Below are 84590 nucleotides of genomic sequence, written 5' to 3' on the forward strand. Positions count from 1 at the left end.
CGCTGTTCAGTTTTCAAAGAACATTTTTTGTCGAACGCTTTATATCTTATCACGTTCGTTATTTGCGAGTCAAGAAGTTTTTTATCGAATCTCGTTTTCTTTTCTCGTATTTTGTCGTCGTTCTTGGCGACAAGTAATAATCTATCACATCTAAAAATAGAATACAAGAGCTTTTTTACTAGTTTTTTAAAAAAGATCAATGAAATAAAAAAAGCCCCTACTAAATAGGGACTTTAAAGGCTTACTGCGCCGTATAACCGCCATCGATTACAACAGCCTGCCCAGTGACACCGGACGCTTTCTTGCTAGCTAAAAAGGCAACGTAGTTCGCTACTTCCTTTACTTGCAGCAACCGCTTTTGCGGAACAAGTGGATAGATGACTTCTTCCATCACCTTTTCCAATGGTACATTTCTCGTCTTAGCCAAATCCGCTAATTGGTTTTGTACCAACGGTGTATCAACATACCCCGGGCAAATTGCATTTACTGTAATTCCAGCCGCGGCTCCTTCAAGAGCTGCTACTTTGGTGAGCCCGATGACTCCATGCTTGGCACTGTTGTAGGCTGCCTTGCCCGCAAAGCCAATCAAGCCGTTGATCGAAGCCATATTGATAATACGGCCATAACCTTGTTGCTTCATAATGGGGAACGCGTGTTTAATCGCAACAAAAGGCGCTGTCAGCATAATACTGAGCATTTGTTCAAATTTTGCAGTCGGAAACTCTTCTATTGGAGAGACGAATTGCAACCCGGCATTATTCACCACAATATCGAGTCTACCAAAAATCTTTACAGCCTGATGGATGCTCTCCTGGATTTGTTCTTCGTTAGTAACATTACAACCAAAGCTGATTGCTTCGTGACCTTCCTTCTGCAATTGGGCGGCAGCTGCTTCCGCTGCTTCCCGGTTCAAGTCCAGTATGACGAGTTTCGCGCCTTCCTCAGCAAACGTCCGCGCGATCTCCAATCCAATCCCGCTCGCAGCCCCTGTTACTACTGCTACCTGCTGCTCCAATAACTTCTCCATACCCTACTTTCTCCTCTCCTGCTACTGAGTTTCTCTTTCTATAGAAACGCTGACCTCTCATTAGAAAATGGAAACAGCAAATGCCAGAATGAACACCACTGCTGTTTTCAAGACAGTAATTGCGAAAATATCCTTGTACGATTGACGATGAGTCAAACCAGTAATCGCGAGCAGTGTAATGACCGCTCCGTTGTGCGGCAATGTATCCATACCACCGGAAGACATCGAGGCAATACGATGTAGCAACTCAGGGCTTATTCCCGCAGCATTCGCCATCTCCAGGTATTGCTTGCCCATAACCTCTAGCGCGATCGACATACCGCCCGACGCTGAACCTGTCACACCAGCCAGTACGTTTACAGCCAGTGCCTCAGAAACCAACGGATGATCACTAGCACCCATAATCCAGCCTTGGATGAGCTTGAAGCCCGGCAATGTTTTTACCACGTTTCCGAACCCAACCTCAGAAGCAGTATTGAAGATCGCCAAAAGTGAGCCCATCGCAGCAGCAGTCAAGCCGCTTGCCAGCTTGTTTTTGACTTGCTTCACATTGATTAAAAGTGCGGCAATAATTCCGACACATAGTGAAATAATCAGTGCCCAGGAAGATACGACGTTTTTCACTTTCTCGATCTTGAATGATTCTTTGAGGATGCCCGGATCGTACCACGTCTCTACCGTCCAAATTCCTCTGCTAAACAAATAGTTACCGACGAGCACCAATGCCAATGGGAGAATCGCGACCCAGATGTTCATGTAGGATTCAGTTTTGATCAACTCTGGTTCATTGGTATGTCCCTCGCCATAGCCTTCTCCAGCAGCAACCGCTTGCTTGCGTCTGCGCTCCAGCCATACCATCCCGCCAATGAAAACCATAATGGCGCCAATCGTTCCAACAACAGGTGCCGCATAAGCATCCGTACCAAAATAAGTCGTAGGAATGATGTTTTGAATTTGTGGTGTACCTGGCAAGGCGTCCATCGTATAAGTAAAAGCCCCGAGCGCAATCGTTCCTGGAATGAGACGCTTCGGAATATTTGCTTCACGGAAAATCGCAGCGGCAAACGGATACACCGCAAATGCCACAACAAACAGGGAAACTCCTCCATACGTCAAAATCGAACAAGCCAGAACGACAGCCAAGATCGCACGATTGGATCCGAGTGCCTTCACAATCGTGTGGGCAATCGACGAGGCAGCCCCGCTCAACTCCATGACTTTACCGAAAATCGCACCCAGTAAGAAAATAGGGAAGAATGATTTCACATAGTTTGCTGCATTCGTCATAAAGGTTTCGGTGTAGCTCGGCAGCAGAGATATCCCGGAAAGGACAACGGCCAGCAGCGTAAAAATAGGGGCAAATACGATAACAGGATAGCCCCGATACGCAAAAAACATCAGGAGACCGAGCGAAATCAAGATGGATAACACTTCGATGATCATATAATTCTCCTTTCGATTTTCTCCTCCGCTTACAGAGGAAATTCTGTGTGTTCACTTCAAGAAAACGCTTTCACGTTCAACTCAATTGCATGGACCGTGCCAACGCTAGCTGATTCCAGAAAAATCGTTCAACCATCCCCGTTCATCGTGCCTAGACTGTTGGTCAGCAGATGATAGCGCTTGCAATTTTTCCGGATTTCCGGAATTTCCTGTCCGGTTTTATGGAATCTAGCAAAAATCAGCCCACCTGTATCGGGGATCTGCTCATGAAGAGCATGGGGTTTAAGCTGGGTGTCATCTTGCTCTATTCCAGAAAACCGGAATCTACCAAAACGTGTTCCTTCCAATGAAAAAAGCCGCGAACCTGGCTCAACGCCACATCCCCGACTTTTACGTGCCTCGTACTACTGATACTTCTCCCACTTTTCGTAAAAGCTGGACTTGCTGATTTGCAGCAGCTTGGCGGCAGTAAGCTTGTTCCCTCCTGCTTGCTGCATCGCCTGGCTAAGTGCTTCCTGCTCAGCCTCTTCTATGACTTGTTTCAATGGTCGAACGGCATGAGCTGAAACCGGCAAGGACGCGAGCGCCACTTCATCAAAAACAGGCAGCCAAATATGCTCCTTTTTCAGGACATCGTCTTCGATTAGATGAAGAGCTCGTTCCAGCACGTTTTTCAGTTCCCGTACATTGCCTGGCCATGAGTAGCCCCGAAGTACGTTCCATACCTCTTCATCAATGGCCCTAACCGTAACGCCAGTGGACTTGCCAAGCTGTTTGAGCAGATTCGAAACCAGCTCCGGCAAATCCTCCAGACGCTCGCGCAACGGAGGGATCGAGAGTGACACGACATTCAACCGATAATAGAGATCCGCCCGAAACTTCCCTTCCTTGATGCTTTGGAGCATGTCCGAATTCGTGGAAGCGATCACCCGCACATCAATTGGCGTCGTCCGTACAGCACCTACCCGCTCGACTTCCTTTTCCTGAAGCACTCGCAACAGCTTGGCTTGCAGGGGCAACGGCATGTCCCCGATCTCATCCAACAAAATGGTTCCGTGGTTGGCCAGCTCGAACTTTCCTTTTTTTCCGCGACGAACAGCTCCGGTAAACGCACCTTCTTCATAGCCAAACAGCTCTGATTCCAGCAAAGAATCCGGAATAGCGGCACAATTCACCCGAATGAAGGGACCCATTTTGCGCTTGCTCTCGGCATGAATGGCATGGGCAAACAGCTCTTTGCCCGTCCCGCTTTCACCTGTGATGAGCACAGTCGAATCGCTTTTCGCAACTTTCTGAGAAAATTTTTTAAGCTCCTGCAGCTTCTGGCTGTACCCGACGATTTGATCAAAATGATAGGTAGCCCCCATCCGCCGCCGCAGCTCTTTCTTATAATAGGTCAGCTCATCCTTCAACTGATCAACCATGGCAGCCAAGGCAGTCAGCTCCTGTACATCCTGGAACAACACCGTTCCCAGCACGGCAATCACCTTGCCTTCATCCATGATCGGGATGCGGTGTGCGATCATATTCTGTCCTTTTATTTGCTGGATATCGGCAATCTCGGCTACACCTGCTTGTCCGACAATATGCATGCGCGTATTTTCGATCACTTCTGTCACGGGCTGCCCAATCACGTCCTGTACATTGAGAAATTCCCGATAGCTCCGATTGAATAAGAGTATTTTTCCATCCTTGTCCGTTACGATCATCGGTTCATGGGCATTTTCAAAGACGACCTCAAGCAATTTGCTCATCTGCTGGAGATTCCAATCCAAAACCGGCTCCCCCTTTGTCTGAATGTTGCTGCGTCGAACGTTTGCTCATTACTCGTTATGCCAAGATTATATCAGGAACCATCAGGGGAGGTCTGCTTTTTGACAAGCTGTGTTAACGAGGCTGCCCTTGTAATTGTTTGACCAATCGTTTGGGAGCCGCACACATATAGCCTTCTCGTATGTAGTCCTCCAAGTCGTTATAGCTGGTCACGTTTTTGGCAAGGATAGAGACCCAGCCGTGATGACCGATATACGGCGTCTTGTAAAAATACTCCTGTGTTAGCAGCATCTCTTGGGTCGTCTTCAGCACCTTCATAGAAAGGGAGGGGCCATCAATGCCCCCCTCTCCCATGATAACAAACGGCTTGTCGTTCACCCGAAACGATGTATGCCCAAATGCGTCTATCTGCTCCGTTACTTCTGGCAACCGCATCGCCAGCTCGCGAACAGCAGCTACCATCTTCAAACCTTCTATAGAAGAAATCTGTTCGTGCACCATCTGGTTCAAGCCTCCCTTTGCTTCCAAACGCTTATATACCAGTCTGTTCTGTACTTTGCACCACGTTTCCTTCCCTCATACGATAAAGCGGCAAAATAAAGCTGAGACCAATAATCATCAGGAATCCAGCGATCCCGTATATGACTGCGAGCGGAAGATGCAGCTTCAATACCCCCGTAATACTCATCATGACGACCATGGAGCCTGTAAACAACGGGGTCAGTATTCCATTCACCCGACCGATAAAGGTACTCTCGGTATTTTTAAGCAGCATGGTGTTGATCCCAATTTGAATGGAGGGCAAGAGCAATCCCGCGATGAACTGGGCAACAAGCGTCAGCCACAGATTCGTGGACATCCCGCAAATCGCTACTGCGACCGCATTTCCAAGAAGTCCCATGACCAATAACTTTTGCGGTGGAATCGTCTTGGCAGCTGCCATCGTCATGGCTCCTCCAGCAATCATCCCCACACCTTGGGCGGTAATTAACCATTGCAAGCTTTCTTTTGGCAATTGCAGTTGTTCGGTCACGATAAAAATCCCAAGCGGCTGAATCATTCCCAATGAGAAACCCACAGCCAAAAAGCAAAAGCCAAGCAGTGACAATACGCGACTGGATAACACATAACGAATCCCGCTGACCATCTCCCCAAGCAGTGCCGTTTCTTGCTGCTCTTCTTTCTCGACACGATCTGGCGGCAACAAATACAGGACGCCGGCCGCAGAGAGGAACGCAACCGCAGTGATGACCATGGCAACCTCCATTCCCCATTGCTGGAACACAAACGTACCGACAATCGGACCAAATACCATGAAGATCGCGAAAATAGTCTGGTACGCTGACATTCCTACCTGAAGTTGTTCACCAGGTATATGCAGCTTGAACAGCTTCATTCCGGACGGTTGGGAAAACTGAGAAAGAATGGCTGAAATGAGTGTGGCAAAAAAGATGGCCTTCCACGAGCCGTAAACGAAGGTAAGCAGCACTCCGACAACCGATAAAGCACTGAGCAACTCACACCAGACCATCGTTTTTCTCGGTTTCCAGCGATCAGCAAACGTACCAGCAAGAAAGGAAAACAAAAAGATTGGCGCATATTCCGCCACAGAAATCATGGAGACAGCGAACGGATCGCCTCCTGTATGATCCATCACAAAGAGCAGAATCGCCATGTTGCGCACCCATACTCCGACTTGCAACAGAAATGCTGATAACAAAATAGCCCTGACATAGCGATTTTTCAAAACATTTGACATAAAAAAGCCTCCTTATCCATTGCGATCTGGATAGGAGGCATTGCATACTATCGCCAAAAAGACATAGAAACCCTTTGGTGAGTCTAAAAAGGATCTACCATCTATTCGCCAATATGCACATACTACCCCTATCCATAAACGCATCGTTTTATCCGATTGGTTTTGTGGAGATAGGAGTTAGCAGATCATTGGCTTAATGGTCACCCTTTCTTGTAGAATGACCCAAGGGTACCACAAAAAGTAAGCCTCTGACAAGAAAAATTCGCTCGATCTTGTCCTACGCTTTGTCGATGAGTGTGATACGTTCTGCTGCTGGAATACGCGGCTGCGCGCCAGGGATCGCCGCTGGATAACCGATATGTAGGTTCCCTAACACTTTTTCTCCTGGTCGAATGCCCATCGCTTCGCGAAATTCCGGCTCGTGTATCCACGGGTATGTCTCCCATGTCAGACCGATGCCTTTTTCCCACGCCAGCAAGCTAAAGTTATGAATGACAATGCTGGTCGAAGCGAAATCGTCTTGACGCGTAATTAGGTTCGGGCTTTCTTCCATGATGACCGTCATCAGCATAGGAATCGTCATGATTTTATTGTAAAACTTCTCGCCGACTTCTTTCTTTTTCGCCGGATCAATCTCACGCTTTTCCTTCATGATCCGCACGGCCTCAGCTATTCTTCTCTTGCCTTCCCCGCATGTCACGATAAAGCGCCACGGCTGTGTCATGTGGTAATTCGGCGCCCACACCGCTGTATCCATCAGCTCTGTGACCAGCGCAGGGTCTACCTCACGATCTGTAAAGCGATGAATCGAACGACGCTCTCTAATCAATTTGGCCAGTTCCATTTCTGACTCCTCCTTCTCGTTCCAAAGCCATTGCAACGCCCCCGGAAACCTAGCGTTTGCACATTCGCTCAAATGATCTGCCCCTTCGTCAATGAGCAGGACTAGCTGACCCGCTGTGAAGCCGCTAGCTGCCAAGATCGCATGTGCTTCTTTTGTCAGCGGGACCATTTGTTTCTGGACGTTTTGTTTTTTGGCACCTTCCTTACTGCCAACATCCATGTAGATGCGCAGCCCGGGATGGTACATTTTCTTTTCCCGCATAAACGGAACCATGCCGTCATACCAATACGATCCCGAGATGCTGCCGATTTTCGTGAAGACGTCCGGATATCGGTGAGCTGCGTACATTGAGATCAAGCCACCTAGGGAAAAACCGATGATGCCTGTCTTCTCCGGTCTTAAGTCAGTCCTGTACTTGCCGTCGATATACGCCTTGCATTCATGGGCGATGTAGGAAAGATATGCGTCGCCCTGCCCACCAAAATTAACATTGCGCTCAGGCGAGATCGCTTTGGAAAACCAGGGCGTATAGTCATCCCTGCGATTTCCGGGTTGAATGCCGACGAGAAACAGCTCGGGAATTTTCCCTTCTGCAAACCTGTCTTCGATCACTTCTAGCGCAGTACTAAACGCAGGATCAAACAAGTCACCACCATCATGGACATACATGACCGGAAAACGGGACGTACTCTTTTCATAGGATGGCGGCAAATATACGAGCAGTGCTCGGTGATGGCATACGTCTGCTAACAATTGTCCCCTCACTATTTGCACATCCCCTCATTATTTTTTGCCTCTGCTCAGCAAAAAGAAGAAATACGGTACACCAATGATCGAAATGACAATACCTACTGGCAGCTCAATGGGAGTGAACACCGTTTTGGCAATAAAGTCAGCCGCCACGACCATCAGCATCCCGATTGTTCCTGACAAGGGAAGAACATAACGGTGCTGGATTCCCGTCAAACGCTTCGCGATATGCGGCGCCATCAATCCAACAAATCCGATGCCTCCGGAAACAGAAACGCACGCGCTCACGATCCCGATACTCGACAGCAGGAGAATATTGCGCTCCTTTTCCACCGAAACACCCAGATTCTTGACGGAGTCCTCGCTCAACTGAAGCAAATCGAGAATATGCACCTTGCGCATCAAAACGGGAATGAGAATGACAAGCCATGGCAGCATCCCGGCAATATGCGTCCAATTGGCACTCCAAATACTTCCAGAGATCCATACGGTCGCCATTTCGAAATCGTTGGGATTCATTTTTAACGAGAGATACAGCGCCACGGCACCTAATCCTGAGCCAATCGCGATCCCCACCAGAATCAGCCGTTGGGGGTCAAGCGTTCCGTTGCGCCAGGCAAATAGATATATCAATCCAGCCGCGAGCAATCCACCTGTCAAACCGAACAAAGGCATGGCCATGATGGAATACCAGCTCGCATCCATAAATTGTCCACCGAAGAAAAACATAAAGGCGACGATAGCAGCTCCTGCCCCTGCATTAATGCCCAAAATCCCCGGATCTGCTAGCCCGTTACGAGTGATTCCCTGAATGACCGTACCAGCGACCCCCAAGCCAAAACCGACCAGCGCCGCAATAACAATCCGCGGCAGGCGAAATTCGAAAATAACCAAGTCGTGTTCCGCCACAGGATCAATACGCAAAAGGGTACGGACAACATCCATCACTGTCATATCAAAAGCACCATTGGTCAAGCTGATGTAAATCGCAATCAAAATCAAGGCGAGGTTGACGAGCAAGAGCAAACGAAATTTGCCACTCCTATTAGGCATGCTTTCCCCCTCCTCTCTTGTAAATCAAATAGAGGAAGAACGGAACGCCAATAAAGGCAGTTACCACGCCGATTGGAGTCTCAAACGGACTGTTCATAAATCGGCTAAGAACGTCAGACAATGCCAGGAAAATGCCGCCTAGTAATCCTGCACACGGAATGATCCAGCGGTAATCGAGACCCACCAAAAAGCGGGTAATGTGCGGAATAATCAGCCCGACAAAAGCGATTTTTCCAGCCAACGCAACGGAAATGCCTGTAAGAATGACAACAGCGGTTGTTGCCAGCACCTTGACCATCACTGTTCTCTGTCCAAGACCACGAGAAACTTCTTCACCCAAGGACAAGATCGTAATCGATTTGGACAAAAGAAGTGCGAGAACAATACCCACGATGGCAAAAGGAACCGCCAGCTTCACTAGCCCCGGCTCCAAAAGATGCAGTCTCGCATTGTACCAGAAGCTGACGTTTTGCGAGACTTGAAAATAGGTAGAAATCGCTGCCGAGATACTGCTCAGGAAGGTTCCCGTAATTGTACCGATGACCGCCATACCCACTGGTGTCAACCCGTTCGGCAAAAGTCGAGAAAACGCGAGAACCATCCCGACCGCGAGTGCTGATCCGACCAAGGACATGGAAATCATCGTCATGCTCGTAGCAGAAGGAATGAACACCATACACAACGTAACCGCGAAGACCGATCCGTCAGACACACCCATAATAGAGGGGGACGCGAGGTAATTCCTCGTCATCCCCTGCATCAATGCTCCTGATATCGCCAGAAATGCTCCGATCATAAGTGCGCCCAAAGCTCGCGGCAAGCGAGAGTGCATCACAATCTGATGATCCACGTTCCCTTCATCAAAGGCAAAGAACGCTTGATAAATGGTCCCTGCATCAATCGACTTCGCTCCGTAATGAATGGAGAGCAGGATCGTAAGCACGATTACTACTGGCGAAACAGCTAATATGATCATTGGAATTGCTTTTTTGGATTGCATAGACTACCCTCGCACGCTCTTAGTTGGCAGACAATTTTTCTACAGCCGCCTTCAAGAATTGTGTTTTACTCCAAGCTGTACCACCTTGTGCGAGTGGATCAACTACGTTTACGTAAACCTTGCCGTTTTTCACTGCATTCACGCTCTTCCAGATCGGGTTGTTTTGCAAATCTTCTAATGCGTTTGGCTTGTCTTTATTCTCGTCTGGGGAGAATTGAATGAACAGGTAGTCCGGGTTGATCTGGCTGAATTTCTCCATCGAGATGATTTCTTGTGCTTTTGCTGCTTTTACTTCTTCCGATGCAGTCAAACCAAGGTCTGTATACAGAACCGGGTTGAAGAACACCTTCTCTGGATAGATGCTGATATTTCCTTGGCGCAGACGAATTGCCAATACTTTTTTATCCTTCATGCTCTCGCCCAATTTTGTTTTGGTTGCTTCCGCCTCTGCTTTGTAAGCTTGGAGCGCTTTCTCTGCTTCGGCTTGCTTGCCAGTCAGCTCACCCAACAATTGCAGGTTCGCTTCCCAGTTAGTTGAAATGTGGGAAACAGGGAAGGTAGGCGCAATCTTGTTCATTTTCTCCACCGTTTCTGGCGGGAACTTGCTGCTACCGAGGATGACGTCCGGCTTCAAGGACAAGATCGTTTCCAGATTCGGCTGCGTTTTCTCCCCGATGGATTTGGCTTCACCCGTGATCGGTGTAAACATCTCCGGGAATTTGCCGCCGACAGAAATCGCTCCTACTGGGTTTACGTTCAATACAAGCGAATCTTCCATGGACTCCATGCTACCTGCAATGACGATTCTCTCCGTTTTGCTAGGAACCGTGTATTCTTTATCTAAATATTTGATTGTACGTGTCTCCGCTTTATTGGCTTCATCCGCCGGCTTTTCTGCTGTTGCTGTTGTCGCAGTCGTGGCAGCAGGTGCAGTCGTGTTATTCGCTGCTTCTTTTCCTCCGCCGCACGCTGTCAGCGCCAATGTCAGCGCCGCAATGCTCAAGCCTAGGTATATCTTTTTCATTCTTGAAAGACCCCTCTCAGAAATGTAATGTTCCACTCCACACGAGTGATAACGATTATCATTCGTGATTATAAAACATCCACTCCTGCCCGACCATGGACGAAATCCAGAATCAACATGGACGATCTCCTGAAAATAATCTCACGCTCTCTTCCACTATTCGTTCATGCGCCGTCGCCGAGTATTCCCGCCAAGGATCGGACTTTATGACATGCGCACGATTGTTACGGACGGCTTCTATCTCTTGCCATGGACCTGATGCTTTCAATGCTTGAAAGCACTCCAATGTTTCTGCCTCTTGGCAAACTAGTAGCAGCAGACGATCCGGCTTGAGCGCAGCCAAGTCCTGTACGGTCACGAGCTGATCGTATACCTTCTGTTGCGATTCAAAGGCAGACTTAACTTGTAGGTCCTGGTAAAACACTTCATTCATACTGCGATTGCAATGGACATAGAGCTGGTTTTTCAAAACCCGCACGATGAGCACCGTTTCTTCGCCCAGAACGTGTTGAAGCTTTGCCTGTGCCCGCTTCACCTTTTTCTCATACTCGCAAAGCCAATGATGGGCTTCTACAGACTCACCTAAAAAGTCTGCCATGAGCTGCAGTTGTTCTTTCCACCCCTGCTCTTCAAAGGGTACATACAACGTGGGCGCAATCTCGTTCAGTTGCTGCTGTTCCTGCAAACTCGTCTCGTCTAAGCCTATGATGACGTCCGGCTTTGCATCGCGAAGCAATTCGATGTTGGCTTTCCAATTCTGGTTAATCCGAAACGCACTCAGATGTACTGGGATGTCGTTTCGATAGGTGTGATGATAGTAAGCCGTCCATTTCGGGTGCAGTGGCGCCGCGTAAGGAATCATTTTCAAAGCCATCAAATTCCCGATGATGGTCGAGCCATAGGCTGCAATTTTTCGTTGCCGGCTTTTCATATAGAGAGTGGGTGAGACTCCCACAGCTTTCTTGAATTTTCGACTAAAGTAAAATTCGTCGTTGTAGCCCACTTGATGAGCGATATCGCGCAGCTTGGCATGCGACTGCACCATCATCTGCTTCGCCCGGCTGATGCGAAGCTCTGCCAAATAGTCCATAGCTGAGATCCCATACGTTTTTTTGTACAGATCGACGAAATATTTGGGACTCACCTCTGCAATGCGAGCCAGCTGTTCAATCGTCACATTTTCCGAGTAATGCTCTTCCATATGTGCGCGTGCCCTCTCCAGTGCCATTCCAGAATCCGTGGCTGAGAAGTGTGCATGCTTGACGATGTGGTACCATAGCTCTTGAAAAGTGTGTTGGCCTCGGAAACGATCGAGCGCCGTCTCCTGCTTCCATAGATTCTGGATCAGATCACAATAGACAGGAAGCTGCCCTGCCGATTGCACAGATATCTCACCCCGAAAAGGAAACAGGTGCTTTTCCCGAAGGGCTTGGAAGCGCCGATGTCTGTCTCTCGTTTCCATAAAAACATCAAAACGAAGCATGTACATCTCCAAATGATCAGCTGAATCAGGGACAATGCCAAACGTAAGCATAGGAGGACATACGTAAATCGCGTCCTGCCGCAATTGGTACTCCTCGTTCTCCAGCCGCAGGCGTCCGCGTCCCCCGGTTACGACCAACAAAATATGTGAATGGGTAAATTGCTGACGTAGTCGATCATGTCCTTGTGCTTTGAGCCATGTAATGTCTCGCAGCTTAAAAATGGCTTCTGCCATGGTCTTCTCAGTAAATTCTTGAACCAAGGCTTGTGTTTCGTTCATGTTCTCACCTCTGCCCGATCCTCTATGTAATTATTGATAATCATTCTCATTATCATTCAATAGAGAAAGTATATCAAAATTGACGCTTGCTTCCTATCTGGAATATTTAATCGAATTGAACCGATAACTTGAACGTGGTATCGTACGTACCAATAGAAAGGAAACGACGCCTATTGCAGCAGCTATTCGTAAGTGATGGAGAGCGATGGAAAGCGATGGACGCAAGACCCTCAAGTATCTACGATGAATTATCAATTGAAACCATTGAACGTAACGGAGTGAAATGAAGATATGAAACGATATGTTCTACCTTTTGTCTCTAGTCTCGTCGCTATTTCTTTTGTGACAGGGTGCACCTCTGCCTCTGATCAACTGACGGTAAAAGACCCTGCCCCACCTGCAACGGAAAACACAGGGAAGGCTCCTGCTGATGCAACAAAAGGCGAAAAGCAAGCGGATGATTTGCTCAAGCAGTTCACCGTACTAGCTGCGCAAGCCAAGGAAGCGAAGGAGCTAACTGCCTTTTTGGATCAGCACTTGGCGAAAACGGACCCGAAAACCGCCGATCAATTATTTTTTGCACTTGAGCAGTACTATGAAAAACATTTGCCTACGATAAACGATAACTTCAAGGCCCTTCTCGCCAAGCCGGGAAATGCGGATAAGCTGTATGCCTTGCAATACCCGTACGATTTCAACAAGCTAGAAGGCGATGACAGCTTCAAGCAATGGCTCCTCAATCAAACAGAGGGAGGACTCGTCTTAAAGGCAACGAACGACATGTCCTTCTACTGGCAAGTGGATTACAAAGCGCTTCAAAAATATGCCACTTCACTCGGTGAAGAAGGGATTGACTACTTCTCCATTCAAGAAACGGAAACGGGCAAACCGTATTTGGGGAATGGCGGGTTGCAAATCACGCGGGCCGAGCTCGGACCCAGAATGGTTGAAGTCGAAGAGTATTTGGTCAACTACCGCAGCAGCCCACGTGCAGTGACGCTCCGTACGCTCTATATCGACTATCTCAAAACATACTTGTCTGATTACCGTTACAATGCCATTGACGAAGCGACAATGAAGCTGCTCCCGGCAGTCAAGGAAGAGTATCAGAACTTTGTCAAGAAATATGAGGCTACGAAAACAGGACAGTTCGTCAAGGATTACTTGAGCGAGGTCGCTAAAAACAATGACGTGATCTTCGAATTCGGCAAGCCTGATGAAAGCATTATCGGAGACGCCAAGCCGAACATCAGCAAATTCTGGGACGGGCTCGAGGTGCGGATTGCTCGGACGATGAATCCTTAAAAAACATGTAGTTTGAGTGGCTGTAGTGGAGGAGAGGGAACAGGAGAAAACGCTCGGCTTCTTGGAACACCCGCTGGGGGATTGACTGCCCGACTCCATGCAAAAAGCGAAACCGCGTCCAAAGTGGTCCAACCAGGAAGTATCTCAGAGGTAGACGCTTAAGGGCGTGTTTCGCTTTTTGCATTACGTCTCGGTCGGTGTTCCAAAGATCCTCGCTTATTTCTCCTGTTCCCTCTTACAAGCTGCTTGTTTTTTTCGGTAGTTGATAAAAGATGAAAAGACTTTTATTGATCTACCGCGGAGGTTTCGAATAAATAAAAAATGTAATCGGAGGAGGCTCCCGCGTGACCTAGTTGTCTGAGCATGGCAGAGATATTGCCTCGGTGATAGGTTCCGTGGTTGGCGACGTGTTGGACGATGTCGGCATAGCGAGCATGAACGGTGCCCAATGCTGGGTGCCTATAGGCTGAGGTGTCTTCCAGTGAGATTTGCCCGAAGAAATCTCTGAACTGCTGGGCTGATTCGGCGAACAGTATTCGAAGCTCGTTTACGTTCTTCCCTTTTAATTCCTGCAAGAGAACTCCTACTTTTGGTCCTACTTCTTCGTAGCTCTCCCCCTTCATGGCCAACAACCAAACAAAGTCCGTCTTGAGAATGTGAGCCAACGTCTGGGTGATGGTTGGAAACACGCTCTGAACCTCCTGCTCACTCACTCCCGCTGGTACCTCTTGCAACCGCTCGAATACTTTTTCGTTTGCCCATACATGATATTCGTACAAGCGCAATGCTTCATGCTTCATGTTCAATCTGCCTCCATTCATCTCTTCTTTGCTTTCCAATATAAATCAACTCAACTGACAATAACGGTCAGTGAAATCAAGTCGACTGATAAAAATGAAATAAATCGGCAGCGATGGCAGCCAATCGCTCTTTTACAAAGGCTGGCTCTTCAATTTGTATCGATTTTCCGAATGGCAAAAGATAATGAGGAAGGATCGAATGAGCCATTTGCTCATCTACGTGAAAGATCACTTGTGCCTCGCTGCGCTCGATCACGGTATGTCCGAGGTACCAATGCCCGCATAAATCAGCGAGTGCCTGTGGCCTTCCTTTGACCTTGAGCAAAATGGTGTTGCCCTGCTTGTCTGTTTCCGGTAGTAAATTCGAGAGAAAAAAGTGGCGCGCAGAAAATTCAGGAGGGCGTTGAAAGCTGGCTTCTGTACGTTGAATCTCATGGACCCGATCTACACGAAAGCTGCGAATGGTACTGCGCAGATGACAATAGGCAACGATATACCACTTCCCCTTCCAATAAACGAGCCCGTATGGATCGATATGACGCTTTTGTCTCGTTGTCTGGTAGGCTTTCTGATACTCCATCGAGAGTGTGTGCCCATTGGCAACAGACAACTCCAGCTCCTGTAAGGTAGATTCGAGGGAAGGGTCAACAGGCGGCTGGATCACCTCGAACCCTATACTATGTCGGTCAATTGCATCACGCTGCTCTTCATTTGTGTAACGTTTTAGCTTGGAAATGGCCCGATGTAAATCTGCTCCGAAAGGATACCCGGCCTCTTGGGCAAAAGCTGCTGCATGGATCAAAGCTTTTTGCTCGTGGAGGTCGAAAAACAAGGGAGCTTCATTGAAATGCTGAAGTAAACTGTAGCCACCATTGTGTCCGGCATCGGAAATGATGGGTACACCGCTCGCACACAGTGAATCGATATAGCGATAAACGGTGCGAATATTGATCTCGAGAATCTCTGCCAACTGCTTGGCTGTCATTCGCTTGCCGGTCTTCAACAGCCACAGAATGGAGAGCATATTATCGGCTTTGGACATCTACTGATTCGCTCCCCTGAAAAATATCTTCTGATTCTAATAATTACAACAGATTTCAATCCATTTCCTCTATCTGCCCCCTCTCCTTTTCTTGAAAGGACAAGTCCTTTCTCCATAAGCTGCCAGTTGAAACATGGCGGAAATGGTTGAAAAGGTATATTTCTGCTCACTTAACACCTCAATGACATAGGGCAAAGCATCCATACTCCCCTTAAGCGTGTCTTTCGTACCGCCAGCGGAATGTTGAAGCACGACTGCGCCTGGTGTGACATGTCCCAAGATGTTTCTCGCGACCTGTGGACCGGTGAGACCTTTCCAATCCCAACTATCTACATCCCACAAAATCATTTCGTAGTTATTCGCCGCAAGCAGCTGGATGACATCCTCATTCACTGCTCCATATGGCGGCCGAACTATCCGGGGTCTCACACCTACAACCTTTTTAATCTGATCTGAGGTACGTTCTACCTGCTCATGAACAGCCAAGAGAGGTATTTTCGTAAAGTCAGGGTGGTCCCAGCTATGGTTTCCTACCAAGTGTCCTTCCTTTACGATCCGCTCCAGTATTCTCGGGTTGTACTTCACCATTTGTCCAACACAAAAGAAAGTTGCCTTTACCTGATAGTGAGCCAATATGTCTAACACACGAGGCGTCCACAACTGATCCGGTCCATCATCAAAAGTGAGTGCGATTTCCTTCGACTTATTGAGCTTGTTCACAAGCGTTACCCTCCGTATAAGCCAGTATTCTGCTGCATTGGTGCATAGTATGACTGGGCAATCATTTGGTAACGCTAAAAAAGCCCCTAGTCTGGGCTTTCTGTATGAGTATGTACCTTACAAAATTTTTTTAACAACTCTTAAATGAATATAGTATAATGATGATAATGATTTTCATTTTCGTAAAAATTTATACTAGTGCGTATTCAAAAAGACGACCTTTCAACACCGAGAAAGTGGCGAGAACCTAAAAAGGGACGAGCGGAGTGTAGGGGATCTACATGAGCGCCGGACCTTGAAGGTGAACGCCTCTTTCGATGTCGCTATAGCCATCAAAACCTACTTCGTGATCGAAAGTCGACTTTTTGAACTACCTCTATTAGAGAGATTGTTGGATATACATGGAGGGTTAATCACGACAAAGCATGCTCGAAAGGGAGGATTGTATGGGAAAAGTGTTAGAAGTAAAAGATTTGCACGTGTCATTCGATACGTATGCAGGCGAAGTCAAAGCAGTACGGGGCGTCTCCTTCGATCTGGAAAAAGGAGAAACGCTGGCGATTGTTGGTGAATCTGGTTCCGGTAAATCCGTAACCTCACAAGCACTTATGCGCCTCATTCCTTCTCCTCCTGGACGCATTCCAAAAGGACAAGTTCTGTTTGAGGGAAGAGATTTGGTTACGCTTTCCGAAAAAGAAATGCAGGATGTTCGCGGTCGCGATATCTCGATGATCTTCCAAGACCCGATGACTTCGCTTAATCCGACGATGACCATCGGTAACCAAATCATGGAGAGCTTCATCAAGCACCAAAAGCTGAACCGTGCAGAAGCGCGCAGCCGTGCTATTGAGCTGTTGGAAATGGTAGGGATTCCGTTTGCCAAAGAACGTATCGATCAATACCCGCACCAGTTTTCTGGTGGGATGCGCCAACGGATTGTCATTGCCATCGCACTGGCCTGCAATCCAAAAATTATCATCGCCGATGAGCCGACAACTGCTCTGGATGTATCGATTCAGGCGCAAATTTTGGAGCTGCTGAAGGAACTGCAAAAGAAGATGGGTACCTCGATCATCTTTATTACGCATGACCTCGGTGTAGTTGCTAACATGGCAGACCGTGTAGCAGTTATGTATGCAGGCAAAATTGTGGAAATCGGTAAAGTCGATGAAATTTTCTACGATCCTAAGCACCCGTATACATGGGGTCTATTAGGTTCCATGCCTAGCCTCGATTCCAGCGATGATGAGCTGATGTCCATTCCTGGATCGCCGCCTGACATGTTCAAGCCACCTGTAGGTGATGCTTTTGCGGCTCGTAACCCATTTGCGTTGAAGGTCGACCTGGAATATGAACCACCGATGTTCAAAATCTCCGACACGCACTATGCGGCAACATGGCTCTTGCACGAAATGGCACCGGACATTAAGCCTCCTGCTTCCGCTGTGAGAAGAAAGGTGAATGCTGATGATGCTGCCGCTGATGCTCCGGTAAGCACAAAAAAAACCTTCAACTACGAGAACCGTGAGAAGCTGGTTGAAGTCAAAGATTTGAAACAGCATTTTGACCTCGGGAATGGTCATACGCTGAAAGCTGTAGATGGCATCACCTTTGACATCTACAAAGGGGAAATCTTCGGTCTTGTGGGTGAATCCGGTTGCGGTAAATCCACTACAGGACGAACCATCCTTCGCCTATACGATGCAACTGGCGGAGAGGTCTTGTTCGATGGGAATAGTGTACACGGTAAGAAAACGCTCGAAGAAAAGAAATGGCTCAACCGCAAAATTCAAATGATCTTCCAAGACCCGTACTCGTCGTTGAATCCACGTCTGACCGTATCGGATATTATTGCAGAAGGTCTGGACATTCATCGTCTGGCGACCAAGGAAGCACGCATTGCCAAAGTACACGAGCTGTTGGAAACCGTTGGCCTCAACCGCGAGCACGCAAACCGTTACCCGCATGAGTTCAGCGGCGGACAACGCCAACGGATCGGGATTGCACGGGCATTGGCTGTTGATCCGGAATTCATCATTGCCGATGAACCAATCTCTGCGCTCGACGTGTCCATTCAGGCGCAGGTCATTAATCTGCTCAAGCGCCTGCAAAAGGAAAAAGGCCTGACCTATCTGTTCATCGCCCATGACCTGTCCATGGTTAAATACATCAGTGACCGCATTGGTGTCATGTACCGCGGACGAATTGTAGAGCTGGCAGAAAGTAATCGTCTGTACGAGAATCCGATTCATCCGTACACCAAATCGTTGCTCTCGGCAATTCCATTGCCAGACCCTGATTATGAGCGCAACCGTAAGCGCATCGTTTTCGATGATCAGGAATATCTCCGAGATCAAGGGGAAGAACGCGTCTTGCGTGAAATTGAGCGCGGTCACTTTGTTGCTTGCACCCAGAAAGAATTCGAAAGATACGGCGGCGGCGTTTTGGTGTAAACCATATATATGAAAAGGGAGAGAGCTTCGACAGCTCATCTCCCTTTTTTATTTAGTCCTTCATTCGCAAGAGTCTCATACTGTTTAAGATGACCAGCAATGCGGCTCCAGTGTCACTGAGCACCGCCAGCCACAAGGTTAGATAGCCTGGGAATATCAACACGAGTGCCACCAGCTTCACGATGATCGAAAACCAGATGTTTTGCTTGATAATCGTGAGCGCTTTTCTGCTGACCTTCATCGTGTGCGGCAGCTTTTCGAGATTGTCGGCCATCAACACGATATCAGCGGTTTCCATTGCCGTATCGGTGCCTGCTCCACCCATGGCAATACCCAAGTCAGCTGATGCGAGAGCAGGCGCATCGTTGATCCCGTCACCCACCATGGCGACGACCTTGCCTTCGTGTTGGAGTTTCTTAACCGCCTCTACCTTATCCTGTGGTAACAGCTCTGCAAAATATCGATTCACACCCGTCTGACTCGCTACCTTTTTCGCCGTACCGGCATTGTCACCAGTCAGCATGACGATGTCTTCGATTCCTGCCGCCTTGAGCTTACCAATGGCACTAACCGTAATCTCACGAATGGTGTCGGCAACAGCAATCATCCCGATCAATTTCGTTGAGGTACCGATGACCACCAGCGTATGTCCCTCACTCTGCAACGACTTGATTTGCGCTTCCCATGCTGACAGATCGACTCCCAACTCTTGAAACAGGGCGGGCTTCCCTGCATAAAATGTCTCGGCTCCGATGACAGCGCTCGCCCCTTTTCCGACGATCGTCTTGAAATCTTGCCCGCTCTGGGAAACAACCTGCTTTTGTTTGGCATAGGTGAGAATCGCTTGTGCAATCGGATGGGAAGAACGCTCTTCAATCGTTCTGGCGATAGACACTACTTCGTCCTCGCTTCCCTCCATCTCAATAACCGCTGCCACCTGTGGTTTCCCTTCCGTCAATGTGCCCGTTTTATCGAAGGCAATTGCGGTGATCGCTCCTGCCTTTTCCAAAAAAGTACCGCCCTTGATCAGGACGCCGTTTCTCGCTGCGTTTCCAATCGCGGACACAATCGCAACTGGCGTGGAAATGACCAGTGCGCACGGGCAAGCAACAACCAGTAACTCAAGTCCTCTGTAAAACCATTCTCCCCAGGTACCGAGTCCGAGTAATGGCGGGAATACAATCACGAGCAAAGCAAGCACGAGCACGATTGGCGTGTAGATCGCAGCGAATTTATCAACAAATGCCTGAGTAGGCGCTTTTTTCTCCTGCGCTTCCTCTACGAGATGAATGATTCTGGCAATCGCCGTATCCTCCACCAGCTTTGTTACCTTGATCTCCACCGCGCCGCTTTCGTTGACACTCCCTGCAAAAACGCTGTCGCCGACCAGCTTATCTACGGGAATCGATTCACCTGTAATCGGGGCCTGATTGACGCTCGATGTCCCGTGAACAATCACTCCGTCCAGCGGGATTTTCTCCCCCGGCTTCACTACGATGACTTGACCGACAGTAACGTCCTCAACTGGCTTGCGAGTAAGAGACTCCCCTACCTTGACCCACGCCTCTGGCGGAGCCAAATCCATCAGATTGCGTATGGAGTCACGCGTTTTTTCAATCGACTTGGTCTGCAGCAAGTTTCCGATGGAAAAGAGCCAGACGACCGTCGCGCCCTCCAGCCACTCACCAATTAACGCTGCTCCTACAGCCGCAACAGACATCAATACGTTCATATCCAGTGAACCGCTTTTCATCGCGTAAAAAGCACTGCGCGCAGGTCGGTAGCCTCCACTTATGATCGACAACGCATAGAGCACAGTAACGACCATGGGAGATATGCTAGGCGATAAGGAACCTAGAAAACCGAGAGCCAGCAGCACACCGGAAATCGTCGTCAGTGCCGTCCCTGCTTGATCCGTTTTCGGTACTGTTTTGGCAGTGCGTCTCGTAAGCAGCATGGCACTGTAGCCAGCCTTGGCGACTTCCTTGACCACCGCATCTTCTCCCAAACCATCCGCGACGAGCTGCATTTTACCTGTGGAAAAGTTCACGTTAACCTCTTTTACATCAGGCAACGTCTGCATATGCTTTTCCAGCGATTTGGCGCACGAACTGCAATCCATACCTGTAACGCGATAAACAACAGCCTGTGAAGAAAGAATGCCTGCGCCTTCTGTTGCCGCAGCCGCAGACTCGAGAACCGTGAGATTTTTACCAGCATGCTTATGCTCACTGCTGCATTGATGCCCACTGCAACACTCTTCTTTTTTTCGTTCTTCTGCCATCTGTTCTCACCTTTTTCCAAGCATCTATTTTGCCCAGCTTCGAATGAAATCAATCCACAAACATTCAAACAAATATTTAATTATTATATTATCGCATCCTTTTGGATCGTTCAAGAATTGATTTGAATATTTCGCCCATTTTTTTACAGCTCGAGAATAAAGAAAAAGACCCCTATTACTAGGAGTCTTGTTACTTGGTACGAGCTTGTACTGGTGTTGGGGTGGTCTGCCAACGCTCCCCACAGTCCAGACATTTACACTTGATTACTTTACGCTTTTCTAAGGCAAGACGAACGGCAAACAGGATAAAGGCCCCTGACAGTCCGAGGAACAAAAAGATGACAGGTGTCCCTTTCACCGAAATGCCGATCAAGGCAAGCACTGCCAAAACCGCTGCATAAATGGTTATGTATAATGGCTTATTAATCGATTCCGTCAAATCGATTTTTGCAGACCGGCACTTCGGGCACTTTGGTTGCGCACTCATGGTATTCTCTCCCCATTTCATTGGATCATGTTCATCTTACACGAAAACAGGGAGGGACACTACAGTGCCATGAAAATGTCGTTTTTCCTTTTCACTTTCTCCGCGAATGTCTATAATAGTAGGACATTGTAGAGCATGAGGTGATGGTTACAGTGGATGACATCTGTGAAATCCAATGTTTTGATGAGGAAAAAGTAAATCGGTTAAAGCCCTTCGCCACAGAATCAGAAGGGGTAGCAAAAATCTTCAAGGCGTTGGCCGATGACACCCGCGCCAAAATCATTCACATCCTCTCGATGGAAGACGAGCTCTGTGTCTGTGATGTAGCTGCCATCATCGGAAGCTCGATCGCTAACACCTCCCACCATCTGCGGCTTTTGCGCAACATGGGACTGGCCAAGTATCGCAAAGAAGGAAAGCTCGTTTTTTACTCGTTGGATGATGACCATGTACGCCATCTCATATCTGCGGGGATTGAACACGCCAAAGAACAGAAAACCATTGTCCGAGCTACCTGATTGCTCGGGCTTTTTTATTTCTCCAGCATGTTAAACACTTGATTAACCATGGCGATTTACACTCGTTTTCCGGGTAAACCGCTTCCTGATCGCCTCTATTCCGAGAAAGATAAGGAAGTAACTGATCGCGGCGAACACAAAAACCGTTGCCTGCGGATAAAACAAGGCAGCATGCGGATCAACATTCAGTAGCCATTGCAGAAGCACAGGCACATAGCCGATGACAGCATATCCGCCAAAACGCACAGCGTATTTTTTCCACCCGATCAAGTGTAATGACCTACTCACTAGCCAGTCCACGAATATCGACAGCCATACGAAGACAATCAGGTTCAATGCCATGCTTAAGAGCACACCCAGCAAATACTCTTGTCCGAACCCGTACGGTGCACTTGGATCACGATAGATGTAGATGATCCACGCAGCATAAAGACCGGTAAAGAAAGAGGATAGGACTGCGGCGAGTACACGCCTGCCGATATTCATGGAAATCACTCCCTTGCTTCGCTTCGTTATCTATTCGTTCGTCGTTCTCGCAGTAGGATATTCACCCGTCGGTAGGCTGACCGTGACCGTTGTCCCTTCACCTATACGGCTTTGAATGTGAATGCTGCCTTTTGCGACCTGCAAAATTTTTTGCACGATAGAAAGACCAAGACCGCTTCCTGTCGCTTCTCGATTGCGTGACTTGTCTCCTTTGTAAAAACGGTCAAAGACATGCTCCTGCTCTTCCTCTGACATGCCAATCCCCGTATCCCGAATGGTTACAGCTATTCGTGTATCCTTTTGTATCGCAATGTAAATAGAGCCAGACGTCGGGGTGAATTTGATACTGTTGGAAAGCAGGTTCATCCATACTTGATTGAGCAACTGCTTGTCACCCACGATGAATGTCTCCGGTAAAGTCAGCTCCATCGCGAGCTTTTTTTGTTGCCACTGATGCTCCAAAATTAAAAGGACTTGCCTGATCTGCTCATCCAGACGAAAACGTGTCGGTTCGTACAGACCGGTCTCCTTGTCCAGAGAAGCAAGTGTCAACAGCTGCTTGCTCAAGGAAGAGAGCCGTCTGCTCTCCTCTTCGATGATGGTCAAGTACGTCTCCCGCTGTTCGCTTGTCACACCACCGCTGCGGATGGCTTGAGAAAAGCCTTGGATCGATGTCAATGGAGACTGGATTTCATGTGAGACATTGGAGACAAACTCTTGGCGCATCTCGTCCAGTTGTTTGAGTGACTCTGTCATCCTGGCAAAATGCATAGCCAAATCGCCGATTTCGTCCCGTCGTGAGATGTCCAAGTGGATGTCGTACTGCCCTTCTGCCAGCTTTTTGGTCGCATGGCTCAGCTTCTCGATTGGCTTCACCAAATAACGAGTAAAAATCAAAATCAGGATCAAGCTAAGTACAAACATCGCTGCCAGCAGCAAGGCAAACATAATATGCACCTCGCCAAACTGCTGCTCAATATTTGGCCGTACAAACAGGGCGTATTTTTTCCCTTCTGCTGTAAGCGGCAAGCCAATGCTGTTTTTCACCGTATTCTCAAAAAATCCGGTCACAAACAGGCCGTGCTGTTCTTCTGTAATCCCTCTGTAAGTCTCACCCGCCAACACTCTTTGAACGATGGCAGGGTCTATCTGCTGATCGCGAAAAGGTGCTCCGAATTGGCTTACTGCGCCATTCTCATCGACAAGATGCAGCTGAAAATTCAAATTGGCGACATGGGTCATGAAGGCGGGCAGGTCGAGCGAAGATTTATGCTCATACAAATCGATCACCTGCTGTCCGATGCTCGTAATTTTTTGTTCATTATACGCGCGCAGATTTCGTTGATAATACTCATTTGCCAACAAAAATCCAAGTGTGCCACTGATTAGTACAATTGCGACGAAGGTTAGAACTACCCGGACGTAAAGAGATTTCACGCGCCTCTTACCTCCAGCTTGTAGCCTAAGCCCCGAACGGTCGAAATGACAAAGTCATTCGTTTTCTCCGTAAATTTCTCTCGCAGCCGCTTAATATGTACATCAATGGTACGACTATCACTCTCGGTATCGCCGCCCCACACAAGCTCCAGCAGTTGATCCCGAGTAAAAATCCGATCAGGAAAACTAGCAAGTTGGGCAAGTAGTTCAAATTCCTTTAACGGTAAATGAATCAACTCTTCTTTCACCTTCACGACATGGCTGATCCGATCGATCACGGTATCGTTCATAACAATGATTTGTTTGCTGACCATCTGATAGCGACGCAGCAAGGCCTTGATGCGGTACAGCAATTCGGTAGGCTCAAATGGCTTGGTCAAATAATCATCCGTCCCCGCCAAAAATCCTTTCTCCTTATCCCGTACCTCTCCTTTTGCTGTCAGCATGATAACAGGAAGGTCGTAAAATTCCCGTATCTCTCGGCATAGCTCCCAGCCGTTTTTGCCTGGCATCATCACATCCACAATGGCGAGCTGAACAGATTCCTGCTCCAACATTTGCGAAGCCTCATTTCCATCTACACAAGCCAAGACATGGTACCCCTCTTTTGCTAAATAAAATCGCAATAGCTCACGCACGTGTGGATCGTCATCCGCAATCAGTATCGTCAGTTTCATCAAGCTGGCCTCCTTGTTACTCCGCCCTCTAGGTCTTCTGCTTATTATTTTGAATGATACCCACTTGCCTACCATCCTGCAAATAGTCAATGGCTTGCACCTACGTGGATCAATAGTAAAGAAGCAATATGAACAAGAGATGAATGAATACTGCTGGCTCTTGAAGACTCTTACACATCTGATTAAATCTGCGGGAAGCATACTCTTTTCCCGGAAAAACAACTGTTTGCGCGCACAAAAAAGCGGCAGACACTTGAGTCCGCCGCTCTTGTTACTCTTCGATTACTTGCGAAACCTTTCTGTAAACCAAGCGGCAGAAGCCTCTACTTCCTTCACTGTCAATTGATGACCATACGAATCCCAATGCACGGTCACGTCAGAACCTGCCTCTGTCAGTAGTCGGTTCAGCTCCTCTGTCTCTTGTGCAGTACAGATCGGATCATTCGTGCCTGCTCCGATAAACACCGGGATGGCTGACATATCTGGCAGAGCAATCCCTCGGCGTGGAACCATTGGATGGTAAAGAATCGCCCCTTTTAGCGGATTCGGGTAATGGAACAGGAGACTCCCTGCGATATTCGCCCCGTTCGAATAACCGACTGCCACGATATTGTCTCGCTCGATCTGATACGTGACCGCCGCCTGATCCAAAAACTCATGCAGCTCCTGCGTACGATAGACCAAATCCTCTTCGTCAAAAACACCCTCGGCTAGGCGTCGGAAAAATCGCGGCATGCCGTTTTCGAGAACATTCCCACGGACGCTCAGAACAGAAGCGCCTGGATAAATACGATCGGCCAGTGGCAAGAGGTCGTTTTCATCTCCCCCTGTTCCATGAAGCAGCAACAGTGTCGGTGCTTCTACATCGGTTCCTTTTCGAAAAATGTGCTTCATGATTGATCTTCCTCCAACACTCTGACTGTAATCGGTGGCAAGCCTTGCTCAATCTGGGCACGATGCGGCTCATACCACTCAGGGAGCATCAGCTTTTCACCCAATGTGTCAAATGGCTCATCTCGTTCAAAGCCCGGAGGATCGGTCGCAATCTCAAACAAAATTTCGCCCGGCTCGCGGAAGTAGATGGCATTGAAATATTGACGGTCGATAATATCTGTCGGCTGAAGACCAGACTGAGCTGCTCGCTGCTGCCACTGCTGGTGATCCTGATCGTCTTTGGCACGCCATGCGATATGGTGGATCGTTCCTGCGCCACCTGTTCCTCTTGGCATCGGCTCGGCATTCACGTCAATGACATTGCCCAAATCTCCGGGAGCCTGGAACCGGACTAGGCCGTTTTCTTCACCGACTCTGGTCAGTCCCATCAGTCTCTCGAGAACGTCCATGGTGTGGGCTGGAGCCATACTGTACAGGATCGCTCCACCGAAGCCTTTGATCGCCTTGTCAGCTGGCACTCCGCCAAAGGACCATTTGCTCGCTGGGCCGCCTTCACGTTCCACGATCTCCAGCTGCAAGCCGTCTCTGTCCGTAAATTGCAGATACGTTTCGTTAAAACGCTCCACGCGGCGGTACTCGATTCCGAATTTTTTCAGTCGATCCTCCCAGAAGGAAAACGCCCCCATCGGAATCAAGAAAGTGGTATAGCCCACCTGCCCACCGCCTACGCGTCCACGGCGACCAGATTCCCACGGGAAAAAGGTGATGGCCGTACCTGGACTGCCGACCTCATTCCCGAAGTACAGGTGATATACATCTGGCGCATCGAAGTTGATCGTTTTTTTCACCATGCGCAATCCGAGAAACCCTGCATAAAAATCAACGTTATTCTGTGCACTTGTGACAAAAGCCGTGATATGGTGAATCCCTGCTGTTTGTTGTGTCATTTTGAATAGCCTCCCTTACATTATTTACTTGCTTGGAATGTGTTGTAGCTCACGAACTCTCCAACGGGCTTGCGATACCCTCTAACTCGCTGGCTGGATGTATCTTCTTTTCCAATCGTGATCATCAAAGCTGGCACAAAGCTGTCCGGAACCTTTGCTATCTCTTGGACGGCTGCTGGATCGAATCCAATCATCGGGCACGTATCCCAGCCTTTATCCTTTGCAGCGAGCATGAACAGCATAGCGGACAAATTAGCATTACGGATCGCTTCATCGCGCTTGAACTGCTCTCCACCAGACTCGTGCATCGCTCTGACCGAAGAATTGTTGTGGTCGTACTCGCGTTGATCCATGATCCCTAAATGAAGAAGACCTTCATTAATGCGCTCTACGCTTTGGTATGCTTCCTTGTCTCCAAACACCAGCACCACTGCTGACGCTGTTTTTACCTTATATTGTCTATATGCCGCTTCATATACACGCTCTTTTGCATCTGGATCGGTGATCACTACATAATGGGCGTGCTGCAAATTGAATGCAGATGGAGCGAATTTGACCAGCGACATGATTTCATCGATCTCAGCAGGTGTTATCGTTACGTCAGTGAGAAACTTGTTTGCGGATCTTCTGTTTTTTACAAGGGTAGTGAATTCACTCATGGGACTTCCTCCTCGATTTTTTCTATCTCATTCATTTTTTAATATCTTAAATTAAAGATAATGATGTTTAAAAATGCACCTGCTTGGGGAAGTAGGATGACGGTGTTACGAAAATGAATATCTTAAATTTAAGATAATTATAGGACCAAAATTCTCCCTTGTCAACAACCTGAGGGCCAGAAAAATGAAATCTCTTCCAGCCCCACGCTCTTGTCAGTTGGCGTACCAGTAAAGAGCATAATCGGTCATGACAGAAGGATACCCCATTTGGCGCAGCATCGCCGTTATGTTTCCACGATGATACGTTCCGTGATTGACTACTTGTATGATTATTTCTGCCAAGCTCGTATCGCGTACTCTCGTGTACGGATTATCAAGGACAATGCGCCGCTCCAAATCTTCTTCTTGGCTGAGAAAAGCTCTAAATTGCTCAACCAGCTTTGCATACATCTGCTCTACTTCCTCCAAGCTTTTTCCCGTTATTTCCTGCTCTTGCTGCCATGCCTCTTTCAGCGCCGTTTGCATATCCATACCCTGCAATATAAGAAGCCAGCCTTGGTCCACGAAATAAATATGCTCCATCACTTTTGCTATCGTCGGGAAAACGCTTTGGACTTCCTGCTCGTAAACACCTTCCGGAAGCTCCTTCAAGCGATTGATTAATGTCTGATTCGCCCACATGTGAAAGTCGTACATGGTTTTGGCATAGTGTGTCATGATAAAGCCCCCTCTGTGGTTCGTCGATAGCTCTATCATAGGCCGGCTTCCCTGACAAACATGGTCAGTGATGCTTCCTGCTCCAGCCAAAATCTTATTTTTTCTAATGAAAACAGTTGTTCAATGTGGTGGACTCCTGGGGGAAACGCCTCTTCATACAGTGATTTTGCTACGGCAGCCGCCACCATTGCGGTCATTTTGGACTGATCGCGCCCGGAAAGCAGACACTCTACTGTCGCCTCGTCATCTCCCCGTTTTCCCCGTGCTTCTACCTTGATGGCAAACCGATCATCCCCCATTTTCCAACGCCCAAACACTTCCATCGTGGCTTCCCGTACTTTTGGTAGATGAAGTAATTGGCAAATTCCCATACTCCTCAACCCTGCTACCACTCTCGTCATCCCATCCAGATCAAAACAAAGTCGTGTAGATACTGTGGGGACATCCAAGGTGCGTGCCAATGTTTGCTGATCGGAAAATGGAAAGCGATACGCATGCTTTTTTCCCAGCTCTGGTCCAAAATCAACGAGCTTGCCCTCTGTCATGCTTTCTACGGTCACACGCTGATGCTTGTTCATCACCTCGTAACTCGTGCACAAGTTATCGATGGTCCATTCAAGCGCGGCCTTCCCGTGCCGATCACCGAGACCAAGCATAATGAATATGTCCAGTTCACTCACCTCGTCCAGCAAACGATGAGCTTCCCCCGCGAGCAGGTTGGTCAGACCTGGCGCCAGCCCTACACTGAGTACGGCGGTTCCCAAATCCTTCGGTGCGACTTGGCTCCCCCATTGTTCGATCTGCGTCAAAAACTGGCCATTCGCCGAAATATCGAGATAATGCGTTCCATTCCGCACACACCCTTCCACAAAAGCCGTATCCGTCTGATCCAGGCACATGACCACCAGCTTGACGTTTTCCAGCAGGCTTTGGTCCAACGGCTTGCGAATATCGAGTTGCAGCGGCAGCACCTTCCCATTTGTTTCTCGGCAAAATGCCTCAGCCTTCTCCAAGCTGCGTCCAGCTGCATACACCCGCCCGGATATGCGTCACCCAATTTCTTGCAGATAGTTGCCCCTACATGACCGTACCCTCCGACTATCACAATTCGATCCTTGCTCATGCCTTCTCCACCCCTGCGCCTCTCTTTTTCCGCCGCTCTATACGTCCCGCATACCACCATACAAATAAACCGCTCAGGCAAATCAGGCCACCTGCTTCAAAAACCGCACGATACGCATCGATGGTCGCCTGCACAGCTTGACTCGATTCAACGTTCATCATGCCCAGTCCCAACGCTGCACCGACCACCATCCGCCTGCATGCTCCATCGGGACGTAACGCATGATGTAGCTGTTGTTGGGCGAAGCAATCAGCCCCATACCTGCCCCTACCAAAGCCAGGCGTGATCGTCGTCACAAATCACAAGCATGATGAAAAAGCGCTGCTTCTGGCTCATATGGTCTTTCCAACTCCTCGCGTATCTTGTAAATTTAGACTAAGAATTATTCTCAATTATAGAGAAGTACAAGAAGAGCACCATCCCACAAAGCTGGGATTTCCCGTTGCTACTAGACACACAGGAGAATGCTGATGAGTACAAATTGGGAAGCTAGCAAGCGAAAATTGATGACCTTAGCCGAGCGCTTTTCCCACTCTTCACAAGACTATCGGACAGCGCTCTTGCAGCTATTGCGGGAGTTCGTCCCTTTTGACGGGGCCTGCTGTACCGCCGTTGATCCGCAAACACTTTTGTCCACCGGAGCCATCACGGAAGACGGAGTGGAAGCGATTCATCAAGGCATTTTTGAGCATGAATACTTGCGTGAGGACTTCAACCGATATGATCATTTGTGCAAAGCGACTGAGCCTGTCGCTACGCTGAGCCAAGCGACCGAGGGCCAGCTCGAACGCAGTGACCGCTATCGCAATGTCCTGCTCCCCGCCGGTTTCCATGATGAAATGCGTGCTGCCCTCAAGTACGACGGGGCATGCTGGGGCTTTTTGACGCTGTTTCGTTCGCAGGGGCGTCCCCTTTTTTCTGAGCAAGAGCGTGAATGTATGTTGGCTTTGGCTCCGCTGATTGCTTATCAGCTGCGAAAGACGAGTCTGTCCTTACCCGCTGAGGAGAATACCTGGATGGAAGAAGAGATGGGAATATTGATGCTGTCGGATCAGTTCACCTTGCTCGCTGCCAATCCCACAGCGGAAAAATGGCTGTCCCTGCTGCGCCAATGGGAGTCGATTGATCGCGGTACCTTGCCTCGACCAGTGCGAGCGGTTTGTTCGCGGGCACTCTCCCAGCTGGCAGAATCGGGTCACACGACATCCATGGCAAAAGTCTGCATTCGCATGCCAGATGGCCCTTACATGACGATTCAGGCAAGCCCCATGAACAGCCAAAGCAGCACGGTTCACTTGGCTGTTTTGTTCGGCCCCGCAAAACCCGCTGACATGCTACCGCTCATCGCCGAAGCATACGGACTGTCTGTACGGGAGAAGCAAATACTCGACCAGATTGTCCGCGGGGCGTCCACGAAGGAGCTCGCACGCACACTGCACATCTCCGCTTATACGGTTCAGGATCATTTGAAATCCATCTTCGTAAAAACCGGAGTGTCCAGCAGACGAGAGCTGATCTGGCAATTGTTTACCCGATTTGGCGTACAGGCTAACCAGTAAAATGCCCAGCCAAAAGCCCCCTTCTTACAGCTACGTGCTGCTAGAAAGGGGCTTTTGATGTCATTACGCGATAAACTTCAAACCAACAATACTCCGCTTCCTGCTGAGCCAATTCCCGTCCATACAGCATAAGCTGTTCCGACTAGGAGCGACTGTAAAGCAGTCGACAGCAAAAAAAGGTACTACTTGCGAAAATCAAACAGGCAACCGCTGGCTTCCATTTTGTAAATCCTTCGCGGCAGTTCAGTTTGAATCCGTAAGCACCAAGACTGCCCCCGCCCCGAAATCGATTCATTTAGTCAGCTTTTGATCTCTGCTCCACTATTTTTTGATTCAGCCTCTCGAAAGCCAACGCTAGCTCTTCCTTCGGGATCATCGCATACCGATCCCCTACACTTACCTCATACGAGCTAGCAGTTTCGTCTTCCTGTTTCACATAACGCGTGAAGCCAATTCCTGTCTCTTCACTAAGTGAGACCATGATACGTTCGAGCTCTTCTTTTGGCAAATCTGCGTGCACATGAAACATGTTGGATACAGGCACGGCCGGTCTCGTGGATATCCCATGGCATCGGTTGTAGAATCCCGCCAGCTCTTTTGCATCCTCATAATATTGACTGAATTTATGTTTTCTCTGCTCAAAATGGTACTCTGCCGTGACAATATACGGGTACAAACTAATCAGGTCCCCGCCATGGCGTCTTTTCCATACCTTCGATTGCTTCGTGAAGTCTTCATCCCCAGCCAGGATCGCTCCGGCAATTCCGCCTATCCCTTTGTAAAAGGAAACGTACACGCTATCGAACAAGGCGCATACCTCATCGGCTGACTTCTGGTAGAACGGCAGAATTTCCAAGAGCCGGGCACCATCCAGATGCAGCCGAATTCCTTTTTCCCGACAATAACGGGAGATTGCCTCCAAATCCTCATACGTGGGCAGCTGTCCGCCAATCTCACGCTGCGGCAATTCCAGCAACAGGCACGCGATATCGTCGTCCATGCCGAGAACATCATCCAGTTCAATCACTCTGTCTTTATCCGCCAGCAAGACAGACTCGATCTGATGGAGCTCCTTGAGCCCATCTTCCTCGTGAATCTCCAAGTGGCAGAGTGGATGATAAGCGACCTTTTTGATTCCCTTCTCATCGCACCAGATGCGTACCGCGATTTGTTGGGCCATCGTACCGCTGGGAAAAAACACGGCAGACTCTTTGCCCAAATATTCGGCCATCTTATGCTGAAAACTCTCGATGAGCTCGCCGGTTCCGTACATATCACCCTCCACATTCCCATCCACCCTGGACAGGACCTGCTGCAATTGATGGAGGTCTCTCTTGCTGTGCCCAGCGATTTGATAAGTGGTCTTTTTAAATACTTCCTTCAAGGTTTTCTTATCGCTCATCTTGGCAGGGCTCCTTTATCATTCTCATCTTCAACCGCGCTTCTTACCTCTAAAGATATCACATTTCACGAGCAGCTTATGTCGTTTGTTGTTTGACGTATAATTGGCGATATTCACTCGGCGTCTTACCCGTCATTTTTTTAAACAACGTGATGAAATATGGCGTATTCGGCATTCCTACCAATTGTGCAACGTCTGCGATCTGGTTGTTCGAATGAGCCAGCAGCTCTCGCGCCCTTTCTATCCGCTTTTTCTGAATGTACTCCACAGGCGTCATATCCATGAGTCGTTTAAACGTTCGCTGCAAATGAAACGGACTGCCATGGCACATATCCGCCAAATGCTCCAACGTCAGCTTTTCGTTATAATGAGAATCAATGTATTGTGTAATTTGTGCCACCCATTCACGATCAGGCAGCCTCTCTCCCGTAGGCTTGCAGCGTTTACATGGGCGAAATTCTTCCCGCATGGCTTGGCTTGCATGTTGAAAAACCCGCACGTTCTCCCTCTTCGGCGGCTTCGACTTGCACGACGGTCTACAAAAAATCTTCGTCGTCTTTACCGCATAAAAGAATTGATCATCGTAAGTCGCATCGTTATGAATAATGGCCTGCCATCGCTCATCGGTTACCCGTTCCTCCAAGACCTAACATCTCCTTTGCCATAGCCGTTATCGAGTCGCATGCTCCTACCGACAGTATACCCCCACGCTACGTGATCCGTACTGCTAGAAGATTAAAATAGCAAGATAACGAAATGACAGGTTAGCTTTTCTTGTTATAAAACTAGGAGGAAGTCAGACAGGAGGTTTTCGCATGACAAGCGGTCTATCACACTCGGCTTGGGTCGATAATAGAGAAGAAATGATCTTGTCCGTACCTACGGAATTCAGTTTCTCGCAAAATCTTCAATACTTGTCCAGAGCATCCAACGAATGCATGTTTCACATTCAAAACGGTCGCCTTTACAAAGCCATCCCGATGGAGCAAGATCCACAAATGGTCGAAATTCACGCAGATAACGATCAAGGATTGACTGTGCGCTTTCTCAGCCCTTCGCTTCCCACTGAAAAAGTCCGGATGGAGGTAGCACGCTATGTCCGAGATTGGTTCGATCTCGATCGAGACCTGGTTCCGTTTTATGAGCTTGCCGCAGGGGACGCTCTCCTAAAGCAGGCCGTTGAAAAGTTTTACGGGCTGCGGACCATGGGCATTCCCGACCTGTTTGAAGCGCTCAGTTGGGGAATCATTGGACAACAAATTAACCTGACCTATGCGTATACACTTAAACGGCGGTTGGTAGAGACATTCGGAAGACGAGTAGAGTTCAAAGGCGAGACATATTGGCTTTTCCCAACACCTGATTTGATCGCTGGATTATCCGTGGCTGATCTGGATGGATTGCGCATGACGACCAAGAAATGCGAGTATTTGATTGACGTCGCACAACTCATCGTTGAAGGGAAACTATCGAAAGAGCTATTATGGGACGGAGGAGATTATCTAACCGCGGAGAAACGATTGACCAGTATTCGCGGGATTGGACCGTGGACGGCCAACTATGTGCTCATGCGCTGTCTGCGAATGCCCTCTGCTTTTCCCATTGACGATGTCGGCCTGCACAATGCGATCAAATTTTTACTAGGCAAAGAAAAAAAACCGACAAAAGCAGAAATACGAGAGCTGTCCAAGTCTTGGACGAATTGGGAGTCGTACGCTACTTTTTATTTATGGCGTTTTCTTTATTAATCAAAGGAGGTTCTATCCTATGCTAAAAATAGGTTCGCACGTATCATTCTCCGGTAAAGGGCTGCTGAATGCCGCCGAAGAAGCAGCCACCTACGGCTCAAGTACATTTATGATCTACACGGGTGCGCCGCAAAACACCCGCCGCAAGCCGATTGAAGACCAGTACATTACGGAAGGCAAAGAAGTAATGGCCAAGCAGGGCGTGGATGAAATTGTTGTACATGCCCCATACATTATTAACTTGGGTTCTTACAAGGACGATACCTTCGAGCTCGCTGTCCGCTTTCTGCAAGAAGAGATTCGCCGGACCGACTACATCGGCGTCAAAAATATCGTGCTGCACCCTGGCGCATACACGGACAAGGACGCAGAGTACGGTATCGCCCGGATCGCAGAAGGCTTGAATGAAGTTCTGACAGGCATCAAAGACACAGACGTGAAAATCGCACTGGAGACCATGGCCGGCAAAGGAACGGAAATCGGCCGCAGCTTTGAGGAAATTGCGGCGATCATTGAGAAAGTAGAAGACAACAGCAAGCTAACCGTCTGCATGGATACTTGCCACATTCATGACGCTGGCTATGATATCGTCAACGACTTCGACGGCGTCTTGGAACAGTTTGACCGGACAATCGGCTTGGACCGTCTCGCCGTGGTTCACTTGAATGACAGCAAAAACTTCCGCGGGGCAGGCAAAGACCGCCACGCGCCAATCGGTGCGGGACTCATCGGCTTTGATGCGATGAATTACATCGTGAACCACGAGAAAATCCGCCACCTGCCGCTTGTACTGGAGACACCTTGGATCAGTAAGGAAAAAGGCAACGAGCGTCCGATGTACGAAGCAGAAATCGCCCTCCTGCGCGGTGAAGTGGACAAGCGCTTTGGTAACGAATTCATGGACCATGTGGAGCGCCTCGATTTCTTTTTCCGCAAACAAGATATCGCTAGACGTGAGTATGTAATTGGGATTTGGGAGTTGCTCAAAAACGACGCGAAGGCAAAGAAAGCCGATGGCCGCGAGCCGATGGAGCGACTGTACGATATGGTGAAGGAAGCGAGATTGTTCCCAGAGCTATCTGAAGAGCAGATCAACCACCGTTTGTCTGCCTACTTCGCGATTCCGAAATTCTCCTAATGTAAAAGCACTTGATGTAGGCTGACTGTGGCTTCCTCCTGTTGGAGTGAACCCGACACACGCACCAATAGAGGGGGAGCCATATGCCTACGCCTAAAAAGCCAGCACCTCAAGATGCTGACTCTGCCAAAACATACACCCTGCTCGGAGCTGATCGCTCCTTTTATCAAAGTGATACTCCGGGTACATTAGGAGGGTACCGACCAGGTAGAATATATGGCCGACTGGATTGTCCCTCTGCCATCAGAGCCATTACGCGAGGCGGTTATGTCCGCCATCGCGTATTTTTTGCGGATGAAGCAACCGCTATTGCTGCGGGGTATCGGCCTTGTGCTGTTTGTTTACGAGAGAAATATTTGTTGTGGAAAGCGATGCGGGCGTAGATCAATGCGCCCTGCCATTACGTTCATTTCCTCGCTTAAAATTCCCTGTGATTTTCGCCAGGTGTAATTGTACAGTCTTGTCATCTTCGGCTGCTTTTAATTTATCCAGAAATCTTTCCGCTTCCTTCCCCTTTAACGTTTTTACCAGTTTCCCTTGATAGTCAATGAATACTGTCTGATCTTTTGCGATCCGATAGTGAAAGGGATTTTCGTCTAAACGATTTCTTTTATCAATCCGGCTCATTTGCCAGCCTCCTGGTCTCTCTATAGAACACCTGCGGGGATTCGAAATAGTACATAGTTGCCTGTCCACATTTGTGATGTGATGATCATCTTCTCTTTCCCCCGTTCAAAAAAGTATCCGGCCCCTTCTTGTTGGATAAAGGTCCAGCCTTTTTCCGACACTGCCCGCTTTACTGCATCTACTTCTGAACCTTAATCGGATTGCGCCCCGTACCAATCGATGTTATTCTCCGTCGTCAATTTGACTATCGATCCCGTGTATTCGTCCAAAAGCTCCGTCACCTCTCTTTTGGACTTGGATTCGAATGGTAATGCAGGATACCAAATCCGTAAAGTATTTGCGAGCATGATGAGACAGAAGCCGAAGATGATTACAAGGAACAGTGACTTCGTTCTCTTATTCATATGTATACAACTACTCCTCTTCCTCAAAAATCGCAACAGGACGCGCCCATCCCGCGCTTGCTCCTTTCACTTTCACAGGAAACACAGAAACGGTAAACCCGTAGGGCCTCGGCAATTGCTCCAAGTTCGCCAGCTTTTCAATTTGGCAGTACTCTTTCTCTTTTCCCACATAGTGCGCCGCCCATAAAACACCATCGCGCGGATTTTGTTTATAATCAGCAGCTTGAACGGAAAACGGGATATCCCATCCCCACCCATCGGTTCCCATGACCTTAATTCCTTGATCAATCAGCCAATGAGTTGCTTCCGCCGATACCCCTGCATGTGATAGGAAATAGTGCTCTTCATAGTATCTTTTATCCGCATCCGTCCTGATCAGGACAATATCAAACGGTTTTAGTGTGTATTGGATTTGTTCGAGCTTCTGTTTCATATCGTTCACCGTGATTTCATAACCAGACGGTTTCTCACTAAAATCTAGCAGGACACCATCTCCGTAGAACCACTCCAACGGTAACTGATCAATCGTTCTCGCTGGCTCTCCCTCGGAAGTAGGCCAGTAATGCCAAGGTGCATCTACATGTGTCCCTGTATGTGTCGTGAGTGTCACCGTTTCACTCGCCCACGCCTTCTGTTCAGGAAAATCCGTTGGTTGCAATCCGAAATACTGGGCAGCTTGAACAGCCCCTTCTTCATGACTATTGTATTGAATCTCAGGTGGAAACGGTTCTTTTGCCAGACGATCAAGAGGCACACTCAGATCAATGAACCGACGTGCTTTTCTATTCATAGCAGGCTTCCCTTCTTTCCCCTTTGTAATTTTCTGTATTTTCGATCAACCTAACTGTACTATCTGCCTTCCACCAGCGTCAAATGAACATGGCAAAAAGGCCAGTACCTCGTCGTCAATACAGGTACTGGCCTTCTTTATGGTGATTCAATTGGAATTTGTACTTCTACATACGTATCGCCCCCATCTGGGGATTGCAGATAGGTTTCTCTGCCTGGCTGATCTTTTTTAATCCGGTATTGATTGCGCTCGATCCATTTTGCCAAGTCAATGCAGGCCGTAGAAGGAACGAATGGCTCGACTCGTTGGACCAGGGTGGCCATCATCGGCTCCTCTGGCAGCATACGTACTTCCAGCATGTCAGATGGCAAGGGAATGTCCTGTTTGAGCACATAGCCGATCTCCAATTCGAATGCCGCCTCGTCTCTTTCCGACTCCTTCCACAAAACGATGGGGGAAAGCATGCTTTTCTGCTGCTTGCCTGCATAATGAGCCAGCCGATCGAAAAGCATCGGAATCTCTTCCACCGTACCTTCCGAACGGAACGAGACCACTTTTTGTGGTTCGACTCGTTTAAAGACGACCTCTTGTTCTACGTACCCCTTCTGCTCGATCCATAGGAGACGCTCCTTGATTCGATTCAATCGTGCTTGCTCCTCTTCAAGTAGCAGCTCTATTTCTCTTTCTTTTTGCCTCAATATGCCTTGCCGCTGTTCCATGGACATTTCTTCTTGTAGCAATTGCTGGATTTGTTGCAACGTAAATCCTAAGTCCTTGTACATAAGGATTCGATTGAGTGTAACCAATTGCTCTGCTGCATAAAACCGATAGCCAGTCTCTTTGTCTATATCCGCTGGCTTCAAAATGCCAATCTGATCATAAAAACGAAGCGTCTTTAAGGATACTCTGCTCAATCGGGAAAATTCACTGATCTTAAACATAGAAAAACCCCAATCTGTCATTACCTTGACTTTCCCCTGTACGGGAACGTTTATAGTTGAAAAAAATCATGCTTACAAAGGGGCAATGCGAGATGGATTACGACACTTTTCACTTGGGAGAGGTTCGCTTGCAGTCAGGAGTGACACTCCCAAACGCATTTATTGCTTACAAAACGTATGGCACGCTCAACGCAGCCAAGGATAACGTCATTATATTTCCTACATCGTTTGGAGACCAGCATTACCAAAACGAATGGCTCATCGGAGAAGATAAGGCTTTGAATCCGAAAGAATATTTTATCATCATTCCCAATATGCTCGGCAACGGCCTATCGTCTTCCCCGAGCAATACAGCAAGCCCGTATGATCAGGCCCATTTTCCACACGTGACGATCTACGATAATGTCGCCCTTCAGCATCGACTCATTACGGAGAGGTTTGGCATCCACAAAATTGCGCTGGCAACCGGCTGGTCGATGGGGGCCATCCAGGCTTTTCATTGGGCGGCGATCTACCCGGATATGGTTGAGCGATTGGCTCCTTTTGCCGGAACCGCAAAAACATGGCCACATAACATCGTCCTCATCGAAGGAATCCGAGCAGCATTACAGGCGTATACGGCATCTCCCGAGATTGGCTTGCGTACCTTGGGGCGCGTTTATGCGAGCTGGGGGTTTTCACAGCCATTTTACCGCGAGGCATGCTATAAGGCTTTGGGCTATGAGACACTTTCCGAATTTATCTCAGGATTTTGGGAGGAGAGCTTTCTTCCTTCGGATGCCAACGATTTGCTGGTGATGATGTGGACGTGGCAGCATGCCGACATTAGCAAAAACGATAGGTACAACGGAGACTTTGAGACGGCGTTGCGAAGCATCCAAGCACGAACGGTTGTGATGCCCGTACGGACTGATTTGTATTTCACGCCAGAAGACAGTGAATATGAGACGAAGCACATCCCTCACGCTACCTTTAATCCGATTGAATCAATCTGGGGACACTTGGCTGGGTTTGGACTTAACCCTGTCGATACCGCGTTTATTGATTGCACCTTAAAAGAATTGTTGGGGACTAACCGAAAATACGAAGAAGAGGGACACCTATAAAGGTGCCCCTTCTTTATCTTTTCGCCAGGAGCGCCTCGACGGAGTCAGCAATATCCTCCGACAGAAACTCTCGAACCTCACCAAGAGTATGGCTAATTTTTTCACGTTGCTCATCCTTTAAGCGCAAATAGAACCTTCTATTATATCCTTGCAGCCAATGCTCGACATACAGAATGGCCTCATCGCGTATTTCTTTTTCCTGCACAACGCATGCTCGTAATAATAATGAAATACTGTCTGCCTTGTTAATCCTCGAGAATAAGAAGAGAATGTTTTTCTTCACATGAAGGCCCACATCTTTTTCAATCATCTCCCAGAGCATGTCTGCATGATGAAGCTCTACCCTATCCGCTAGTATTTGTCTTGTTTCACGAGATGCGCTTCGCTTATTGGTTTGTAGAGCCCGGATAAAAACTTCGATGTGGTCTTCTGGATTCAGCATAGCGAGTGCCTTCACGGCTGCTCTTTGTATTCGCTCATTTTCATGGCGCAAAAACGGAACAATCAATTGATCATCTGCTTTAACACCCGTTTCGCCTACTCCCACTATCGCTATGGGTATCACCTGCTCCTCGGCACCAACCAATTTTTCCCGATAATAGGCAGCAAAGTCGATTTTCTTTTCTTTCAAATAAAATCGAGCCATTTCTCGGATGGATTTATGCCCATCCAGCAGAGCAGCAAGCAACGCATCGGTCGCTTCCTCAGGAAGGTGATCCACATAAGCTTGTAGGGCCAGTTGGCGAATCGGAGGAAAAACGTCACAGCGAATTCGATCGAGCCATCTTCGCAAGCGATTATTTTCGTCCTGTTTGCACATATGCTTAACCGTCTGGAGCCTGATCAAGGCATCTTTCTGAATCAAAGCCTCCACAATGACCTCATCTGGATCGATATCAGGAAGGTTGATTGCCAAATCAAAGCAAAATCGCCGAACAACCGGGTCTTTTGAGCGGAATCCGCTTCGTAACACGTCCCGATTATCTGGATGACGAAACATGGCCTCGATCTCCTCTAGGAAATCGGTGAACTTTTCACGGTTATAGTATGCGGACAAATGCTTCAACAAGAAAATAGAATCGAGAAAGTATTTTACATAATTCGGACGGAATCTCAGCTTACATGCCTTAAACGCCAGATAACGAATCTTGGGCTGCCAATCATTCAAACGGATCAGTAAAAAAGGGATCTCCGCACCCGTAATCTGTTTTAACAACGCTTCAATCGCCGCTTCTCTTACATAGCCGTTTCGATGGAAGCTGCAAATTCCGATGAAGCTAAGGTCTGACTCATCGTGTATTGGAAAAGCCCGGATATCCTCCGGCAACAATTCATGCCATGCAGCCAACTGGTTTCTATTTGAATAAGGAGTCAATCTCCGTATGTATTGATCCAAGCTAATTACATCTTGTTTACGCAGGCGTGACATTATTTGATGGATAGCCGCAAGAGCTGCCTTTCGTATCTCTTCTCTTTTCTCCAAAGCAAATGGTAAGAGAAAAGTCAGAGTGATCATGCCCCCCATCCTGGCCAAGGAGTGGAGAATTTCTACTTTTCTATCGTCCGATCTATATAATTCCTCAAAAAGCCTTTGTTCTTCCGGCGTCATTTGTTTCATGTCGATCCTCCTCTTCAAATGAAAATGCGTGCAAGCCCTCGACCCTTTCACATAAAATGGAATAGAGAAAAAAGGAGGGATTTCCAAATGGCCTCATTAATTTATCATGTCGCCGTATCGTTAGACAATTTCATTGCCGATCAAGCGATGATGGATGGAGACATCGAGAGCACGCTCTTTTTATTTGAAGGAGACCATGTACCGGACTTTCTATCTGAAATTCAGCAGTATGACGCCGTATTGATGGGCGCGAAAACATACGAGTTTGGATTTAAATTCGGTGCCAAGCCAGGTGAACCAGGCTATAAGGGAATCAAGCATTATATTTTCTCTAACTCCATGCAGTTTGAGTCCAACGCCGAGGTCGAGCTGGTCAAAGGCGATGCCATTGAATTTATCAAGAATCTCAAACAGCAAGAAAGCGGCAAGCTGTGGTTGTGTGGGGGCGGCGAATTGGCAGGCGCGTTGTTGGCAAATAAAATGATTGATCAATTAGTACTGAAGGTAAATCCGGTGATGGTCGGGGAAGGTACTCTTCTATTTGGCAGTGCCAAGCCACGTCTCAAGCTAGATTTAGTGGATATGAAGCAGTATGCGAATGGAGTCATAAAATCTACTTACGATATCGTTTATACGTAATAACAAAAACAAACGGGACCGTATCGCTCGGCCCCGTTTTTGTATGCTCCCCCCATCTTTTGATCACGTTACGTCCTGCAATTCACGAGCTGGAACTTCCAATGCTTTCTGAATTTCAATTTTCCGTATGCGATGCTTGTCTTTCTTTCTGATCGTAAAGACGAGATCATTGTATTGCCACTCGATACCTTCCTTGAGCGTCGGATTTTGACTGTATAGCCAACCGCCGATCGTATCGAGCTCTTCTTCATTAATATTGGCGTTCAGCAAATCGTTGACCTCGGAGAGAAGTACCTTTCCGTCTACAATCACATGGCTGTTCTCTTCCACGATTTCGATTTCTGCTTTTTCCTCCTCGTCGAACTCATCACGGATCTCACCTACAATCTCCTCCAGAATATCTTCGATCGTAACCATTCCAGAGGTTCCGCCATATTCGTCAATCAGGATGGCGATATGCGTTCTTTGTTTCTGCATTTTTTTCAATAGATCTTTTACAGGTGTAGCCTCCGAAACCGTTAAAAACGGCCGGATGAGCTTGGACATATCCAGATTTGGATCATCGGCATAATTCAGAAAGAACTCTTTTGTGTTAATCATTCCGATAATATGATCCTTGTTTTGCGAAATAACCGGGAAACGGGTATATTGCTCTTCCTTCATGATTCGCAGATTTTGCTCGAGGGTATGTTCCTTGTGCAAGCAGCTCATATCTGTCCGTGGGACCATAATCTCGCGAGCCAGCATCTCATCAAAGGCAAAGATATTGCTAACGTATCCATACTCAGACTGATTAATTTTGCCGCTCTCATAGCTTTCCGTCAGAATGATTCGCAGCTCTTCTTCTGAGTGACTTTCTTCATGCTCCTTGGTCGGTTTCATACCGAATGAACGCACGAGCAGAGCAGCAGAGCCATTCAATACCCAGATCGCCGGGTACATCAATTTATAGAACCAGATAATTGGTTTCGCACATAGTAAGCTAACCGCTTCTGCCTTTTGGATCGCCACTGTTTTTGGTGCCAGTTCCCCGACAACCACATGGAGAAACGTAACGAGTAAGTAAGCAATCACAAACGACAGAACTGAAACGACTTGTTCGGGTAAATAAGGCGTAAGAATTGGACTAATGATACTTTCAATCGTCGGTTTCCCCAATACCCCCAAGCCAATAGCCGTCAACGTAATCCCTAATTGACACGCTGACAAATATCCATCCAAGTTACTAACTACTTTCTGAACAGCAAGAGCATTCTTTCTCCCTTCCATGACCAATTGGTCCACGCGGCTGGGGCGAAGCTTTACAATTGCGAATTCAGTTGCCACAAAAAAAGCCGTAGCAAAAATCAGAAAAGCAATTAGTAACAAATTCATGGTTAGCAATATCCTATCCCCTCTTCATTAGAAGTCTTCCATGGTCATTGTACGAAACGCCTCCCCCTCATATCAAAGTTCGCTTATATCCCATTTCGTCTTAATTGTTTGATTATAGGCAGTTTTGCTATTTCAGGTCACTCACCCTTACAGTTGCTGACTACAGGCATGGCATACTCACTCATATCCTTCCCTGCCTCCCACTCTTTATTCGATAGTGCCCAACTCCAACATGACCGGACAATGATCGCTTCCCATCACCTGTGAGTCAATTCCCGCACGCACCAACGACGAAGCCAGTCTTTCCGAAGCGAGAAAATAATCAATCCGCCACCCGATATTCCGCTCTCTTACTTTCGGCATAAAAGACCACCACGTATAAGCATCGGTCTGATCCGGATAAAAATATCGATAGGTATCCACAAACCCGGCTGCAAGCAACCGCGTCATCTTCTCACGCTCTTCAGGAGTAAAGCCAGAATTATTGCGATTGGACTTCGCATTCTTTAAATCAATCTCTTGATGGGCTACATTCAGATCCCCACAAACCACCACGGGCTTCTTCGCATCTAGCTCCAACAAGTAATTCCGAAACCGATCCTCCCATTCCAGCCGATAATCCAATCTCGACAAATCACGCTTCGCATTCGGGGTGTAGACCGTGACCAAGTAAAAATCCTGAAACTCCAAAGTAATCACGCGGCCCTCAGGCTCATGGTTTTCTTCCAAGCCGTAACGAACAGAGAGCGGTTTCTTTTTTGTAAAAATGACCGTTCCGGAATAGCCCTTTTTCTCTGCGTAGTTCCAATATTGATGGTACTCCTCACCGATCTCCATCTCGATCTGCCCTTCTTGCAGCTTCGTTTCCTGCATGCAAAATATATCGGCGTTCACTTCCTTGAAGTACTCGTAGAAGCCTTTGTTCACACATGCGCGAAGTCCATTTACATTCCAAGAAATCAATTTCATCATCGCTAATCTCCTCGTCGCCATTCGTTAGATTCTATGGTACACTATCTTTGTTTTCAATTATAGGAGGCTACGACGATGGACATTGCAACGGGCATCGCATTCATGAGACTTCGTTAAAATCGACAAGACCCTATGTAGGCTCAGCCATTTTCAAAACACGGAATGGGATGAGTTTATTTGTGTTTGATTGATTCTAACTATTCATAAATGAGGTGTTTTTGTTATGTCAAAAAATAATGTAGAGCAAATCCTTTCCATCGCGAAAAATAACGGAATCCTTGTAGACCCAACTACCGTGAAGGTTAATGAATCCGGCTTGGATTTCCTTGCGATTTTTGCAAGTACAATAGATGGCGTCCCATGGGTATTGCGCCAACCGCGAAGAGACGATGTCATCGAAACTGCTCGTTACGAGAAAAAGGTGTTAGATCTCGTATCCAGTCAGTTGAGTGTAGAAGTGCCGCATTGGCAGGTTCATACGTCTGAATTCATCGCTTATCCGATCCTCGCTGGCACACCGATGGCGACAATCAATATGGAAACAAAGAATTATGATTGGTATCTGAATCCTGAATCTCTCCCTGAACTGTGCATACAAACGTGGGCGGAAGCATTGGTGGAATTACACGGTATTCATGATGATCTTGCTCGAGATGCTGGTATCCGAGTCAAGCAGCCTAGCGAAGTACGCGAAAGCCTTCGAGAAAAGATGAATGAAGTCAAACGCGTCTTTGGAGTTTCTCAAATGCTATGGGATCGTTGGCAAAAATGGCTTGCGGATGACACATTCTGGCCTGCTCACTCCGCTCTCGTGCATGGTGACCTTCATCCGGGGCATATCCTGGTTGCTGAAAACGGCAAGGTAACGGGGCTCCTGGATTGGACGGAGGCAGAGGTCGCTGACCCTTCTATTGATTTCACGGTCTTTTACATGCTGTTCGGAGATACGGGCTTGGCTGATTTCATCAATCGGTATGAGAAAGCAGGAGGTCGTGTATGGCCGCGTATGCATGAGCATATCGCAGAGATGACATCAGCGTATCCCGTCATTCTCGCCATCTTCGCATTGAAATCAGGCCTGGAAGAGTTCAAGATCATGGCACGACAAGCTCTGGGTGTCGACGAAAACGGTAAAGAGATCTCTTAATGAATAACCAACCACCGTCCCAGATTGGAGGCGGTGGTTTCTCTACGTAAATAGCTATATTGAGCCATTACTGTCTTGGAAATAAGGTGTTACAATAAATCGGCTAATTTGGACTAAACTTATAAAAATAGATGGAGTGAATATGATGAAGCGAGGACCTCTTCTTGGCATTTTTGCTGTGGTCGTAGTAGCAGGCGTGCTTTCCATTCCTATGGAGGTGGGCCCTGCTCCCGATACACGCTTGATCCTGGAGCATACGAACAAGACTTACATCTCACCCCCCTGTTATGAGCAAGCAAACAAAACAAACAATCTAGCCGAAGCTGATATACAAAAAGCGCAGGAATTGAATTATCAGCCAGAATCCAGCTGCACGGCTAATTCACTCGCACCCGTCAAACAACCGATTGCTTCCATACTCGCCCAAAATCTTGGAATCAAACAAAGCCAATGGGATTGGTAAGTGCACTACGTTCTGGTTCACGAATTGTTCAAGGATAATAGCTCATGTGAGCCATCTCCTTTTATCAACAAAGTTTATATAATCATCAAGAACGTCATCGAGAGGGGTATCCTGCATGCTATTTAAGAAGTGGAACCGTAACTTCCACCGCTACATCGGACTCATTGTTAGTGTTTTCTTACTGATGTGGGCCATTACTGGTTTTCTCCTGTTAAATGTTCCTTGGTATCAGGAAAAAGCCACAGACTTGAAAACCACCATGATCGAGGTACCTGCAAAACCAGAAGAGCTAACCATTGCCTACGTGGGGGAAAAGTTAGTAGAAACTGGTGAGTATTCTTGGGGTGAAATCAGATCGATTGCAAAATCAGGTGACTCTTTCAAGGTTTACGTCAGCAGAGAACCTATTCTGCGGCTGACCGTTTCTTCCGAAGGGCATATCACAGCCTTGAAACAAGATCCCATTTTAGATTTCTTCTACGGATTGCATGTGGGTGAATGGGAAGACCTTAACTATGTGACTGTGTTAGAAATTATCTCTATCTTAACTGCTTTTCTTGTCATCTCCGGGCTCATTTACTTCCTGCCCAAACGCTGGTTTAAGAAACGTGAAACGAAAATATAAAGGCTTCGGCCATAAAAAAAGAGCGTTAGCTATAGCAGCTAATGCTCTTTTTTTGATTAATAGTACGGAGAAATCATGATGTAAACAATGACACCCGTCGCACTGACATACAACCACATCGGCATCGTCCAGCGGGCGATTTTTTTATGTTTTTCCACTTTCATGTTGAGTCCACGTGCAGTCGTAATCAGCGCAAATGGAACGATAAGCGCCGACAACAGGATATGCGTAATCAGGATGAAGTAATAGATCGGCCGCAGAATTCCCTCTCCTCCGTAGGAAGTGCTAGGTGCCATTCCGTGGTAAATCACATAGGAAACCAAGAAGAGAGCTGTTGTGGAGAAGGCTGCAAAAATATATCCTCGATGCATCTTCATGTTTTTGAACTTCACGATGGAAACAAGTGCGGCAATCAGAAATACAAAGGTAAAACTGTTCATGACCGCATTAAAAAACGGCAGAAACGTAAGGTCGAGATGGCTGAAATCATTGTTCTTCGGCATGAAGTACAAGATGGCGATGAGCGTGTTAATCGCTATGGTGAGGATAACGATAATCGGCGTATAGTTGCGTTGTTTCATTCTTATGCTCCTTTTTTCTCAGATCATGAATGCGTGTCCCGCTTTAGTCTACCCATTGACTAGCCCGGACATTGGCTGTTAAATGCGGTTAGCCAGTCCAGTCCTCCTAATGATAAACGAAGTATGTATGCCGTACAAAGGCGAATTGATGAACAAAAAAGAGACCAACAAATGTTGGTCCCTTTCGTTATTACTTGTTTGATTGCTCGTCCAGTGGAACTGCCTTGTTAACTCCTAGTGCAAAGAAGCTGATGACTACAATTGCCAAGAAGACAATCCCGGCAATCAGGGAGACGCGTGTCTCATCATTGATCCACATACCAATGAGTACCATGATGAGGAAAGCAATGGTCAAATAGTTGCTCACTGGGGCAAAAGGCATTTTGAATGGATGCTTGTCCATTTCAGCACCCTTTGCTTTTCGGAATCTGATTTGACTGATCAAAATGACAAACCACGGTACCATACCAGGCAGCACACTCGCACTGTACACATACACGAAGAGATTTTCTGGGGCGATATAGCTTAAGATAACCCCAATGCCCAGACCGATCAGAACACCAATCGTACCTAACAACGGCACACCATTCGAAGACAGCTTCGTAAAAACTTTCGGGGCTTGGCCATTTACGCCTAAGGTATACAGCATACGCCCTGCACTATAAATCCCGCTATTACAGCCAGACATAGCAGCAGTAATCACGACAAAGTTAATGATACCTGCAGCTGCGGTAATACCAATTTTCGCAAAAGTAGCAACGAACGGACTGCCGATTGCCTGCAATTGATCCCAAGGGTAAACGGTTACAATAACAAAGATCGCACCAATATAGAAAATCAAAATGCGCCAAATGATGCTTTGGATCGCACTCGTTAATGTTTTTTTCGGGTCTTTTGCTTCCCCTGCTGTAATCCCGATGAGCTCGACACCTTGATACGCCCCAATCACCAAGGAAAGAGCAAAGAAAAAGCCTGTCCAACCGCCCGTAAAGAATCCGCCATTCGCCCACAGATTCGATAATCCGATTGCGTTTCCACCATTTCCAATACCAAAGAAAATCAATCCAAACCCTGCAATAATCATCAAAACGATCGTTACAATCTTGATCATGGCGAACCAAAACTCAAATTCACCAAATGATTTTACCGAGACCAAGTTGGCTGCACCGAGAATCACCATGGCAATAATGCCTGGAATCCAAGGCGGTAAATCCGGGAACCAATACTGCATATACTGCCCGACGGCGATGATCTCTGCCATCCCGACAATAACCCACTGGAACCAGTTACTCCAAGCCGTCATATAACCTGCTAACGGATGGATATACTTATGCCCAAAGGTCGCGAATGAACCCGTACTCGGTTCCATATACAGCATTTCACCCATTGCACGCATGATGAAAAAAATAAAGATTCCTACAATTGCATAAGCTAGCATGACGGATGGTCCTGTCCATTTGATCGTGCTGGCCGACCCCATAAATAGCCCAACACCAATCGTACCGCCCAAAGCAATCATCTGTATATGACGCGCTTCCAGACCCCTCTTCAATTCCTTGCTTTCCACGTAAGCTCCCTCTTCCTCTCTGCTGTTGGCGGTATTTTAGGAAAGCTATCATAGAAAGCATTCCTAATCGTTAGTAAGATTATTCCTTTTTCTCACGTTGTGCTTCACTTCCGAATTGTTTGTTTATTTGTAAAATAAATTTCAATAACGTTAATTATTATATTCACTCTATAAACAGTTTGTAAATCAATATATTCAAGAAAAATATAACCAAATATATATTACTGAAAAAACATTTTCTTCCCACTGGGTTACATGTAGCAAAAGCACAACAATCGCCGAGATCTCTCTCGATCGGTTGTCGTGCTTTTTGCCTCATCTATTATTTAGGATTAAGCGCTCTCGCCATCGCATCCACATAGCTTTGGCTGGCGCGCTGACTCACTTCCGCTTCGGGGACAAACACTTCAAAGCAGTGGTAGCAGCCGGGATACAGATGAAACTCTACGTCTACGCCCGCTTGTGCAAGGCGCGTCACATATTCGATCGTCTCATCTCGGAACAAATCGAGCTGACCTACGCACGTATAAGTCGGCGGCAGTCCCGCCAAGCTTTCGGCTCTCGATGGCGCCGCATATGCAGATACCTGACTGTCGTCGGTACCTTCGCCTAGGTACATGCTCCATGCAGTCAAATTGTTTGTCCGGTTCCATGTTGCATTTTCAGCCTGGATTTCATGGCTCGACGCCGTACGATTACGGTTGTCGAGCATTGGATACAGCGGCATTTGGAAGATAAGGGCTGGTCCACCTTTGTCGCGAGCCATTAAAGCAAGTGCTGCGGTCAGCCCCCCTCCCCCGCTAGCACCGGCAATCGCAACCCGATCCAGATCGATGCCTAGTGACTCGGCTTCGTCTGTCATCCACGTTAAACCGGCGTAACAGTCATGGATGGCTGCTGGATAGGGGTGCTCGGGAGCCAGTCGATAATCAACCGATACGACGACACAATGAGCCGCTTGCACGAAGCGTTCGCATAGAGCGTCATCCATATCAGGGTGCCCCAGCACATAGCCTCCCCCGTGAATCCACAGCATAGCCGGAAGCTTACTGCCTGTTCGCTGGACGGGCTCGTATATTTTCGCTAGCATCTCTCCTGCTGCGCCTTGAATCATTCGACTTGTTGTGCGCACATGCTCTGACTTCTCAATAGGCGGATTTTTCAACATGGCCCTACTCGACTCCAAATCTTCTTCCAGTTGAAAACCTGGGAATTGCGCTAATGTTTGTCTTAATTCTGGCAGTACTCGACTATTAAAATCCATGTGAATCCCTCCATTAAGCGAATGTTGATTCTTGCTGCGTCTCTGCTTCCCACTTGGTTATTTCCGCTCGCACCCGAGGCGCTACCTCTGTTCCTAGCAGTTCAATGGCTCTCATAACCTGATCATGCGGCATCGTGGATATCGGCACATACATCATAAAGCGTGTCATGCCTACATTTTTGCGAAGGTGGATGATCTTTTGGGCCACCGTCTCCGGATCACCCACATACAGTGCCCCTTCAAAGCTGCGTGCGGCATCGAAGCTAGCACGGTTATAATGCGCCCAGCCCCGCTCTCTTCCGATTTTATTCATTCCTGCTTGGGTAGAAGGAAAGAATGTGTCTGCCGCCCGTTCCGTATCTTCTGCAACAAATCCAAGTGAATGTGACCCAACCGTTAATCGCGATACGTCATGACCAGCGTGCAAGGCCACCTTCTTGTAAAGCTGCACAAGTGGTGCAAACTGCCGCGGACTTCCACCAATGATCGCCAGCATCAGTGGCAATCCCAGCAAACCTGTACGAACAACAGACTCCTGATTGCCTCCGCTGCCAATCCATATGGGTAAAGGATTCTGAACGGGTCGTGGATACACGCCCAAATTCTGAATAGCTGGCCGATGACCGCCCCTCCAGGTTACTTTTTCAGACGCCTGTATTTTCAGGAGTAGTTCCAAATGTTCATCAAACAGCTCATCATAGTCATTCAAGTCATAGCCGAACAACGGAAAAGATTCGATAAAGGAACCCCGTCCCGCCATAATCTCTGCCCGTCCATTTGAAATACCATCGAGTGTGGCAAAATCCTGAAAAACACGCACTGGATCAGCCGAAGAAAGCACCGTCACTGCACTGGTCAGCCGAATCCTTTTTGTCAGAGGCGCAGCCGCAGACAGCACCATTGCTGGAGAAGAAGCTGCATAATCCTTGCGATGATGTTCACCGATGCCAAATACATCAAGCCCAACCTGATCAGCGAGGACGATTTCCTCGACAACTTCACGCAATCGCTGTGCGTGGCTCATCACTTCACCTGTCTGAACATCCGGCGTCGTTTCCACAAACGAAGTAATACCTATCTCCACAGATCATCTCTCCTTTTGTAAAACTTGTATCAGTCAACAGCTCTGAAAGCAGAATAGTTCAATGTCATATATCTTTATTTAGAACTATTAGCACAGCCCTACTCAAGCTAGATACTCAGCAGCTCTATTTTCTTGTAATTGCCGAAACGCGTCTGGTCACAGCCCAATACACCAGAGCCAATGCACTGACAGAGGCTCCGAGCAAGCTTACTCCCTCCCACCCAAAATGCGCATATGTATAGGTCGAAGCAATGGAGCCAACAGAAGAGCCGATGGAATAGAAAACCATATACCCTGCCGTGAGCCGACTCCGCGCCTCTGCACCCAAGGTGAAGATCATACTTTGATTCGTAACATGCACCGCCTGTACGGCTAAATCAAGCAAAACTATACCTATAGCCAAGGCAAATAACGACTGTTCTATATAGCTGATTAGCAGCCACGATAGTAGCAATAGACTCAAGGCGAAGCCCGTCGTTCTCTGTCCATAGCCTCGGTCTGCAAGCTTCCCTGCCCTTGCTGCAGCCAAAGCTCCGGCAACTCCTACGAGACCAAATGCCCCGATTACCGTGTGCGACAGATATAATGGCGGCGCACTCAAAGGCAGTACTAATGGCGTCCACAAAATGCTAAAAGCAGCAAAAATCAGCATAGCCAGAACAGAGCGAATACGTAATAGCCGTTCTTGTGCGAACAACATCAGCACCGACCGAAGCAACTGGAGATAGGATAGTGCCTTTACCTCACGCTCCATATTTGGCAATACCCGAAATAGTACACAAACCAGCAAAAAGAGGAATGCAGCAGAGACCAGATATACGGAACGCCAACCCGCAAGATCTGTTAATATCCCTGCAATAGTGCGTGCTAGAAGTATGCCAATGACGATTCCACTTGTTACTACTCCCACCACTCGCCCTCGCTCAGCAGGAGCAGCCATGGTCGCCGCGAATGCAACGATCGTCTGCGTCACAACCGCAAGCAAGCCCACCGCAGCTATCCCCGCGAATAATACCGTACTGGTGGAGGCAGTCCCTACGATAACCAGAGCTATCACAGATAAAAACATCTGACCGATAATCAATCGCCGTTGGTTCAATAAATCACCAAGCGGCACAAGCAACAACAGTCCTGCTGCATAAAAGATTTGAGTAAGGGTAATGAGAATCCCAATGATGGAATAGTCAATTCCGAACTCATCCGACAAATGATCAAGTAGCGGTTGCGCGAAGTAGATATTCGCAACTGACATCCCGCAAGCAACCGCAAACAATAGTGTTACATAGCGAGGCATGGGAGAGCCTTGCACTGAATCCGCCTTCCTATCGGCTTTAGCCGCTACTTTTTCGATAACCTCCTCCATCTGTCTTCACCTTACCTCCATTCCGTTTACGTCTGGAGCAAAATAAAATACCGATCGGTACGTTATGATGCCCAGTAAATATATCCCACCTTTTCTTTTTCTGTCAACAACATTCTTTTCTTGTATGAATAAACCAGCCCAAAATTGACAAGACAAATGAAAAACAATAAAATATAAAATACCGTTCAGTACAAAAAAACTATTAGCAGTTACGTAGATTCGAATACATGAGTAATGAGAGGAACTCTTTATGGCAAGAACACGCGAATTTGACGAAGAAAAAGTACTAGAGGCAGCTATGCAGCTCTTTTGGGAGAAGGGGTATGAAGCTACCTCATTGAGTGATTTAACTACCAGAATGGGTATCCAACGTCCAAGTATTTACTCAACCTTTGGAGACAAAAAAGAATTGTTCGAAGCCGCACTACGCAGATACACGATGTCTCGTGCTTCCGAGGTACGAACGAAGCTTCAAAACAATCCATCTGTTAAAGAGGCATTTCGCCATTTTTTTAACGAGGTGATCGATGAGGAATATACGGAAAGTCTCAGCCGAGGATGCTTTTGCATTAATACCATGGTTGAGCTAGCCCCTCATGATGAGAAATTTGAAATTCTGACAAGGGAACACCAAATGTACCTCTCTGTCATTTTTCAAGAAACGATCGAGAGAGGTATCCAATCAGGCGAACTCGATTCGAGTATAGACGCGAAAGCTATCGCACAGGCGCTTATCGTATCGTTAATTGGTCTGACCGTAATCATGAAATCACGTCCAACACGATCATTTGTTGATAATTCGATTGAAGTTATGCTTACTTTGCTCAGGTGAACTGGAATGAAAAAAGACCAACGTCTGTTGGTCTTCTTTACCCATCACTAAAACTACTGTGTACGCTCCAATTTAAAGCGCAGCACCAATGACTGCAACTCTTCAGCAATGTTGGCAAGATGCGCTGCCGAAGCCGCTACTTCCTCCATCGAAGCATTTTGTTCTTCACTGGCTGCTGCCACTTGGTCGACCTCTTGTGCAGTCGCCTGGCTCATGGCACTCGATTCACCAAACGCTACAAGCATCGCTGTATTTGACTGCATCAACCGTTCGCTGACACGAGCTACTTGCGCGAGGTGCGCGTCAATGTGGTTAATCGCCTCATACATCTCCGTGAAACGCTGCTCAACCGATTGTGTCAAATCGCTTCCCGTTGTAGCAGATTCCACGCCCTCCTCCGTGCGTTTCACCATGTGAAGGACGCGATTCTGAACCTCGCCGATCAGACTGTCGATCTTTTCAGCAGCAGAACCTGTCTGATCAGCCAGCTTGCGTACCTCATCAGCAACGACAGCGAACCCGCGGCCTTCTTGCCCGGCACGTGCCGCTTCAATTGCTGCATTCAACGCAAGTAAATTTGTCTGAGAGGCGATATCCTGGATAAAATTCGTCACCCCGCTAATTTCTCCAGCAACCCCTTTTAACTCCTCCATCTCATCTTTTGAACGAGTGGAATGCTCCACGATCATATTCACCTGTTGTCTCGCCGCTCCGAGGGACTTCTCTCCGGTATTGGCCAGACCTGTAATGACCTGCGACATTTCGGTGCTCTCACGCAGGATGCGGATGGCATCGTCCAGCTCCTGTTGCGCTTGCGTCGCCGATTGCTTCACGGTATCTATACTCCGATTCATATCCGAAGACATGGACGCTATTTCTTGCATGGAGGTAGCGACTTGTTCAATCGTCTGCACGTTCTCCTCCGAATTCGCTGACAAATGATGGGAGGAAGCAGAGATTTGGTCGGAATGATCGGTAATTTGACGCAGGACATCGGACAACGCTTGCGACATCGTATTGAAGTTGGATTGCAGCTGCCCAATCTCATCCGTTCTTCCACTCTCAATAGACCGGACCGTCAAATCCCCCTGCGCGATCGAGTCAGTCAGTTGCTTCAATTGCAGGACTGGTCGCACTGTGCGTTTCATAAAAATCCAAACGAACAGGCCAATGAGGGCAAGCAAAAGGACGATGAACATGAATGAAATCCGCAACAGCGGCCCCGTCTTTTGATCGATTTCACTCCAATCAATCACGGAAACGACGTTCAATCCGAGCGAATTTTGCTTGTTGAAGTGGTAGTATTCACGAAGCTCCTCATCATCCACTTCGAAAGAACCCTGCGCTTGATCGCGCATCACTTGGAAGCGCTCGTCTTCAAGTGGCTTGCCTTGTGGGAATCGCGGGTGCGACATTGTCACGTTATTCGGATCGAACAAGCTGACATATCCCTTTTCTCCGATCTTGTACGTCTTTACCAGCTCGTTTAAGTGATCGATGGAAACGTCGATACCCGCTACACCTGCACCATCCGAGATCGTTTTGGCAAACGTAATCACGTAGCTTCCGCTTATCGCGTCGATATAAGGTGGCGTCACAATGATCTGCCCTTTATGCTGTATCGCTTGCTTGTACCATTCACGGGTAGTCGGATCAATTTCCTTTTTCGCCGAGTTGTAATATCGATTGTCGTAGTACATGAACGCAGACAAAACATTGTCGATGTCTTTCTCGATGTTGCGAATACGCTCGTAGATATACGCATCCGCATTTTGTCCCAGAGGAACTTGAACATCCGCAAAGCTATCAATGGTGACGGAATAATCCTCATACGAATTATTCAGCACTTGTGTAATCATCGTGGTAACCGATTCCACTTGAGACAACAATTCGTTCTCTAACTGGTTGCGTGCCAGTTGTGTCAAGGAAAGGCTCAAAACGACAGAGGGAACAACGATAAGCAAGACAAGAAAAAACAGGATCTGCTTGGCTAGCGATGCTTTATAACTAGTAACCATTTTTTTAATCATCTGTGATGACTCCTCTCTAGTGAAGTAAAATAACGAGTTGCAGCCCAAATAACGCCTCACTGGTTGTCAGAGACGTGGTCCTATCAGGCCAAACTCATACCTGTGCCTATATTTTTCAAATGACTATTTCTACTAAAGTTATTTTCCCTATTTATACCTTTTTGAAACTTCACGGCATTAAATAAGAAACATTTGCGATTGCACAAGTTGTAGCGTGAAACCTCCTGCCGCTACCCAGTAGTAGCGTTGGAGGTTTTTGAGGTTTGGTTTTAGAGGAAAATACCGGGAAACCCAAGCGAGTAGCTCTCAGTGTGGCTGTTAAACAGTTGTTTGAAACCACGCAGTTGTTCACGATAACGTTTCATCCGCACTCGTCACAGCTACGTTTTTCATCATATAATGAATTATTGATACTTCAGCAACTCCCTACCTAACAAACATACGGAGCTGGTTAACCATATGAATATCCTTGTAACCGGAGCAACAGGTTTTCTCGGAAAAAAACTATCCCAAGATCTATTAAACGAAGGCCATACCCTTTACTTACTTGCTCGAAATGAAAAAAAGGCAAGCGATTTGTTGCATAGCTTTGCCGAAAAACACCGTAAACAGGTACATATTTTACTGGGTGATGTTTCAAAAAAGGGCTTGGGCGTCTCTGAAAATGATTGGGGACAGCTCAGTCAGAAAATAGATGCGATGTACCATATTGCCGCATACCTGTCCTTTGATCCTGCTCAGAAACCACAGACGTACGAGGTAAATGTAGAGGGAACAAAAAATACGCTACAATTTGCAGAAGCCATTAGCTCCCCCCGCTTTATCTATGTGAGTACGGCTTACACCATCGGAACCGAAACAGAAGGAAAAGAAGCGCTGTACAACCCGGAACGCTCCTTCGTAAACAACTACGAAGAGACAAAATGCTTGGCAGAACATGTCGTCTTCTCCTACAGCGACAAAATGGAGATCATCATTGTCAGACCGTCCATCATTATCGGCGATTCCAAAACAGGCGAAGCCGATACCACTTTTGGCTTGTATGGCTTATTAAAAGGTCTTCGCGTACTGAAAAGAAGAGCGTCCCGAGCAGACGGCTGGGAAAATCAAAAGTACCGTATCTTGGTGGATGTCGACGTGAACTCGAACCTCGTCCCGGTTGACTATGTTTCTTCTGTCTTGGTCGCTGCACTTACGCATGGCGAACATAAGGAAATCTATCACGCTACCAACCCAGTTCCACCTACCCAACAATTGGTGGTCGATTGCATTAAAGAAGTCTTGGATTTTCCGAATTTAGTTCCTGTTCCATTTGAAACAGACGAGCTGCTATCCGAAGAAGAGAAAGCCTTTAATGCATCCATGAGCTTGTTCCATTCATATTGGAAGCGGAGTATCTCTTTCCCGAATGACAACACCAAGAAACTGCTGCAAAAAGTGGGTCAAAGCGAATTGCAGATGGATAAAGAGATGTTGATTGGGATTATGAGTGGGTTTCAGAAACAGACTGTGCTTACGTAGGTCTATAAGTATAAGAGCATAATTTATTTTACACGTGGAGAAGCGTTGTAACAGCGATTCTGTGCGGTTCTCGATCTACCACAATAAAACAGCCCCCCAATTGTTGATCCAGTCTCACAATTGGGGGGCTGTTCATTCGCCTATGCTGCTTTGGAGATATTAATTTTCTTTCCTTCTTTTCGCCACTCTTTAAACTCAGCTGCTGCTGTGAAAAGAACGTCTGAAGAGGAGTTAAGTGACGTTTCAAAAGAGTCTTGTAACACTCCAATAATAAAGCCGACTCCGACTACCTGCATCGCAACTTCATTTGGAATACCGAATAGGCTACATGCTAGAGGAATCAGTAATAAAGATCCGCCAGCCACCCCTGATGCACCACAAGCACATATAGCCGACACTATGCTAAGGATGATAGCGGTAGGGATATCCACTTGAATACCAAGTGTATAAACCGCTGCAAGGGTCAAAACAGAAATCGTAACAGCTGCACCAGCCATATTAATAGTAGCCCCTAATGGTATAGAGACTGAATAACTATCTTTATTCAAACCCAGATTTTCACATAATTTCATATTTACAGGAATGTTTGAAGCTGAGCTTCGTGTAAAGAATGCTGTAATGCCGCTTTCCTTTATACACTTGAAAACAAGCGGGTAAGGGTTTTGTCTTATAGCTACATAGACAAGGATTGGATTGACAACCAGTGCCACAAAGAGCATGCAACCAATCAGAACTGCAAGTAATTTCGCATAGCTTAGTAACGAAACAAGTCCATTTGTAGTAATTGACTCAAATACTAGTCCCATGATTCCTAATGGTGCAAACTTAATTACCCAACCAACCATCTTCGAAACGGCATCCGAAAAATTAGAAATCATCGTTTTTGTCGTATCAGCGGCATTTCGTAAAGCCAAACCAATAAGTACCGCCCAAGCTAAAATACCGATATAGTTCGCTTTAACAATTGCATTAACTGGGTTATCAACCACATTTAGCAGTAATGTCTTGAGAACCTCTACAACACCGCCAGGAGGCGTCACATCCTTAGCTCCCTCTACAAGTGTTAAGCTTACAGGGAATATAAAGCTTGCAATAACGGCGACTGATCCAGCTAAAAAGGTTCCTAAAAGGTATAAGACAATTATGAATTTCATATTCGTTTGGTGCCCACTTTTATGTTGAGCAATGGCTGACATAACCAAAAAGAGTACTAACACAGGTGCAATCGCTTTCAAAGCGCTTACAAATAAAGAACCTAAAACTACTACGGGTTTGGCTACTTCGGGGATCGTTACAGCCAGGATAATACCAATAATCAAACCTACAATTATTTGCTTTACCAGACTTACTTGACTTACCTTCGTTAGTATACTTTTCATAGATGTCCCCCCACTAAGATAAACTTCTCCCGACCCTCCAATAGACTCTCGCTTTCTGTATGATTCATTCTTCGATGGATGGCTATTCTAATCACAGTCCACTCCATAGAGACAAATAAGTATCATTATACTGATTTTTTGATATATTACAAATGGACAAATTTTGCTAAACGGAACAACTACCTTTTTACATGAATTTATGGCTTCACCTAAACCACCAAGAATCATGCTTTCATAACGAAAAAAGCAAACTGTTAAAGGAATTCAATAAGACAAAAGCGAATTCTTACATACAATATTTTCCAAGAAAGGGTGTTTTGTTCATGCTTAAAAAAAGTATGGTTTCTGCTTTGGGTCTACTAGTAGTGACAATGTCTCTATCCATTCCTACCCAGGCTGCTGAACTCCCAACATCATCTCAGGAAACGTTACTTCGAAATAAATCAACCGACTCTCGTAAAGTATCAGGAACTAATGTTAATTTTGGAGCTACAAGAACGATTTCAAAATCGACTCCGATTCCTCCAGATTGGGTCATTACAACAGTAATGAGTGACTACTACGTCATCCAATATGTAGGTGGAGCAAGTTTGGGTCAGACAGTACAGACTGTTAGAACGACCCCCATTCCAAAAGACTGGGTGATCACTGTTGCAACAAGCGATTTCTTTATATGGCAGTATGTAGGAGGAGCGAGCTTCGGACACAGAGTTCAGACCGCAAAAATAACCCAAGTTCCAGAAAACTGGGTGATCACTCTAGCAACATCGGATTTCTATCAACTGATGTATGTAGGAGGGGCAAGTTTTGGACAGAGAATACAGACCGCAAAGATAACTCGAATTCCAGAAAATTGGGTGATCACCCAAGCGACCTCCGATTTCTATTTATGGATGTATGTAGGAGGGGCTACCTATGGAACGACTGTACAGACCGCAAAAACTACCCCAATACCACGAGGTTGGGTCATTACAACCGCTACATCAGACTTTTATATCCTTACTTATAGAGGATAGTCGTACTCAGATCCAATTTGCATAATGACAATGACACCCACCCGTGAGAGTGGGTGTTTTTTCTTAATTGGCACGTTATTTACTGGTTCAGTGAATCAAGCGAAGTGCGAACATTATTGGCAAACGAATAGTTATTCTTAGCATCCCAGTTGATAGACCAGGTCATAATTCCTTGGAACTGCGGATAACCAGCTGGATTTTGGAGTCTGTAAGTTCCTCCAAAAGACGTGCCTTTTACCAAATATTGAAGTGCTTTCTCGATATCAGCAGGAGACGTATAGCCTCCCCCGGCAGCACTTGGAGCAGAAGGCAGCCCGATCGCGACTTGGTTCTCCCTCAAGGCTGGAAACATGTTGTTAGGATTACGACCAATAGGGAATCCTTTCAATAGCATTTCTGCCATCGCTACTTGGAAATCAGCCGTTCCTTGTTGATACGTACGACCATCTAATGCTTCTAGTGCTCCGGAATTATAATGTTGGACGTGGATATAATTCATTCGATCGCGAAGGGCATGAATCACAGGTAGATAAGCGCCCCACGGCCCACCATAGCTAGCGTAACCCCCTTGAACATAAGCCGTTTCTGGCGCCATCGTCAAAATGAAAGATGGGCCAAATGTATTCGTAATCGTCTGAGTCGCTGAGATTAAGTTTATAATTTTAGGCGTTGTCGGATTTCTAAAATCAGTGTCCCCTGCGTTTAGCGACAGGGAGCTTCCTTCCAGATCAATATCCATCCCATCAAAACCATACGTTTGAATGATCGAGGTCATCGAGGTAATAAAATTTTGTTTGGCAGCTTCCGTTGTCAGCTCGACTGTACCATTCGCTCCGCCAATCGAGATAAGAACCTTCTTCCCCTTTGATTTTAACAAGGCGATATCCGATTTAAATTCCTCAACGGATGCATTGAACGGCATGAATCCCATTGTCGCATGATCGCCACCGACTGGTTCTGCGAACGCAACATTGATGACATCGTATTTATCTGAGACATCTCTTAGCTTGAGTACCGTAGAACCATTGTCAAAATTATGCCAGTAGCCGATCAAAAGTCGTTTGGACACCGGTTCATTTGGGGATTTAGATAAAGTGGTTACCGTTATCGAGGCGCTGGGTGGGGATACATTGCCTGCGGCATCTTTTGCCTGTATCGTGAATGAATATGTCGTATTTGCTAGAAGTCCAGTCACGGTATAGGATGTTGTACTCGATGTACCAGCGAGTGCATCTCCGTTGTAGACGAGATACTCCTGAACAGCTATGTTATCCGTAGAAGCTGACCAAGATAAGCTGACCGAACTACTGGATATCCCTACTTCACTAAGATTTGTGGGGGACGTAGGTGGAATGGTATCGGGAGCAGAGGGACCTTGCAGTTGCCAAAGTGTCGGTACGTTGGGCGGTTCCCATCCGACAAGCGATGTATGAGCAAATGTACATTTGTAATCTTGCCCTTGATACGTAACCATGTCTCCTAATTTGTATACGGTGTTGGGAGTCCACGGTGTCGTGGCGTGAGAAGACTGCGGGAATATAGAAAAAATTAAGATAAGCGATAGTACTATCAAAACTCCTGTTTTTCTCATCAAATACATCAAACAAAACCTCTTTCATTTTTATTTGTACAAAAAAAATGACCTTTACATCTTTGCTTAACCCCCCTCATACAAATCGACTAATATAAAATATCCTTATATTTGGAAAATATGTATTTTTATTAACGATATACACATAAGAAAACCTCTATCGAGGCTTTTTCGAAGCGGTGTGACCGCGTTTTTGCGAAATTGAGCGAACAGCCCAACCCTTGGGACATCTTTCCCCGGCAGCCAAGTAATTTATCGCTTCGCTGCATATGGTAAAATAACCCAGAATAACTTCGTTGACAACGTTTTCACAGAATAATAGAATACACTTAACAAGTTAACTATGATGGAGATTCGGAGACTCATACTTTTTGGCACTTTCATTTTTGAAAGCGCCATTAAAGTATGGGTTTTTTATGTGTATCCCCATCATTGTTAGAAATTATTTTGGGGGAGGAATAAGATGCTCAAGCTGTTTAAGCCTGCACCGCCTATTGACAGATTGCCTGACGAACAAATTGATTCTGAGTATAAAAAGCTCAGGCTTCAGGTGTTTCTCGGAATCTTCATCGGTTATGCGGCATACTATCTCATCCGCAAAAACTTCTCGCTCGCCATGCCTTATTTGATTAAAGAAGGATTTACAAGATCAGAGCTCGGTTTTGCGTTAGCCGCCATTTCGATTTCCTACGGGATCAGCAAGTTTGTAATGGCCATTTTTTCAGACCGAAGCAACCCGCGAATGTTCTTGCCTATCGGTTTGATTCTTTCTGCACTTATCAGTTTGCTGATGGGCGTTGTCCCTTACTTCACCTCATCCGTCACGATCATGTTTGTGATGCTTTTCCTGAACGGTTGGTTTCAGGGAATGGGCTGGCCTCCATCCGGGCGTGTCCTCGTACACTGGTTTAGTGTAAATGAAAGAGGAAACAAAACAGCCATTTGGAATGTAGCCCATAACGTTGGCGGAGGCTTGATGGCCCCCCTCGCTGTTGCAGGTGCAGCGATGTTCACCGGGTTTTTGGGTAATACCGCTTCCGGGTATGAAGGCGTGTTTATCCTGCCTGCTCTGGTTGCCATTGTCTTTGGATTCATTACGTATTTCTTAATTCGCGATACTCCGCAGTCAGTCGGCCTGCCGCCTATTGAAGAATATCGCAATGACTATCCAAACAAGGCGAAGAAAACGTTTGAAACAGAATTCTCCACAAAAGAAATCCTTTTCAAATATGTGTTGAACAACAAATGGGTTTGGGCAATCGCGATTGCCAACATCTTCGTCTACTTCGTCCGTTACGGCGTTCTGGACTGGGCACCGACCTATTTGAGCGAGGAAAAAGGCTTTGATATGAACAAGTCGAGCGTCGCCTACTTCTTATACGAATGGGCAGGTATCCCGGGAACGCTCCTGTGCGGCTGGCTGTCCGATAAATTGTTCAAGGGCCGCCGTGGACCCGCAGGGTTTGTCTTTATGCTCGGCGTATTGATCGCTGTTCTGGTCTACTGGTTCAACCCACCTGGAAATTCCGTGGTCGATATGATTTGCCTGATCGCTATCGGTTTCCTGATTTACGGTCCAGTCATGCTGATTGGTTTGCAAGCCCTTGATTTTGTTCCGAAAAAGGCTGCCGGAACCGCTGCAGGGCTGACAGGTCTGTTTGGTTACCTGGGCGGTACAGTCACAGCGAATGCATTGATGGGGGTTATCGTTGATGCCTCCGGCTGGGATGCAGGATTTATGTTGCTGACAGCTTCGTGCGCATTGGCTGCTCTTGTTTTTGCCCTTACGTGGAATGTACGGGGGCAAGAAGTAGTTAAAAATCATTAAAATAGCAAAAAGAAGGATGAAAATCGTTGTGATTTTTATCCTTCTTTTTTATGGCTTGAATAACCAGTCTTCGCCGGTCCCTCAACAACATTACCCTCTACATTAGATATTTTCGTTCTTCAGCGATTCAACGATACTCTGTTCTTTATATTTTCTAGTCGCATAGAGGATTGATGTACCCACAATGAAAAACACACCTATTCCTGCAATGATGAGATCCGCCCAAGGCACCGTAAAAGCAAATGCAAAATTACGGCTAAGGCTCATGTAGATGAGAAACATCACGCATAAACTAATCGGTAAACCGTAAATAAGCGACTTCATTCCATAAAAGAATCCTTCGAAGCGTAGCATTTTCTTCATGCCCTCTGGTGTCATGCCAATGGAAGCCAACATCGCAAACTCACGTTTTCTCAAGGCCATCCCAGTCGAAATCGTGTTGATAATATTTGCTATACAAATGAGTCCGATGAGAACCACAAACCCATAAAGGAATACGGATATGACTGTGGCGCGATTCATTGCATCCTGGCGCTCCTCAATCAGATTGGTCGTATAGACATGTACATCTGGATATTCGTTAATAATCGGGTTTATTTCATTTTCCAATGCCGCAGACTGCTCTGTTGTAAATTGAACCTCGCTGAAAATTTGCTCAGACAGCATATCGTTACCTAATTCTCGTAGCTTGCCAAAGTCTCGTTCAGAAACTACAAATGTCACGCTATAAGCATCTTCCTCGTAGCGTAGCATAAAAGGTGGACGTTTATCCGTGATAGAAGCAATTCGGACTTTAGCTCCTTCAATCAAAGTGAGAGGTATTTTTGATCCCTCTTGTGCTGTTAGTTGAGTGATATCTGTATAATTATGTTTTTCCTTCAAGGTGATCTGATTGACAAGTATTGCGGAAATCTCGTCACCTTCCAATTTCTTTGCATCAATCCCCGCGGATTGCAGGTACGCTGCAAAAGAAGCATCATCAAGAGAAACAATCTTTGCAGACATGTTGTATTTCCCATCTGGATTAAGAGTATGGCGACTGGAGATGTCTGTGGTAACCTCGTTTTCGTTGAGGTATAGATCATTATAAAGAAGTTGAGTCTTCACTTTTGTTGTTGCGTTTTGGACAGACATCAATTCATTTGTTAATGAACGTACCCTTTCCCAATCGGCTCCCCTTGCGTATACGGACAGATCATATGGTAGCGGTGCTTGTGCCATATTATAGGATTTATCCATATACAACGAAAAGGAAGAAGCTGCAAGGTACAAGATTACACTGATCGCAAGAGAAAAGACAGTTGAGCGATAGTGGTGTTTATTCCTTTTCAGATTTTTTAATCCTAGTTCCGCTTCAAATCCAAACAACTTACGGGTCATTTTGGATGTACGTACATCTTTTCCTTTTATTTCGATATCCTTTGTCTGGCGGATCGCAGTTATCGGCGTAATTCTCGATGCCCTCACTGCTGGAAACCATGCAGAAATGAGCAGTGTTAAAACGGAAAACAAAATGACAGCAATCATACTGTATGGCTCTATCACCAATCGCATCGGTTCACTAACTAACAACATTTTTTGAATGAATGGACTGAGCAAATGGAGAGTAACACCAATGCCAATGGATCCAAAAAACAACCCAGCTGGAATCGCTATGACTCCGATCACAGCAGCTTCAAAAAATACAGAAGCCCTTTTTTGCTGTTTGGTTGCTCCTACGCTAGATAACATCCCTAAAGTGCGACTACGCTCTGAAAGCGAGATCGAAAACGCGTTGTAGATGAGTGAGAAAGATCCAATCAGAATGATAATCCCAACGGAAAAGACTGCCAGATACATGGTGTCAAGAAAGCGGGAATCATTCGAAATCCCGGAATAAAGCAAAAGATCCCGGTTGTACTTGATTTTTACTCCATTAGATTTAACTTGATTCTTTACTCCGCTCACCTTACTAGCGATCGTGTCACTCGTTTCATAAATGTCATTCCCTAAACCTTTAAAATCCTTATATTCAACTCTTACCGTGTAGGGAAAACCCTCCTCCAAAGCACCCTCGGAAAGACCACTAAATGCACGGTATGCAGCCATTGCATCCTGCTCTTTAGCTGGTGCTTGCACGATCCCGGTAATGGTGTATGTTTTCGTCTTTGTAGGCGTAAAGACTTCCTTTGATTGATAGGGGTCTCTGTTGCCCAACGTCTCGCTCGTACCATCTTTATTCAAGCTACGGTTACCAAAATCTAATGTGACGACATCTCCAACCTTCCAGCTAACACCGGCGGTTTGAAGAAACTGCGATGAAAGTGCCAGTTCATTTTCATTCTGAGGCAAACGCCCTTCAATTGGGCTGACCCCTATTACATCATGATTACTGTGTCCAGTAATATACAAATAAGGCTTAGCCCTATTTGCAGAGTTAGAAAGTCGTGCAAATCCGAGTTCCTGGTCAATGTCGTATCTTTCAATTGCTTCTGTATTTGTAATAACCGCAACATCTTCTCCTGCAACATCGAGAAAAGCTGCCTGCCATTTACCATTGTAGGCAATCGTGTTTCTCTGCATCATATCCATGAAAGAACTACTAATCGAAAATACTGCTGTAAGCATTGCGACAGAAATGATAACCCCAATGATTGTAACAAGGGTACGGCTCTTATTCTGCTTCATATAACGTAAAGTGAGCTGATTTACGATATTCATCGCCTGATCACCTCATCTCTAGATATCCTGCCATCCTGAATGCCGATAATACGGTCCGCTTGCAAGGCAATGTTTTCGTCATGTGTAATCACAATCAGGGTTTGATGCCGTTCTTTGTGTAATTTTTTCAAGAGCTTCACAATCTCAGCACTGTTTTTGCTGTCTAGATTCCCCGTAGGCTCGTCAGCCAATACAATGGCGGGACTACTAATCAAGGCACGGCCAATGGACGCACGCTGCTGCTGTCCTCCAGAAAGCTGGTTTGGCAGATGCTTTAATCGCTGTTGAAGACCTAGCGTCTCTACGATACCGGAAAAGATATCTTGATTTACTTCTCTCCCGTCCAATAGCAATGGTAGCGTAATATTTTCCTCTACCGTAAGGACAGGGATCAGATTGTAGAATTGATAAATAAGCCCAATCTGTCTGCGTCTGAAGATGGCCAGTGCCGTTTCATCCATCGCGTACATATTAGTCTGGTCAACAATCACCTTACCGGATGTGGGCGTATCAACGCCCCCCAGAATATGCAGAAGGGTAGACTTACCTGAACCAGATGGTCCAATGATCGCCACGAACTCCCCTTTTTGTACGGAAAATGAGATATCGTTCAGTGCAGTAACAGCTGTTTCGCCCTTACCGTACGTCTTTGACAGGTTCTCTACTCGCAAAATCTCCATTATGAACCTCCTAGATTCGTTATTACGTATAGAATAGCTGCCAAAGATGTCTCGTCGGTGACATTCAATCTTACAATTTTGTCATCTAAATGATTTGCTTATAGAATTTGATTTTGAATGTTGTTCCTACACCAATCTGGCTTTCCATAAACACATCGGCGTTTTGACTTTGCAAGATTGTTTTAGACATGGCTAGTCCAATTCCAATACTATCCGCGCCAGCATTCTTCCCTTTATAAAATCGTTCAAAAATGTGTGGAGCATCTTCCGGGCTAATCCCACAGCCACTGTCGGCAATGACAATTTGTGTATACAATGGTGTTTCCTCACACGAAATAGCAATACGTCCCCCGACCGGCGTATGCTCAATCCCGTTTTTAATTACGTTCAAAATGGCTTCTACCGTCCAGTTTTCATCTCCATACACGAAAAGGTCTTCATTACAGGAATAAGAAAGCTCCTGATTTTTTAATTCCATGGGGACATGGAGTGGTTCTAATGCCTTGTTTATCATTTTTTTGACAGATACGAATTCCTTTTTGAAAATAACGCTCTGCACTTCGATTTTGGACAGCTTGAGCAATGAAGTCACGAGCCATTCAATACGCTTCAACTGATTGATAATCTTGCCCAAAAACTCCTCCCGCTTGTCTTTTGGCAGACTAGGGTTGTTTAACAAATCAGCCATGACAAACATGGAGGTAAGTGGCGTTTTTAGTTGATGGGAGATGTTCGAAAGCGTATCTGCCAAGTATTGTTTGTCCTTTTTCAGAAGAGTAGACTGCTCGGACAACGTTAATGTGACTTTATAAATATCATTTTTCAGAATGCTCAATTCACCCTCAACGTTATCCCTAATATCCATCGTGGGTTGGCCTGAATAGACAGAAGCCAAATAATAAGCGAGCTTACGGATGTCCTGATAACGTTTGCGGGTAAACAGGAAAAAACATGAAAGTAGCAGAAATACCATGGCAATCGCCACAATCCCCGCTTTCCAGTCGATTATCCAAAGAATCGTGATCCCCATGATGGAAATAACCACGCTATACATACATAACTGCCGTATTTCTTTGTTTTTAAGCATGACTTCCACTCATTCGATAGCCAAGTCCGCGTACGGTTTCTATCACTTTGGGATTCTGGCTATCATCCTCCAACTTTTCTCGAAGCCGCTTAATGTAGACAGAAAGGGTATTGTCATTGATAAAGTTACCATCTAGATCCCAAATGCCCTCTAACAACTGATTTCTGGACAGAACTTGCCCTCTATTATTTATGAATGCCAACAGTAAACGGTATTCTAAAGCAGTCAGCATCACTTCCTCGGTTCCTTTGTACACTTTAGCCAGTTTTGTATTTACGACAACATTTCCAATCTTCACTTTGTCAGTCGGGTTGGGTTCTTTTTGGTAGTGCCTAAGGGATGACTTCATTCGGCTAATCAGCTCCCGAATACGAAACGGCTTTGTGATATAGTCGTCTGCTCCCATATCTAACCCCCGAACCACATTGATTTCATCATCACACGCCGTCAAGAAGATGACAGGTGCCTCCTGATTTTCTTTTACATATTCGCAAATCTCATAGCCATTACCATCTGGCAAAGTTAGATCCAGTAAATAAATATCAAAACGTTGTTGCTTGATTGTTTCAATGGCAGTTTGTTTCCCTTCACAAAGAACGACTTCATAACCCTCACTGGAAAGCGAATAGTGCAAACCATCTGCAATGGTCTTGTCATCTTCTACTACTAAAACCTTCAATGTTAATCCTCCCCGCGTTCTCACATCAGTCTTTGGTTTCAAAATATCTTACGTTGATTGAACCATATTTTAGTAAGGAAAACCGTATATTCCTAGCTTAGGTAAGCTTCTGCTATAAATATTGTGCTAGTTTATTAATTAGCTTTACCATTGAATCGAAGTTCTGTTCAACTTCTTTTACACTCTTCATTTCACTCGGACTTGGATATTGTTCCGGTGCCGTCTTACCGATCTCTGATACATAAGAGCGCAATTTTCCATCTGAAGAAATCTGGGCAGTAATAATATTGTTTGAATCAATTCCATTGACGACTGGTGACCTTCCGATGCGGAACTTCGGGATTGTGGAATGCTCTCAAATTCCATCTATCTGTGTAATATGAGGCAACCTTCTGTCGATAGTCGTGAGTAAAGATCAAGTCAAAGAGGCTGCATCTATTATATCTTCTTCTAAAGAAAAGGGGTGTCCCGCAGCCATTTGGCTTTTGGGACACCCCTTAGTCTGTCGGTAAAGGTACGATTTCCTCTTATTCTCTACCTGCTTGAACCAGTTTTTCGGCAATCATCTTAGGTTCGGTATGCACAGTACTCATATGGTCACCTTCACCGACAATAAGGCGGTACGTGCCCAGATTGTTTGATTGCGCTGGATACCATGGGAACGGAGCTGGAGGAAAGGCGATATCCTCCGTTAAGAACAGATAGCTCTTTGGAATTTCCAGACTGTAGAATTTCTTTAGGTCAAGCTTCTGAAACAAAGGTCCGGCCGGTTCAGTGGGAGCTTCTGCGTAAATTTTCTGAGCCTCCTCCAACGTAGCCCTATTCGCGAAGGTATCGCGGAACAGCGGAAACGGTAACGTAATAGTATTATCGCCTGAAGTTTCTCTCAGCCCTTGAAAAGCCTGTTGTACAGGTGCTGGTAGCTGGTCAACCAAGCTCTCCCCGTCTTTCGGAACAAAAGCATCGAAGAAAACCAAACGATTAATTCGATCGGGAACCTGTTCGGCTACCTTGGCGATAATGGTCCCACCGAAGCTATGACCAACTAGGACAACATCATGCAGGTTGTTATTTTTAATGTAGTTAACCACCGATTGCGTAATTTCATTATGAGTTACATTCGGATCGATCTTGGCTCCATGACCTGCGTATTCTGGGGCATATACGGTATGTCCCTCTTTTCGGAGCGATTTAGCCGTATCATCCCAGAAACTTGCGTCAGCCCAAGCGCCGTGAATCAATACAAAAGTCATTTTCTTCTGTGATTTATTTGTGGATTGGGAATTTTCAACCTTGGATGTAGCAGCTTGTGCTGTTTGTGTAGTGCCACTTCCGAACTGTGCATTAAGAACTAACTGGGTACCTAGTAAAAGAGCAATTGCACAAATACCTTTAGATACTGTCATTTTCATGGATGAAAAACCCCCTCATAATTTTTTCTGAATCTCCGTGGAGACCACGTCCCGTTATTAGAAGAGGAAGCAAAACTATTCCACACCCGATCTCATCCTCCAATCCGTGTGTTAGAGTGAGCTTCCGAGATTGATAGTAACAAAGATGGAACCTCGGCTCCGTAACTTCATCACCAAGTTCTTCCCCTTTCTATTCCCATCTTGCTCTAAAGCAAAGGGGCGCCCTCAGCCATTTTGTACGGCTATTGGGACACCCCTGAATCAATTTGTTTACGAAGTGAATCTAGATCGGCAGCTTATTCAATTTTAAAGCTACACCCTTCTGCTGTAGAATATATAAGACAACAATGCAAAGGAAGGTGAACCAAAAGCATGCAGACTCAACAGATTGAGGATGTGATTACGCTCTTCCCGAGTCTTGCTGATATTTCCCCGCAAGATTGGCAAGAGGAGGGAATATCCATCGTTTCGCTGCCCGTTAACTATATCATTCATGAAGGTGAGTTTCTGAAGAATGCGGCTTTAGTACTGGAAGGGACTATTCGCATGTACAAGCTGAGCGGTAGCGGGCGAGAAGTCACCTTATACCGCATCCACGATGGCCAGTGTTGTCCACTGATGGCTTCGAGCATTTTGGAAGAAACCGAGTATGAAGCGTCAGCATGCGTTGAGAAGCCAACAACAGTTCTGTTTATTCCAGTCCCTATTTTTCAAAGATGGATGGACAACTATAAAAGCTTTCGACAGTATATTTTCAAAACGTTTGCTGGTCGTCTAATCATAATGTCTAATCTGATAGATAGCATGTTCTTTAAGTCAATTAGAAGCCGGATTTCCGCATATTTACTTGTCATGACCAATGCCGACAACGATTCGCTCGCCATTACACATGACAATCTGTCGATTGAGCTGGGTACAGCCCGCGAAGTCATCAGTCGGACATTGAAAGCAATGGAAAAAGAAGGACTGCTGCGTTTGACGCGTGGGCAGATCACTCATATACAACGTCGACAGCTGTTAGAGTTGCTCGAATAGCTACTAGTTCGAATACACCGCAGGCTGGGGAGAATATCCCCGGTTTTTTTGTTTTGCAGCAAAGAGATACGACTTCGTGATGAAGTTACGGAGCAGCTAATCTTTGCTTTGTTAATATCGATATCAGATCATCTACATACACAAAGGGGAGGTTGAAGCTATGAAAAACGAGACACGGCCGACGCCAGCTTGAACAGGATATAAATAGAGACAATTTACTTGAAGAGGGTGTTCATATGAATCTAACCGATATTCTCAATCAACAAATTGCTAATTGGACAGTTTTATACTATAAATTCCACAACTACCATTGGTATGTAAAAGGTCCGCAATTTTTTACACTTCATACTACATTCGAGGAACTTTACAAAGAAGCTGCTCTTCACATTGATGAATTAGCCGAAAGAACGTTGGCATTAGGTGGAGAACCTGTTGCAACCATGACTCAATGCTTAGCGTTAGCTTCCGTACAAGAAGCCTCTGGTAATGAAACGGCTGAACAAATGGTTCAAGCAACGGTCCATGATTTTAATAAAATGATAGGCGAATTGAAAATTGCTGAAGTCGTTACTGATGAAATTACTGGAGATATGTTTTTGGCAATTCGTTCAAACTTAGAGAAACAACTTTGGATGTTACATTCATTTTTAGGAAAATAATCTACTGGTAGAAGTATGCATTACTAGATGACGCTTCTTATTACCTTCAGTGCATCCTGCTCATACACAACAACAATGAGGAGCGATTCAAATGCAAATGCTTAGAATCGAAGCTGCAACAGAGCAGGAAAAGGAAATCCTATCCACTGTAATTTTTCGGATTCTACAATTTCTTTCTCTGAAGTGGAGGCGGGAAGGGAATCAAATCAGGTATTTCATCCTAGATTCCCAAAAAGAAGAAATTGAGAAAATTATCAATGCCATGAACGAACAGTTTGGAATCGGTCTTGTTTGCCGATTCGAATCAATTCCTGATGGCGAGGGTTTTCCATATTAATTGGAACCCAGTCATGAACGTTATTATAAATTTACTACGATTTCTAATCTCTGACCTCCGTAGAATTATATCAGGATTGCCATAACACAACCGGATATTGAGTCGGGAAAGTTTCCTTTATAACTTTATTGTTAGAGATCTATCTTGGAACAATAGTTTATTGCTCAGAACAATACTTTGTTGAAATGAATCAGCCCCAGACATGACCAATACGATTGGCACACTGGGGCTCTAGCTGTTCAATCCGTAAGGAAGTAATACGTCTATTGTTTAGTGATTATAAAGTATTAGACCGACACTCCTTATCTATCAAGGAACCTGTTAGTTTAATACTTCTTAAGGCACTCCTTAGCTCTTTATAGACACATCTTTTTCCAATGTTAATTCATGAAATGATTTCACGCGTAGTTGTAAAAATGGGGTGAACAATAATGTACAAGCCGAAGCTAACAATCCAATGCTACCCGCAAATAAAGCGAACCGTAAACCCATTGCCCCCCCTATCATCCCTCCAATTAACGAACCAAGCGGTAAAGAACCCCACGAGATAAATCGAAATGTAGCATTCACGCGACCTTGCAGGGCATCGGGTACAATTACTTGACGTAAACTGATGGTACTAATGCTAAACATTGAGACACCCATTCCGAAAAGAAGCTGTCCGAGCATCATAATCAACGCAATACTTAATTCGGATCCTACTGCTAATGGAGCAAGCAAACCGCCACTTGCTGCGATCGTAGCGGAACCCACAATTGTTGGACCTACTCCAAAACGACGTACAGCCCTTTGGGCAAGCAGAGAGCCAAATAGGTACCCTATTCCTAGCGTTCCATAAATGATGCCAAGAATGCTCGCACTGATTTTGAGTTCTTGCGATGCATATAGAACATAAACACTAAAAATAACATTCCAGGAAAGGTTAAAGACTGTTGAGCAGCGCACTACTCCCCACAGCAACGGTTTTGTGTAAACCGTATGCAGCCCTTCTTTAATTTCCAGCCACATGTTTTTTTGTTTTTTCGCATCTGCCACGACTGTCTCCAACTTGCGAATCCGGGCTATGTACACAGCGGATACAAAAAAGGATACCGACGTGAACAATATTGCAAAAGGAGCGGTGATTAACTGTTCCAGTCCACCTGATAAACCCGGCCCAGCAATTTGTGCGGTAGATTTACTTGTCTCTAGTTTGCTATTCCCTTCAACAAGCTGCTCCTTGCTCACAATGGAAGGCAAAAAGGATGTATAGGCAACATCAAAAAAGACAGTACAGATACCCACTATGAAGGCTACCAAATATAGAACTGTCATATTCAGGAATCCAGTTAAGGCTGTCAGCGGCACAATGAGCAGTAATGCACCCCTGAAAAAGTTAGCGGCGACAAGAATTGGTCGCCGGGGAAATCTGTCTATCCATACACCAGCAAGCAAACCGAAAATGATAAATGGCGCATACTCGGCAAAACCAAGCAACCCCATCTGCATGGGACTGGCCCCTAAATAGAGAGCTGCGATTAATGGCATTCCTAATAATGCAACCTGAGTCCCAAACTGTGATGCAGTTTGCCCAATCCAGAGCCTGCGAAAATCTGTGTTAGTTAACAATCCTTCCACCTTGTTACTCATGTCCGTTCCCCCATTTTTCGTCACAACTAATTGCCATTTTTAGTATAGGGGAACTTACGTTTCAAGATCTTGCGCATTCATTATCGCAAATGTTGGATGATTGATACGTGTCAGAACGTCAAAATAAAGACCCACATCATTGCAAATTACTATCGTTCTTTTGGTGTCTGCCACCTTCGTTCACTCACCTGTTCCCAATGACAATATATCAATCCTGTAAGTCATCCAAAGTAATATGAGCGTGTTTAGAGCAAAATACATACCTACATTAATCGCGGCGATCACCGGCTTGTTCGTCGCTTCGATCTCGTTTCATAGCGTCTGGCAGGCCTCTGCCATGGCCAAAGTTTATTATTCGTCTCCCAGCGCGGACGCAAATCATCAAAAATATTGCATTATTCAGACTTCATCATCTGTTGGGACATTTTTTTACTATTTTTCGTATTAGTAGTGTCAAAATGTAACAGACAATCATGGCTCATTACGTTTGTCAAGAAAAGGACGGGCTGCGCAACAGTCCTTTTTGCATAGGGGGAACAAAGATGGAGGAAGATCAAGTGATCATCGCGCAAGTCTTGCAAGGAAACAAAGAAGCCTACGCCGAGATCATTAGCAGATACCACGGAAAAGTCATTTCCGTTCTTCGCAAGATGCAGGGACATACGTCAAACGAACAAGATACCGTGCAAGAAATATTCATTAAAACCTATTACCTACTACCCAATTACAAACCGACATACACTTTTTCTGCATGGTTGTACCGGATTGCAGCTAACTACTGTGTGGACGAGCTGCGGAGGCGCATAAGGGCCCCAGAGCTGACGCATGATCACATAGAGGCCGTAGATCACGATACCCCGGAAACTTCCTTATTGAAAAAAGAAGAGCAGTTGTTCCTTAAAGAGCAAATGATGTCAGTAGAAGAAAAGTATCGGGTCGTCCTTGAGTTGCGTTACCTCGAACATTTCAGCTGTGAAGAGATTGGAGAAAAGCTAGACATTCCATCGAGTACAGTACGGACACGCCTATCTCGGGGAAAAGACAAGCTTAGAACCTCTATTAGTCGTACTGGACGAAGGAGTGATTTTGGTAAATGACATGCTTATACAAAGGACAACTCTCTTCGTATCTTCAGGGTACACTTGGAGATGATCAGTCTGTATTCATGGTAGATCACATAGAGCGATGCAGCTATTGCCAGCGACAGCTCTCACACTATTTAGGTGAAATTGAAAATCCAGATAACTGGGAAATCGTAGGACCCTCCACCCAAAGGCTTGTACAACAGGTCATAAACAGGGTTGCTCCCTACCCTATACATGTGATGCAAAGATCGAAAACTAATATCCAACAGAAACCAAATAGATGGATAACAAGGAGTATTACAATTATGAAAAAAACAGCCATTGCAGTAGCCGGAATCGCCGCCATCACTTATTTCGGCACGCTCACCTCTCCCACTTTTGCCACGTATGTGAGCAGCTTGGTTTCATCTAAGCCGCAACAGCAGCAACAAGTGGGTAGCCTGTTTCAAAAATATGCGGATAGTGAATACTTGTATCGCGGTGTGAAACAAGGATATATACAAAAAGTCGATTTACAGGCCAAAGACAAAGGGATCATCGTGGATGTAAAAGAGATTATGACAGATACGAAAGACATCCGGATTATTCTCGGAATCACAGATACACAAGGAAAACAGATAGAGAATATGTTTAAGTTTTTCCCAACAAACCAAGATTTAGCACGTCAAGTGTATGAAATCAAGATCACCGATCACGAGGGCAATGTCTATCAAGGTTACGACATGGAAGGCTACAACGATTTACACTGGCTTGGCGATAACGGAAGTTTGGTCATGCTCAATGAACCACTGACGACTTATTTTACGGATACGAGTGAGATCCCAGATAAGCTCAATGTCCAGCTCACAATTAAGCAAATCGATAAGGAGAAGGGAAATTGGACCGTGAACATCCCTGTTGATATCTCCAAAGCGAAGAAAGAAACCACGATCATTCCGATTAATAAGCAGTATCAATCACCACGTGGAACTGTATACGACCTGAAGCAAGTCATGGTTACACCAGGTCAGACAGAAATCGTCTTAGAGACTACACGTAGCGCGGGGGACACAGAGGAGCTGGCCTTTGAAATCGTAGATGACAAGGATGCCGTATTAGCTGCTTGGAGCGAATTGATTCTTGATCAGGAAGATGAGGATGCACAAATACCCACCATGCATAACATCTTACATGAACAATTTTTACAAACAGGTAATAAAAAAGGCATCTACTTCATCACTTTTAAAAATCTGCCGACCGATAAAGACCTCACCTTCAAGCTCAGCAAAACCTACACATACGAACCTGTAAAAGCAGAGATGAAGATAAACATAGAAGAGCTAAAAAACAAACCAATGACTTCGGTCCAAAACGGAAATTCGCTCACCTTCTCGAACTTTACCGTACAAGAGCTCATTGACGGTTCCAGAGGGAAGGAATTGTATGCCTCACTTGATTTAGATGTCACTCTTGCCCCAAATGTTATGGACCTTAGAGGATGGGCAGCAACAGATGAGCAAAGCAACGGCTATAGGCTAATCTCCTTTTCTGGAAACAGAACTCGAGATGAGAATGGAACGATAAAAATGAGCGGTAAACTACATTTTAAACTCGCGCGCCCTCCAAAAGAACTAAACATCGTGTACAAATCGCAAGTGAAAGAAAGGAAAAATGTTGACTGGAAAATAGCAATTCCATTGAAACAGTAACAGTGTAAGAAAACCCGGAGCAAGCTCCGGACCTTTTGGTATTGTGCGAACACAGTAGTCCGGAATAGAAAAACGGGCTCCCTCCGTTAATCATCTCTGCACCACACTTAGATAAAAAAGCATTAGCTGGTTAGGCTAATGCTTTTTTGGTTACCAACTATATTTTGCAAAAACAGTGGTCATAACCTGATCACATGTATGGATTTCCCATAATAAATTTAAAGCTAAATTTCAGTCATTTTTAAACACAAAGAAGCCTTGCTACAGTAAAGTGAACTGTAGCAAGGCAGGGCCAACATAAATTACAGTGAGTGATAATTTATGTTCATGCATTATTACCCGGACAGCTTTGATCATTAGATTTCGGAAATTTAACGACTCTAATGTAAATTTAGTAACTCCAATGTCACTGAACACTTAACAGGATGTTCTTATTCCTTCTACCCCTACTCAACCGTCACACTCTTAGCCAAGTTCCGTGGTTTATCCACATCAAGGCCGCGAGCGACAGAAGCGTAGTAGGCAAGCAATTGTAATGGAATGACGGTCAGAATCGGTGTAAGCATTGGCAGCGTGGCTGGCATGTAAATAACCTCATCCACACTCTTCGCCAGGTCGTGGTTGCCTTCAGTCGCAAAGCCCAATACATGAGCGCCGCGAGCTTTTACTTCCACGATGTTGCTTACCGTTTTTTCGTAGATGTCTGGTTGCGTAGCCAAAGCTACAACTGGAACATTATCTTCAATCAGCGCAAGAGTACCGTGCTTCAGCTCACCAGCCGGATACGCCTCGGAGTGAATGTAGGAGATTTCTTTCAGCTTCAGAGAGCCTTCCAGCGATACCGCATAGTCGAGACTGCGGCCGATGAAGAACAGGCTGCTTACCTCTTTTGTGCCCTCCGCAAAGCGACGAATCTGATCATCGTTCTCCAGCATGGAAGCGATTTTGCCAGGGATCTCGCTCAGGTGCTCAACGACTTCAGCAATCTCAACAGCCGCCATGGTGCCTTTTACTTGAGCCAAATACAGGCTGAACAAGTACAGGGCTACGACTTGGGAGGTGTATGCTTTTGTGGATGCTACCGCTACTTCCGGACCAGCCCACGTAAAGATCACTTCGTCAGCTTCACGGGCTACAGAGCTGCCTACCACGTTGGTAATAGCCAATACCTTCACGTTGCTCTTTTTCGCCTCACGCAGCGCAGCCAGCGTGTCTGCTGTCTCACCAGATTGGCTGATGACGATCATCAGTGTCTTGTCTGTGTAGATCGGATCACGGTAACGGAACTCAGAAGCGACTGCTACCTCTACTGGTACACGGGTCCATTTTTCGATAACGTCCTTACCGACGAGACCAGCGTGCATGGAAGTACCGCATGCCACGATGTAGATGCGATCGTATGTCGCCAGCTCCACATCGCTCATTTTCAGCTCAGGCAAAATCACTCGCTTGTTGTTCTCGTCAATGCGTGCACCCATGGTATCGCGAACAGCTTGAGGCTGCTCGTGAATTTCCTTGAGCATGAAGGAATCGTATCCGCCTTTTTCCGCTTGTACCAGATCCCATTCGACATGGAACAGTTCCCGCTCGATTTTCTCTCCGGTCTCTGCGTTCATCAGTTCCACACCATCGCGAGTCAACACAGCCATTTCGCCTTCGTTCAAAATGTACACGTCACGTGTATGCTCCAAAATAGCCGGGATATCCGAACCGATAAAGCTCTCGCCTTGACCCACCCCAACTACCAATGGGCTAGCCAAACGAATCGCTACCAGCTTATCTGGCTCATGCTCCGTCATGATACCCAATGCATAGGCACCACGCATGCGTTGAACCGCACGACGCGCTGTAGAAACGATATCGCCATCGTACATATCAGCGAGCAAGTGAGCGATAACCTCGGTATCTGTCTCAGAAGTGAACGTGTAGCCCTTTGCCAGCAGCTCTTCTTTCAATGGCAGGAAGTTTTCGATAATCCCGTTGTGAACGACTGCAAAAGCCGATTTCTCGTCTGTATGTGGGTGGGAGTTCTCGTCAGACGGCTTTCCGTGTGTCGCCCAACGTGTATGCCCGATTCCCATAGAACCATCCAGTGGCTTCGACTCCAAACGGCCTTCCAGAACAGCCAGACGCCCCTGAGCTTTTGAGTACTCCAATCCGTTTGCATTCACAACAGCGACCCCTGCTGAATCATAGCCACGATACTCCAGCTTGCGAAGTCCTCCGATGACGATGTCTTGCGCTTGTTTATTTCCAATATATCCAACGATTCCGCACATAAGTGTATGGTCCCCTTCCAAATTGGCGAGGGACTTCGACCCGAATAATGGTACGAGGGTGAGTCCCCCGCCATTCCATGTTTTTTGTATGATCATTTTGTTTCATCTATTTCGGCAATGGCAAAAAACGTATCACACGCAAGGCTTTGTCCATCAGATCACCCTAATGTTTTGTCCCTGCGCTCTGCGGCAGTGATACTGCTGCCGGGAGGTATCCGCCGAATGCTTCGATAAACCTCCACCTCGTCCACTGGGCTCCATGTCGGGCAGCCACAGTGCTGGCGCTTTTCAACGGTATGCATTTGATTTACGATGCTTGTTCTTTCTTGCACAATCCCTCCCATTTTTTTCTTCCTTGGTGCTAGCGCACATGAACACTGTACCACAGATTGTGAAGAGCGACAATATCTCGTCGTCTTTTACTTGTATGCAAAAGGGAGCGGCGTCGAAACCGCTCCCTGCAACCTTTTACACTAATTTTATACCAGTTCTTGTTTGACTACGTCAACGATCCGATTCACGAGCCCTTCCAGCTGTGCCGCATCTGGCCCTTCCGCCATGACACGCACGATTGGCTCAGTTCCAGACGGACGAACCAGAACACGACCATTGCCAGCCAAATCTTCTTCTACTTCACGAATCGCCTGCGCAATAGCTTCATTGCCATTCAGCTTGGACTTGTCCTCTACACGGACATTAATCAGGAGCTGCGGATACTTGACCATCACTTGTTTGAGCTCGGACAACGGCTTGCCAGACTCCTTGATGATGTTCAAGAGCTGCAGACCCGTTAACAGACCGTCTCCTGTCGTATTGTAGTCCAGGAAGACGATATGACCGGACTGTTCACCACCGAGATTATAGCCGCCACGCAGCATCTCTTCTACTACATAGCGATCCCCTACTGCAGTCTTCGTTGTATTGATGGAGCAGTCCTCCATCCCTTTGAAGAAGCCCATGTTGGCCATTACTGTCGTGACAACTGTATTGTTGTTGAGCTTTCCTTTTGCCTTGAGCGCGCGTGCACAGATGGCCATAATGTAGTCGCCGTCGATGATTTCACCATTATTATCCACTGCAATGCAACGATCCGCATCTCCATCAAAGGAAAGACCCAAGTCAGCTTTATGCTTCAATACTTCTTCTACTAGACGTTCAGGATGTGTCGAACCGCACTGGTCATTGATGTTGATTCCATTCGGATTCGCACCAATCGTGATCACTTCAGCGTCCACATCCGCAAACAGACGAGCTGCTAATGATGAGACAGCACCATTTGCACAGTCCAGGACTACCTTCAGACCGTCAAATCGCTCAGGTACGGTACTCTTCAAGTGAGAGAGGTACTTTTGTCCACCCTCCAGGAATTCCAGAACCGTTCCGATTTGTTCGCCTGTTGGCCGAGGCAAAGTATCCTCTACCGCGTCCAAATACTGTTCTACTTCAGCTTCCACTTCGTCGGACAGTTTAAAACCGTTGCTGCCGAAGAACTTGATTCCGTTATCCGGAAACGGATTGTGAGAGGCGGAGATCATAACACCCGCATCTGCACCGAGTGCACGTGTGAGATACGCTACCCCCGAGGTGGAGATAACACCCAATCTGACCACTTCTGCTCCAACCGATAACAGTCCAGCCAAAAGTGCGTTTTCCAACATTTGTCCGGAAATGCGCGTATCGCGCCCAATCACCACTTTTGGTTTCCCTTCCTGCTTGTGTCTGGTGAGAACGTAACCACCAACGCGTCCGATTTTAAATGCCAGCTCGGGTGTCAGTTGTGTATTTGCTACACCGCGTACACCGTCTGTTCCGAAATACTTCCCCATGATTGTCCCTCATTTCCTTCCTTGTGCACACAACAGCTTATGTCTACCTTTGCTTGGTCGTGATTTGAATTGTGACCTTTTTTGGTGCACTCGCAGAAGTCTTGATATACTCCGACTGATTGAAGATGTAATTCAATGGTACCTCGTATACACCCGCCGGCATATTGCTGACATCTGCTACGACCTGCAAGTCTTCATGCCTCAACTGATTCAGCAATTCTGGTGCGCCGATCACGTCGAAGTCGATTGTAGACATCTCCTGGCCGTCGGTGGATAGTACCTTTGCTTCCATGCTTTCTGATAGCCCGCTAATGCGAACCGGGATCTTTTCCAAGCGCTTGGTCGTCGATGGAACGACCTTCAGCGATACGGTTAAATACTCCGGCTCCACCTTCACGATATTATCCATTAACGGTATCTTTAGCTCTATGTCGCGATCTGATGTAATGTTGCCGAGATCGATTTCCGGGCCTGGGTATGTGTTGGATTTGATGCCATCAATGACTTCCTTCGGTCCATAGACTGTGACCTCTTCCACATTCATACCCATACTAGCCAAACTATAGCCATTCGGCAATTCATTCGTCAAGTTTAATTTGATTGGCACCTTGGCAAACGGACTCGTTACGGGGATGTTCACTTCTACTGTAAGTGGTACCACATCGGCCCCTTGAATTACGTTGCCAGACTTGTCCACGACTTTGAGCGGAACCGTTGTTTTGATTGCGGAAGTAGCCCCTTCTAGGTCAACCGAAGCCTTTACTGCAGCTACCTTATTCACTTGGCTTTCAGGTACTCTTACAAGGGCTCTAAACGGCTTCACAATAGGTTCTCCAGCCGTGTATCCAGGGGCGACCTGTCCCAATTTCTCCACAGAAACTTCACGCTCAACGGTCTTTTTCTCTTCCAAGGTAATTTCCACGATATTCGGGATGATCCCTACCTTGACTTCATCCGGGAATCCCTTGTACTGGACAGGTACACGATGTGTTCCTTTGCCCAGGTTCGTCGCATCGACATACACTTCCCACGAGTCCTCTGGGAAGAAATTGTGTCGATAAAAAGGATTATTGCTTTCCAAGGCGACCTTTACCGTTCGTTGCTGCTTGACCACCTGATAGCGATCGGTATCGTACCTCACATGCAAATTGACACTATCAATAAAGGTTGGCTGACTTGCCTCAGGAGTCGTCGTTTGTTCTGCTTCCAGGTTGACAATCATCCACGTCATGACAGCCAAAAGCAACGCAACAGCACGTGCAAACCAGTGACTGTTTAACCATTTATCCATGTTTTCGCCTCCATTGCCAACGACTTCCCATGGATTTGCCTTTGGACAGAGGCTGAAGCTGTTCTGTCAGCATCTCTGCCAGTTGCGCCTCCGTCAGATTGCGATTCATTGTTCCATGCGCAGCAAAGGACACCTGACCAGTTTCTTCGGATACGATGATCGCAATGCCATCGGATACCTCACTTAATCCTATTGCCGCTCGATGGCGTGTCCCCAACTCCTTGGAGATGGAATTATTCTCAGACAGTGGAAGATAACAGGCAGCAGCCATAATCATGTCTTTCCTCATAATGACTGCACCGTCATGCAACGGTGTATTCGGGATAAAAATATTAATCAACAGCTCCGAGCTGACTCGCCCGTTAATGCCAATACCCGTTTCCACGTAGTCATTTAGACCCGTCTCTCTCTCAATGACGATCAATGCACCAATCCGACGCTTGGCCATGTACGTAACCGATTTGCCCACCTCTTGAACCAAGCGGGTAACCACTTCGTCATCCTGAGTACTGCTTGAACGGGAAAAAAGCTTGCCTCGACCAAGCTGCTCCAGTGCTCGACGCAACTCTGGCTGGAAGATAATGACTACCGCCAAAACCCCGAATGTAAAAGCTTGATTCATCAGCGCGTGCAGTGCCGTCAGCTGAAAATATTTGCTCAGGAACCATGTGATGACGATGACCATAATCCCCTTCAGCAATTGTACAGCGCGCGTCCCGCGAATAAGCATGATTATTTTATAGAACACGTATGTAACGAGTAAAATATCCGTTGCATACCGTAGCAAATCCCCATATTCCATGGATATCGATATCATAACGAAGCCCCCATATCTCGCTCCATCTAATGAAGTCAGTCTATCTCCTGCGGAAAAAGCACGGCTCCACTGCCGTGCTCTGATAGCTGTACTCTCTATTTTCTCTTATGGCAAGATCGGAAGCAAGTCATTTCCAATATTTTTCACCTCATACCAAATCCAATCTACGATTGCTTCGATCGATTCGGTATTTCCCACGACTTGGGCGGTAGATGCCACGAACACTTTTCCTTCAATGGCCACAACATTCCCTGTTACATGGCCTTGAACATCTACGTTTCCGTTGCGGACAACCAAGTCTCCATTAATATTGGTTCCAGCTGGTACAACTACGACATTGCGTTCACGATCTATTTTTAATTTATCCAAATTAGCAGAGGATACCTGCAAAGTGTCATCCCGATCAAACCAACTGTTGAATACGCTGCCGGTCATCAAAAAGAGAAATACCGCTGCAGCTGTCAAAAACGGATGATTACGAAGCCATCCTGATAACAGATTCGCTTTCGTCGGCGCAGGCAATTGCGCAAGTACACGAGCTGTAAAATCAGGAGAGACATGAATATGTGAAGCGCTCTGAACAAAAGCGATGGCTCTCTGCAACTCGTGCATATGCTGGCGACAACTCACACAAGACTTTATATGTGTTTGCAATTGCAGATTGGCTAATTCATCAGTGTCCCCATCTAGATATTCGTGGATGAGGCAAATCATATCCCGGCATTCCATCGTGATTTTCTCCTTTCTCACATCAATCGCAACTTGCTGCGTAATGCTTCCCTTCCTCGGTGAATACGCGTCTTGATTGTCGTTATGGGAAGTTTTACGATATCGCTGATCTCCTGCAACGACAAATCCTCGATATAACGCAAGATCATAATCGAGCGATATTTAGGCTGTAAATGAGACAACGCACCTTGCACCGTCTCCTGCAGCTCTTGCGTTACGACTTTGTCCTCCGGTGTTCGCTCGTTAGAAGACAAGCGTGAATACCAGTCCAGACCTTGCCCTGGTTCGGTTTCTTCATCCAATGAAAAGTCAGGTCGTTTTTTCCGGCCACGGTCGATACATAGATTGGTCGCGATCCTGTAGATCCACGTGGAGAACTTATAGCTGTCATCGTATGAATGCAAATTGGCATAAACACGCAAAAATGTTTCTTGCGCGATGTCCTCTGCATCCTGACGGTTTCCCACCATACGATAAGCGAGCTGAAATATCTTGTCTTTATAAATCTCGATTAACTCCGCAAAAGCTTCACGGTCTCCGCGTTTTGCCCGCTGAGTCAACCGTTTCTCTACAAAATCCATGCGATCCTCCCCACAATACCGTAATCCTATATACGGATGATACTGCATATGGTTTCATTTTTTAATCCTGTGTTTGTGCAGATAATTTGTTGGGAAATAGAGGAATAAGCGTATTGCTTTCCTCTATATATAAGTAATGATAGCTCATTTATCTCACGGGTGGAAAGGAGAGTGCGACAATTGTCTAAAAAAGACGTTCTCCTCGAGATTGAAATGCTGCGAAAAAAACTCAACGATCAGTACAAGAAACAATCTTGCATTACTCCAGAATTAGTGACGCTTAGTGTACAACTGGACCAGTTATTAAATAAACTACGTCTCCATCCTTAGAATGTACAGCTTTCCCCTATCAATGTAAAGATGCGAAAAAACAAAAAAAGAGGGCCAAAAGCCTCTCTTTTTTCATGATCTTCCTCTATTATTTTACAGTAATTTATCCCCAAAAACGGAACTCATTAAGGCGACTGCAACGCGAGCCGTCATGTTTTCTCGGTCAAGAATCGGGTTGACCTCCACGAATTCTGCTGAGCAAAGAATATCCGCATCTGCCAGCATTTCCAATGAGACATGCCCTTCACGATAGGAAATACCACCTATTACTGGCGTCCCTACTCCTGGAGCATCATGTGGATCAATTCCATCCAAGTCGAGGCTCAAATGCACCCCATCTGTGTTTTTCGACACATGCGCGATTGCTTCATCCATGACTCGAGCCATACCAAGTTTATCAATTTCATGCATGGTGAAAACCTTCATCCCAATACTTTTGATCAATTCACGCTCACCTGAATCCAAATCACGCGCACCGATGATGACCACGTTTTCTGCCTTTACTTTTGGTGTATATCCCCCAATGTTCGTCAGACGCTCATGTCCATACCCCAAGCTCGCTGCCAAAGGCATTCCATGAATATTTCCCGATGGAGAAGTGGCACCTGTATTCAAATCACCGTGAGCATCAAACCAAATCACACCCAGGTTTTTAACGTGTTTAGCCACACCTGCTATGGTTCCAAGGGCGATGCTGTGATCGCCACCCAATACGAGCGGGAATCGACCTGCAGTCATGATATCGCTTACAACATTGGCAAGCTTTTCATTAGCTTCCACGACTTCATCCAGGTATTTATGGTTTTCCGTCTCGGTGAAGTGGTGAGGACGCGTTACAAAAATATCTCCTCGGTCTTCAATATGGAAACCCATCTTTTCCAGGCGAGCTACAACACCTGCATAACGGATAGCGCTAGGTCCCATGTCAACTCCGCGGCGGTCTGCACCTAGATCCATCGGTACACCAACAATGCTCATGTTTTTGTTCATAGAAGTGCCACCCTTTCCTTCGTTCATTCATTTTCTACTCCTATATTGTAGCCCCCGAAAGCAAAATGACTCAACTCGACATGATTTTGCATAAATAACCTGTCGGACAAGCTATGTCAAAAACACAAAAAAACGAGCAACCATTTCGGTTTCTCGTTTCTAGTAAGCATATGGAGCGGGTGATGGGAATCGAACCCACGCGACCAGCTTGGAAGGCTGGAGTTCTACCATTGAACTACACCCGCAAATAAAAATGGTCGGGAAGACAGGATTCGAACCTGCGACCCCTTGGTCCCAAGCCAAGTACTCTACCAAGCTGAGCTACTTCCCGATTATTGTTCTTCACTTTTTAAGATGAAGATGCGTGCCCTGAGAGATTCGAACTCCCGACCTTTTGATTCGTAGTCAAACGCTCTATCCAGCTGAGCTAAGGGCACATATTTAAATTTTAAAAAACTGGTGAGCCATGAAGGACTCGAACCTTCGACCCTCTGATTAAAAGTCAGATGCTCTACCAACTGAGCTAATGGCTCGCAAAATGGCTGGGGTACTAGGATTTGAACCTAGGAATGACGGAGTCAAAGTCCGTTGCCTTACCGCTTGGCTATACCCCAACGATCAGCAAAATAAAAAATGGTGGGGAGAGACGGATTCGAACCGCCGAACCCGGAGGGAGCAGATTTACAGTCTGCCGTGTTTAGCCACTTCACTATCTCCCCATTTTTTATGGTGGAGGCTGACGGGATCGAACCGCCGACCCTCTGCTTGTAAGGCAGATGCTCTCCCAGCTGAGCTAAGCCTCCATATCCCTGACAAAGTGACGAGTATGCTTCTTAGCATACTCTGAGAACTTTGCAGGTACCTTAACCACAGTTAAGGAGTTTTTAGGTGACCCGTAGGGGATTCGAACCCCTGAATGACAGCGTGAAAGGCTGCTGTGTTAAACCGCTTCACCAACGGGCCATTTTCATGAGAATACTTCTGGTGCTCCCGACAGGAATCGAACCTGCGACCTCTTCCTTACCATGGAAACGCTCTACCGACTGAGCTACAGGAGCATCATATGGCTCCTCGGGACGGACTCGAACCGCCGACCGATCGGTTAACAGCCGATTGCTCTACCAACTGAGCTACCGAGGAACGTTGAAGGTTTATTCCTTCAA

General features: G+C 46.5%; 77 protein-coding genes, 10 tRNA genes and 1 pseudogene. 22 read left to right on the top strand and 66 right to left on the bottom strand.

Features of this window, described 5'->3' with window-relative positions:
• Positions 1-241: 241 nt before the first annotated feature.
• From C7R93_RS26625 to C7R93_RS26670, 10 genes are all read right to left on the bottom strand, one after another.
• Positions 242-1027, bottom strand: a complete 786-nt coding sequence (locus C7R93_RS26625; protein WP_106841622.1) for a 3-hydroxybutyrate dehydrogenase — start codon at positions 1025-1027, stop codon at positions 242-244.
• A gap of 60 nt (positions 1028-1087) precedes the next feature.
• Positions 1088-2470, bottom strand: coding sequence for a GntP family permease (locus C7R93_RS26630; protein WP_106841623.1), 1383 nt, complete (start codon positions 2468-2470; stop codon positions 1088-1090).
• A 404-nt stretch (positions 2471-2874) separates the two neighbouring features.
• A complete protein-coding gene (locus C7R93_RS26635; protein WP_106841624.1) occupies positions 2875-4245 on the bottom strand; it encodes a sigma-54 interaction domain-containing protein in 1371 nt (456 codons plus the stop codon).
• Positions 4246-4357: 112 nt separating this feature from the next.
• On the bottom strand, positions 4358-4744 hold the full coding sequence (locus C7R93_RS26640) for an MmcQ/YjbR family DNA-binding protein (RefSeq protein ID WP_106841625.1): 387 nt from the start codon (positions 4742-4744) through the stop codon (positions 4358-4360).
• Between the two features lie 31 nt (positions 4745-4775).
• The gene (locus C7R93_RS26645; RefSeq protein WP_106841626.1) at positions 4776-6002 is read right to left on the bottom strand and encodes an MFS transporter; all 1227 of its coding nucleotides are present in this window, start codon (positions 6000-6002) and stop codon (positions 4776-4778) included.
• A 277-nt stretch (positions 6003-6279) separates the two neighbouring features.
• On the bottom strand, positions 6280-7611 hold the full coding sequence (locus C7R93_RS26650) for an alpha/beta hydrolase-fold protein (protein ID WP_244191665.1): 1332 nt from the start codon (positions 7609-7611) through the stop codon (positions 6280-6282).
• A gap of 18 nt (positions 7612-7629) precedes the next feature.
• Positions 7630-8649, bottom strand: coding sequence for a FecCD family ABC transporter permease (locus C7R93_RS26655; protein ID WP_106841628.1), 1020 nt, complete (start codon positions 8647-8649; stop codon positions 7630-7632).
• Positions 8642-9649, bottom strand: a complete 1008-nt coding sequence (locus tag C7R93_RS26660) for a FecCD family ABC transporter permease (RefSeq protein WP_106841629.1) — start codon at positions 9647-9649, stop codon at positions 8642-8644. Before C7R93_RS26660 ends, C7R93_RS26655 begins: the two co-directional genes overlap by 8 nt.
• A 19-nt stretch (positions 9650-9668) precedes the next feature.
• Positions 9669-10673 (bottom strand): iron-hydroxamate ABC transporter substrate-binding protein, encoded by a 1005-nt coding sequence (locus C7R93_RS26665; protein ID WP_106841630.1) that lies wholly within the window; start codon positions 10671-10673, stop codon positions 9669-9671.
• Positions 10674-10785: 112 nt separating this feature from the next.
• Positions 10786-12435 (bottom strand): ABC transporter substrate-binding protein, encoded by a 1650-nt coding sequence (locus C7R93_RS26670; RefSeq protein WP_106841631.1) that lies wholly within the window; start codon positions 12433-12435, stop codon positions 10786-10788.
• Positions 12436-12726: 291 nt separating this feature from the next.
• Here C7R93_RS26670 and C7R93_RS26675 point away from each other — a divergent pair, with 291 nt between their 5' ends.
• On the top strand, positions 12727-13740 hold the full coding sequence (locus C7R93_RS26675) for an ATP-binding protein (protein ID WP_106841632.1): 1014 nt from the start codon (positions 12727-12729) through the stop codon (positions 13738-13740).
• Between the two features lie 284 nt (positions 13741-14024).
• Here the strand turns inward: C7R93_RS26675 and C7R93_RS26685 are convergent, their stop codons facing one another.
• The 3 genes from C7R93_RS26685 to C7R93_RS26695 all read right to left on the bottom strand — a co-directional run bounded on the left by C7R93_RS26685 (position 14025) and on the right by C7R93_RS26695 (position 16302).
• Positions 14025-14540, bottom strand: coding sequence for a DinB family protein (locus tag C7R93_RS26685; RefSeq protein WP_106841634.1), 516 nt, complete (start codon positions 14538-14540; stop codon positions 14025-14027).
• Between the two features lie 76 nt (positions 14541-14616).
• Positions 14617-15582: a helix-turn-helix transcriptional regulator gene (locus tag C7R93_RS26690; protein WP_106841635.1), complete on the bottom strand. Its 966-nt coding sequence runs from the start codon at positions 15580-15582 to the stop codon at positions 14617-14619.
• 69 nt (positions 15583-15651) lie between these two features.
• A complete protein-coding gene (locus C7R93_RS26695; RefSeq protein WP_244191666.1) occupies positions 15652-16302 on the bottom strand; it encodes a polysaccharide deacetylase family protein in 651 nt (216 codons plus the stop codon).
• Positions 16303-16748: 446 nt separating this feature from the next.
• Here C7R93_RS26695 and C7R93_RS30990 point away from each other — a divergent pair, with 446 nt between their 5' ends.
• Positions 16749-18755: an ABC transporter ATP-binding protein gene (locus C7R93_RS30990; RefSeq protein WP_106841636.1), complete on the top strand. Its 2007-nt coding sequence runs from the start codon at positions 16749-16751 to the stop codon at positions 18753-18755.
• A 52-nt stretch (positions 18756-18807) separates the two neighbouring features.
• Here C7R93_RS30990 and C7R93_RS26705 read toward each other — a convergent pair whose 3' ends face one another.
• Together C7R93_RS26705 and C7R93_RS26710 are read right to left on the bottom strand one after the other, a co-directional pair.
• A complete protein-coding gene (locus C7R93_RS26705; RefSeq protein WP_106841637.1) occupies positions 18808-21039 on the bottom strand; it encodes a heavy metal translocating P-type ATPase in 2232 nt (743 codons plus the stop codon).
• 190 nt (positions 21040-21229) lie between these two features.
• Positions 21230-21526: a hypothetical protein gene (locus C7R93_RS26710; RefSeq protein ID WP_106841638.1), complete on the bottom strand. Its 297-nt coding sequence runs from the start codon at positions 21524-21526 to the stop codon at positions 21230-21232.
• Positions 21527-21669: 143 nt separating this feature from the next.
• Between C7R93_RS26710 and C7R93_RS26715 the strand changes: the two genes are divergently transcribed.
• On the top strand, positions 21670-22044 hold the full coding sequence (locus C7R93_RS26715) for an ArsR/SmtB family transcription factor (RefSeq protein ID WP_035290894.1): 375 nt from the start codon (positions 21670-21672) through the stop codon (positions 22042-22044).
• Positions 22045-22086: 42 nt separating this feature from the next.
• Here C7R93_RS26715 and C7R93_RS26720 read toward each other — a convergent pair whose 3' ends face one another.
• From C7R93_RS26720 to C7R93_RS26760, 9 genes and pseudogenes are all read right to left on the bottom strand, one after another.
• The gene (locus C7R93_RS26720) at positions 22087-22530 is read right to left on the bottom strand and encodes a hypothetical protein (RefSeq protein ID WP_106841639.1); all 444 of its coding nucleotides are present in this window, start codon (positions 22528-22530) and stop codon (positions 22087-22089) included.
• A gap of 30 nt (positions 22531-22560) precedes the next feature.
• Positions 22561-23967, bottom strand: coding sequence for a sensor histidine kinase (locus tag C7R93_RS26725; RefSeq protein WP_106841640.1), 1407 nt, complete (start codon positions 23965-23967; stop codon positions 22561-22563).
• Positions 23964-24644: a response regulator transcription factor gene (locus tag C7R93_RS26730; RefSeq protein ID WP_106841641.1), complete on the bottom strand. Its 681-nt coding sequence runs from the start codon at positions 24642-24644 to the stop codon at positions 23964-23966. The genes C7R93_RS26725 and C7R93_RS26730 overlap by 4 nt, the downstream gene beginning before the upstream one ends.
• A gap of 282 nt (positions 24645-24926) precedes the next feature.
• Positions 24927-25538 carry an alpha/beta hydrolase gene (locus C7R93_RS26735; RefSeq protein WP_106841642.1) on the bottom strand — a complete coding sequence of 204 codons (612 nt, stop codon included), beginning with the start codon at positions 25536-25538 and terminating at the stop codon, positions 24927-24929.
• Positions 25535-26485 (bottom strand): ring-cleaving dioxygenase, encoded by a 951-nt coding sequence (locus C7R93_RS26740; RefSeq protein WP_106841643.1) that lies wholly within the window; start codon positions 26483-26485, stop codon positions 25535-25537. The genes C7R93_RS26735 and C7R93_RS26740 overlap by 4 nt, the downstream gene beginning before the upstream one ends.
• 20 nt (positions 26486-26505) lie before the next feature.
• The gene (locus tag C7R93_RS26745; protein ID WP_106841644.1) at positions 26506-27144 is read right to left on the bottom strand and encodes a nitroreductase family protein; all 639 of its coding nucleotides are present in this window, start codon (positions 27142-27144) and stop codon (positions 26506-26508) included.
• Positions 27145-27357: 213 nt separating this feature from the next.
• Positions 27358-27861, bottom strand: coding sequence for a DinB family protein (locus C7R93_RS26750; RefSeq protein WP_106841645.1), 504 nt, complete (start codon positions 27859-27861; stop codon positions 27358-27360).
• A 35-nt stretch (positions 27862-27896) separates the two neighbouring features.
• Positions 27897-28984 (bottom strand): annotated as a pseudogene (locus tag C7R93_RS26755) (saccharopine dehydrogenase family protein).
• On the bottom strand, positions 28981-29280 hold the full coding sequence (locus C7R93_RS26760; RefSeq protein ID WP_244191667.1) for a class II D-tagatose-bisphosphate aldolase, non-catalytic subunit: 300 nt from the start codon (positions 29278-29280) through the stop codon (positions 28981-28983). The pseudogene C7R93_RS26755 and the gene C7R93_RS26760 overlap by 4 nt, the downstream one beginning before the upstream one ends.
• A 174-nt stretch (positions 29281-29454) precedes the next feature.
• On the opposite strand from C7R93_RS26760, the gene C7R93_RS26765 reads away from it, so the two are divergent.
• Positions 29455-30543, top strand: a complete 1089-nt coding sequence (locus C7R93_RS26765) for a helix-turn-helix transcriptional regulator (RefSeq protein WP_106841646.1) — start codon at positions 29455-29457, stop codon at positions 30541-30543.
• 77 nt (positions 30544-30620) lie between these two features.
• On the opposite strand, the gene C7R93_RS30815 is transcribed toward C7R93_RS26765, so the two are convergent.
• From C7R93_RS30815 to C7R93_RS26780, 3 genes are all read right to left on the bottom strand, one after another.
• Positions 30621-30716: an SMR family transporter gene (locus C7R93_RS30815; protein WP_106841647.1), complete on the bottom strand. Its 96-nt coding sequence runs from the start codon at positions 30714-30716 to the stop codon at positions 30621-30623.
• 122 nt (positions 30717-30838) lie between these two features.
• Positions 30839-31945 carry a threonine aldolase family protein gene (locus C7R93_RS26775; protein WP_106841648.1) on the bottom strand — a complete coding sequence of 369 codons (1107 nt, stop codon included), beginning with the start codon at positions 31943-31945 and terminating at the stop codon, positions 30839-30841.
• Between the two features lie 76 nt (positions 31946-32021).
• Complete coding sequence (locus tag C7R93_RS26780; RefSeq protein ID WP_106841649.1) at positions 32022-32588, bottom strand: bifunctional transcriptional activator/DNA repair enzyme AdaA; 567 nt, start codon at positions 32586-32588, stop codon at positions 32022-32024.
• Between the two features lie 172 nt (positions 32589-32760).
• Here C7R93_RS26780 and C7R93_RS26785 point away from each other — a divergent pair, with 172 nt between their 5' ends.
• From C7R93_RS26785 to C7R93_RS26795, 3 genes are all read left to right on the top strand, one after another.
• Positions 32761-33693 (top strand): DNA-3-methyladenine glycosylase family protein, encoded by a 933-nt coding sequence (locus C7R93_RS26785; protein WP_106841650.1) that lies wholly within the window; start codon positions 32761-32763, stop codon positions 33691-33693.
• A gap of 19 nt (positions 33694-33712) precedes the next feature.
• Positions 33713-34831 (top strand): deoxyribonuclease IV, encoded by a 1119-nt coding sequence (locus C7R93_RS26790; protein ID WP_106841651.1) that lies wholly within the window; start codon positions 33713-33715, stop codon positions 34829-34831.
• An 83-nt stretch (positions 34832-34914) separates the two neighbouring features.
• A complete protein-coding gene (locus C7R93_RS26795; RefSeq protein ID WP_106841652.1) occupies positions 34915-35214 on the top strand; it encodes an Ada metal-binding domain-containing protein in 300 nt (99 codons plus the stop codon).
• Between the two features lies 1 nt (position 35215).
• Here the strand turns inward: C7R93_RS26795 and C7R93_RS26800 are convergent, their stop codons facing one another.
• The 4 genes from C7R93_RS26800 to C7R93_RS26815 form a co-directional block, all read right to left on the bottom strand.
• Complete coding sequence (locus tag C7R93_RS26800; protein ID WP_106841653.1) at positions 35216-35458, bottom strand: hypothetical protein; 243 nt, start codon at positions 35456-35458, stop codon at positions 35216-35218.
• Between the two features lie 191 nt (positions 35459-35649).
• Positions 35650-35862 (bottom strand): hypothetical protein, encoded by a 213-nt coding sequence (locus C7R93_RS30820; RefSeq protein ID WP_244191668.1) that lies wholly within the window; start codon positions 35860-35862, stop codon positions 35650-35652.
• A 10-nt stretch (positions 35863-35872) separates the two neighbouring features.
• On the bottom strand, positions 35873-36652 hold the full coding sequence (locus tag C7R93_RS26810) for a cyclase family protein (protein ID WP_106841654.1): 780 nt from the start codon (positions 36650-36652) through the stop codon (positions 35873-35875).
• A gap of 137 nt (positions 36653-36789) precedes the next feature.
• Complete coding sequence (locus C7R93_RS26815) at positions 36790-37593, bottom strand: MerR family transcriptional regulator (RefSeq protein WP_167402510.1); 804 nt, start codon at positions 37591-37593, stop codon at positions 36790-36792.
• Between the two features lie 92 nt (positions 37594-37685).
• On the opposite strand from C7R93_RS26815, the gene C7R93_RS26820 reads away from it, so the two are divergent.
• Positions 37686-38699, top strand: coding sequence for an alpha/beta fold hydrolase (locus C7R93_RS26820; protein ID WP_106841656.1), 1014 nt, complete (start codon positions 37686-37688; stop codon positions 38697-38699).
• A gap of 13 nt (positions 38700-38712) precedes the next feature.
• On the opposite strand, the gene C7R93_RS26825 is transcribed toward C7R93_RS26820, so the two are convergent.
• Entirely contained in the window at positions 38713-40317 is a 1605-nt protein-coding gene (locus C7R93_RS26825) for a HEAT repeat domain-containing protein (RefSeq protein WP_106841657.1), read from the bottom strand.
• Between the two features lie 87 nt (positions 40318-40404).
• On the opposite strand from C7R93_RS26825, the gene C7R93_RS26830 reads away from it, so the two are divergent.
• A complete protein-coding gene (locus tag C7R93_RS26830) occupies positions 40405-40956 on the top strand; it encodes a dihydrofolate reductase family protein (protein WP_106841658.1) in 552 nt (183 codons plus the stop codon).
• Between the two features lie 63 nt (positions 40957-41019).
• Here the strand turns inward: C7R93_RS26830 and C7R93_RS26835 are convergent, their stop codons facing one another.
• Entirely contained in the window at positions 41020-42330 is a 1311-nt protein-coding gene (locus tag C7R93_RS26835; protein ID WP_244191669.1) for a hemolysin family protein, read from the bottom strand.
• Between the two features lie 207 nt (positions 42331-42537).
• Complete coding sequence (locus tag C7R93_RS26840; RefSeq protein WP_106841693.1) at positions 42538-43299, bottom strand: exodeoxyribonuclease III; 762 nt, start codon at positions 43297-43299, stop codon at positions 42538-42540.
• A gap of 226 nt (positions 43300-43525) precedes the next feature.
• Between C7R93_RS26840 and mphJ the strand changes: the two genes are divergently transcribed.
• From mphJ to C7R93_RS26855, 3 genes are all read left to right on the top strand, one after another.
• On the top strand, positions 43526-44449 hold the full coding sequence (gene mphJ / locus C7R93_RS26845) for a macrolide 2'-phosphotransferase MphJ (protein ID WP_106841660.1): 924 nt from the start codon (positions 43526-43528) through the stop codon (positions 44447-44449).
• Positions 44450-44591: 142 nt separating this feature from the next.
• Positions 44592-44912, top strand: coding sequence for a hypothetical protein (locus tag C7R93_RS26850; protein WP_244191670.1), 321 nt, complete (start codon positions 44592-44594; stop codon positions 44910-44912).
• Positions 44913-45027: 115 nt separating this feature from the next.
• Positions 45028-45537: a PepSY-associated TM helix domain-containing protein gene (locus C7R93_RS26855; RefSeq protein ID WP_106841662.1), complete on the top strand. Its 510-nt coding sequence runs from the start codon at positions 45028-45030 to the stop codon at positions 45535-45537.
• Positions 45538-45593: 56 nt separating this feature from the next.
• Here the strand turns inward: C7R93_RS26855 and C7R93_RS26860 are convergent, their stop codons facing one another.
• From C7R93_RS26860 to C7R93_RS26880, 5 genes are all read right to left on the bottom strand, one after another.
• Positions 45594-46118, bottom strand: a complete 525-nt coding sequence (locus tag C7R93_RS26860; protein WP_106841663.1) for a DUF420 domain-containing protein — start codon at positions 46116-46118, stop codon at positions 45594-45596.
• Between the two features lie 190 nt (positions 46119-46308).
• Positions 46309-47685, bottom strand: coding sequence for an amino acid permease (locus tag C7R93_RS26865; RefSeq protein WP_106841664.1), 1377 nt, complete (start codon positions 47683-47685; stop codon positions 46309-46311).
• 322 nt (positions 47686-48007) lie between these two features.
• A complete protein-coding gene (locus C7R93_RS26870; protein ID WP_106841665.1) occupies positions 48008-48949 on the bottom strand; it encodes an alpha/beta hydrolase in 942 nt (313 codons plus the stop codon).
• 13 nt (positions 48950-48962) lie between these two features.
• Positions 48963-50033: an LLM class flavin-dependent oxidoreductase gene (locus tag C7R93_RS26875; protein ID WP_106841666.1), complete on the bottom strand. Its 1071-nt coding sequence runs from the start codon at positions 50031-50033 to the stop codon at positions 48963-48965.
• Positions 50034-50157: 124 nt separating this feature from the next.
• Complete coding sequence (locus tag C7R93_RS26880) at positions 50158-51396, bottom strand: MFS transporter (protein WP_106841667.1); 1239 nt, start codon at positions 51394-51396, stop codon at positions 50158-50160.
• Between the two features lie 250 nt (positions 51397-51646).
• Here C7R93_RS26880 and C7R93_RS26885 point away from each other — a divergent pair, with 250 nt between their 5' ends.
• Positions 51647-52228 (top strand): TetR/AcrR family transcriptional regulator, encoded by a 582-nt coding sequence (locus C7R93_RS26885; RefSeq protein ID WP_106841668.1) that lies wholly within the window; start codon positions 51647-51649, stop codon positions 52226-52228.
• Between the two features lie 53 nt (positions 52229-52281).
• Here C7R93_RS26885 and C7R93_RS26890 read toward each other — a convergent pair whose 3' ends face one another.
• Positions 52282-54258: a methyl-accepting chemotaxis protein gene (locus tag C7R93_RS26890; RefSeq protein ID WP_106841669.1), complete on the bottom strand. Its 1977-nt coding sequence runs from the start codon at positions 54256-54258 to the stop codon at positions 52282-52284.
• Between the two features lie 459 nt (positions 54259-54717).
• On the opposite strand from C7R93_RS26890, the gene C7R93_RS26895 reads away from it, so the two are divergent.
• The gene (locus C7R93_RS26895; RefSeq protein WP_106841670.1) at positions 54718-55779 is read left to right on the top strand and encodes an SDR family NAD(P)-dependent oxidoreductase; all 1062 of its coding nucleotides are present in this window, start codon (positions 54718-54720) and stop codon (positions 55777-55779) included.
• Between the two features lie 140 nt (positions 55780-55919).
• Here C7R93_RS26895 and sstT read toward each other — a convergent pair whose 3' ends face one another.
• On the bottom strand, positions 55920-57158 hold the full coding sequence (gene sstT / locus C7R93_RS26900; protein WP_106841671.1) for a serine/threonine transporter SstT: 1239 nt from the start codon (positions 57156-57158) through the stop codon (positions 55920-55922).
• Between the two features lie 323 nt (positions 57159-57481).
• Here sstT and C7R93_RS26905 point away from each other — a divergent pair, with 323 nt between their 5' ends.
• Complete coding sequence (locus C7R93_RS26905; protein ID WP_106841672.1) at positions 57482-58174, top strand: hypothetical protein; 693 nt, start codon at positions 57482-57484, stop codon at positions 58172-58174.
• A 79-nt stretch (positions 58175-58253) separates the two neighbouring features.
• Here the strand turns inward: C7R93_RS26905 and C7R93_RS26910 are convergent, their stop codons facing one another.
• Positions 58254-59774: a chitinase gene (locus C7R93_RS26910; protein WP_106841673.1), complete on the bottom strand. Its 1521-nt coding sequence runs from the start codon at positions 59772-59774 to the stop codon at positions 58254-58256.
• Between the two features lie 454 nt (positions 59775-60228).
• On the opposite strand from C7R93_RS26910, the gene glpT reads away from it, so the two are divergent.
• Positions 60229-61593 carry a glycerol-3-phosphate transporter gene (glpT, locus tag C7R93_RS26915; RefSeq protein ID WP_106841674.1) on the top strand — a complete coding sequence of 455 codons (1365 nt, stop codon included), beginning with the start codon at positions 60229-60231 and terminating at the stop codon, positions 61591-61593.
• 102 nt (positions 61594-61695) lie between these two features.
• On the opposite strand, the gene C7R93_RS26920 is transcribed toward glpT, so the two are convergent.
• From C7R93_RS26920 to C7R93_RS26940, 5 genes are all read right to left on the bottom strand, one after another.
• Positions 61696-64293: an ABC transporter permease gene (locus C7R93_RS26920; protein ID WP_106841675.1), complete on the bottom strand. Its 2598-nt coding sequence runs from the start codon at positions 64291-64293 to the stop codon at positions 61696-61698.
• Positions 64290-64973, bottom strand: a complete 684-nt coding sequence (locus C7R93_RS26925) for an ABC transporter ATP-binding protein (RefSeq protein ID WP_106841676.1) — start codon at positions 64971-64973, stop codon at positions 64290-64292. The genes C7R93_RS26920 and C7R93_RS26925 overlap by 4 nt, the downstream gene beginning before the upstream one ends.
• An 85-nt stretch (positions 64974-65058) precedes the next feature.
• Positions 65059-66060 (bottom strand): sensor histidine kinase, encoded by a 1002-nt coding sequence (locus tag C7R93_RS26930; RefSeq protein ID WP_106841677.1) that lies wholly within the window; start codon positions 66058-66060, stop codon positions 65059-65061.
• On the bottom strand, positions 66053-66739 hold the full coding sequence (locus C7R93_RS26935; protein WP_106841678.1) for a response regulator transcription factor: 687 nt from the start codon (positions 66737-66739) through the stop codon (positions 66053-66055). Before C7R93_RS26935 ends, C7R93_RS26930 begins: the two co-directional genes overlap by 8 nt.
• Positions 66740-67266: 527 nt before the next feature.
• On the bottom strand, positions 67267-68151 hold the full coding sequence (locus C7R93_RS26940; RefSeq protein ID WP_244191671.1) for an alpha/beta fold hydrolase: 885 nt from the start codon (positions 68149-68151) through the stop codon (positions 67267-67269).
• Positions 68152-68523: 372 nt separating this feature from the next.
• Between C7R93_RS26940 and C7R93_RS26945 the strand changes: the two genes are divergently transcribed.
• The 3 genes from C7R93_RS26945 (at position 68524) to C7R93_RS26955 (ending at position 70182) form a co-directional block, all read left to right on the top strand.
• Positions 68524-69186 (top strand): Crp/Fnr family transcriptional regulator, encoded by a 663-nt coding sequence (locus C7R93_RS26945; protein ID WP_106841679.1) that lies wholly within the window; start codon positions 68524-68526, stop codon positions 69184-69186.
• Positions 69187-69422: 236 nt separating this feature from the next.
• Positions 69423-69845 (top strand): Dps family protein, encoded by a 423-nt coding sequence (locus C7R93_RS26950; RefSeq protein WP_106841680.1) that lies wholly within the window; start codon positions 69423-69425, stop codon positions 69843-69845.
• 91 nt (positions 69846-69936) lie between these two features.
• Positions 69937-70182, top strand: a complete 246-nt coding sequence (locus C7R93_RS26955; RefSeq protein WP_106841681.1) for a hypothetical protein — start codon at positions 69937-69939, stop codon at positions 70180-70182.
• Positions 70183-70530: 348 nt separating this feature from the next.
• Here the strand turns inward: C7R93_RS26955 and C7R93_RS26960 are convergent, their stop codons facing one another.
• Positions 70531-71811, bottom strand: coding sequence for an MFS transporter (locus tag C7R93_RS26960; protein WP_106841682.1), 1281 nt, complete (start codon positions 71809-71811; stop codon positions 70531-70533).
• Between the two features lie 542 nt (positions 71812-72353).
• On the opposite strand from C7R93_RS26960, the gene C7R93_RS26965 reads away from it, so the two are divergent.
• Together C7R93_RS26965 and C7R93_RS26970 are read left to right on the top strand one after the other, a co-directional pair.
• Entirely contained in the window at positions 72354-72908 is a 555-nt protein-coding gene (locus tag C7R93_RS26965; protein WP_106841683.1) for an RNA polymerase sigma factor, read from the top strand.
• Between the two features lie 68 nt (positions 72909-72976).
• Positions 72977-74584 (top strand): DUF4179 domain-containing protein, encoded by a 1608-nt coding sequence (locus C7R93_RS26970; RefSeq protein WP_158264051.1) that lies wholly within the window; start codon positions 72977-72979, stop codon positions 74582-74584.
• A gap of 446 nt (positions 74585-75030) precedes the next feature.
• On the opposite strand, the gene glmS is transcribed toward C7R93_RS26970, so the two are convergent.
• From glmS to sigW, 7 genes are all read right to left on the bottom strand, one after another.
• The gene (gene glmS / locus C7R93_RS26975; protein WP_106841685.1) at positions 75031-76863 is read right to left on the bottom strand and encodes a glutamine--fructose-6-phosphate transaminase (isomerizing); all 1833 of its coding nucleotides are present in this window, start codon (positions 76861-76863) and stop codon (positions 75031-75033) included.
• 158 nt (positions 76864-77021) lie between these two features.
• On the bottom strand, positions 77022-77195 hold the full coding sequence (locus C7R93_RS26980) for a hypothetical protein (protein ID WP_158264052.1): 174 nt from the start codon (positions 77193-77195) through the stop codon (positions 77022-77024).
• A 147-nt stretch (positions 77196-77342) separates the two neighbouring features.
• Entirely contained in the window at positions 77343-78689 is a 1347-nt protein-coding gene (glmM, locus tag C7R93_RS26985) for a phosphoglucosamine mutase (RefSeq protein ID WP_106841687.1), read from the bottom strand.
• 43 nt (positions 78690-78732) lie between these two features.
• On the bottom strand, positions 78733-79980 hold the full coding sequence (locus C7R93_RS26990; RefSeq protein WP_106841688.1) for a CdaR family protein: 1248 nt from the start codon (positions 79978-79980) through the stop codon (positions 78733-78735).
• A complete protein-coding gene (gene cdaA / locus C7R93_RS26995; RefSeq protein WP_106841689.1) occupies positions 79973-80797 on the bottom strand; it encodes a diadenylate cyclase CdaA in 825 nt (274 codons plus the stop codon). The genes C7R93_RS26990 and cdaA overlap by 8 nt, the downstream gene beginning before the upstream one ends.
• A gap of 105 nt (positions 80798-80902) precedes the next feature.
• Positions 80903-81526, bottom strand: a complete 624-nt coding sequence (locus C7R93_RS27000) for a zf-HC2 domain-containing protein (protein WP_106841690.1) — start codon at positions 81524-81526, stop codon at positions 80903-80905.
• 17 nt (positions 81527-81543) lie between these two features.
• Positions 81544-82107 (bottom strand): RNA polymerase sigma factor SigW, encoded by a 564-nt coding sequence (sigW, locus tag C7R93_RS27005; RefSeq protein WP_106841691.1) that lies wholly within the window; start codon positions 82105-82107, stop codon positions 81544-81546.
• A 171-nt stretch (positions 82108-82278) separates the two neighbouring features.
• On the opposite strand from sigW, the gene C7R93_RS27010 reads away from it, so the two are divergent.
• Entirely contained in the window at positions 82279-82437 is a 159-nt protein-coding gene (locus C7R93_RS27010) for an aspartyl-phosphate phosphatase Spo0E family protein (RefSeq protein ID WP_106841692.1), read from the top strand.
• Positions 82438-82530: 93 nt separating this feature from the next.
• On the opposite strand, the gene rocF is transcribed toward C7R93_RS27010, so the two are convergent.
• The 11 genes from rocF to C7R93_RS27065 form a co-directional block, all read right to left on the bottom strand.
• A complete protein-coding gene (rocF, locus tag C7R93_RS27015; RefSeq protein ID WP_106841695.1) occupies positions 82531-83427 on the bottom strand; it encodes an arginase in 897 nt (298 codons plus the stop codon).
• 171 nt (positions 83428-83598) lie between these two features.
• Positions 83599-83672, bottom strand: a tRNA-Gly gene (locus C7R93_RS27020).
• A 9-nt stretch (positions 83673-83681) separates the two neighbouring features.
• Positions 83682-83758: transfer RNA gene (locus tag C7R93_RS27025), tRNA-Pro, on the bottom strand.
• Positions 83759-83790: 32 nt separating this feature from the next.
• Positions 83791-83864 (bottom strand) — tRNA-Arg (locus tag C7R93_RS27030).
• Between the two features lie 20 nt (positions 83865-83884).
• A tRNA-Lys gene (locus tag C7R93_RS27035) sits at positions 83885-83960 on the bottom strand.
• A gap of 6 nt (positions 83961-83966) precedes the next feature.
• Positions 83967-84041, bottom strand: a tRNA-Gln gene (locus tag C7R93_RS27040).
• A 20-nt stretch (positions 84042-84061) separates the two neighbouring features.
• Positions 84062-84146: transfer RNA gene (locus C7R93_RS27045), tRNA-Tyr, on the bottom strand.
• Between the two features lie 8 nt (positions 84147-84154).
• A tRNA-Val gene (locus C7R93_RS27050) sits at positions 84155-84230 on the bottom strand.
• A gap of 86 nt (positions 84231-84316) precedes the next feature.
• Positions 84317-84390 (bottom strand) — tRNA-Glu (locus C7R93_RS27055).
• Positions 84391-84409: 19 nt separating this feature from the next.
• A tRNA-Thr gene (locus C7R93_RS27060) sits at positions 84410-84485 on the bottom strand.
• A gap of 6 nt (positions 84486-84491) precedes the next feature.
• Positions 84492-84567: transfer RNA gene (locus C7R93_RS27065), tRNA-Asn, on the bottom strand.
• Positions 84568-84590 lie beyond the last annotated feature (23 nt).

It is taken from the genome of Brevibacillus fortis, assembly GCF_003013395.1.
Lineage (GTDB): Bacteria > Bacillota > Bacilli > Brevibacillales > Brevibacillaceae > Brevibacillus > Brevibacillus fortis.

Excerpts from the sequence above, each read along its gene's own strand:
- C7R93_RS26745 (WP_106841644.1), bottom strand. The coding sequence starts at position 27,144 with ATGAGTGAATTCACTACCCTTGTAAAAAACAGAAGATCCGCAAACAAG.
- C7R93_RS26920 (WP_106841675.1), bottom strand. The coding sequence starts at position 64,293 with ATGAATATCGTAAATCAGCTCACTTTACGTTATATGAAGCAGAATAAG.
- C7R93_RS26840 (WP_106841693.1), bottom strand. The coding sequence starts at position 43,299 with ATGAAATTGATTTCTTGGAATGTAAATGGACTTCGCGCATGTGTGAAC.
- glmS (WP_106841685.1), bottom strand. The coding sequence starts at position 76,863 with ATGTGCGGAATCGTTGGATATATTGGAAATAAACAAGCGCAAGACATC.
- C7R93_RS26825 (WP_106841657.1), bottom strand. The coding sequence starts at position 40,317 with ATGAAACAAATGACGCCGGAAGAACAAAGGCTTTTTGAGGAATTATAT.
- C7R93_RS26670 (WP_106841631.1), bottom strand. The coding sequence starts at position 12,435 with ATGAACGAAACACAAGCCTTGGTTCAAGAATTTACTGAGAAGACCATG.
- C7R93_RS26800 (WP_106841653.1), bottom strand. The coding sequence starts at position 35,458 with ATGAGCCGGATTGATAAAAGAAATCGTTTAGACGAAAATCCCTTTCAC.
- C7R93_RS26940 (WP_244191671.1), bottom strand. The coding sequence starts at position 68,151 with ATGAAAATGACAGTATCTAAAGGTATTTGTGCAATTGCTCTTTTACTA.
- C7R93_RS26730 (WP_106841641.1), bottom strand. The coding sequence starts at position 24,644 with ATGAAACTGACGATACTGATTGCGGATGACGATCCACACGTGCGTGAG.
- C7R93_RS26685 (WP_106841634.1), bottom strand. The coding sequence starts at position 14,540 with ATGAAGCATGAAGCATTGCGCTTGTACGAATATCATGTATGGGCAAAC.
- C7R93_RS26930 (WP_106841677.1), bottom strand. The coding sequence starts at position 66,060 with ATGCTTAAAAACAAAGAAATACGGCAGTTATGTATGTATAGCGTGGTT.
- C7R93_RS26645 (WP_106841626.1), bottom strand. The coding sequence starts at position 6,002 with ATGTCAAATGTTTTGAAAAATCGCTATGTCAGGGCTATTTTGTTATCA.
- C7R93_RS26970 (WP_158264051.1), top strand. The coding sequence starts at position 72,977 with ATGGTAGATCACATAGAGCGATGCAGCTATTGCCAGCGACAGCTCTCA.
- C7R93_RS26810 (WP_106841654.1), bottom strand. The coding sequence starts at position 36,652 with ATGAATAGAAAAGCACGTCGGTTCATTGATCTGAGTGTGCCTCTTGAT.
- C7R93_RS26850 (WP_244191670.1), top strand. The coding sequence starts at position 44,592 with ATGATGAAGCGAGGACCTCTTCTTGGCATTTTTGCTGTGGTCGTAGTA.
- rocF (WP_106841695.1), bottom strand. The coding sequence starts at position 83,427 with ATGAACAAAAACATGAGCATTGTTGGTGTACCGATGGATCTAGGTGCA.
- C7R93_RS26765 (WP_106841646.1), top strand. The coding sequence starts at position 29,455 with ATGAGTACAAATTGGGAAGCTAGCAAGCGAAAATTGATGACCTTAGCC.
- C7R93_RS26835 (WP_244191669.1), bottom strand. The coding sequence starts at position 42,330 with ATGAATTTGTTACTAATTGCTTTTCTGATTTTTGCTACGGCTTTTTTT.
- sstT (WP_106841671.1), bottom strand. The coding sequence starts at position 57,158 with ATGAAAAGTATACTAACGAAGGTAAGTCAAGTAAGTCTGGTAAAGCAA.
- C7R93_RS26750 (WP_106841645.1), bottom strand. The coding sequence starts at position 27,861 with ATGACACACTATGCCAAAACCATGTACGACTTTCACATGTGGGCGAAT.
- C7R93_RS26870 (WP_106841665.1), bottom strand. The coding sequence starts at position 48,949 with ATGGATTTTAATAGTCGAGTACTGCCAGAATTAAGACAAACATTAGCG.
- C7R93_RS26655 (WP_106841628.1), bottom strand. The coding sequence starts at position 8,649 with ATGCCTAATAGGAGTGGCAAATTTCGTTTGCTCTTGCTCGTCAACCTC.
- C7R93_RS26790 (WP_106841651.1), top strand. The coding sequence starts at position 33,713 with ATGCTAAAAATAGGTTCGCACGTATCATTCTCCGGTAAAGGGCTGCTG.
- C7R93_RS30820 (WP_244191668.1), bottom strand. The coding sequence starts at position 35,862 with ATGAATAAGAGAACGAAGTCACTGTTCCTTGTAATCATCTTCGGCTTC.
- C7R93_RS26640 (WP_106841625.1), bottom strand. The coding sequence starts at position 4,744 with ATGGTGCACGAACAGATTTCTTCTATAGAAGGTTTGAAGATGGTAGCT.
- C7R93_RS26830 (WP_106841658.1), top strand. The coding sequence starts at position 40,405 with ATGGCCTCATTAATTTATCATGTCGCCGTATCGTTAGACAATTTCATT.
- cdaA (WP_106841689.1), bottom strand. The coding sequence starts at position 80,797 with ATGATATCGATATCCATGGAATATGGGGATTTGCTACGGTATGCAACG.
- C7R93_RS26965 (WP_106841683.1), top strand. The coding sequence starts at position 72,354 with ATGGAGGAAGATCAAGTGATCATCGCGCAAGTCTTGCAAGGAAACAAA.
- C7R93_RS26820 (WP_106841656.1), top strand. The coding sequence starts at position 37,686 with ATGGATTACGACACTTTTCACTTGGGAGAGGTTCGCTTGCAGTCAGGA.
- C7R93_RS26925 (WP_106841676.1), bottom strand. The coding sequence starts at position 64,973 with ATGGAGATTTTGCGAGTAGAGAACCTGTCAAAGACGTACGGTAAGGGC.
- C7R93_RS26815 (WP_167402510.1), bottom strand. The coding sequence starts at position 37,593 with ATGTTTAAGATCAGTGAATTTTCCCGATTGAGCAGAGTATCCTTAAAG.
- C7R93_RS26855 (WP_106841662.1), top strand. The coding sequence starts at position 45,028 with ATGCTATTTAAGAAGTGGAACCGTAACTTCCACCGCTACATCGGACTC.
- C7R93_RS26630 (WP_106841623.1), bottom strand. The coding sequence starts at position 2,470 with ATGATCATCGAAGTGTTATCCATCTTGATTTCGCTCGGTCTCCTGATG.
- C7R93_RS30990 (WP_106841636.1), top strand. The coding sequence starts at position 16,749 with ATGGGAAAAGTGTTAGAAGTAAAAGATTTGCACGTGTCATTCGATACG.
- C7R93_RS26710 (WP_106841638.1), bottom strand. The coding sequence starts at position 21,526 with ATGAGTGCGCAACCAAAGTGCCCGAAGTGCCGGTCTGCAAAAATCGAT.
- C7R93_RS26785 (WP_106841650.1), top strand. The coding sequence starts at position 32,761 with ATGACAAGCGGTCTATCACACTCGGCTTGGGTCGATAATAGAGAAGAA.
- sigW (WP_106841691.1), bottom strand. The coding sequence starts at position 82,107 with ATGGATTTTGTAGAGAAACGGTTGACTCAGCGGGCAAAACGCGGAGAC.
- C7R93_RS27000 (WP_106841690.1), bottom strand. The coding sequence starts at position 81,526 with ATGGAATGCCGGGATATGATTTGCCTCATCCACGAATATCTAGATGGG.
- C7R93_RS26905 (WP_106841672.1), top strand. The coding sequence starts at position 57,482 with ATGCTTAAAAAAAGTATGGTTTCTGCTTTGGGTCTACTAGTAGTGACA.
- C7R93_RS26950 (WP_106841680.1), top strand. The coding sequence starts at position 69,423 with ATGAATCTAACCGATATTCTCAATCAACAAATTGCTAATTGGACAGTT.
- glmM (WP_106841687.1), bottom strand. The coding sequence starts at position 78,689 with ATGGGGAAGTATTTCGGAACAGACGGTGTACGCGGTGTAGCAAATACA.
- C7R93_RS26990 (WP_106841688.1), bottom strand. The coding sequence starts at position 79,980 with ATGGATAAATGGTTAAACAGTCACTGGTTTGCACGTGCTGTTGCGTTG.
- C7R93_RS26720 (WP_106841639.1), bottom strand. The coding sequence starts at position 22,530 with ATGAATATCGGCAGGCGTGTACTCGCCGCAGTCCTATCCTCTTTCTTT.
- C7R93_RS26625 (WP_106841622.1), bottom strand. The coding sequence starts at position 1,027 with ATGGAGAAGTTATTGGAGCAGCAGGTAGCAGTAGTAACAGGGGCTGCG.
- C7R93_RS26880 (WP_106841667.1), bottom strand. The coding sequence starts at position 51,396 with ATGGAGGAGGTTATCGAAAAAGTAGCGGCTAAAGCCGATAGGAAGGCG.
- glpT (WP_106841674.1), top strand. The coding sequence starts at position 60,229 with ATGCTCAAGCTGTTTAAGCCTGCACCGCCTATTGACAGATTGCCTGAC.
- C7R93_RS26895 (WP_106841670.1), top strand. The coding sequence starts at position 54,718 with ATGAATATCCTTGTAACCGGAGCAACAGGTTTTCTCGGAAAAAAACTA.
- mphJ (WP_106841660.1), top strand. The coding sequence starts at position 43,526 with ATGTCAAAAAATAATGTAGAGCAAATCCTTTCCATCGCGAAAAATAAC.
- C7R93_RS26885 (WP_106841668.1), top strand. The coding sequence starts at position 51,647 with ATGGCAAGAACACGCGAATTTGACGAAGAAAAAGTACTAGAGGCAGCT.
- C7R93_RS26775 (WP_106841648.1), bottom strand. The coding sequence starts at position 31,945 with ATGAGCGATAAGAAAACCTTGAAGGAAGTATTTAAAAAGACCACTTAT.
- C7R93_RS26660 (WP_106841629.1), bottom strand. The coding sequence starts at position 9,649 with ATGCAATCCAAAAAAGCAATTCCAATGATCATATTAGCTGTTTCGCCA.
- C7R93_RS26955 (WP_106841681.1), top strand. The coding sequence starts at position 69,937 with ATGCAAATGCTTAGAATCGAAGCTGCAACAGAGCAGGAAAAGGAAATC.
- C7R93_RS26910 (WP_106841673.1), bottom strand. The coding sequence starts at position 59,774 with ATGTATTTGATGAGAAAAACAGGAGTTTTGATAGTACTATCGCTTATC.
- C7R93_RS26860 (WP_106841663.1), bottom strand. The coding sequence starts at position 46,118 with ATGAAACAACGCAACTATACGCCGATTATCGTTATCCTCACCATAGCG.
- C7R93_RS26945 (WP_106841679.1), top strand. The coding sequence starts at position 68,524 with ATGCAGACTCAACAGATTGAGGATGTGATTACGCTCTTCCCGAGTCTT.
- C7R93_RS26715 (WP_035290894.1), top strand. The coding sequence starts at position 21,670 with ATGGTTACAGTGGATGACATCTGTGAAATCCAATGTTTTGATGAGGAA.
- C7R93_RS26890 (WP_106841669.1), bottom strand. The coding sequence starts at position 54,258 with ATGATTAAAAAAATGGTTACTAGTTATAAAGCATCGCTAGCCAAGCAG.
- C7R93_RS26675 (WP_106841632.1), top strand. The coding sequence starts at position 12,727 with ATGAAACGATATGTTCTACCTTTTGTCTCTAGTCTCGTCGCTATTTCT.
- C7R93_RS26740 (WP_106841643.1), bottom strand. The coding sequence starts at position 26,485 with ATGACACAACAAACAGCAGGGATTCACCATATCACGGCTTTTGTCACA.
- C7R93_RS26735 (WP_106841642.1), bottom strand. The coding sequence starts at position 25,538 with ATGAAGCACATTTTTCGAAAAGGAACCGATGTAGAAGCACCGACACTG.
- C7R93_RS26665 (WP_106841630.1), bottom strand. The coding sequence starts at position 10,673 with ATGAAAAAGATATACCTAGGCTTGAGCATTGCGGCGCTGACATTGGCG.
- C7R93_RS26960 (WP_106841682.1), bottom strand. The coding sequence starts at position 71,811 with ATGAGTAACAAGGTGGAAGGATTGTTAACTAACACAGATTTTCGCAGG.
- C7R93_RS26705 (WP_106841637.1), bottom strand. The coding sequence starts at position 21,039 with ATGGCAGAAGAACGAAAAAAAGAAGAGTGTTGCAGTGGGCATCAATGC.
- C7R93_RS26690 (WP_106841635.1), bottom strand. The coding sequence starts at position 15,582 with ATGTCCAAAGCCGATAATATGCTCTCCATTCTGTGGCTGTTGAAGACC.
- C7R93_RS26795 (WP_106841652.1), top strand. The coding sequence starts at position 34,915 with ATGCCTACGCCTAAAAAGCCAGCACCTCAAGATGCTGACTCTGCCAAA.